The following is a 112,362-nucleotide window of genomic DNA, read 5'->3' on the forward strand; positions in this document are numbered from 1 at the left end:
GCAGCTAAAGTCTGGGTCTCACCTTACCCGATTGGAGTGCTTATTATCCATACAAGCGTTTAAGACAGATTCCCAACGCATGGCATTTTTCATTTCATCGTTGGGTTTTGTGTTTACGGTGGTATGGTTAAGTTTCGTGGTGGCGTTGCTCACTACTTAACGCGGCGTTATAACTCATGAGCTCGCTCGAAAGTCTAGCAAGTGTATTTGATGTTTCTTTAATCGGGTTGTTTCATATGAGCTTGGTTTATCTTTACGAGGCAGTTATGAAGTCTAGACAATGTCCCAAGTGTCGGAAAAATGTTGCATTTAGCTGGTTTTTCTTTAGTTCTCATTGGACGAAGTATCGTTGTATTGAATGTGGGTCGCTGATGAAATGGAGTAGGAGGCGAGCTTATCTAGGAGCAATATCCGGTGGTTTCGCTGGCCCATTTGTCATTTCTACACAATCTCTCATTCCATCTGCGTTTCTTAGAGTCTCTATTGCTATTATTTTCGCAATAGTTTTGGCAGTTTCTGTGAATAAGCAGATTGAGTACATCGACGAAACTGAGTTATAACAAAGCGCTTAAGGCAGATTCGCAACGTGTTGCATTTTTAGTATGCGTTGATTTATGTGTTTAAGGTGTTATGCGGTGGCTTCGTACTGCGTTGCTCACTACTTAGCTTAGCGTTAGCCGTCATCATCGTTGGAATTAGAACTAGAGGAATAAAATTGAGTTCACCAATATTAGAAGCTCTTCCTGCATTACATGTAACTGTGATTGGTGTAGTCGCAGCTTTCTTTTCTGCTTTTGCTATTTACGCGTATCAAAAAGTGAACGATGCGAAAGAAAAGCTAGATGAAGCTCTAAAGCACAGTATGTCTGTTAGCACACCCAATTCAATGATGTTCAATGGTAACAATGTTTACTTGAATCAAGATGGAACTTTGAATTGGGACGAGAGAGGTAAGGAAACGTTGCGCAGAGCGACAATGCTGTATTCATATTTAGATTACGAGGAAAAATATGGAGTACCGCGAAGCTCTTTCCAAAGAGAACCTAGCCCAGAAGAGGTGATTTCAGTATGCAATGAGCTTTTTTCTCTCTTCACAACAATCTTTACGACCTACCCATTTTGGAACAATAATCTTGTTCACATTCAGGGGCAAACGGATAAGGTTATCCAGTCGTGTTCAAAGGAATTTGATACAAAGCGTATTCAGGAAATGCAAAGGATCGTCGGGTATTTAAATTGGACTTGGAGTACGAGTAATCGTTCTCTTATGACACTGGCAAGTCGTGGTATGGAGTTTACTCGCCAGCAGCAATTGAAAGAACAAACAGAGATGTTTGAAAAGCAGGTGGTCAATATGCCAGATCAAATGCCTAAAAGTGAGCAAGAGAGAATTTAGAAGCAATTTCATCAACCTCATGTTGATAGAGTTACTGACTTTCAAGGTGTCTTTGTTAGTTACTTTGAAAAATCGCATGTTGTTGAAAGGGATGTTATTCCGTTGCTTTCTTCCTCTATTTCTAGCTTCAATACTTACAACGAAACTTTTAGAGTTAAAGAAACAACGCTCAAAGTTATTACCCTGATTATGTTTAATATGGTGTTTGGTGTATTACTTCCCTTAGTGACTCTAAATTTACTGGTTGGAGTCAATTTTAAGTGGTCTAACTTTTGGTTTAGTTCGTTTGAGTACTTTGTTTTATTTTCAACAATGTTTCCATATCTATGGGCATGTAAGTTCTTGTTTAACAAAGTTAAGAAGTTGAACTTTGCATAAACGGCTAACAAACTGTTTAAGAGTGATTCGCAACGCGTGGCATTTTTACTGGTGGTATGCGGAAGCTTCGGTATTGCGTTGCTCACATATATGGTCTCCCCCAGTTCTGCAAGTCAGCAGCATGATTAAAAGCGCAGGTTAACTTCCATATATACGGCCTGTTTAACGGCTATTGCCTTGGCCAAGATGAGGAAGTCGAACACGAAGTCCTAATCACCTTATCGACTTTGTAAGACAGTGTGAGTATAAGGTTTTCAACGTGTAGGATTTGTCCTGTTATTCATCTTACTACGTACTGTGCAAAGGGTTGGTGATCATCATTAGCTTTGTTTTGGTTGATACTCTTCATTTTTAGTTATAACGGCCCACGCTATGCGCATGAGTTTGTTTGCTAAAGCGACAGCGGCTCTGTTTGGCCCTCGTCGTTCTTGGAGTTCAAGCATCCACTTACTTAGATTATCGGATTTAAATTTGGCGCGCCTCAGCGCTGCTCTTGCACCATGAACGAGAAGGGAGCGGATATACATTGCCTCTTTTGGTTATTCCTAGAAGAATGACTTTGTCGCCGCTGGTATCTTGCTTTGGTACAAGCCCCATTGCGGCGGAGGCATCTCTACCGGTTTTGAACTGTTGTCCAGAGCCAAGCCATACCGCAACGGCTTGGCTAGTGAGTGGCCCAAAGCCCGGAATAGACATGAGTCGCTTTGCGTTTTCGAACTGCTTGATGGTTTGGTTAAGTTTATCGTCGAACCATTTTACTTGTTCGTCGGTGTATAAATATCGTTCGTACTGATGGAATAATAGCTCTCTTAATATACAAGACAGTTTGTTTTCATCGTTCTCGAGTATTTCGGGTATGGCCTTTCTGAAAGCAGCGGCTCCTTTGGGCATAATGATGCCGTATTCAGAGATAAGGCCACGCACTTGATTAACGATACGAGTTCTTTCAGTGACGAGCAGACGTCTCATTCGAATGAGAGATTGGATGTCTTGTTGCTCGACGGATTTATGAGGAACAGGGTGAGGTCTTTTGTAGAGCGCGACTTCGTCAATGGCTTCAGCATCGTTATAGTCGTTTTTCTGTTTACGCCTTTGAGTTTTCACATGCTGGGGTGCGTAGAGTATGACTTCGTGACCGAACTGAGAGAATTCACGAGCCCAGTAGTGTGCGCCGGAACAAGCTTCCATGGCGATAGTACAGGTTTCTTTATTGGCGATGTAACTAAGTAGTTTACTTCGTTGAAGTTTTTTACGGCAAAGATTCTTTCCTTTATGATTGATTTCAAAAAGAAAGAAGATATTTTTTGCTAAATCGATGCCGATGATTTTATGCTGAGTCATGGTCTTCTCCTTTTACTTCGGACCTGAACACTCCAAGCATGGCTTACCGTCATGTGAAGTGGTAGGGGGAGACCATCTCATCACCTTAATGCGGCGTTATGTTTACAAAAGCAAAAAAGCTGTCTTGAGGAAAAGACTGGGGATTTCTCCGACTTTTTAGCTTCTTCGATATTCAGCAATTTGAGTCCAGTTATCCAAAATTCTTTGCAATAGCCAGCCTCGCGCAAACCAAGTTCGTGGGTTGCTTCATTGTAGAGTTGTGGAAATATCGGTTGAGAGCTTCTCTGGCTCAAAGTCGCTTTGATTGGATGGGTTAGGATTGGCAAAATCACGAGCTTTAAACTGATCGCATTTGTCGACCAAGTTAGCTTAAAAACTTGGTAATGGTTTTGAGCAATGCCGTAAAATCGGCGGTTCTTTGTCATGTAGGTTTTCTTAAACCGTAATCATAACAAGGCATTAAAGTGGGACTTGGCCCGCGTGGCTTTTTTAGTTTGCGTTAAGTTTTGTGATTAAGGCGTAATGCAGAAACATTGTATTGCGGGCCTGCACCCCTTAACGCAGCGTTAGGCTTTACTGGAGAGTTCTATGCTAGATGACAAGAATGTTCGTATTATCTACTCTTTTTGGGATTTTTCTCAGGCTCTATCGGCATTAACTTTTTTGTTAGATGACTTTGAGCCTGAAGAGAAATACACATACGTGGAGTTAAGACGGTTTAGGTGTTTCGAAACCACACTAATTATATCGATGGCTCGTCCTTTCGAACAGAGTCGAGGTTTTACAACTATCAACCTAAAGAATGTTGGGGTTAAGCTAAATCAAGATGAACGTTTCTTGGTGAACAAAGTTTGTAGTTTAAGAAAAAAAGTTATAGCTCACTCAGATCAAGATGAAATGCATTTCTATCTAGCTACTCATGAATTAGAAAATACTAGCTTGATACGTCCGGATATTCGGCTTGACGAAAGTTTGTATTTTACCTATCAAGAATTCCGTGAATTGGAAATCTTATTAAGAAAACTGAAAAATAAGATATACGAATATGTGTTTGATCTAGCGCAAAAGCAGCCCGAAGTCATAGAGTTCTATAAAAAACCAAAATCTTGGGATAATAAAGCTTAGTATCAAGTTTGAAGTGCGACACTTTTTATAGATGCGCATGAATGTAATCCGTTGGCGTTCTATACCCAAATTTTTTACGTGTGCGCGTATTTAATTTGTGTGCAATTTCATTGCAGAGCTTTTGTGTCACGTGTGACATAGAAGTTCGTTTTGGTAAGTACTGTTGTATCAAGCCATTGGTGTTTTCATTAGTACCTCGTTCCCATGAATGGTATGGATTTGCAAAGTAAAATAGCCAGTTACGGTGTTTTTCTAGTTGTCCGTAACCGTGGAATTCAATGCCGTTATCAGCAATTATCGTTTTAAAAGGTAAATCAGAGCGGGTCATGATTTTACTCATTCTCACGTTGAGTTACTCGCTTGTTCTATCGTCCATTTGACCAATAAATGTGTAGTTAGTCATTCTGTCGACTAAAGTCACGATACAGTGCTTGGTTTCGCGACCAACGACGGTATCAATTTCCCAGTGGCCAGGCTCTTTTCGATGCTCAGCTTTTATAGGCCTTTCGTAATATGACGCTTTGCTGCCAGCCGTCCTCGGCTGTCTTTTGAGTTGTACCTTTTACGCCTTTTTTAAGTCGATTGTCGTAGGTGTTTCCATAGCGTTCCGCCGAGTACTTTGTCGTTCCAAGCGTGCTGATAAATGAGTTTGTGGCTCATTGTTGGATAGCCACTCCCCTTAGGTAACCGACGATTTGGTCAGGGCTCCAGTCCAGCCGTAGCAAGGTTTCAGGAAGTTTGAAGTCAAGTTTGTCATAGCGTTTATTTCTACGTGAACGACTCAACCGGTTACGAGTCATTTTTTGGCCTCGTTCGGGTTCGTATGAGTATCTATTGAAGAACTTGTTGTACGGGAATTACGTTCGATTTCTCGATGTATGGTGCTTTGTGACGACCCAGTTGTTTGGCTATTTTAGCGGTACTCATTCCTTGCTTTCTGAGTGCAGAAATCATATACCTTTCATTCTCGGTGAGGTGCGTGTATTTCATTTTTTTACTTCTTGGCGGGAGCAAACTTCATGATTATCGCACCTTATTGTTTTTATGTTCAGGGGGAGGGCCACTTCGTACTTGAATCCAGTCTGGTAAGATTTTCTATCTTTATTTTTTAGTATAAATTTAAGTTTGATAATTTATAACTATATGAAATTAAAAATGAATAAAGAATCTACAGTTGCTGGACAAGCTGTCTACTCTAAGAAAGTACTCTCAATATACGATCTCTGGGTTTTAGGTATCTCAAATAACTATTTTTGGAAATGCCCAACTAAATTTATTAGTAAGCAATTTTCAATGTTAGTTTCATCTAACCATTTAGATGTTGGTGTTGGCTCAGGTTATTATCTAAAGAATTTTCTACCTCAATCAACAAAACGTATCGCTTTGCTAGATTTGAATCAAAATAGTCTTGATACAACTTCAAAAGCAATCAACCACTTTGAACCTGAAGTTTACTGCGGGGATGTGCTTGAGCCTCTTGAGTTAAATATCGATAAATTTGATTCAATTAGTGTTAATTATTTACTTCATTGCTTGCCTGGAAGTCTGATTGACAAGTGTATTATGTTTAAGCATCTAAAGGACCATCTGAACGATGGTGGGGTATTGTTTGGTAGTACAATTTTGGGCAAGGGTACAAAACTAAACTTTTTCGCCAAAAAATTGATGGATGTTTACAATAAGAAAGGAATATTTAGTAATAACAACGATGATCTAGACACATTGCTGTTATTGTTAAACAAACACTTTACTGATGTAAAAGTAGAAGTGATAGGATGTGTTGCGTTATTTTCAGGTAAAAAAACATAACAAATGCATCAACACGTTATACTAAACTCGGCAATCTCAGTTTGCCGAGTGTTTCTCGTTTTAAGGCGTCAATATTAAGTATAATCGCATAGAAGTGAACGTGTTATGCAGGCGTTATATGTTTTGGCCAATTTAGGATTGCTAAGAAAAGCAGAGGCTCATGAGTTAGACTTCATCTACTCAATGGGCTTCGATGTCTGGGGTGATGGTCTTTCGTCCGAGGAGTACCTAGCTGGTTGTCGTAACAGTGAAAAATACTTATCAGGTACTTGGTACGTATTGGTTGAAAATGATCAAGTCGTATCATCTCTTATTGTTTATAGTGGCATATTCGGTCTTAAAGAGAACTCTTTTGGTATTGGCTCTGTGGCTACACCCCTAGAACTACGACACCAAGGCTATGCGTCAAAGTTGGTTAATCTAGTCAAATCTGAGTTATTTGATAAAAACGATGGTAAGGCCTTGTACCTGCATAGTGATATTGAACAGCAGTTCTATATGAAGCTTGGTTTTGTTAGTATTCAGGGTTCTGACTGTATGATTTATACAAAGGAACCAGTGGCTTCTGATGGATCAATACCAGCATACTTTTAGCTTTGAGTTCTACATATAACAAGAGACTATGAGACCAATAGTTATTTTGGCGCTATCTATGTTTTCATACCATCACATCTAAGCTACAAATTTAGTGCCGTATTATAAGTTTCCTACTGCCACAGAGCCAGCAGAAACACAAAAAGACCAATTCCAAGCATTACTTTTAGAAGTAAGCCAAGAGGGGCACCACCTTTTGGCGCTTTATTGCAACATCCCATAATCGTTTCCTAATTCGTCGTGGATTTCATGTCACCATAAACCTTTCCCTTACGGTAAGGTCAATGCATTTATGACTCAGATCTCAGGCAACAAAAAAGCGAACCAAGTGGTTCGCTTTTGTTTATCTAAAATCTACAAAAATTAGTCTTCGTAGTTGTCGATGCTTGGGCAAGAACAGATTAGGTTACGGTCGCCGTATACGTTATCTACACGGTTAACAGTAGGCCAGTACTTCGAGTTCTTGGTTGCTTTCGATGGGAAGCAAGCCAGTTCGCGAGAGTAAGGGCGATCCCATTCAGCGCCTGAAAGGTCAACTTGTGTGTGCGGTGCGTTCACTAGAGGGTTGTTGTCTAGTGGCCATTCACCCGCTTTTACTGCTGCCATTTCGTGACGGATTGCGATCATCGCTTCACAGAAACGGTCTAGCTCTTCTAAACCTTCAGATTCAGTTGGCTCTACCATTAGTGTGCCAGCGACTGGGAAAGACATAGTCGGCGCGTGGAAACCAAAGTCCATTAGACGCTTAGCAATATCTTCTTCGCTGATGCCTGTGTCTTCTTTAAGTGGACGAATATCGATAATACATTCGTGCGCTACGCGGCCGTTCGTGCCACGGTAAAGAACAGGGTAGTGAGGACGTAGTTTTTCCATCACGTAGTTCGCGTTCAGAATCGCTACTTTAGTTGCCTCTGTTAGGCCAGGTTCGCCCATCATTGCGATGTAAGCCCAAGAGATAGGTAGGATTGAAGCACTGCCTAAATCTGCCGCTGATACCGCGTAGTCAGAACCTTGTACACCGTTTTCGATGTGACCTGGTAGGAAAGGTGCTAGGTGCGATTTAACGCCGATAGGCCCCATACCCGGACCGCCACCACCGTGTGGGATACAGAATGTTTTGTGTAGGTTCAAGTGAGATACGTCTGAACCGATGAAGCCAGGTGAAGTTAGACCTACTTGAGCGTTCATGTTCGCGCCGTCTAGGTAAACCTGACCGCCCGCTGCGTGAACTTGTTCACACACTTCTTTCACTTGCTCTTCATATACGCCGTGCGTAGAAGGGTAAGTGATCATGATGCTTGATAGGTTTTCTTTGTGCTTCTCGATTTTCGCTGCTAGGTCTGTCATGTCGATGTTGCCATCTTCATCACACTTAACAACCACTACCTTCATTGAAACCATAGACGCTGTTGCAGGGTTAGTACCGTGCGCAGAGCTTGGAATCAGACAAACGTTACGGTGAGCTTCACCGCGGCTTGCGTGGTAACGTTGAATCGCGATTAGACCTGCGTATTCGCCAGATGCACCAGAGTTAGGCTGTAGTGAAAAATCGTCGTAACCGGTGATTTCACACAGCTTCTCTTTGAGATCTTTTGCTAGTGCAGTGTAACCAGCGGCTTGCTCTAGAGGTGCGAATGGGTGAATTGAACCAAACTCAGGCCATGTTACTGGAATCATCTCAGCAGCAGCGTTCAGCTTCATCGTACAGCTGCCCAGTGGGATCATGCCGTGCGTTAGTGAGAAGTCTTTGTTCTCAAGCTGTTTTAGGTAACGCATCATTTGCGTTTCGCTGTGGTGCGTGTTGAATACAGGGTGAGTTAGGAACTCTGATTCACGACGGCAGTTTTCTGGAATTGCTGCAAACTCGTTTGATGCAATGTCAGAAGATAGCGCTTGAACGTCTTCTTTCACGTCGAAGATTGCGAATAGGGCGTTCACGTCGTCGACCGTGGTTGTTTCATCTAAGCTGATACCGATTTTGCCAACAAGTCGACGAAGGTTGATGTCTGCTGCTTGCGCTTTCGCGTACAGTGAATCTGTCTTGTCTTCTGTGTTCAGCGTGATGGTATCAAAGAAGCTGTTGTTGGTTAGCTCGTAACCCGCTTTAGTCAGGCCAGCCGCTAGGATAACTGTCATGTGGTGTGTACGACGAGCAATAGTACGAAGACCTTCTGCACCGTGGTAAACAGCGTAGAAAGACGCCATGTTTGCTAGAAGTGCTTGAGCTGTACAGATGTTCGATGTCGCTTTCTCGCGGCGGATGTGTTGCTCACGAGTTTGCATTGCCATACGTAGCGCTTGGTTACCGTGAGTATCGATAGATACACCGATTACACGACCTGGCATTGTACGCTTATGCTTTTCACGAGTACCCATGAATGCAGCGTGTGGACCGCCGTAACCCATAGGAACACCGAAACGTTGTGCTGAACCGATAACTACGTCTGCGCCCATTTCTCCAGCTGGCTTCAGTAGAGCAGAAGCAAGTAGGTCAGTTGCAACCGTTACCAGTGTTTTGTTTGCTTGAGCTTTCGCAATGATGTCTGTTAGGTCACGAACTTCACCCGTTGTACTCGGGTATTGAAGAAGCGCACCAAATACGTCTTGCTCTGGAAGTGTTTCAAGAGCGCCAACCATTACTTCAAAACCGATGTACTCAGCACGAGTTTTAACAACTTCTAGTGTTTGAGGGTGAACATCGTCAGCAACGAAGAATACTTTGCTCTTGCTTTTGCCAGCACGCTTACACAGTGTCATCGCTTCGCCTGCCGCTGTCGCTTCATCAAGAAGGGATGCGTTCGCGATTTCCATACCGGTTAGGTCCATTACCATTTGTTGGTAATTGAGTAGAGCTTCAAGACGACCTTGAGAAATCTCTGGTTGGTATGGTGTGTAAGCTGTGTACCAGCCTGGGTTCTCTAAAACGTTACGTAGAATAACGTTTGGAGTGAATGTGTTGTAGTAGCCTTGGCCAATGAAAGTACGTTTCACTTGGTTTAGGTTAGCGATCTCTTTAAGAGAGGTCAGCATGTCCATTTCGCTTAGTGGTGCAGCAAGTATCATTGGTTTTTCAAGGCGGATTTGTGCAGGAACCGTTTCGTCGATCAGTGCTTCTAAGCTAGTCGCGTTGATCGCTTCAAGCATTTTTTGCTGGTCTGCTTTATTAGGGCCGTTATGACGAGCAACAAACTCGTTTTGAGTACCCAGGTCTTTCAGTAATTGGCTTTGAAGTAATTCAGTCATGATATGTTCTACTTTCTCTCTGGAGCCGTGAGCTAGCCCCTAAAATTAAGCTGCTCAAAAGAGCAGCTTTATCGTAATGAGGTTACCTATTAGTCTTCTTCGATAGAGCTTAGGTATTCTTCCGCATCTTTAAGGTTGTTTAGTTCAGATGCATCAGACATCTTCACTTTAACAATCCAACCACCTTCATAAGATTCTTCGTTAATTAACTCAGGGCTATCTTCTAATTCTTCGTTGATTTCTACAATTTCGCCAGAGATTGGTGCGTAGATATCAGAAGCTGCTTTCACTGATTCAACGAGAGAGAAGCTTTCGCCAGCTTCGATTTCGTCTCCAGTGTCAGGCAGGTCAACAAACACAACGTCACCTAGCATTTCTTGAGCGTGCTCAGAAATACCGATAGTCACAGTACCGTCACCGTTGTCTTTTACCCACTCGTGGCTGTCTGCAAACTTTAGTGTATTGTCCATTGCTTATTCTCCAAAAATTTATGAGGTTTTAATTTAAATCTTAAAAACGGTTTAACGGTAAAGAGGGAAGCGCTTGCAAAGCTCTTTAACTTGTTTGCGAACACGTTGCTCAACTTCAGCGTTGCCTTCAGGGCTTTCAACTAAGCCATCAAGTACATCACCGATCCATTCACCGATAAGTTTGAATTCTTCAGTGCCAAAACCACGACTGGTTCCAGCTGGCGTACCTAAACGAATACCAGAAGTAATCATAGGCTTCTCTGTATCGAATGGTATACCATTTTTGTTACATGTGATCCCTGCACGCTCTAATGCTTCTTCAGTTACGTTACCTTTCAAGCCCTTAGGGCGAAGGTCAACCAACATCAGGTGCGTGTCTGTACCGCCAGTCACAATGTCACAACCGCGAGTTTGCAATACTTCAGCAAGAACTTTTGCGTTGTCGATCACTGAATCAATATAAGTACTAAATTCAGGGCCAAGTGCTTCACCAAACGCCACTGCTTTAGCTGCGATAACGTGCATAAGTGGGCCGCCTTGTAGGCCAGGGAACACTGCAGAATTGATCTTTTTGTTGATGTCTTCGTGGTTAGTCAGAATCATACCGCCGCGTGGACCACGAAGTGTTTTGTGTGTTGTTGTAGTTACAACGTGTGCGTGAGGTAGTGGGCTAGGGTGAGCACCTGTCGCGATAAGACCCGCGATATGTGCCATATCGACCATTAGGATAGCGCCAACTTCGTCAGCGATGTCGCGGAACTTAGCGAAATCAATAACGCGTGGAATAGCACTACCACCAGCAATAATCATTTTAGGTTGGCTTTCGATAGCTAAAGCGCGAACTGCTTCGTAATCGATTTCTAGAGTGTCGCGGTCTACACCGTATTGAACTGCGTTGAACCATTTACCAGACATTGCAGGACGTGCACCGTGTGTTAGGTGGCCACCAGCGTCAAGAGACATACCTAGGATAGTATCGCCAGGTTGAAGTAGCGCAAGTTTAACCGCGCCGTTTGCTTGAGCGCCAGAGTGAGGCTGTACGTTTGCGTATTCGCATTTGAAAAGCTGTTTAGCGCGCTCAATCGCGATAGCTTCAACGGTATCTACGTGCTCACAACCACCGTAGTAACGACGGCCTGGGTAACCTTCTGCGTATTTGTTAGTTAGGCAAGTGCCTTGAGCTTGCATTACTGCTTTAGAAACGATGTTCTCAGAAGCAATAAGTTCGATTTGTTCGTTTTGACGAGTGTTCTCTGCTTGGATGCCAGCAAATACGGCGTCGTCAGTACCAGATAAGTTCGTAGTGAAAAAGCTGTCTAAGCTATGGTTTTGGTAAGCGTTCATTGTCGAGACCTTTCATTAAGCTAATGGTGATTGTTTTTATAGTCCATTAGGTCTTACGTTGATTTCTGCATCGGTATCGTTTGCGCTGTATAGGTAGAGATAAACGCTAATTGCGTTTTAAATATACTCTTACGGCGTCTAAGCGATCGTTGTAGGGTCAATGCAGCACGAATTAATTCCCAAAAGTTCGGGTAAAAAAACAGCTCTTACAAATGTTAAAATACTCATTTGGTACAAGCTGAAGTAGCATCTCTTCATCTAACAAGTCGATAACATAGCTCCGATAAAATCAATTTTCAATAAAAATTTCCAATAGGAAACAACTTTTCTTATTTTGCTACGAGGAGCACGCTTTATTTCTGTGTGTGCTCTTTAATCAACAAAGCGTTCCATGCAACAATTAAATGAATAGACAGGAAGTAAAAATATAATGAGGGACCTATGTCAGAAGACATTTATGATGAGTACCCATCTTTAACGTTGGCGAAGGAAACGTTAGATCAGAATATCGAACCACTAAAGCTCGGTCAGCGTATTAAAGATATCCGCGGTAAGCTCGGGATTACGCTAGAAGAAGCAAGCCAAAGAACGGGCTTGGCACGCTCTACGCTCAGCAAAATAGAGAACGAACAAATCTCGCCAACCTTTCAAGCTATGCAAAAATTAGCGATGGGTTTGCAAATTGACATGCCACAACTCTTTGAACCGCCAAGGAAAAAAGTCGCAACAGGACGTCGTGACTTAACTAAGGCTGGTCAAGGCAAACCTCACCCAACACCGACTTATGAGCATGAATTGCTTGCGACTGAGCTTTCTAATAAGAAAATGATGCCGTTTAAAAGCCGCGTAAGAGCACGTACTTTTGAAGAGTATAGTGATTGGGTTCGTCACGACGGTGAAGAGTTCTTAATGATCATTTCGGGTGATGTGATGTTCTACTCAGAATTCTACGAACCGGTACCAATGAGCGAAGGCGATAGCATGTATTACGACGCTAATATGGGCCATATGTTGGTTTCTATCAGTACAGAAGATGCGCTCATTTTGTGGGTGACTGCAAAATAAATTAACAATCTTAGAATTTCTTATAGTGAATGCAAACGTTTGCTTTTGTTTCGAACGTTAGCCAATAGCCGCGATATTGATGTGAAAATCATCAATGTCGCGTTTTTTGTATGTAACGAGTGATTGTTTTTAAATTGTTAAATGTCACATTTTGAGCTGTTTTAATCTTGTTAAGGGTGTAAAACTGATTCAGGCTTGTTTATTATAGTGAACACGGTTTACTCATGTTGATTGAAGTTTACTGAAGTGAATTCTTAGAAAGTGAGTTGTAGAGATTTTATACAGCCAACCCGATGTATCAAGCTAACGATGTAAGCCTATATAAAAGGCATCACTTTTTACTATCTACTGCTTCTAAGGTTAAGACGTCAATGTTACTGACGCGAATACGCTGAGGTGACTAATGATGAAGCTTATCGTTAGAAGCGACTCTAAATAGAGATATAAGCGGCAGATTCGATTTGGAAAGCCTGCAACGCTTCATGGAGAAGAAAATGACTCAAGAACACGCTAATCAAGACCTACTAACAACACCACTGCATGCACTTCACATAGAAGAAGGTGCAAAAATGGTTCCTTTCGCTGGCTACGATATGCCAGTTCAGTACCCACTAGGTGTAAAAAAAGAGCACTTGCACACTCGTGATGCTGCCGGTCTTTTTGATGTTTCTCATATGGGGCAACTTCGTCTTCATGGCGCGAACGCAGCGGCTGTCTTAGAATCTTTGGTTCCTGTAGATATTATTGACCTTCCTTCTGGTAAGCAACGTTACGCGTTCTTTACTAACGAGCAGGGCGGTATCATGGACGACCTAATGGTGGCTAATTTAGGCGATCACCTGTTTGTTGTTGTAAACGCAGCTTGTAAGACACAAGATATCGATCACCTAACGGCTCACCTTCCTGCAGACGTAGAGATGGAAGTGATTGATGATCGTGCTCTGTTAGCACTTCAAGGTCCTAAAGCATCGGAAGTTCTGGCTCGTTTCCAACCAAGCGTTGCAGACATGCTGTTTATGGACGTTCAAAAAGTCGATATCGATGGCGTTGAATGCATCGTGAGCCGTAGTGGTTACACAGGTGAAGATGGCTACGAAATCTCCGTACCAAACGATCACGCTGAAGCTCTCGCTCGTAAACTAACTGCAGAAGTAGAAGTAGAGTGGATCGGCCTTGGCGCACGTGACTCACTTCGTCTTGAGTGTGGTCTATGTCTATATGGTCACGATCTAGATACAACAACAACGCCAGTAGAAGCTAGCCTTCTATGGGGCATTCAAAAAGTGCGTCGTACTGATGGTGAACGTGCAGGCGGTTTCCCTGGTGCTGATATCATTCTTGAGCAAATCGCAACGAAAGACGTTCAACGCAAGCGTGTTGGTCTAGTGGGTCAAACTAAAGCGCCAGTACGAGAAGGCGCTGAGCTGTTCGATGCTGAAGACAACAAGATTGGCGTTGTAACAAGTGGTACTGCTGGCCCTAACGCCGGCAAGCCAGTTTCTATGGCGTACGTTCGTACTGACCTGGCGGTTATTGGCACTGAGGTATTCGCTGATGTTCGTGGCAAGAAGCTACCAATGACAGTAGAAAAAATGCCATTCGTACCTCAACGTTACTACCGTGGTTAATCTCTTTTAAGAGCAAACACCAAGTTTAACGAAAGCCTATTGTTTTCTTTTCTGTATTGAAAAGTCTAACAGTGGGCTTTTTTGTGTTTAAGAGCGTATTTAGTTTGAATTGCTACGCTTAAGTCTCGTCATTTTAAATTGGCTTATAAAATAATAAGTATGTCATTACAGTTGAGAATATTCACTATACTGTTAGTTATGACATGCTATGGTAGCGAATCTTTCATTATTCAATAAGTAGTAGGGATTGCAAGGAGTTACCTATGAATGAGATCCATCCAGTTAGTCCGATTCGTAAAGCCGTTTTAGGGCTCTTAGCGCCATTAATCTATACATCAAGTGTTATGGCAGTAGAAAGCACGGTCGAAATGACTGCTGAAGTAGGGGTGACACCTTATATTGTGAATGGTAGTGACGCTTCAGTCAGTGAATTTCCTTCAATGGCGAGCTTGTTCATTGACCGTATCGATTACGATGGCGTCTATTCAACAGGCCCTTATTGTGGTGCGACAATTTTAAATCCAACGCATATTTTAACCGCTGCGCACTGTATTTACGGTGATGAAGAAGGGCAGCTGTTTACTTCAGTTGCCCCTCAACTGGAAGACACTTCCCAATTCCCTAACGGTAACATTCAAAAAGCACGAGTTTCAGAAGTTTACTATCGCAGTGACTATTCAAATGCGTTGAGCGATCTATTACGTAATGATGTTGCTGTTCTCAAGCTAGAAAGCGCACTGAACATCGATTCAGTTAACGATGTGGTTAAGCGTCCTTTTGATGAGAGTTACCGTGTTGGTGTTAATAACTTCGTTGCTGTTGGGCATGGTGATACACTTTCAGGCTTTGATGGCACAACGATATTACAGAGAGCGCCATTAAATTATGTAGATAACCCTACATGTGCAAAAGTATTCAATGGTGGTTCAGCACTGACGAGTAATCAAATTTGTTTTGTTGGTAACTATAGTACCTTCACTAAGTTATACGGCGGTACTTGCCAGGGGGATTCTGGTGGTCCTGTTTACTGGAAAGATGGTACTGATTATAGACAGGTAGGTATTACCAGTTTTGGACCTGAAACATGTGGTGGCAGCTCTGCTGTAACGTCTGTATTTACGGAAATATTAGACTACAAAGTTTGGATCGACAGTGTTATTGCTGGTAACGAAACCGCTAAGTTTGTTGCTACTGACGCCAAACGAACGGCTTATGTGAATGCGCTAAATTCATCTGGTTCTGGTAGCAGTGGTGGTAGCGTATCGTTTGGTTTGCTTGGTGTGTTGATATTACTTGGTGGCGTCAGAAGAGCAATATTACGTTAAGAGCGAGTCACTATTAATTAAGCTTAAATAACGGCTATTGAGTCAATGAGTCAATAAAGTCTGACTGCTATTTTATATTTTGCCCATTTTGGTGCCATAGAACGATTAGCTGATTTTTCCTCGGAGTTGTTTTGTGGTACTTCTTTGTTTTTTACTTTCTAAACGTCTCTTTTGAGAACCTTTTGTCGGTTTTGTCGCTCGTCTCACTTTTTGAACTTTTGTTGCTTCTAAGATGAGTTCTTTCAAACGCACCAAAGCATCGTCTCGGTTTTGTTCTTGAGTTCTATATTGCTGCGCCTTAATGATAATCACACCCTCTTTGGTGATGCGGCTATCTTTGTATGCTAATAGTTTCTCTTTATAGAAATCAGATAGGGTGGAGTGCTTAATGTCAAAACGTAAATGTATCGCGCTTGATACTTTATTGACGTTTTGGCCGCCAGCCCCTTGTGCTCTGATCGCTGTTAACTGGATCTCCCAGTCTTGAATCGAAACAGAGTTAGATATTTGTAACATAAAAATCCATAGTTAACGGAAATATGCGGTCATGATACTGAATATTGGTTATGGTATCAGTAACTTTCTTAAAGAGTGGTAGTAGTAATGAAAATAGATTTGACGATGTATGAAGGGTTGATCTTTGATATGGATGGTACGTTAATCGATACAATGCCTGCTCATGTCAAAGCATGGCAAAAAACGGCAGAGCAGTTCGGCTTTCATTTCGAAGCGTCTTGGCTACATAGTTTAGGTGGTATGCCGAGTTATAAGATCGCCGGTGAAGTGAACAGTAAGTATGGTTTATCACTCGATCCCCACGCGGTCTCGACATTTAAAATGGCTGCGTTTGCGGCTATTGAAGACAAAGGAGACGTTATCCCTTGTACCCATTCTTTGTTGTTAGAATACTTAGGCGACAAGAAAATTGCGGTAGGGACGGGCAGTCAGCGTAAAAGCGCTGAACAATTGCTAGAGAAAACGGACATCTTGAATAAGCTTGATATTTTGGTAACAGCGAGCGACGTTAAGAATCATAAGCCAAACCCTGACACTTTCTTGGATGCATGTTTAGGAATGGGTTTGCGGCCAAAGCAGTGTGTTGTATTTGAAGATACCAATCTTGGTAAGCAGGCGGCGCACGCTGCGGACATGGATTGCATTCTAGTGGTGGAAGGTAATCAATTAGAGTTTTATCCAGCACCAGACTAAAGTACAGCCTAGTATAGACGATATTACTCTCTCCGCTAGGCGATCTCGTTCATTTCAGCGTCTAGGAACAAACACACATTATTTCGACCTGCCGCTTTTGCCTCGTATAATGCTAAGTCTGCGCACTTATAATTGAGTGCAGGGTCATCTGTGAGGTTGGTGATTCCTCCACTTACCGTTGTCACGTTGTCGAGTTCAATGCTGATAGCTATTCTTAGCCTGTTAAGTACATACTCTGCTTCTTCAGTTGTTGTATGAGGTAAAATAACGCCAAACTCTTCGCCACCAATACGAGCGACAAAGTCGGTTTCACGACATTCTCTTTGTAATATTCGAGCGACGGTTTGAATGACTCGATCACCATAGTCGTGGCCAAACCGATCGTTAATACGTTTGAAGTGGTCAATATCTAAGATAGCTAAGCAAGACTGTTCTCGGGTCGGGTAACGATTTACACGAGAGCATTCGTCGCGAAGTTCACGGTCGAACTTACGTCGGTTCCAACAGCCTGCTAATGCATCTTTCTCACTCAAATTTCTTAGTTTGTTCTCAAGTTCTTTGTGTTTACTTATATCTACAAATGATGCGACATAAAATTGAATGGTACCTTTTGAGTCTTTGATGGTTTGAATTCGAAGTATTTCCGTAATCAACGATCCGTCTTTACGACGATTCACCACTTCACCTTCCCACATGCCTTTTTGCTTGATTACGCTCCACATTTTGATGTAGAACTCCTGGTTGTAGCGGCCAGAGGCAAACATAGAAGGTTGGCGGCCTTTCACATCTTCCAAATCGTAGCCACTTACACGAGTAAACTCCTGGTTCACTTTAATGATTCGATTATTTCTGTCGGTAATGACTAAGGCCGACATGCCATTCATTGCCACTTTGGCTAATTGGCTTTCGATGCTGTTCTTTTTGTGGTTTTTATTCCATAGCACGAAGCCTGCTGAAATCATTGAGATTAGTATTGTGAGTGTAATAACTTGCACAATGATCGCGTGGTTTTCTCTTTGGTATTGACTACTAAATTGTTGATTTTTAATATGAAGAACCATGTATATTGGGTCTTCAAATTGCTTTATCTTGGGGCTGATATTTGCATGGAAGTACCAATTTTTACCGTCAAAATAGCTAGAAGAAGTCTTGTCTTGAATTGCTTGCCAAAGTTCGGGGTAAAGATTTGCGTAAGTTTTATTTGAGCGTGACTCAAGAAGGTGTCCAAATGATTCTTCAAGATCAGGCCCCATGATGATATGTCCCGTTTTATTGAGTATTACAGGTACGGCTGCAGATGTGTTGATTTGATAAAGAAGGCGTTCGTAGATTTCTAGAATGTTCAGGTTTGCAATAAAATAACCAAGAACACGACCTTCTGAAGCAACTGGGGTCATAATTCGCAATGTAGGAGTCAATGGGTGAACGACTTCGCCATTTTCGACTTCTAAATCAATGCTACTTGAAATGACTTCACCTATTTTTAAGCGACTAAGCTTTTCAAAGTAGTCACGATCCGATTTATTTTGAAGCTTATGAGTTGGAACTATCGTCGCTTTCTTATTGCGGTAGTTTATACGGAAAATCTCATTACCTTTTAAGTCTAAGTAGCGAAGCTGAGAGTAATATTGTTGAGTACGAGCCAACATTATCCAAAGATCTTGCAATACTTCTCTGTGAATAATCGATGGTTCTTTAATGGCGCGAAGTAACGTTTTTGAATCAGCAATGGAAGGGACTGAATTGGATACTTGTTCCACAATAATAGCTAGCTTGTGGAAGCTGTATTCTATTTGGTTTTGACTGGATTGTTTGATATTTAGCGTGTGCTGAGCTTCAACTCTGTCAAATTCAGAGTTAATGTAGAGTGCTGGTACTAACCCTAAGGCAAACATAGTGCACAGAAATTGGCTGATCAGCTTTTTTATACTTGTATTCATCCACCGTCCTCAAAGAATCCGGTGCAATACTATATATTTTATAGGGCTTTTAATGTGATCTTGACCCAGAACTTTAAGCAATAATTGCATATTACTGCGGTTTTAGTGCAACTTTTTGCTTTGAGACTGTTAATTAAGCCATATAAGTAACAACAAGTCATCGTTAAATTGAGTCCTGCTGATGCCAGTAATACTCGAAGGAGCATGAGCAGGACCTTTGTTCGTGTTTTTATTCTATTTACTAAGGCTCTGTAATCACTAATTTAAACCAATGATGCTCCCTTCGTCATCAATGTCTAACGACATAAATGCAGGTCTATCTGGTAAGCCGGGCATTGTCATTACATTGCCGCATAACGCGTAAACGTAACCAGCACCTGCACACAGTTTGAGTTCTCTAATGGGCACATCAAATTGAGTTGGCGCGCCTTTTATGTGTGTTTCAGTAGAGATAGACAAGGGGGTTTTTGCCAAACAAACGGATAGACCGCTATAACCATGTTTGTTGAACTCTTCGAGCTGTTGCTTAGCAAGTGGTGATAGTGTGATACTTGCCGCGCCATAGCCAACTTCAGCGACTGCCATTAGCTTTTCTTCTAGGCTTTGTTCTGAGTGATACAAAGGCTTAAATTCACTCTCTTTTTGGCAAGCTTTTACTACGGCGTGAGCCAATTGATTCGCCCCTTCGCCACCTCGACCAAATGCTTCGCTCACTTCAACGCTAACGTTTGGGTCGAAGTCGGTGATCATCTGTTTCAAAGCATCTAGTTCTTGAGTTGAGTCTTGTGGGAATCGGTTAATCGCAACAACTGTAGGCACTTGGTATTGCTTGACGTTGTTGATATGCCATTTAAGGTTATCAAATCCTGCAATGAGTGCATCTTGGTTTTCATTCAAGATCGAGTCTGGTAGGGCTGTACCTAGCTCCAAACCGTATAAGCCGGAGTTAGCTTTTAATCCACGTAAAGTTGCTACAATTACTGCGCAATCGGGCTTCTTGTTTGAGGCTTTTACTTTTATATTGCACGCTTTTTCAAAACCCATGTCTGAGCCAAATCCACCTTCTGTCACAACAAAGTCACTGAGCTTTAAGGCTATCTTGTCGGCAATAATTGAAGAGTTACCATGGGCGATGTTCGCAAATGGCCCCGCATGAATTAAGGTAGGGACACCTTCAAGGGTTTGCATTAGTGTCGGCTCAATAGAATCCTTCATTGTTACTGTCATAGCCCCTGCAACGTTGAAGTCATCTGCCGTTAATGGCATACCTTGATAGTTATAGGCGAGTACGATACGACCGATACGTTTTCGTAAGTCTTGAAGGTCATTAGCAAGTGCAAGAATGGCCATCAGCTCTGAAGCGGCTGATATATCAAATCCATCTTCGCGTTCGTAACCATTGATGGTTTTGCCCGTTTCGTTTTTACCTACCGTGATCATGCGCAGTGCACGGTCATTATGGTCGAGTACACGTCGCCATACTATTCTGTTTGGGTCGATATCCAGCGCTTTTAAACCAGATCGCGCTTCAAATGCTTCTAAACCTTCGCGCTGTTCATGATACAAACGTGCGTCAATTGCGGCAGAGGCGAGATTATGAGCTGCAGTCACCGCGTGAATGTCACCTGTTAGGTGAAGGTTTAACTGCTCCATAGGGGCAACCTGAGAGTACCCACCGCCAGCCGCGCCACCTTTCACACCAAATACCGGCCCCATTGAAGGTTGACGAATGCAAGCCATCGCTGAGTGATTAATCTTAACTAGGCCTTGCGCTAGCCCAACTGTGGTAACGGTTTTGCCTTCACCGAGAGGAGTTGGAGTGATAGCGGTCACGATAACTAGTTTGCCATCAGGTTGATCTGCTAGACGCTCCAACAATGTTAAAGACACTTTAGACTTATATAAGCCCAATGGCTGGTGTTCGTTATGTTGTAGGCCTGCTTGTTCAGCAATATCAGTGATGTTTTTAAGGGGAGTTGTGCGACAAATGTCAATATCAGACAGCATGTTTGATCCTTATATCAGAACCGAAAGGTAGTACGTAAACGGTTGCCTGGCGATATTACTGTATAAATCGGCCAAGTAAAGGCAACCACACGAATTATGTGCTGGAAGATGATAGATCTAAAGAGTTATTGCGCAGGATCAATTCTTAAACGAGCAAAATATTGAAGTGGTCGCATTTCATCACGTTTAAATTGATGATTAATACAAAAAGAGCTGCCTATAGCAACTCTTTTTGAGGAATGGATGATCTGGATTTGGTTCATCAAACCAATTAGCCGACTGGCTATGGCCAGATTAACGATCCCAGTATGTTTCTTCTAAGCTATCTTCGCGCTCAGGTAATGCACGAGAAAGACGCGGAGAGTGCTGAGTTAACACTTCGTAGCTGACACGGTTTGCGTACTTACAAATTTGAGACAGTGACGAGTACGTAAGACAAGTGTACTCGTGTTTCTCTGAATTCGGTACGTTAACATGGTGGTAGCTATTAGCTGCCATGTCGTGTAACAGGGCAGAAAGCGCGCCATCACCAGCGCCATTTGTGTTCTTAATCTCAAGGGGTCCACCAAGGTAAGGACCGATGTGAGAGTACACTTTTACTGGTTGTTTACAGTCTTGCTTACGCATCGAACGGCTGAATTCATACTTGTTGAATTCTGGAATATTTCCTGGAAGTAATGGAAACGTTGTTTCGCGCTTCGCTAACTCGTCTGTATAGCCTGCCATGTATAAGCCGATAGGACCTGCTGTACATAGAACTAAGTCCACCCACTCAAGTGCTTTGTTGGCAGCCAGCAGCGGATCTTTCTCACCAGTTAACGCTTCACCTTCATCTTCATTCATCGCGACGATCGTTACGTTTTCTTTGAGGTATTCTTGCCACCATTCAGAGTTGCCTTCGATCACGTATTTAGTGCCAAGCGTTAGTACAACAGGCACATTGTGCGCTTTCGCGTATTCGATCGCTTTTTGTACGGCTTTTGGCATTGGATCGTCAGGGTTACCACGCATTAGGTATGAAGAGACAACTAATGCAGAGGCTTTTTCGAAAATTTGTTCAGGAATACTTTCAGGAAGCAACTGGTTCATATGCCCTTCGTTGATCGCAAACGTACGCTCGCCATCTTCGGTAATGAGCGTGTAACAACGACCAATTGGACCATCAACAGTTTGTAGGTGGTTTAAGTTCATACGTGAAGAGGTACGACAAAGGTAACGGTAACCAAATGAGCCAACTTCAATTTTCTTAGACATTACACCAAGCAGTACTGATTTACTGTCTGCTAGAACTGAATAGTTGTGCAGTGTATTGCCGATAGTATCGCCAGGGTATTGATGCGTGATCAAACCAGATTCAACGAGCTCCTCATACAGCGCATCGGCTTTACTTTCTTCCAATACAAGAGAGTGGCCTTTACTCAGTTCATATTTTTCTAGGAACGCGTCGTCAACACGGGCTTCGATATCAACAATAGTCTGGCCAACACCAACAATGGTTGCGCGGTGTAGTTTAGGTGTTTGTTGAATTTGGTTGACCAACGGATCACGTGCGTGAGTTGGAAAGTAGTGCTTAGATTTACGCTGTCCAGGAAACTTCATATGAAAAATACAGTGAAAAAATTTTGCCGCATGATATCACGTTTTTCTTCTGTTTCTTTCATTTTTATTACATTCAGAGTCACCTGTACAGACATTGTACAGGTGACTCGGTATCACTATTCTGTTGGTATTAACGTTGACGGTTCAACGTAAGCTTTTGTACCTAATAGTGGAACAGTTGAAAGGCTGTGTTTAAAACTGCCTTCTGTTTCTTTGGTTGTGTAAGACAAGTAGAGCAGTGATTGATTCGCCGCGTCGTAGATACGACGAACCTTCATGGTCTTAAAGAAGATGCTTTTTGATTGTTTAAAGACCACTTCACCAGATTTACTCTTGTCTATTTTAGCAATCATTTCTGGTGTGATTTCACCGGTTTGACGACAAGAAATAGAGCTGTCACTTGGGTCCGAAAGGCTAAGATTTGCCTCAACTGAAGCTATATGACACGTCACGCCTGGAATTTTATCATCATCCAAAGATGACATTTTTATGTCCTTGGATATTTACCTTATTACACAACTATTTTTTTTATGGGGCTTATGGACACGCTTACCCAAATAAAGGTGTTACAAATTTATTATATTTCCACAGTGTCATTTGAGAATGAGTAATCCAGTTTTCCTTTTCTTTTAAACTTAACAAACTCTTTTTTCTCGATCGATTCAATAACTTTTACTTGAAATGGCGTTAAGTTGTTTCTGTATGAGAAATAATGTTCCTCGATGTGATTCTTGTATAATTGATTCAGTGAAATGTTCAACTCTTATCCCCTGAAATTAAAGGTGTTAACTTAGGACACATTTGTACATTTCTCGATCACTTACCAATGCTGTGTTAATATACAGTATGTTGGTTTTTTCTGTTTGATTTAACAAGCGATGAGCAGTTGGGTTTAAAGATGGTTGAGAAATTTACTGATAAGGCTCGAAATGAAAACATCATGGGAAGTAACCACCCTTGGAAAGCAAAGATTCAAGCCTCGTTAGGGACAACTAAAAACCGTAGGGCTTCATCGTTGAAGAATCACTATGACAATGTGAAGACTGTGCTGGGAAACTATTACTGGGGTGGGGCAGAATCTTATAATCCAAAAACAGATCCATTTTTCCGAAGACTGATCACAGTCCTTAACAACCAATAGCTGTTTAAATAGATCAATCATAAATACGGTACAGCGTAAATGTAAGATCTATGGAAATTATTACTAACAATAAAACACTCGAAAAAAAGCTAATTCAGTTGGCAAATAAGTACGACAGAATTTCAGTAGCCGTAGCTTGGGCATCGGCTGGCACAAAGTTCTTTGATATTTTATTAAGTAACAAAGATAAGCTGTTTAAATCGACAATCGGCACACATTTTTATCAAACAGACCCAGATGTTTTGAAATCGTTTGTAGAAAGTGAACAAGTCCATTTCGTCATGCAACCAAGCGGTGTATTTCACCCAAAGTTGTACTTTTTCCAAACGGGTCAGAGCTGGGAAGCCATTGTTGGTAGCGCAAATATGACTAATGGTGCGTTTACTGTGAACAACGAGTTGAATGTGCACCTAACTGGTCAAGATGATGTAGATGGTTCTACGTTTGACCAGTTAACCAATCAGCTTAGTAACTATTATGAACTTGGTGTTTCCGTAAATGATGAGTATGTAAATGTATACGCTGCTTATCACAAAAAGCACAAACCGAAATTAGAAAAACTGAATGGGCAGTACAACTCAACCAAAACAACAAAATCTTTGTTTGATAGCATCGTTATGCAAATGGACTGGTCTGTTTATGTTGATAAAGTGCAGCAAGACAAAAATCATGCTATTGACCAGCGTTTGGAGTTACTAGAAGTGATCCAAGGTTACTTTCAGCAATATGAAAATTATGAATCTATGCCACTTGGTGCAAGAAAGACTATTGCTGGTTTACCTAATCTGACACATGAACATTGGGGTTGGTTCGGTAGCATGAAAGGAGCTGGGGTATATCACAGCAATATAAACAACAATAATCCGTTTATATCCGAAGCGTTAGACCATATTCCTCTTCATGGCGAGGTTACATTATTACAATTCAATCGCTATGTTGAATCTTTCAAAAAAGCATTTCCTAACGGTAGAGATGGTACTAGCATAGCCAGTCGTTTGTTGGCGATGAAACGTCCTGACTTCTTTGTCTGCATTGATTCAAAAAACAATAAGGCAATGTGCTCTGACTTTGGTATCACAATGTCAAACATGACGTATGAACGCTATTGGACAGAGTTAATCAGTCGAATTCATGATTCGGTATGGTATGAAAAAGAACAACCAAGAGATCAATTAGAAAATCAAATATGGAAAGGTCGAGTTGCTTTATTGGACTGTATTTTCTATGAAGAAGAGTAAATCTCGACTACTTATTTGTAATTAAGGATTATCCATTGGAAAAAGAAACACAAACGGCATTTGTTAACCGAGTTATGGGGTTAGATTTCAAGTCTACGCAAGGAAAGTACTCATATTGCAATGATGAAACAAAACAAGTGTTGTTTAGCCTTGACACAACTAATTTAGATCACAACGTGATTCTTGATCCAAGTTGGTCAAGTAAAGGCTATTCTCACTCGATTAAACATATCAATAAGGTCATAGAAGAAGGGTATGACCTTCTGGTTTTTAAAAAGCAAACCAAGACAAATCGTGCAGGTATAACAAGTAATGTTGGTTTTGAGCATAACGTTGAAAAGAGAATACTTCAGGACGTAGGTGGTGGGGTTTATAAAGCGATACAAATGGATAGTTACTTTCCAGAGGAGTTAATAGAAAGCGGTAAACGATTTTTTGAGGGTTCAAAGAAAACCGTTTTAGTTAATGCATATGAGCGTAATCAAGAAGCTCGTAATGCTTGTATTGAAGCGTTTGGATATCAGTGTGCAGTGTGCACTTTTGATTTTGAAAAAAAATACGGTGTACGGGGTAAAGAGTTTATCCATGTTCATCACATAATCCCAATTAGTGAAGTAAAGGAAGAGTACGAAGTAAATCCAAAGACAGATTTGATACCAGTTTGCCCAAATTGTCACGCAATGCTTCATAGAGGTGGTCACACGATTACACCTGATAGATTGAGACAGTTGATTTTGGAGTCTTAGCCAAAGATATTTTTGAACCAATGAAGCCATTAATTAGATTGGTTTCATTTACACATACCCAATTAGCCGTCATAGGCAGTTCTTACCCTAAAGTGATGTAGCTTAAAGCAACTGTCTATCCTTTGCTTAGTATGAGAGGCAAGCATAGCTTGGTACTCGTTATCATAAACACTCCCTTAGATGAGTATGCCATTTCTAGTTCATAGTGCTGCACGTAAGATGATGCTGATATTAGTTTTGCTAAATTTGTCACTATTCATATATGCGTCTTAAAGCTATTGATGTAGACTCATATGAAATTTTTTGTGTCTGTCGAAGGGATTTATGAAAAAAATAGTCGTAGTTTTCATTCATGGTTTAAAGGGAGGGGATTCAACATGGGTCAACGATGATGGAATATCATTCAAAGAGCTGTTGCTAACAGACTCTATGGTTAGTGATGAATGCGAAATCATCGAGTACGATTATTTTACTCAACTGACTGAATTTATGAACGGTTTTATCGCCAAACAAGCACATTCATTCGTCAGTAAACTTCCAGTATTCAATAGACTTCCCAGATATAAAAAGACGAAAAAGCATCAAAAGAATAAGTCAATTGAAGATCTATCTAAAGGCTTAGAGTCGAATATAAGAGCTAAATATAAAGATGCAGAACACGTAATTTTAGTTGGTCATAGTATGGGAGGGCTTGTCGCCAAAAAGTTGATAGTTGATCAAATTGAAGGAACTAAAACTATAAATATTATAGGTTATGTTTCTTTAGCCGTACCACATAAAGGGTCATTAAAATCGCTATTCCTCCAGTTCAGTTCAAATGAACATATTCAAGAACTAATGCCTCTTGACAAGCAAACCCTTGAGCTTGATGAAAAATGGGAAAAGTATAAAGACAGCCTACCTGAATCAACATACTTGATAGCACTTGATGATGAAGTAGTTAAACCTCATACGGCCAGACCTAATAACATTTCTTCTCGAGAGATATTCAACATCGATCAGCAAGATCATACAACGATTTGCAAACCCGACAGTAAAGAGGAACTGTCCTTCATCATTATACGAGATTTCATTAAAAGTCTTATCGAGTTAAAAAAAAAAGAACAGCAACAAATAGATGTTAGGTTTCAAGATTTGTCAGAATTAGACCAAGAAATATTTGTGATTAAACTGCTAGTTTCAGATGTAGAAAAGACACTAATAGATAGTTCAAAAAGTTCATTTTTTAATGCGGAAATAATTTGTAGAGTCAATAGAACTGAGCAAGCAGAGTTATCTAACTTGTATAGTCGAGTTAAACTAATCTACTCTCAAGAATTCTATAAATATAAAAGTGAATCGAAGACAAGTTCTGATCTTGTTTATGATATACACAAACAAATAATTGATAGTGATAGTACTGCATTAAAATCTGGAATAAAGAACATCACTTTTATTGAAAAAATTGGAATGCTCCATCAACTGGCAGATAATTTGGATGATAAAGTTATTTGGGATAAAGACTTTGATTTGAAGAAAGTGAAGGAACGCTTATATGAGTTTGAATAATGATTTTTATTTCTTAGATGTTTTTAATGAACATTCTATCACATTGTATAGAGTATTAATCATCATTGATAAGCTTCAATATAATCGCTTAAAACGTAAGGTTCTAACATTAGATAAGCTTTGCTTCTTTGACTCAGTTATAGTCGATAAAAATCTAACAGAGTCAGTTATCAGATATTTTAAACCCAAAGAAACCAATTATTATTACGAAGGCGTAGACTATTTATCAAATACATCACAAACATTAAAGAATGTTATGAGAAACGATCAGGTTAGAAGAAGAGTAATGGAATTATATTCTATAGGGCTAATTGATATACACACTGACGATGATGATATATTACTAACCACCAGGGAAGAAGTAAATATAGAATTAGATAATGACTTGATTGATGAATGGATAAGTAATTTAGATAAAACCAAGTCATTTATAAGTAAGTCATTTAATCAATTAATCGGGTCGTTAATAGGTGAGCTATATGAGTAATTCTCCTTCAATTATAATTGAGCAGTTGCGGGTAATAGGAATAAATAAAAATTATGACATTAACTTTAAGGAAGGTGTCAATATAATTTGGGGAGATCTCGATTGTGGCAAAAGTAGCATATTGAACCTGATTAGTTACAGTCTAGGCGCTTCGTCAATTGATACATATGGACAACTCGAAGCAAAGGCAAGATTTTGTCAACTCACTGTATATCTGAATGATGAAAAGTATATTTTTGTTCGAAATATATTCGACGCTAAAGAATTTATCCGATGCTATAAAGGTAGTATTGATGACAACCTTACGCCAAGTCTTTTAGCTCCGAATTTAGATCAAATTGACAATGCTCCTGATGGTTATGTTTCATTTTATGTGTTAGAACTCCTTGGTCTTCCTATCACTAAAATTAAAGTATCACCAAGTCAGTTAGACTCGACAATGAATAGAGTGGGTTTTAAAGATATATTGAAATTCATTCACTTAAAGCAAAAAGATATTGCTTCAGATTCATTGTTAGATATGAATAATGGAAGTCGATATGTTAAACATAAAGAAGTGTTGAAGTATTTGCTTAACATTCACAATGAGACGGTTTCAGTTATTAACGCTGAAATATCTGAAAATAAATCAATAGAGAAAAATAGAGAAAAAGAAAAAGAGAGTATTATTAAATTCCTCAGAGATACTGATTTTGATTTTGAAATAGATATAGATAAAGAACTACAGGCTTATACTAAACTTGTTTCCGATGTTGATGATGAAATTGAAAAATTAAAAAACAGTCACAAAAATGTACTTAAGTTTTCTCTGGAATTAAAGGCGGAAATCGATGAAATAAATAAGTCACTAAGTCATATAAATAAGAAAAGACCTATATTGACAGAAGATATTGAAAAATATGTCAAGCTTAAAAATACTTATGATAAAGAAAGAAAGTCTATTTCTTTATCTCTAAAGTTAGAGTCTAAATTTAAAATTAGTAAGGAAACGGAGATATCATGTCCTTTATGCAATGAGAAAAGCAAATGTGAACTTGCTGATTCTCATATACCTATGCCGATACTAATTAATGAAAAGAAATCACTTGATAGAAAAACAAAAAGTCTTGGATGTTTGATTGATAATATACGTTGTGAGTTAAACAGTCTTGATGTTAATGAAAGTAAATTAAATCTCGCATTGAATGATATTCAAAATAGCTTCAATCATAAATATTCTAAAGAAGTTTCGGCATTAATTGAGTCTATTTCTATGCTAGAAAAGCAAAAATTAGAAATATATTCTAGTTCTAAGTTACTTGCAAGGGATAAGAAATTTATAGATCGGATCAATAAGTTAGATGATACATTATCTAACCTTGAGAAAGTAATAATTCGATTGCAGGGTGAATTGAAGAAAGCTGAAGAGAAGTGTTTAAATCCCAAAGATGTCATATCAGATCTAAATGATATTTTTGTTAAACTAATGGAACTTAGTGGTTTGACTGACATGACTAATCTAAAGCTAGACGACCGATTAGATTACATTGTGAGAAATAAGCAATTTGTTAAACTAACTTCTGGTGGTGTTAGAACTATATCTTCTATTGCAATTTTTCTTTCTAAACTAATATATGCAATGAAATTTGATTCAAACCTGCCAACATTATTTATGTTGGATACTCCGGGTAATAATATTGGAAGGAAAAGAGATAAAACGGTAGATAGCGATGAAGCATCAGATCCTATTATCTATGAAAATATTTACAAGCGTTTAGAGTTGTTATCCGACCTATCTAAGAGAACAGGAACTAAGTTCCAAGTGATTGTTGTTGATAATGATTTAGCTGATACTGCTTTTGATAACGACGATTTTTATATAGCTAAGAGATTCAGTAAAACAGATCCACAGTTCGATAGTGGTCTAATTAACGATTTTCAATAAATTAGTTAAAGTTTATCAAAGCCATTCATTAGAATGGCTTTGAATTTTTCTATTAATTTAATATATCTAAATTGAACTTCTATCTATGTTTAATATGTGAAAGTGTAAGGTTGTATATTTTTAGATTTATTCGGAGTCAAATGACCATTGATATAAAGAAAAATTTATACTAGAAGTATATTAGCAAAAAAAATAGTTGTCTTCTCCATTTACTTGTTCGTTAAGATCGAGAACAAACTCGCTCCAATTATTTTCATCCCAAGCATAGGCTCTTTGATAAACGGGTATCTCATAAGAAATCTTTGAGGGCTCAAAAATGCTAAAACGGTAATTTGATTGAAGTTCATATCGCCTCTGATTTCACAGTGGAAGCTTATACAAAGTAAATTACTTCTGGGTCGTATTAATTATTTTGTAATTTGTACTGATTCTACATAAGCCTTAGTTCCCCATAATGGCACTGTAGACAAACTATGCTTGAAGCTACTATCAGTCTCTTTGGTCGTGTAAGACAAATAAAGTAGAGTCTGATTCTCTGCATCGTAGATACGACGTACCTTCATTGTTTTAAAGAAGATACTTTTTGATTGCTTGAATACCACTTCGCCTGATTTTCCCTTGTCAATTGTTGCGATCATCTCGGGGGTTATTTCTCCAGTTTGACGGCATGAGATAGAACTGTCGCTTGGGTCAGCAAGGCTAAAATCTGCTTCCACAGATGCGATGTGACACGTTACACCTGGTATTTTTTCGTCATCCAAGTTTCGGATTGATACGTCTTTTAGGCTGAATATGCCAAGGTCAACATTGCCAACTTCATTGTCTGAACAACCAACAAGAAGAATAGGTAAAAGGATAGAGAGTAGTTTTTTCATTGATTAGTGCCCTTTATGACTTTGTTTATATTAGATTTTATGTGAAATTTGTTATAGGGTTCAAATCTAAATGCAAGGTTTATGCTTATATGTAAGAAAAATCTTACCAAGTGACACTTAATAAATATTCATATATTTATTAGTAGTTTATTAGATTTGTTTTACTTGGTATTTTTAGATATCACGACAATAAAATTACCTAATTACGTCTTAAGTTTGATACACATTCGAAGTCAAAACTCTATTTTATAGATAAGCAAATTCCACACCTCTTCTTACTGTCTAATACGAGTGTTTGCGTTGACGCTTTACAACTATTGCAAAGGTTAGGGTTTTCTTTTCGCTTAGAGATTGTTAACTGAGATTTCAGTTCTCCCTCCATTATTTCTACATCTTTGTAATAGGCTTTAAGATAGTAGTCGTGGAATGTGAGTTTAGAAAACGGGACGAGTTTGTTTTTCCATTCGTAGTTAAGCTCTTGAGCTTCGATGAATGGCTCTCTCCAATGAACATCAAACCATAACTCACCAGTTTCTTTAGTCTTATCTTTTGCTTCACGGTTTAGTACAAAAACGTTGGCTCGATTCCGGTAGGCAATATCCAAGTCGGTGAAGCGTTTTCCGTCAAAATCTAATAGTACCCATATCACGAAAGTGTTGTTTCGTTGATAGAAGTGCTCACGAGCGGCAATGACACTGATAAACGTTGTACTCATTTGTAATTCAAACACGACACGTTTTGTTCGCCCCTCATCGTTATAGTAAGAAGAGACATCAGGTATACGCCACTCTTTACTCATTATCTGCGTTGGCTCATCAGTAGAGTCTCTAAACGTTGCCTCTACCTCACAATCAGTGAATCTCTGTAGTCGATCATTTTCAATAGCTTCGTGAATGAACTCTTTAGATTCTCTATGAGCTTTTCCCTCTTTTTGTCCATTGAATTTCATAGCAAGGATTTGTTCTTGCTTTAGCACTGAATCTTTTTCTTGGAGAGGACACTCAGCGTTTTGGTGTTTATGCTTATAGTGATCTATGGTGCGAGCTTGATTTGAACGAAGTACGACAGGCTGAAAACAGACTGCACACAAGTAAGTTCGTAGTCCGTCTTCAATAAGACTTCTTTTCTTGAAAAATTCACCTTCTTCTATTGAATCAAGTTGGTCAGAAACCCAAATAACATCATGAGTCTGAGGATCGTAAATCTCAGTAATCAAACGTTTTTTAAAAATTGTAGTCATTACACATCACCACTTTCAACGAGCTTTTGGAGCCCTTGATTTTCTTTGAATAACTTAAATTTTTGAGCTTTGTAAAATTCAACACCTTTCTTTGCTTCATCAAGTTCTCCTTGTTTTTTCTCGACATTGAATTCAAGCTCGTTGAGGTTGTGCTCTGCCAGTCTGTACTTGTTCTGATATTGGTCATAAGACTCAGATAGCTCGACAATTTGAGTTAGTTCTTGTTCTAAATCGCCAAAGCTACAGTCAAACTTTTCAAGTACACGTCTTAACCATTTAGCATTATCAATTTCTTTATCAAAATTAGATTTCTGAACCTTTAGACGTTCAATCTGTCTTTCTAAGTTATTTTTTTCAAACTCTTGTTGTTTGAGGTGATACTTCCCAGAAGAATAGGCAGCACGCAACTGTTCAACTTTTGTGTTGAGTCCCGATGTCGAGTTACCACTCAATAATTCGCTTCTTTGCCGTTTAAATGTTGAGATCTTTGCAACTAGTTCACTTTCTTGTTTTTTCAAATCGTGTATGTTTTTACTTAAGTCATACTTGTCTGTCTGGTTTTGATAATGGATTAAGGTTGTTTGTGTTTTTACAATGTCACGATTTATTTGTTCCAGTGTATAGTTAGCAACTTCGATTCTTTCATTTACCTGGTCAAGTTCACTTAAAGCTTGTTGCTGTTTGTCCTCAATCGAGGATTGTTCAATTGATGCGATATTTCTGGTTAGAGAGTGAAGAGGGTTGAATGAAAGCCAAGTACAACGTTTGTGAAGTTGGTCATCTAAAACCTTGTCGCTAAGATAAGATGTAAAGTCGGTAGACGGGACTGTAAGACCGCTAAGATTCAGCTCAATCACACTATCGAAACGTTTTCTGAGTGCTAGAATCTGGTTTTGGTCAACTACGCAGTCTTCTAACGCTATTGTAAGATAGATCGCCTGATTATCTTGCAGTGTTAACTCGATCAGTGGTCTGGTGTCTGTGTCGATTAATAGGGTGCAGTGTGTTACATCTACACTAATACTGTTGGTGCAAGTGTAGTCAATTGGTATGGTTAGTCGCTGTTGTTCTGAGATTAAATAGGCTAAACGTTCACAGATTTCGGATAGAACAAGGTGGTCGCATTGTTTATCTGAATGTTGAAATAGTTGAAAACTCTTCTCTCGTTGGACACTCTTACCGCAAACACGACAATGACCTGCTAAGTCATTGCTTTCCTTTGAATCTATCAAAACACCATTGTTATTAAGGCAAAAACGAATTCCCATTCTTTGAGTGCTAGATAACATAGCCAAACTCCCCAATTATCAGATGCATAGCCATATTCAAACAGATTTTGGAACAGAAAAATATGCAATTTACTTAATATTTAATTGTTGAGCTGATAAAATTTGTCAAAACCTATCGAAACCAGATGAGTACCCTACAAAAACAATTAGAATCAATGACATAAAGTGTCACTAAACGTATCATAGCTTAGGCATGTTTTCTTCACTTTCAAAAGGCATAATTTGTGATTTATCAAAAGCTCCCTTTACGGCTCAGTGAGATTAATGAGCTGCTTATTCCGTCTTCTGATTGCCGCCAATCAAACCGTGAATCGTTGAACTACCGAAAACACCAAGAAGCTGAATATCTAACAGAAATTTTGTGGAATCTAGAGCTGAACGGTAGCCCTTTGAATCGCAAACTCATAAGTGACCTTCATTCTGGGAAAGAGAAGTGGGCAGATGAGCAAGGGGTTTATGTTTCAATCGCTGAGGCGGAGTTTGAATTTGAAGTTCTAGAAAAGTTGGGTTTGATATTCTTTGAAAATGACTGGCTTAATCTAACGACCAGAAACCTACCAGACTTTTTAGAAGTTGACGATTCGATAGTACCAGTGCTACGTTTTTTAGAAAATATTAAACAAATACTTACAGGTGATTCAGAACATTCGAACTTAGAACCACTTAAGTTAAAGATAAAAAGAAGCAATCTTTATGAGATCGTCGGTGAAGATGAGTACAAATTTACCGAACATAAAGTTAATTTGACTACAGTCGGAGAGTATTTTGTCGTAGATGTTCAAGGCCACGGATGGGATGAGGAAAAATTACTAAATCAATATTTTTGGAAGTCTTTCTTAGATTCAGAATGTACTAAAAAAGAAATGGCACATTTTTTCTCACTAAATGTAATTTTCCCTGATTTGATAAAGTTCCCCGAAATAGAGTTATACGATAGAGATGCTTCTGATAAATTTGAACTTTTAATAAAAGAAAGTCTATCGAACTCTTTCTTACTAAAATGCACCATTTCAGAGTTTCTTACTTTAGAAGAGACAAAAAGAAAGTTCATTGATAATCTCTATACAAAAAATAGTGAAAAAGATCCAGAAAATATAACTTTGGTCGAACTTATCAACTACTATGATTCAATACAAAGTGGTAGCTATGAACTAGAAAAAGATATTTTGCCAATGCGAGCTAATTCATATTATTACAAATTCATAGGTAGTATAAGTCACAATGCAATAATACAACTAGCTTCTGATAAAGTTTATGTGAACTATTCTGGTGTGTATGCTGATGATTTGTTAAATGAACTTCTGTTAAATATCAATGATTATCCATTGTTAAAGTTCTTCTTATTATATGAACTGCATACAACAAGTAATGGTTATGCCTTATATCTACTTTCTAGTCCAAATTTCTTTGAGTATGGATATAGTTTAATCAAAGGAAAGATAAGTAACAAATACAGACTACATATTGATAGTGATATTATAATCATTGATCATATAATAGGGTTAGTTGCGGAGTCTTGTGTTGCGATAGCATTGAATAATGATGTAAGAAAAAAGCTTGCTTTTTTCTTATGCGATTTGGTTAAAGATTTATACATAACAGAGCATAATAAGTGTGATATTGATCTTAATCTTTTTGAGAAAATATTCAATCGCTTAAGCTCTTCGGATACTGAAAAGGTAATCAAATATTGTGTTGAATACTTAAACATTACATCACCTAACTTGATAAGAAATAAATCAGAACTGTATCTGATTTTTAATTTGTTGACTTTTTTTTCAAAAAACAAGCGATACAATGATGTAGGCCAAATTTATGTTGAATTGAATAATTTAATTCTAAATAGATACAGAGAATACTTTGAAAAAAGTTCAAATACTAATGGGTACTCCTTCGAGAAAGATTTATTTTACGATACCTTACCTTGGGATAGTCTATCTGAACAATTCTGTAATGACTTTCTTGAACTACAACCTAAAAAGAGAGAACTACACAACAAATTAAGCGATGATAATTTTGAAAACAAGATTCAGTTTGCAAATAGCATTTCAAACTATTTGCAGATCCTTAATAATCTCGTGAAAGTTCAAGGTGGTTCAAGGGATGTACTTATTTCAAACATTATCTATCTGGTTACTGAGTTTGGGTTTGAAAGTGAGGATGTCAGTTATCCTCTAGTTTATAATAAGTATAAGAGTACATTTAAAGAAGAGTATTGCCTGTTAGTTGCTATTTCGAAGAACTTTCATTATTACCGAGATGCTGACTTTGAACGGTTGCTTGATAATATTTCTAACATAGCTCCGTTGTCGTCTATGCTTATTCTTCTAGAGAACGCTCAATCTGAAAGTAGGAAGGGGTATATACAAAATCTAATAAGTAGTAAGACCTATAATGAATCTGGAGAGACAAGTATTACTAATATTGAATCATCATATAACTCAGCAATAATGACCAATAATCTTGACCTAGCAAAAATTGCGTTATCTCAGGCGCACCATTTTTTTGAATTTCACCATTGGAAAGATAAAATAGAAGTTAGAGTGATGATGTTTCAATGGAATGTTTTAGAATATAAGCTTGCATTGGTTTCTATTTTAAACTCAGAATTGTTACCTGATGAAAAAGAAAAAGCAGTAAATGATACTGAATATCCTGAACCAAACTCAGACATAAAAAATCACAATAAGACCAAATCGTGGGAGAAGGAGGCTAAATTATTTAAAAGCTATATTCTAGGACTGATAGCTTTTAGTCAAGATCCTGAAAGAGCAACAAAAATTTTTGAATATTTGAAAAAATCGCACCCTAATACGATTTTTCCTCACCTGCATTTCATAACTAATATCAAGTGGTTAGAATCAAAATCTTCGACCAGTGAAGAGTTTAAATTAGCAATCAAGGATTATGAGGACTCTATAGCTGAGTTTAACTTTGAAAATCTCTCGCTTGGAAACAAGGCAGATTACTTATCTGCAATATTTCTGTCAGAACAATATACAAAAGTAGAGCAATTGTGTGAGTTATTAGATATTGTCGAAAAATCATACAAGCCCATTGCACTTACTTACTGTCGTTCTCTTCAAAAAAATGGAAATGATAACAAGGCTAAACAGTTTGTTGATAACTATAAACTTTATCACGGGCTAGATAGTCTAGATGAAGAGTTCAATAAAGAGGTAGAAAATATTGATAAATCAATTCTGAATAGGTTTGATGAGTCAATGAGTGAGAAGCTTAAGTATCAGTTTATGATTGGGCGAAAGGATAATGATGAATTGAGAACAATTTTTAATGAAATCCGTGTTGCACCAGTTAACGATTTATCAGAAATTATTCCATCAACAAAGTTAGATAAAGATAAATTTCTATATGAAGAAGTTTTGGCTTGTGCAAAAGTTATTCGGTCAAGAGCAAAAAACCTAGAAGTTGAGATTGAAAGAAATGACGAAAACCTTATCAATTCTTGGATTGTATCTATCTTCAATGCCAGATTGAACCGTTTCGGTATTTCAATCGATGAGCAAAAGTTTATAGGGGAATCTAGTCCAAAGGACAATACCAAAAAACCTAAAACTTCAGGCTCTGCTGACGGTGTGATTATGGATCAAACAAATGAACAACTGGCATTGTTTGAGGGGTTAAACCTTAACTCTGTTTCTACTTCAACAATTGACTCTCATTATGACAAACTCAATAAGTATGACCTGATAGGTTTGTCACCAATGTTTCTTGTGTCGTACTGTTACTTTAAGAATGATTTTCGTGCCTCTGTTGATGATTATATCGAGCACGTTGAAGCTAAAGACTACTATGATTTTGACCGTCCAGATGATCACACGTTGGAAGTCCTTTCTGAAGCAACTACTAAACACTTAGTGGCAGCTTTAGAGTATCGAAACCGTGGACCGCAACGTGTAGCGATATATCACATTCTTATTGATATGAAGCTTCCATCTCAAGAGAAGATCTAGAAGTCATATACCGCTAAATTAGCGGCATTTTTCATTGTGCTGCACTTGGACTAATGTAGGCAGTAGTACCCCATAGTGGAACGGTTGAAAGGCTGTGCTTGAAGCTACTGTCAGTTTCTTTGGTGGTATATGAAAGGTAGAGTAGGGTTTGGTTTTCTGAATCATAGATACGTCTAACTTTCATTGTTTTGAAAAAAACGCTCTTGGATTGCTTAAAAACCACTTCACCTGATTTTGATTTATCAATTGTGGCGATCATTTCAGGTGTAATTTCACCAGTCTGTCGACAAGAGATAGAACTATCACTCGGATCAGCAAGAGAGAAATCAGCTTCAACAGAAGCGATATGACAAGTTACACCTGATATTTTGTCATCATTCAAATTTCTTAATGAAATATCTTTTAATGAAAAAAAACCTAAATCAACACTACCTACTTCATTATCAGAACAGCCTGAAAGTACGGTTGCAATACAGACCGCCATTAATATCTTTTTCATTGGTAACTCCCTGTTATATAGTGTCTTTTTGTTGTGATTTTACTATCTTTGTTCAATCTGAGACGAAGATGTATAATGGTTGTGTAAATAAGTATGCATCCTTGAGAGTGAAGAAGCCCAAAGAGACGTCACCAACCTCGTTGTCTGAACAGCCGGCTAACATAAAGAGGATACCTACTGCTATTAAGGCTTTTTTCATAAGAAGTCCTTTGGTTTGTATAGTTCTGTTTAGTATGAAGATTATTGAAAGTTCGCATATTAGTGTAGAGCTTTTCGCTAACTTCTTAAAGGATGTTGTTGGATAATGAAAACTAACAAGCATTTAAACTACTTGTTGGCCATGTTCATGCTCTGTATGCTCTCTGTTTGTAGCTCGGCACTTCAACCGATCATATGCCTTCCAAATAATTGTGATATTTGGGGATACTAACCGTAGGTACTAAAAGAATGAATAATGAAATACCTGAAATTGCACATAATAAAAATCAATGGCTATTTGGTCAGCTCGACATAGCGTACCCCGCAAAGGAAAGTCTTCTAGGTCGAGAGATCTATAAAAAACAACTATCCCAAAGAACTTATCAACTCCTCCCGCAACACCAAACTCCCACTGAAATAGATGAACTGCATAAAGTCGACTTCCATAAGTTGACGGTACTATTCTCACTTAACCAAGCGAGTGCTTACTCAGATAAAGCGGATAGGGCCAATATCGTAGAGTTTTTGAGCCAGATAATGTTATCGGATGAACATGAATTATATGTAGGCACTCAAAAAGGTGATGTTGTAGCGAGTGCCATCGTTACAGAAAAAGATGATGAGTTGCTGATATCGGATGTTGTGAATGAAGATGACCAAAATGTGATCGGCTTTGCTAAGCAGCTGCATGACTTTTGGGTAGAAGGTCAAGATTCTAACCGTAAAGTGTGGCTAGAAAACTAAAGGTTCCTTGAGAAAGCGTTGACCTTAATACAATGCACGGCCTTTTAACAAAGGGGGGCGGTATATATGATCACTCACTTACTGTGATTGGTGTTATATTTATGCGAACCCTCTTCAAAGCTCTTTCTCAAACTTACATTTTTATAGGACATTTGGTGACTTTTATAAGCCAAGTAATATTCATCATTGTCCAATTAAAATGAGATCTGTTGCTTATCTTGGTGCGTTAAAGTGATCCACTGCATATTTCGTGAAGAGAAATAAGAGGGTATCGGTAAACTGTTACCTTAGTCATCCTTAGGGGTGAAATAACGCTATAGGATAAAGCTTGGATTCAGTACGAGTGATATATCTATGCGGTTAGAACAGACGAAGTGTGTGATTTTTGATTGTGACGGAACACTTATTGATAGTGAAAAGTTATGCTGCCAAGCTTTGGTGAATGTATTCGCCTGTTTTGGGGCTGATCTAAACGTTACTGACTGCTATGCACACTTTCAAGGCGGAAAGTTGGCCGATATCTTAATGGATACACGAGAACGTCTTGGGCTATCTATTTCTATTGATACACTTGAACCACTATATCGTGCAGAGCTAGAAGCACTATTCCAACGACATCTAAAGCCAATGGATGGTGCGATCGCTCTTATTGAGTTCCTAAAGCAGCAAGACATTGAGTTTTGTATTGCCTCAAATGCGCCTAAATCTCGAGTTGAATCGTCATTGGCAATGACAGGAATGCTCGATGACTTTAAGGGGAAGGTGTTTTCAGCTTTTGATGCAAATAGCTGGAAGCCAGAGCCAGATCTGATTATGTATACCGCAATGAGCATGGGTTTCTTGCCCAATGAGTGCATCTATGTTGATGATACCTTGAAAGGAGTGGAAGCTGGTGTTCGTGCCGGTGTTCAGTCATTCCGGTTACGTCCAAGTGTTGATGAGTCTATAGTGGATCCAGAAGCCGACTCAGCAGAGCTAGCGGCTCAGGATATATACAGTTTAGAAGAAATTTCGGTTTGGCTTAATGGTAAGCACTGTTTAAGTGATGGTATACCGAACTCGGAAGCTTTGGCGGGTTAGCACCTAACTGAAGGCTAACGATTTTACTGAATTGTTTGGTATGGAAACCACAAGATGCACACGTAAACTTTTCTCCACTTTCCGAAAGTAGATATTCGTCGTGTTGACATAAAGGACATGTAACGTTTTCGATATTTGATGCTTTTGTATTATTCATTATGTGTCACCTGCAGCAAGAGGGTAAGCGAAAGTAAGACCTGCTCCATTAGATTACCCCTAAGCTCGATTATTAGACAGTTTTGATGTCTCATAATCTTTCCTTTGCGACTTGCTTCATGGTAATGATAATTCGATAGTTAGTGGGCAACCGTTGTGCGTCTCGTTTTAGATGAATACGTTACTTTTTCGGTGCTAGTTTCGATGTTGTAACGGTAGGCTTTGCAGCCAATGGTTGGATTGAAACTGTGAGATCAGACCTCAGAGCGATATATCTTTAATGACAACCTAGCTTTCAGTGCAAACGAATTTAAAACACTCATAAGGAAGAAGGACTCTATCGAGCCCTTCTTAGTTTCGTTGATTTTAACTTAGAGTCATTTAGTGTTATTTAGATCGAACACTAAGTACGGTATCTTGCTAATGTTTTAGATAAAGACACCGATGCTTCTGTTAGCTTAGATACGCCGTTTGAAGAGTTTTGTACCACGTCTTTAATCACATTGGATTGACTACGGATATCGTTAAGTTCCGCTGCGACGGTATTCGCGACGCTACTTTGCTCATCCGCTGACGTTGCTATCTGGATACTCATGTCCATTAGAGCTTGAGCTGAATCGGCGATAGAGTTCACGTCATCACCAATATTTGAAATCAACTGGCTACTGGTTTGTGCTTGATTGACCGTTTTCTCGGTGATCTTTGCGATATTTTGACTTTCTTGTTGTAAACGTTCAATCATTGCATGGATTTCAACCGTAGCTGATTGAGTTCTGCTCGCAAGGGTCCTCACTTCATCAGCAACGACCGCGAAACCACGACCTTGTTCACCCGCACGAGCTGCTTCAATTGCAGCATTCAGTGCAAGTAGGTTGGTTTGCTCTGAAATAGCATTGATCGTTGTGATAACTTCGTTAATTTGGCTGGTGTTTACATTCAAGCTGGTAACAGAAGAAGAGGTTTGCTCAATCAAAGATGAAAGGGTGGTGATCTCTGAGATTGCAAGTTGAACTTTAGCGTGGCTGTCATTGATTTGCTGCGTATCGTGCTCAGTTTGCTCTGTTGCACGCGCGGAAATATTAGTCACTTCATTCGCAGATGCCGTCATCTGATCCATTGCTGTCGCAACAGAGTCTAGGGATGAGTTCTGGCTAATGATTTGTGTTTCGCTGCGCTTCATCTCTTTTTCGAAAGAAGCAGACGTTTCACTTAGTGAGGCTGCGCTGTGATTAACGTTATTAACCAACTCACTTAGGGTGTCCATTGAGCGATCGAGTGCACAACCAATCGTACCAAATTCATCACGGCCAGGGTGGAAACCAAGGCGTGAAGTTAAGTCACCATCACCAATCTTTTGAGTCGTTGAGTAAAGTACCCAAAGAGCGCCACCTAAGAAGGTCGCTACCCAATAACAGAAAAGACCAAAAGGCACACACCATAAAAAACTGAGTAAAAAAGAGTACAGTGCCTGCTGCTTTTGATTTTGTGTATTGATATCTGAGTTGGTGAGAGAGTAGTAGTTGCCGTCTCGCGCTAAGGCTGTTGCCGTCACCGCGCCATTCTTAAGAATAGTGGTTTCTTGAAGCTTAGATTGCTGACTCACTGAGCGAACAGAGGCCGGTGAATCTGAAGCCGCTAAAATACCTTTCAATTGATACTCGACTTGCTGTTTTTTACTAGCGTCAATTTGCTCTATTTCGTTGACGTAGTTGAGTCCGGCTAGGCTTGCCAGGGCGGCAAAAAAGATCAAGAAAATGACCCAAAACTTGTCATTAATAGACATTTTAATAAACAATTTGTCTATCGTTCGAAATTGTACTTCTTTCATAAAAACTCCACGGTAAATCCTTTACCGTGGACTCTAAATAACCGATCTCAATAAAAATGTGACAACAATCAACTAATTGTGAAAATTAATGATACCAACATGCCATTTATGAGATCTCCATCAAGTGTAATTGTTAGATATGGGTTTATTAACCTAATGAAGGTAGTAATCCCACTGAAATAAGAATTTGAGTGGCAATGATAAATACACCAACGCTGCCGGCTAAAAATAACGCTTTGCTTCCGCCTAACACTTGGTAGGTCGCTTCTGTACCTTGAGGCTTTGCTGAGAAATTCGTGTAGCGCACTTTGTATACCATCACGGTTGGTAAAAGAATTGCCAATACTGACAGTGCAATTGCAGCATAACCCAAGGCCATGATGAAACCTTGTGGATAAAATAACGCAAAACCCAGCGGTGGTAAGAAGGTGATAGCGGCTGTTTTAACGCGTTTTGCCTTGCCTAGTTTCTTGCTCAATGAATCGCCCATGAATTCAAACAAACCTAAACTAACGCCAATAAAAGAAGTCAGAAGCGCAAGATCGGCAAATACACCAACTATCACGCTTAAGTTTGATTGTTGAACGGTTTGTGACAGTGAGACTAAAAGTGCGCCTAAGCTTGTGTCTGATAGCAACTGTTCTTGGCTAACTACACCTAAAGTTACGCTCTGCCAGAATACGTATATAACCAACGGCAGTGCAGAACCAATAATCATTACCTTACGTAAAGAGCGAACATCACCATCTAAGTACCGGACGATTGATGGAATACTGCCGTGAAAACCAAAAGAGGTAAATACAACCGGAATCGCGGCAACAACAAGGCCTTGTTGTAAAGGCATGCTCATTAGGTACTGCGAAGTGATATTTGGAGCTAAGAAGCTGAGCACGATGACCATTGCGATCAACTTTAATCCAAATAAAACTCGGTTAACTTTGTCGACACTATGTGTACCAATCGTTACAACGCATGCAACTAACAGTGTGAACAAAAGCGTTGTGATTTGGCTATTGAGTTGAATATTAGTGATCTCAGAGATACGCTGATTAAATTGTGCGCCACCGCCAGCTATGTATGCTGCACATAAAGCGTAGAAGAGAAACATAACGGCGAAGCTCGCTATCCACTTTCCTTTGGTCCCTAAAATTGTGTGAGCTAAAGTATGTAGGGTGGCGTCCGATTCTGCGAATTGGTGAAGCTCCACCATTAATAATGCAGTGAAGGCCATTAGAGCCCATAATCCCAGCATTAAAAAGAGTGAAGTTGAGAAACCAATTCCAGCTGAAGCGAGTGGAAGGGCGAGCATGCCTGCACCAATTGTAGTGCCTGCAATGATCAAAGTACTACCAAAAACCTTTGATTTATTCATTGTATATAATTCTTTACGTTAAGGTGTGTTTACGTTGCAATTCTTCTAGCTTAAGAGAATAAACCCAAAGAATATCTCGATTTTTAAGTATTCTGATTGAGTTTAATTTCAAATGCAATGCTTAATGTAATTTAAAATATCCAGTGTAAATAATAGTGTACATCCGGTTGAGTTTGATGAGTGGGATGAAAAAGGCAAACGTTTGACTATGATCCGCTTCAAAACTTTTAGAGCAATTAGTTGTACTTAGTGTAAGGTGTTAGTACATATGTCGTTCGCGCATACCCCTTTAGCGTAACAAGCGTTAATGATCGCGAGTAGCTTCAAGCTATAAATATGGAATGGGTAAAGTAGAGTGCTTTCATCAAAGTGACATAATATAAGTCCATGATGGTGCACTAGTTAATAGGACATTATGTCCACACCAAGGAATAGAGGGGGCACTATGAGTGACCAATCTTATAATGACGAAAGTCTTGAGTTGTTAGATGCTATGGAAATCGGCATTGATTTATCTGACTATGAGCAGACCGTTCAACAGTTGGCAGAAGAACTTTTTAAATCTTCAAACTAAGCTTTCTTAGCTAAAGGTTTTGTAGTTCAACATTCTCAAATTAAACAATTCTTAAACTGAGCAAATCGCATTCGCTCACACTTCATAGTTAAACTATCCTCATTAAAGTTCGCGAAGATAAACGAGTACGTTTACCATGTTACTTAGTTCTCGATACTTTAATGAGGTTCAATGAACTTTCTCGCACACCTACACATCGCTCAACACTGTAACAGCAACTTAGCTGGTAATCTGTTAGGTGACTTTGTTAAGGGTGACCCCAATAAACACTATTCAGATTCGCTTTCTAACGGAATAAGACTTCATCGATTCGTTGATAGCTATACCGACCGTCATGATGTTTCACGCTCTGCAAAATCTCTCTTTTCAGACCAAACAAGACGCTTTGCACCTATTGCGCTCGATGTATTCTGGGATCATTGTTTGGCTAATCATTGGGAGAAGTTCTCCACACAATCGTTAGAGCACTTTTGTTTAGACAGTCATCAACAGATTTTTGAGCATCAAGAGTCACACTGGCCTGAAAACTTCATTACTATTCATCAGAAGATGGCAGAACAACGGTGGTTGGAAAGCTATCAAGACATCTCTTCTATTGAGTTGGTATTACAGCGAATGGCTTTAAGAAGGCCTAAGCTAGGCATGCTAAGAAACTGTTACCAAGACCTCGAACGCCACTATGATAAGTTGCAGTGTCACTTTAATGTGTTATATCCAAGCGTTTTAGCAGAAGCAAACCAGTTTAGTACGCTTCAATTGACGAAAAATCAAAAGGAAAGGTAAACAGGGTAATTAAGGTTTGCTACAATCCGCGCCTATTTAATCTTTGAGCATCATACTATGTCTGAACCTACTAAATCTTTTAATCAACTTGGATTGTCTGAGCACCTTCTTACTACGCTATCAGAGCTAAATTTTACAGCTCCAACCAGTGTTCAAGAGCAAGCGATTCCGTTGGTATTAGAAGGTAAAGATGTATTGGCAGGTGCGCAAACGGGTACCGGTAAAACGGCAGCATTTGGTTTGCCGATTATTCAAAGATTAATCGAGACTAAAGACAACGTTATCCCCAACCCTAAGTTAGTTCGTGCATTGGTTTTAGTACCAACTCGTGAACTCGCACAACAGGTGTTTGATAATGTAACCAGCTACGCGAAAGGCACAGACCTGAAAGTGGTTGTGGCTTATGGCGGTGTAAGCATGAAGGTTCAAACTGACAACTTACGCGCAGGCGCAGATATCTTGGTAGCAACACCTGGCCGTTTGATTGATCATATGTTCACTAAGAACATTATGCTGAGCCAGACAGAAGTATTGGTATTGGACGAAGCTGACCGTATGCTTGATATGGGTTTTATGCCAGATATTAAACGCATTCTTTCGCGTATGAATGAAGTTCGCCAAACCCTGTTCTTCTCGGCTACGTTCGATAACAAGATCAAAGCAATTGCGTATCGCATGATGCAGTCACCAAGTGAAATTCAAGTGACGCCTAAAAACAGCACAGCTGACACAGTGACTCAGATGGTTTATCCGGTTGATAAATCACGTAAAAGTGAACTATTGGCATACTTGATCGGTTCAAAGAACTGGCAACAAGTGTTGGTATTCACCAAAACTAAGCAGGGAACTGATGCGCTCGTAAAAGAGCTTAAGCTAGACGGCATAAAAGCGGCATCAATCAATGGTGATAAGAGCCAAGGTGCACGCCAAAAGGCACTGGATGATTTTAAATCAGGCAAAGTGCGAGCGTTGATTGCAACTGATGTTGCAGCACGAGGTATCGATATTCAGCAGCTAGAACAAGTAGTGAACTACGATATGCCATTCAAAGCGGAAGACTACGTTCATCGCATTGGTCGTACTGGCCGTGCAGGTAACAGTGGCTTAGCAATCTCTTTGATGAGTCAGGATGAAGCGTACCTATTGGGTGATATCGAGCGACTACTGGATACGCGTTTGCCTCAAGAGTGGTTAGAGGGCTTTGAACCAAGTCTTGAAAAAGACCTTGCCCCCGAGCGCGGTGGTCGTAGTAAGAGTCGTTCATCAGAAAAGCGCAAGATGAAAGCGAAGCTTAAGATCCATCAAAATCGTGGTAAAGCGCGTCGTTAAGAAAGGGGGTTGTGCATGGCTCTTCTTCTATTCGTCTCGATACTTACATTCCACATCTTATTAATTTTGAATAAACAATTTTAACTCTTCGTCTAATCGGTCAATCGATTTTTATCGGAAAATATTGCTGGTGTTACCATGTCGTCTATCTCTTAGGGCCGCCCCTTCGAATTTGTTCAAAGGGAGCGGTAATTGTTGGTAGGTTTGTGAGTAGGAGCATGCGCGGCTATTTTGGCTGCCACTGTTTAGATGTAACGAGGTTATCCATCACTTTGTTGACCGCTTGATGCGCTTTATCGACAATAGTGTCGATGTCATTACGATTCGCGATAAGCGGTGGAGCAAAGCCGAGGATGTCACCATGTGGCATGGCGCGAGCGATTAAGCCTTGCTCTAAACAGGCCGCCGCGATTTGAGGACCCACTTTCAAGTTTGGATCAAAGTGTGCTCGGCGGAGTTTGTCTGAAGAAAACTCCAACGCATGCAACAAGCCAACGCCACGAGTATCACCAACCAATGGATGATCGTTAAACGTCTCCGCCATGCGTTGCTGCAAGTAAGCGCCGATTTCGGCTGCGTTTTGCACCAACCCTTCACGCTCAATGATATCAAGGTTGCAGTTTGCGGCCGCTGCTCCCATTGGGTGACCGGAGTAGGTGTAGCCGTGTCCAATAGCACCCCATTGGTCGGTACCGTTTTCTAGCGCACTCCAAACTCGTTCACCTACGATCACACCGGAGAGTGGTTGATAGGCTGAGGTTAACCCTTTCGCTACTGTTATTAGATCGGGTTTCATGTCGTAGTAGAGCGAGCCAAAATCGGAGCCGAGGCGACCAAAGCCGCACACCACTTCATCCGCAATCAAGAGTACGTCGTATTTGTCGAGTATTTTGCGAATTGCTGGCCAGTACCCTTCTGGTGGTGGCACAATACCGCCAGTACCGAGCACGGGTTCTGCAATCATCGCCGCTACCGTATCTGGGCCTTCTTCCAAAATCATCGCTTCGAGTTGATCTGCACAATATTGAGAGAATTCAAGCTCAGACATACTCTCGTCCTCACGGCGATAGTAATACGGCGCCATGGTGTGCTTGATGCGCTCAAGCGGTAAATCAAAATGTGCGTGGAACAGAGGCAGCCCTGTCATTGAACCTGAAGCGATACTTGAACCATGATAGCCACGATCACGGGAGATGATTTTTTTCTTCTCTGGTAGACCAAGAGCATTGTTGTAGTACCACACTAGCTTAAGTTGAGTCTCGTTCGCGTCACTGCCTGACATGCCGTAGTAGACTTTGCTCATTCCTTCAGGAGCCATTTTGATAATGCGGTCTGACAGTGTCACGAGCGCTTCGTTCGTATGGCCGACGTAAGTGTGGTAGTACGCCAGCGCTTTGGCTTGTTCATAAATAGCATCGGCCATTTCAGTCCTGCCATAGCCAATGTTCACACAATACAACCCGGCAAAGCCGTCTATCAGCTCGATGCCTTCTGAATCGGTAATGCGTATTCCGTTTCCGCTCGAGATAATTCTTCCCGAAAGCTCCCCAGCCGCATACTGCTTAAGGTGGGTTGAGGCATGAAATACTCTCTGACGATCGATCTCTAAAAGTTGTTGGGTTTTGTTGCTCATGATCCTTCTCCTCTTGGATATCCATCTTTCGTATCTTAACTGCCACTGACGGTAGGCAATGCGCCTAAGCAGCAGTATTTGATTTCACTGTATTCTTCAAAGCCGTGGCGACTGCCTTCTCGTCCAAGCCCTGACTGTTTCACGCCGCCGAATGGGATAGGGTGGCCAGTCATCTTGACCGAGTTCACGCTCACCATGCCAAACTCCAAACCACGCATGCAGCGCCAAATTTGGTGAATATCGTGACCATAAACATAGGCAGCTAAGCCGTACTCAGTGTCGTTGCTCATTTCAATCACGGTATCTAAGTCTTGGTAAGGCAATACGCCTGCTACAGGACAAAAATTCTCTTCGCGATACACCGCCATGTCTGGGGTGACATCGCCCAGCAATGTTGGCGCGAAGAAGTTTTCGCTTGGTACGGGCTGGTGGTATCCCGCCACCAATCGCGCGCCCTTGTCGAGTGCATCACGCACCAAATCATGCGCTTTATCCACTGCAGCTAGATTGATCAGCGGCCCCATGGTGGTTTTTTCATCTAAACCATTGCCTAAAACGATGTGGTTCATTTCTTTGGCAAACGCTTCCAAAAACGCTTCGTACTTATCATCAGGGACGAAGATACGGTTTGCGGCCAAGCAGTCTTGTCCCGCGGTTTGAAACTTGGCATCCACGGCGGCTTTGGCTGCTTGCTCTATATCCATATCTGGCAGCACGATGAAAGGGGCATTACCGCCAAGCTCCATACTGCATTTCTTCACGGTCTGTGCCGCGTCGCGCAGCAACAACTTACCCACTCGAGTTGAACCTGTGAATGAGAGAGCTTTGACTTTATCGGAGTGGCAAAAGGTTTGTGACACCATCACCGCATCGCCAGTAATTACGTTAAATACACCAGGTGGAAAGCAAGCTCGGTCCGCCAATTCAGCCAGGCCAATGCGGAAAAAGGTGTTTCACTAGCAGGTTTGATAAGCACCGGACAGCCTATCGCTAATGCCGCGGCGGCTTTTCGTGTGATCATGGCATTAGGAAAGTTCCATGGCGTAATCAATGCAGCGACACCAATCGGTTCGCGCATCGTCGACAGTTGCGCATTCGGAATATGACTTGGGATGGTTTCGCCATAGTTACGTCGTGCTTCCTCTGCAAACCAACGAATAAAGGAGGCGCCGTAGTCAATCTCACCTAAAGCATCACCTAATGTTTTGCCTTGTTCCATGACCATCAAACGAGCGAGATCTTGTTTTGATTCTAGAATCAGATCGTGCCAACACATGAGAATTTCAGCGCGTTCTTCTGCTTGCATTTTTCGCCATTGACGAAAGGCTTGATCGGCTTCATCAATCGCTTGATAGAGTTGTTGTTGAGATAGCTTAGTGATGTAGCCGATGACCGTACCATCCGCTGGGTTAACCACCGGGTGAAATTGGTCACCACTTACCCATTTGCCATTTACGTACGCTAAACCTCTCACCAAACGTACATCTTTCATTATCGCCATCATGTCGTGCGAGGCTTTTAATTCCTCTGCATGTAAGCTGTGCAGTGCTGTCATGAGTCCCTCTCCCAGCATCGTGTCCATCGTTAAACTGTAGTGGAGAAGTGAAAGGAATAATTTCTGATACCGAGGTTTAAACCATCAGAATTTTCTTTTCCGCATCGTTAGATATGACGAATTTTCTGGTTGCGTTTTAAGCGTATTTTCTCTTTTAGAACAAGACGTTTTGTTTGACTTCTAATTTGTCTGCATCACGTTTGATTGTTTTCGTCACGATGTAAGTAAAGTAGCGCTCAATACCCACTTCCGACTCCAACCAGTTGTCGATAAGTCGCTGATATTGATCGATATCTTCAGCCTGAACTTTGAGGATGTAATCGACACCGCCACCTGTGGCATAGCAATCCGTGACTTCTGGTGAATGTTGAACCAGTTTCTCAAAACGTTTGAATGCTTGGGCGCTGTGTTCTTTGAGCGTTACTTCAACCATCACCGACGTTCGTTTGAACAAAACATCGGTGTTTATTTTTGCACCGTAACCTTCAATAATGCCTGCTTCTTCCAGTTTTTTAACACGCTCCCAGCAAGGGCTAACGGATAGGTTAATGGCCTCGGCAAGGTGAGATTTGGTGATACGGCCGTGGTCATGGAGTATTTGTAGAATTTTTATGTCGTAGCGATCGAGGCGCATAATGGTTCTCCCTGTAAAATACCAATCAGTTCCATTCGCCACAGTCTTTAGCGATCACGGCGACAGTGTCACCAGTATTCACCATGGAGGGGAAACGACGTGCAGCAAAAATACCACTACGTTGAGCTTTGTATTCGATAGGGGCGGTCCCTGTGCGCTCGGTCGAATAGATCCTCATCAAAACATCGCCTTGTTTGATGGTGTCGCCAAGCTCAAATAAGTATTCGGCGATGCCATTGTGCTGGCTTTGCACGTAGCAACTTGCATCGGGCATATCAAGTAACTTGGTTGGCTGGGTTGTTTTTTCGTAATCACCAGATAAGTTGCCTGAAAAACGTAAGAAATTGCGGATTCCACGGTCGGCATAAGCGATGGTTACTGGGGTACTGGTTCCGCCGCCTCTGAGTTCTGTGGTGACAAATATTTTGCCTTGAGATTCGACGGTAGTGTCGTACAGGCTAGTGGTGTCCATTTCGAGCAATATCATGGTGTAAGGCGCGCCAAACAGTTTTGCACCTAAGATACATGCTTCTTCTTGGTCTAGGTTGTCGAGACGGTGGGCTGCGGCGAAAGGTACGATGTCTAGCGTTTTACCACCAGAGTGAATGTCTAACGCAAACTCGCACATGGGTACCAAGTAACGAGTAAAATAATCTGCGATCTTCTCGGTCACAGAGCCAACAGGGTTTCCGGGAAAGCTGCGATTTAAATTCCCTTTATCGATAGATGACGTACGCGAAGCATTTTGTACCGCAGGTAAGTTCATCATAGGCACAATAATAACACGGCCTTGGATTTGCTCAGCTTGAAGCGAGTTTGCTAATTTAAGTAGGCTGGTGATACCTTCGTATTCATCACCATGATTACCGCCAGTAAGTAGTGATGTTGAACCGTGACCATTCTTAATCACGGTTATAGGTATCATGATGTTTCCCCAAGCGGAGTCATCGTGGGAATAGGGTAGCGTTAAAAAACCGTGCTGTACGCCTTCTCGGTCAAAGTCTACGGTGGCTGTGATCGAGGTCTTTTGCATATCAACTCCTTCTTGTTCTTAAGCTTAGTTCACAGAACTTAAGGTTTGAAAAATTAGTGTTTAATAAATAGGTGTCGTGGAAAATCACACAGGGTTTTTGCACCATCACGGGTGATCACAATGCTTTCGGTGGTTTCTAACCCCCAATCTTCAAACCATAGTCCCGGCATAAAGTGAAATGCCATGCCTTCTTTCAATACGGTTTTATCGGTGTCTCGTAAACTCATGGTCCGCTCCCCCCAATCTGGTGGGTAGCTCATACCAATTGGATAACCACAACGCGCGCCTTCTCGCGAGAATCCTGCTTTATCGAGAACCTGGTTTAATGCATTGGCGATTTCGGCGCAGGTGTTACCTGGTTTTGCCACTTCTAAGCCTGCTTCGAGACCTAAATTTAATGCTTCATCGGCACGTTTAAACTTGTCGTCTGGTTCCCCAAGAAAAATGGTGCGAGAGAGTGGGCAATGGTAGCGGCGGTGCGCCCCAGCGATTTCGAAAAAAGTACCTTCGCCTTTTTTGAATGGTTTATCGTCCCACGTTAGGTGAGGTGCAGAAGCATCAGCACCAGATGGCAAAAGGGGCACTATCGCCGTGTAATCGCCAAAATGGTCTTCATGTCCGAGCACCGCTTGGCGGTTAATCTCAGCGACAAGGTGGTGTTTCGGCAACCCTGGCTCGATCATATCGAATGCAACACGGTGCATATTTTCAACAATGCGAGCCGCACGGTACATGTAAGCGAGTTCTTGATCGGATTTAACAGCGCGACACCAGTTCACTAGCCCGGTAGCATCGAGAAGTTGAGCATTCGGTAAGTGAGTGATGAGTGATTCATACGCGGTGGCACTAAAGTAATAGTTGTCTTTTTCTACACCGATACGACCGCGATCCCAAAGATGCGGAACCAGTACGGCTTCTACCAGAAAATCCATCGGGTGTAATGGCGGGTTCATAACATAATGGTCAGGGTAATAGGTGATGTTTTCTGCCGACATATACGCAGTTCTGTACGCCCCATTTGCATCTTGGCAACGCCCAAACCAAACCGGCTCGCCAGCGGAGCCCACAACGACACATTGTGGTACATAAAAAGACCAACCGTCGTAACCTGTCAGCCATGCCATGTTAGAAGGATCGTGAATGATAAGGACATCCAATTCTCGTTCTTCCATCGACAGCCGAACTTTTGTTAATCGGTCCTGGAACTCATCCAGTGTAAAATGCAAAGCAACGCCTCTCATAATCTCTCCTTGTTAAAAGTCCGACGCCTTATGGGCCTTCGGAGACGTTGAGGTATTTCTACCTTCCACTAGGTCGATAGACCTGCGTTTAAAACTGTTGCAACTCACCACTGCGGCTGTGTTTGATTTAAACGATGTCATTTAGCATGCTTGTTGAATCTATACCTCTCATGTCAATCATTACAAGTGTGGCTCATTTTTGTGGTTCACACCGTTTTTATGATTGGAATTCCATCGATTGTTAGTTTTTAGTTACAGTTCTCATCGAGAATTAATCTATTAAAATATTGTGTCATGCATATGGTTACGCGGAGAAAAAGGGGTACTCGAGGCTTGGGGGAAATGGTGCGTTTGTAAGATCAGGTTTTTAATCGACCAATGCCTTATGTGCGATGTCTGGTGCAGCTTACGTACTCTACGCAAGCAATAATTAGTTATGTTGGACCGATAATGTGACCGGAAAATACTGGAGTATTGCTACGTTAAGTTCGACACAAATAAAAATGCGCCGTTACAGTAGGATCTGTAACGGCGCATTTTTTATCGAGTAAACTAATTTACAACCAAGATATATTCAAACATCGGTTTACTGGTGTTCTGGATTACACTTCCATACGCAAGGCACATCATAAATCAGCTCTCCAATAGATCTTGGATTCAACACCCATTCACTGTCGACATTAAACTTACTGACCATTTGTGTATTGAACAACTGCCAATGCATGTGCAAGGCTTCTTCTGGAGTTGCTTCCATTTCACCTTCGTTCCACGTACTTTCCATAAATGGTGTTAGGCACACAGCACCATGTGCATACATGATCATTTGCCACTTAACTTCATAAATATTGATCATTTTGTCTGGATTAGCATCATTATATTGTTTCGCCAGTCCATTAATTTCTTTCTCAACATCGCCAACGTTGTCGATAAAGTAATCAACTAGGTGATCTTCTTGGCGGACTGAATCAGAAATGAGCTGCATTGGTCTGCGTGAGTGAATCATGTTGCTAAAAAGGCGCATGCTAAACAAATAGATAGAAATGTTTGGTGCTACGTCTTTGGGAAGCTCTTCCATAATTCTACTAATGTAAGACTGAAAATATACGTGTAAACAATCACTTATCGCATGCCAAATTTTTTCTTTACTACCAAAGTGATGGCGAATAAGGCTATGTGATACGCCTGCTTTTTCACTGATGTTTCGCAGTGATACACGATCGTAGCCAAAGTCACAGAACATGTCTGCGGCAACGCTCATGATCAAAAAACGCGTCTCTTCGGCGTCTTTTGCGCTTCTTCTACCTTGCTTCTTTTCGGTCATCTTCATTTCACATAATTACCTGATTACCACATTCTACACTGTTTTTACTGAAATAAAAAATACTGCACAACTGGAAAGTAAATCTTGAGAATTATTTAATATTAAATATACTGCCCATCTGTGTAATAAATCATAATAATTAAATGGAGAGACATCATGCAGTCCAATTTGTCTATCAATGCTATATCGAGCAAGCGCATGGGAGCTGTTATTGCAGCACTATTGCTCACAGGCTCTCTAACTGGATGTAACAAAGTTCAGTCAGAGGAAAATGAGCAGGTAATCAAGCCAGTCAAGCTGTTTGAAATTCCACAACAGACTGATATTGATCTTGATAGCTTCATTGCAAAGGTCGATGCAACTGACCGTGCGGCACTTTCTTTCCAAGTAGGTGGCGAGATAGAAACCTTCGATGTTCGTATGGGGCAAGAAGTGAAGAAAGGTCAGGTGTTAGCTGTATTAGACGCGACGGATTACCGTATTGCCGTTGATGCAGCTCAAGCTAAATTTGATCTGGCGAACAGCCAATACAGACAAGCTTCTGAGTTGTATGCGAAAAAACTGGTCAGTACTGATTACTACGACCAAGCCGTGAACACCTTTACTGCCGCTGAAGTTGAGTTGGACCAAGTAAAAACAAACCTTGGCTACACTACCTTAGTTGCTCCATTCGATGGCGTGGTATCGATGGTGTTTGGAAAGCAATATCAATTGATCGCAGAAAAGCAGCCTGTACTGAATATTTTGAATAATAGTGAAATGGATGTGACGTTTTCAATTCCAGTATCAAAGCTTGAAGACCGTTCTATTCAAGATCTAACGAGCTCAAACATGTGGGTTGTGATGGACAGTCACCGCGGCATTCGTATCCCGACTCGCTTTAAAGAAATCTCAACGCAACCAGATGAAGACACCAACAGCTACCAAGCGGTTGTGTCTATCGAAAAGCCAGAAGGCATCAATCTACTTTCTGGTATGACAGCGCAAGTTGAAGTTCAAAAAAGTAAACCTGACTACGGCATTGGTATTGTGGATTCAGCTTGGTTAAACAAAGACGCAGGCCATGGTGAACTATGGCGTTATAACCCTGACTCTCAACTGATTTCTAAAGTACAAGTCCTTCTTGATGAGCAAGGCAAGGTTATCGACGGATTGTCGTCTGGCGACCTTATCGTTGAAGCGGGTGTGGATGTGTTATCAGACGGACAACAAGTAAAAGCTTGGCTTCGTGAGGGCGGTATTTAATGAACCTTTCAAAATTATCAGTTGTTGTCGCGTCGGCTTTAATACTTCAAGCCTGTAACAATGAAGCTGTACATCGTGAACAACCTCCTCTGTTGGTTTCAACCTTTGAAGTTGGCGCGCCGCTGACTAATCAGTTCAGAAGTTTTAATGGACAGGTGATGCCAGCTGAATTGACTCCCTTGGCATTTAAGCTAGCAGGCGAGATTCAACAAGTATTAGTCGAAGCGGGCGATAACGTCGAAAAAGGGCAGTTATTAGCCACCTTAGATAACGCAACGTACGTCCAAGAGCTGACTGACGCTCAATCTCAATTCAAACTGGCGAGCAAACAGTTGGCCCGTGGTACTGAGATGTTTGGCAGCGAAATGTTATCGCAATCAGAACACGACCAACTGACGGCTAACTACAAGCTCGCATCGGCGAATTTGGCGGCGGCAAAACGTAAGCTAAGTTACACAGAACTTTTAGCGCCATTCTCAGGAACAGTTTCAACTGTCGATAAGCAACGGTTCGAAAATACGACGCCTGGAGAAACACTACTGAGTGTGTACCAGAACGACAAGGTGTATGTGCGAATTCAAGTATCAGATTCGATCTTGGCGTCAATTAGCCCAGACATGCGTTCAAATAGCTATCGTCCTGAGGCGACCTTTGGCGGTCACACAGGTCAATATCCACTGACGTATCTAGAGCACACCAGTGAACTGCACCCACTATCACGTACCTACGAGTTTTGGATGCAGATGCAGCAGCCTGAGAGTGAAATTCTGCCGGGCACGAGCGTTACGGTTAATGTGGATATGGCGAAAGCGGGCCTGAGCGATGTTCAAGGCTACCAATTACCAATGACAACTTTAGAAGCGGGTTCTGAAGCGAATCAGTTTTATGTGTGGAAAATGGAAGACGGACAAGCATTCAAAAGCGAAGTAGAAGTCGACAAGATCAGTGGCCAAGGTGCATTAATCGCTCACGGTGTTGAGCAAGGTGATCGACTCGTAAACTCGAATCTAAGAAAACTCCGTGACGGAATCCAATTGTCAGGAAAAGCAGAATGAACATCGCAGAATATTCAATAAAAAACAAAGTAATCAGCTGGTTATTTCTCGTCATATTGGCCATTGGTGGCGTGACGTCTTTTGGTAATCTATCCCGTTTAGAAGACCCAGCTTTTACCATTAAAGATGCCATGATTATTTCAACTTACCCTGGCGCTACGTCAATGGAAGTTGAAGAGGAGTTGACGTATCCACTTGAAAAAGAGATACGACAGCTGCCTTATATCGACAAGATTACCTCAACGTCGTCGAATGGCATGTCTCAAATTATGGTTAGCATGAAGATGGACTATGGTCCGGATGAACTACCTCAAATCTGGGATGAAATGCGTCGCAAGATCAACGACCTACAGCCAACATTGCCAAGTCGTGTGAATTCCGTTCAGATCATTGATGATTTTGGTGATGTATTCGGTGTGATGATCATGCTGACGGGGGACGGCTATGATTACGTTGAGCTAAAACAGTACGCAGATTACCTAATGCGTGAAGTCGAACTGGTTGATGGTGTTGGTAAAGTCAGTATTGCGGGTGACCAACAAGAACAACTGTTCGTTGAGATGTCTCTGGAACGCTTAGCCGCATTGAACCTAGACATGTCGACGGTTACGTCACTGTTAGCACAACAAAACAGTGTGGTGTCGGCAGGCGAAGTAATGCTGAATGGTCAAAGCCTAACGATCAAACCTAACGGTACATTGAGCACGGTTGAAGAGTTAGAAAACTTAATCATTCATGGTCGCGATACGGGTAACCTAATTCGCTTGAAAGATGTCGCTGAAGTGACTCGCGGTATTCAAGAAAAGCCGGGCAATGTATTAACGTACAACGGTAAACCCGCAATCAACCTAGGTATTGCATTCTCTTCAGGCGTAAACGTGGTTGAGATTGGTAAAGCACTCGATGCAGAACTTGATCGCCTAGAAAGTATTAAACCAGCGGGTGTAGAACTGAACTACTTCTACAACCAAGCACAAGAAGTGGACAAGTCCGTTGCTGATTTCTTGATCAGCCTCGTGGAAGCGGTGGCGATTGTTATCATCGTACTTCTGTTCGCGATGGGCTTACGCAGTGGTTTGATCATCGGTTTAGTACTGCTACTGACGGTGTTCGGTACGTTCATATTGATGGACTACAACGATGTTGAACTGCACCGTATTTCGCTGGGTGCTTTGATCATCGCGCTAGGTATGCTGGTGGATAACGCGATTGTTGTCGTTGAAGGTATTTTGGTTGGCTTGAAGAAAGGTAAGACCAAACTTCAAGCAGCGAAGGACATCGTGACACAAACACAATGGCCACTGTTGGGTGCGACCATTATTGCTATCACTGCTTTTGCGCCGATTGGTTTGTCGAAAGATGCGACAGGCGAGTTCATGGGTTCGCTGTTCTGGGTACTGTGTTTCTCACTGTTTTTGAGTTGGGTAACAGCACTAACACTAACGCCATTTCTTGCCGAGATGTTGCTAAAAGAAGAAGACAAGGTTGATGAGAACGTAGACCCATACAAAGGCATTCTGTTTGTTGTATTCGGTGGGTGTCTGAAAGTAGCACTTCGATTTAGATGGCTTACTGTAGTTAGTATGGTCGCGCTATTAGCAGTTTCTGTCGTTGGTTTTGGTATGGTGAAGCAGCAGTTCTTTCCGCCATCAAATACGCCCATGTTTTACGTAGATATGTGGATGCCGGAAGGCACCGATGTTCGTGAAACGATCAAGCAGACAGAAAAAGTTGAAAGCTACATTCGCCAGCAAGACGACGTTGAGTTTGTGACAACAACGGTTGGACAGGGCATGCAACGTTTTGCGCTGACATATCAACCAGAGAAAAGTTACGAAGCGTACAGTCAGCTGCAGGTACGAACGACTGACCGAGACACCATGTTTAAAGTCCTAGAAGGGCTAGACAAGGACTTGGCCAATAAATTTGAACAACCGACGTTCCAATTTAAACTGATTGAGTTTGGCCCGTCGCCAGCTTCAAAAATCGAAGCTCGCATTAGTGGAGCAGACCCGCAGATCCTTCGCAGCATTGCTGTTGAGGTAGAAGACATCTTGTTGGCGGATCCTGGTTCTCGAAATGTGCGTCACGACTGGCGTGAACGCACCAAAGAGCTCGTGCCACTGTTTAACGAATCAAAGGCTCGTCGCCTTGGCATTTCAAAGACGGATCTGTCTGAGACTCTGCAGATGGCGTTTGGTGGTTACAACATCGGTCTACTGCGTGATGGTACGCACATGTTACCTATCGTGGCACGCCTGCCTGAAGAAGAGCGTTTTGACTTTGAATCACTGAACAATGTGAAGATTTGGAGCCCATCACTGCAAACCTATATTCCTGTAGAGCAAGTGATCGATGGGGTTGATCTTCAATGGTCTGAGCCACTGATTCAACGTCGTGACAGAAAGCGTACGTTAACGGTTCTGGCTGATCACGATGTATTGGGTGATGAAACACCAGCTAGCTTGTTTGCTCGAGTAAAGCCAAAGGTTGAAGCACTCGATTTACCAGCAGGTTATAACATTAGTTGGGGCGGTGAGTACGAGAGTTCTAAAGATGCACAAGAATCTCTATTTGGTTCACTGCCAATGGGTTACTTGTTGATGTTTATCATCACTATGCTTCTGTTTAACTCGGTTCGTAAGCCACTTGTGATTTGGTTTACGGTGCCACTCTCTATCATTGGTGTTTCGATCGGTCTGTTAGGTACTAATATGCCATTCAGTTTCACTGCTTTCCTAGGCCTATTAAGTCTAAGTGGCATGATTTTGAAGAACGGTATCGTATTGCTTGACCAGATCAACAGTGAGCTACAAACAGGTAAAGACCCATATTTAGCGGTTGTCGACAGCGCGATCAGTCGTGTGCGACCGGTATCTATGGCAGCACTAACAACTATCTTGGGCATGATTCCCTTGGTATTCGATGCATTTTTCGGCTCGATGGCGATTACCATCATGGCAGGCTTAGGCTTTGCTACCGTACTAACGCTAATAGTAGTACCAGTGATGTTCGCTATTCTATATAGAATCAAACCGTCCACTTCGGGTTATTAGGGAATGATATAAAACAGATTCTTTTAAGCCAGCCCAGTCAGTTTTGACTGGGCTTTTTTATACCTGTGATTTGTTAACACGTAAGAGTGGCAAGCGGTGACTAGGGCGTGTTGAGCTTTCGTGGTTAAATTTTGTTCGAGATAAAGGTACAACGACTGACTCTCATTATTAAATCAAAATGTTGACCCGTATTTTCACTGCCATTGGAGTACAGCATAAAGTTGCAAGTATTTACGGACTAACTGTTGATTCCCTGACCGTTTTAACGGGTGACCGAATTTAATAAAGCATGGGCTGATACTAAAGTTATTATTTAAATCAGTAGCGAATTGAGAATCACTCTCTCTTAGTGTGATGCCTTGTTGGCTATATTCAGTGATCTCGTCTGGGAGTGCGCCCATCCACCAATGTAAGAGCTCACCACTGCTCTTGCCTCGGCTTATCCAATGATCAGAGACAATGATTAAAAGGTCATTGGGTTGGATAGCAAACCCATACTCTGATTGCCAATTATGAATGTCTAACATTAACTTTCTACGACAGGTTTTACCTGCACTCACCATATGATGGCTGATCGTCCATACGGTACCTATCTCAGAAGAAATTCGGAAATGTCGAGGGGCATCACCGGAAGAAAACATTTCGAGTGGACTTGTATGACTCGCATGATTAAAGCTAACGAAGGTGTGATCCATTCGTCTGGCAAAAGCTTTCCCTATGTGATGCTCACTGATCCCTTGATTATGTACGGTAGGATAATGGTGTTCACAGAGTTTTAGGCAATCATCTTGAAACTGATTGACGCTCTTAATCACGAGATCTAATAACAATGAAGTCCCTTATACATAGTTACTATTTTATTGATGGGCAATAGTACGGTAATTGTTGTGTCTTTACCTATTAGCAAAGTGTGAGTTCTTGATCTCTCTATCAAAATTAGCTATTCCTAGCCGTTTTTATGGATAGCGCTGGCACTTAGCTGATCTGTATTCTAAATTATGAGGAATTCTAATCAGTTAGAAAGACTATAGCGAGTTAGCTAATGTTCATTGGGTTAGCGAAATTATAGTTTAGTCAGCTGATCTCGATTGACTTATTTACTCTTAACTTGGAAGTATTCATGACAATTCAATTAGATTCGAAACAAAAGTCTGAGCTAACCCATGCCCTTCAAAAGTACCTGCAAGATGAGCTTGATGTAGAACTTGGTCAGTTTGATACTGAGTTTTTGATTGATTTTATAAGTAAAAAGTTTGGGGCCATTTACTACAACAAGGGGGTAGAAGACGCTCAGAAAGTAATGGAACGTAAAATGTTAGACATATCAGACGAGCTCTATGAAATTGAGCAAATCGTTGAAATTTAACCTCTATGGCCAACTTGTTCAAAAAAGTTGAATAACTCGTTTAATTTGGAACGATGTAATTAATGTAAAGCTTGGTAAATAATATGTTACACAAACTTGGTGTAGGGTACGCTTTTCGAAACTACACTACTCGTTAACATTCGGAAGAGATGCATGGACAACAACGTTAGAAATTACAACCCTTTAGCAAGAGCGATGCATTGGATTTCAGCTCTCGCGGTATTTGGCTTATTTGTTGTAGGCCTGTGGATGGTTGATCTTTCATATTACAGCGAGTGGTATAAAACAGCGCCAGACTATCACCGCTCGGTAGGCATTCTTTTGGCTGCTGTTACCGTTATCCGCTTGGTTTGGAAACTAGTTACCGCGTCACCTAAAGTGGAAGGTAAAAGCTATGAAGTTGCAGCAGCTAAGATCGCTCACGGCTTCATGTACATCAACTTAGCGGTTTTATTTATTTCAGGTTATTTGATTTCGACATCAGATGGCCGCGGGATCGAAGTATTCAATTGGTTCACTGTACCAAGTATGGGTGAACTGTTTGCAAACCAATCTGATCTCGCAGGTACGGTTCACTACTATGCTGCATGGGTACTGATCATCATGGCATCAGTGCACGCCTTAGCGGCGATAAAACACCACGTTATCGACAAAGACGATACGCTACGAAAAATGATAGGAGCTTCAAAATGAAAAAGTCAATTATCGCTACAGGATTAGCATTTGCTATGGCAATGCCTTTCGCTGCTAACGCCGCTGATTACGTGATTGATACAAAAGGTGCGCATGCTTCAGTTAACTTTAAAGTTAGCCACCTAGGTTACAGTTTTATCCAAGGTCGTTTTAACACATTCTCAGGTGATTTCTCATTTGATGAAAGCAACGTTGAAGCATCAAAAGTAAACGTAATTATTGATACAACAAGCCTTGATTCAAACCACGCAGAACGTGACAAGCACATCCGTAGCTCTGACTTCATTGATGCAGGCAAATTCTCAGACGCAACATTCAACAGCACAAAAGTGGTTGATAAAGGTGACGGTAAACTAGAAGTAATGGGCGACCTTAAACTTCACGGCGTAACTAAGCCTATCGTTATTGAAGCTGAATTCATCGGTGCTGGTCAAGACCCGTGGGGCGGTGAGCGTGCTGGCTTCGTTGGTACAACTCGTCTAGAACTTGCTGACTTCAACATTCCAGTAATGGGCGCTTCAAGCTATGTAGATATGGAATTACACGTTGAAGGTGTAAAGAAATAATCTAGCTATAAATGCTGACTGGTATCAACCTTTATGTAGTATTAAAGTTGAGTAGATACTTAGAAAACGGCAGTTAGAAATAGAGAAAGGCGTAAAGTTATCACTTTGCGCCTTTTTATTATGGTAAATGGTCACGCGTTTAGATCTGTTTTGTGTCAAATCTTTAGTTGCGCTTTAAGCCACCATTTACTTTTAGCCAGTCAACGTTGCCATGACTTATTTGTCTAGGCGAACAACTAATCCCTAATTGTTCAACCTTGTCCTAGTTAACTAACCACTTCCTAGTCAAACAGTCGTTGGCTACACGCTTCCTAGTTAAACCGTTGGTTGCAAGTTAAATCACTGTAAGTTAAACCATTAACCAGTTAAGCCGTTTCTAGTTCCGCTTTTGGTACTGCGTTTAGGCGGTCACCGTAGATTGGGCGAAGTGCTTGCATCACCTCAATGCGAGTTAGAACCCCGACCATCACACCGTTTTCCAATACCGGCAGCATATGTGGTTGGCTCACTTTCATCGCTTTTGCACGCTCTTCTAGAGAAAGAGAAGTCAAGCGAGTTGCGAAGCCCATACTTGTCGTCGGGTACAGTTGTTCTTTGTCGATACATAGGAACTCAGCCACATCAACCAACTTGTCGTTTGCTCCGATAGCTACAACATCACGGCTCATTAGGTCTACGACTTTCTGGCCTTTGGTTGGGATGTAGTCTTGGCACCAAAGGTCAACCATTACATCGTGAACAGAGAAGATACCCACTAGACGACCTTCAACATCGCAAACTGGAGCGCTAACAAGTTGAGCATCTAAAAGTGAATCAATTGCAACTGATGTAGGCATTTCTACGCTTAGTGTAATTGGTTGAGTGTTCATGATTTGCTTGATAGTCGTTGCTGTATTCATAGTGATTTCCTTAGCTGACGTAATTTCTGTTGTTTGTGTAATTGTTGTAATTTCTGCTGCTGTAAGTTGTGGGCGACGATAAATGCTCCAATTGGCTAAGCCGACCAATACTGCACCACCAACTATGTTCCCGATTGTTACTGGCACCAAGTTTGCGGTGATAAATTTCATGATGTTTAGGTCTGCGTACTGGGTTGGTGTTGCGCCAATTTGCATCCAAAAACTTTCTGGTGCGAATGTTTGAATCGTGATGCCTAGTGGAACCATGAACATATTCGCCACACAGTGTTCAAAGCCTGAACTAACGAACATTGCTACGGGTAATACGGTCATCATCGCTTTGGTCATGGCGTTAGCAGAACTGAACGTTAACCAAATGGCTAAACACACCAATAAGTTACAAAGCACACCCAAAGCAAAAGCTTGAACAGGGCTGTGGTGTAGCTTGTGTTGGGCAATATTTAGAGCGTTTAAACCCCATTGCCCGCCATCTAATTGATACAAGCCTGCTGCACTTACTAGAGCCAAAAGGAACATGGCACCGATAAAATTGCCGACATAAACCTTGCCCCAAATAGACAGCATCTTAGTGAAAGTAATCTGTTTGTTAGCCCATGAGATGCTTGATAAAACTGAGCTGGTAAACAGCTCACCACCGCAAATCACAATCAAGATTAAACCCATACTGAATGCAAGACCGCCGGCTAAGCGACTCAACCCCCATCCAGCATTAGCGCTACCCGTGGTTACCGTGATGTAGAATAAGAAAGCCAGCCCTATAAATGCACCGGCCATGATCGCCAAACTCACTGTCATGCTGCTGGTTTTATTTGCTTTGCTTAAGGAAAACTTCTCTGCTTCCGCCATCATTTGTGCTGGTGAGAACAGTTGATAGTTTTCAGAAGTACTGGTTACCATATTCCCCCCTTGAACAATCCGTCATGTGTAATTCCTAGTGTTAATGACTCGGTTAATCCGTGATGTTTTGCAGGCTTCGTTGTGTCCTGCCATTCCAGATTAGGGAGTTGAGGAGTTGAGGTAAAATTGATAATTTTTAGAAACCACATCAAAATTATTGATATAGATTTGGTTACGCGTAGAATGAAATTGATTGCTCATCGGCTTAAAAACAACGAGCAGCAGGACACAAATAATTAAAAGCATTAAGGATGAATTTTGCGTTATTCATTAAAGCAACTCGCGGTATTTGATGCAGTGGCAGATTCCGGGAGTGTTAGTCATGCCGCAGACAAGTTGGCGTTGACTCAATCAGCGACAAGTATGTCTCTTGCACAGTTGGAAAAAATGCTCGGCAGGCCTTTATTTGAAAGGCAGGGTAAGCAAATGGCTCTTACTCATTGGGGTATGTGGCTAAGGCCAAAAGCGAAGCGTTTATTGCAAGATGCGCAGCAAATCGAAATGGGGTTCTACGAGCAGCATTTATTGAGTGGAGAGCTCAAATTAGGCGCGAGCCAAACCCCGGCAGAACACCTCGTTCCTGACCTCATCAGTATTATTGATAACGATTTTCCAGAGATGCGAATCTCGCTTGGGGTACAAAGTACCGATGCCGTTATCGATGGCGTATTAGATTATCAATATGACTTAGGTGTGATCGAAGGTCGTTGTGATGACAACCGAGTTCATCAAGAAGTGTGGTGTACTGACCATTTAACGGTCGTTGCATCCGCTCATCACCCTTTTGCGAAACGTGAACGTGTGAGTTTGGCGCAGTTAGAGCAAGCGAAGTGGGTATTGCGCGAACATGGTTCGGGTACTCGCAAAGTTTTTGATAGTTCTATTCATCATTTAATTGGTGATCTTGATGTGTGGCGAGAGTATGAACACGTTCCTGTTTTAAGAAGCTTAGTAGCAAACGGTCCATATTTAACGTGTTTACCTTATCTTGATGTCGAGCAGTTTGTTGAATCAGGTCAGCTTGTTACTTTGAATGTCCCAGAGCTTGAAATGGAGCGTACGCTTTCATTTATTTGGCGTGCTGACATGGCAGAAAATCCACTTGCCGAGTGTATTAAGCGCGAAGGTAAGCGCATGATGAAAGGCAAACCGTCAGTTCTCTAGCGATAAATTGATAATAATCACTGATAACTAAATATGTTGAATAAACGATTCCGGTCTCTATATAGTGATATGGGAACATTTGTGTACATTATTAATGTGATCACGATCAGCCAAAAGAAGGCGTTCTTACCATAATATGCTTACTTGATTTTAAGTGAGGCTAAATCCGGTTGCGTTCAATTGCGTAATTAGGCTTTAGAAATAGTATGAGTACATTAGTCGCGATTTCACTAACAACAGGTATTTTGTCAGGTCTGTGGGGATGGATTGCTGTCTCTTTGGGATTATTGTCATGGGCTGGCTTCTTAGGTTGCACCAGTTACTTTGCATCGCCAACAGGCGGCGTTAAAGGATTAGCAGGTAGCTTATTGACCAACATGACAGGCGTGTTCTGGGCAATGGTGATAATCGAAAGCTCGACCTTCGTAGGGTTAGAGGTTTTAGGCTATGTGATTACTGCTATTGTCGCTTTCTTTATGTGTATTCAAGCAAAACAAGCGTGGCTCGGTTATATCCCAGGAACTTTCATTGGTTGCTGTGCAACGTTTGCCGCAGGTGGCGATTGGCAACTTGTAGTACCATCTTTACTGCTTGGTGGTGTGTTTGGATACTTAATGAAAGCGACGGGGCTATGGCTTCACGAGAAATCAAGCCAATCTTCGGAAGTTGTTGAACAACACGCTAAGCAAGCGAAGGCTTAACTCGTTAAGTAGGTGCTGCTCTAGTGACGGTGAACTCTTGCAAGATAACCCCCAATTAATTTGTATAACTATTTATACAGGCACACCTATTTTGGTGTGCCTTTTTTATTCCCTGGGGTAGGAAAATGATATTACGTGTTTCCATTAGCCATTGTAATCACACGTTTTAATGTCCACCTTAGTAGTATCGGAATACACTCTTGTCCCCGGCTTTCACAATTAGAAACGATGGCAAGAGCAAGGTCTGGTTTCGCGTGTTTTTTGAGAACTCTAGCGACGACTTTTTTCGGTGGGATAGGGTGATCGTAAGGTATCTTAACCATGTCACGAAAAAAGTTCTCAAACCCATTCATATACAAATAATGTTCGATATCTTTATCTGGCAATTCAGTTAGACGGTGTCGTGCTTGATCGTTACCAAGCTTTGAGAGGACCGTTGCCGCATACTTTTTACCTGCGGCATCACCATCGGTTACTACGTGCCAGTCTATGCCAAATTCTTGTGCTACTTTGATGAGTGCTTTAAGCCCTGATTGAGCAAATTCGATTATCTGGACACCTTCTGCTGCAAGATTATACCCACATTGATTGGCTAACTCATTAAACAACCAAACTTCAGTTTCACCTTCTACCAGCAACCAGCATCGAGCAAATAAAGCACCAGGGCGGTGGAAGCGAAGATGGAAACCAATTCGTCTTAGTTCATCTTTGCTGAAGTGATTCATATTGAGTTTGTTCGCGATGGTTTTGTCAGACTGACGAACCAACCTGCGGATCGATTGAAGTGGTACAGCAGATAGTAATTCGCCACTGTTAGTCGTGAGCATTTTCTGCATGGGTAATTTTTGCATTAAACTCCAAGCTCTAGCTAAATGCGTTGGGTGCAAACGACCTTCTGGATCTTCAAGGATCAAAAGAGGGCGGGCACACCGTCTTAAGTCAGTCGGCCCCTTAGCTTGTAGATAGGCATTAAGTAAACCCATAAACAATAAGCGAGTTTGCTTACTTTTGGTCTCTTCGACAATCTGATGAATACTCTTTTCATTTGCTCCTGTAGAGTAACGTAAACCATCCCGTGGCTTCCTTGGATTATTGCGAGAAACGCTCTTAAATGAAAAATAATGCTCTATGAGGTTTTGCATCGACTCTAAGCTACTGCGCATTTCGCCTTTATTGACGTGACCGGGAATTGCCATAAGTCGACGGCAGGTGTTATCAATCCGTTTCTCTATTCTCGCCTGGCGACCATTGCCATGAGCCACGTTGCTGACTGCTTTGTGATGGAAAGGGCGATTAAAGTGTCTTGCATCTCGTAAGCGAATTACAGGGTGCAAGGTCATTAACTCTTGGGCAAACTTCTCTGAGTGATGAAGCTTGAGCGGGTTTCCATCTAAGTCTAAAAATGCGTAATGTGTTGTCGTTTCATACTGTTCTAACGTTGCGCTGATTCGATAATAGATACGGTTGACACCAAATTCATCTTGAACCCAAATCGGTTTAAGTTTGCGATAACGACCCGCTTTAAGCTCGTTTTTGTCGTTGGCTTTTAACGCGAGAACAATTTGAAGGTGTTGAAACTGTGGGTGTGAAATCGAATAATCGACATGAAAATCAGTCATTTCGAATTGATATGGTACTCCGTCAGAGGGGAGAACAACGGAAAGGGCATCTAATAATGAAGACTTACCCCAAGTATTTTCACCAATAAGCGTGGTTAGTTCGTCAAACGCGAGTGACATACGCTTGACACCCCGAAAGCCAGAAATCTCAATTCTTTCTAGTTGCATAGACTTACTCCTAACGGAATGCTCTGCTAATTGTTTGAAAGCTAACAAATATCTTTAATCATAATCTAAAATTACTAGGCCGGTATGCCCACTGGTCACAAAAACTATTCTTTGTTTGTACGGTTCAAAATGAGATTTATAGCTATCTTGAGTATTTTTTTTCAGTTCAGTTTCATAAAATTCACGATTCTGTCATTATTCTCGACCTAGTATGAAGGGACAAAGAGAGAAGAAAATATGACTAAAAAGAACAAGCCAATAAAAATAGTGTTGGCACACATCAATGACACCCATTCATACTTTGAACCAACCTCATTACAGCTATCACTTAAAATGAACAACCACATCATTGAACCTTATGTCAGTACTGGTGGTTTTGCGCGAATTTCAACTCGATTTAAGCAAATTGAGCAAGACGCTAAACGTCAGAAGTTTGGTACTCTGTTTTTACACGCTGGAGACTGCTTTCAAGGCACTTTGTACTTTTCATTATTTAAAGGAAAGGCTAATGCTGATTTGCTCAATGCGTTGAATATAGACGCAATGACGCTTGGTAATCATGAGTTAGACATGGGGAATGAACCGGTTGCGATTTTCGCGAAAAGAATTCAATTCCCACTTTTGGCTGGTAACTGGAATTTATCGAATGAGGATATCAATAAAACTCATACCCTAGCGGATAACGCAATTGTTAAGCCTTACCTAACTGAGACTCGAAGTGCTTCTTTTATAACGAAAGAGTTTGATGGCGAGAAAGTCGCCATATTCGGCTTAAGCATCGATAAGATGGCGAGCATTGCTAACCCAGATATTGATACCCCATTTGAAAATGCATTAGAAACCGCTAAAGCCACGATAGAACAGATTCACCAGGTAGGCATCAACAAGATTGTGTTACTGAGCCACCTTGGTTATGAAGCTGATTTGGAATTAGCAGCAAATGTAACAGGAATCGGCGTGATCGTGGGTGGCCATAGTCACCGCTTGCAAGGCGACTTCTCTGATATCGGTTTAGTGAAAGACGATGATTACGGCGTAAAAATTGGCGACACCTATGTTGTACAAGCGGGTTTCCATGCAATGAGCATAGGTCACTGTGAAATAGAGTTCGATACAGAAGGTAAAGTCACTCACTTTAATGGTAAGAACGAACTGCTATTAGGACGTCGGCTATTTATCGACGCAAAATTGAGTGAAGTTGGACAAGACGATGCCCACGATATGGCATGTGAGTTCTTGAACAACCATACTAATATCGTGGTGTGCAAAAAAGATCCTGAACTTCAAAGTATCTTGACCGATAAGTACCAACCTCAAGTTAGAAAGTTGCAGCAACAAGTTATCACTTACGTCGAGAATAACTTGCGCCATGTACGAATTCCCGATGAACAAGGCCCAAGTCAACTAGCACCGTTAGTCGCACAATCATTTCACTACCTAATGAATAAAAAAGGGCATGAAGTCGAGTTTGCTATCCATAATTCTGGAGGAGTCAGAAACTCGCTAAATAGTGGTGATGTCTCGGTTGCCGACATTGCCGGAAAATTACTACCGTTTGCCGTACCTATTGGTATGTACAAAGTGAGAGGAAAAACGATTGCCGACATGCTTGAAGGGGCTATTAACAATGCTTTGGACAATGGAGTGGTTGGTACTGGGTCGGGTAGTTTCCCTTATACTCATAACTTGAGGTTTTGTTATTACAAAGAGGCACCGCTAGGCCATCGTATTCACCACTTGGAAATTTATTCAGAATCTTCCGGGTGGCAAACCGTGAACCGCGATCGAGTGTATAAAGGTACTTCTTCTGCCTATACCATGAAAGGGAAGGAGGGCTATGACGCCGTTTTAGGTATGTTAGGTAACGGAACTGTCACGACAGATTCAATGGCAGACTGTTTCATCGAGTTTCTTCAGGATCATCCTGAGTCATTACAACAACATGAAACGATGAATTGCTTAGAATGTTCTAAGTAATGCAAAGTAGTACGTCACTATTGATTGATTTATAAAATTGGCACTATTTATGCTTTATTCCTGCAGGTGTGTTTCCTGTGGGGGATAAAAATGGATAAGCAAGATTGGTTGGATGCGGCAGCGGTTGTTAGTTGGGTATCGGTTTGGTCTGCATTGGTATACTTAGTACCTATGGCCGGTTTATAAAAGTAGTCGGTGATTAATAAGTGCTCGCTGTTGAGTAACAGTGGAGTCAGCATTTGCAATGCGTGCAACATCATCAGCATATTACAGACATAAAAAAGGAGCAGATAGCTCCTTTTTTGCTTTTTAGGTCAATTTTCTATAGACGAAATACGACGAGATGATTATGATCGTCGCGTTTGGGGAGTAGTTAGCGCAAGTTTACATATCGTCATCTCGTTAGGCCAAGTGTCTATCCGGTATGTAAAGGTGAAATCCCATATTTCACTTCAACGAGACCAACGCAATCACAGTCAAGATCCGTAATGGAACCTGATATGCTTTGTTTGCGGAAGGTCTTTATACAGTTCTTCCGCCCGGAGGAATAATGAACTCAACTCAATCTCTATTATCTACCAACAGTGAATCCTTTTTTTCATCGCCGATTATGACGACTTATGCGGGCTTTTTTCTGCTGACGGTTATTCTCATCTCTATTGATATCTATCAGACTCGTGGCGGTAACGTCACCATTAAGAAAGCGGCAATCTGGAGTGTTTTCTGGTTTGTACTTGCGTTTTTGTTTGCTGGCTCTATTTACCTATTTTGGGACATTTATGCGCCGAACAGTGACTACACAGCGCAAAAAGCAACAGTGTCATTCATTACGGGTTACTTGTTAGAGAAATCACTGAGCGTAGATAACTTGTTTGTCTTCGCGATGATCTTTGCTCAATACCAAGTTCCTGAGCATCTACGACCTCGTGCGCTTCTTTGGGGCGTGATTGGTGCATTGATGCTTCGTGCAATTATGATCGCACTAGGCGCACAGCTATTGGCGGAATACCACTGGGTACTTTACGTGTTTGCTGCGTTCTTGATTGGTACGGGTATTAAACTGGCATTAGACAAGGGCGAAGAAGAGAGTGTGAATACACTACCTGAAAAGCTACTTCGTAAAGTGATGCCGGTAACCGAGGGTTTCCATGGCCCTGCATTAATGGTTAAACAGGGTGCTAAATGGGCATTCACTCCAATGATGTTGGTGATTGGTGCGATTGCAGTCATGGACGTGATGTTTGCATTGGACTCTATCCCTGCAATCTTTGCGGTAACACAAGAACCGTTCTTGGTATTAGCGGCAAACGTATTTGCGTTACTTGGCCTTCGTTCGTTGTATTTTGTACTGCAAGGTATGATGGACAAGTTCATCTACTTGAAACCGGCACTGGCATTCATCATGGTGTTCATCGGTGTGAAAATGCTATTGGTTGACAGTGAGTGGGCTATCCCAACTTATTGGTCGCTTGCTGTGCTGATTTCGACTATGACGATTGCGGTTATAGCGTCGGTTTATGCGAAGAAGCCAGGCATTGAACAAGTAAATTAAAAACAAATATAACTTATCGAAAAGTCGATAATGAACACGTGGCTGATGAAGTGGAAAATTTATTTATGTAAATTTTCTGTGACATTGGCCACTGTTGTTTGTGGGGTATTTGTACTAAATGCATGATTTAAACACTATGTTGAATTGATACTCACATGGCGTGCATATCTATTTTATGGCATTGTTAATGGTTTGTTTTATTAGAAAAACTAATTCTAATATCCAATTTTAGTCATTTTTTAACCTGCAAAAGATCACCTATTATTCTTGTCATCAGAACGAAACACACAAACACATTTATAGAGAGGCAATCATGGCTCAAGCAGTACAAATGAATACTATCGCTGTTCCTAACTCTATGGATAAGAAGACCTACGCGGTTAACTTCAAAGGATTGATTGCACACATTTTCGATATTCTTTTCGTAGACAACTCTCCACGCAGTTACTACGCAAGCGACTTATCTGGTCACATGCAACGCGATATCGGTATCAACCGTTAATTTTAGCGTAAACGCATAGAATTAAAGAAATACAGAATTTAAAACGCCAGCTTCAGAAGCTGGCGTTTTTGTATATGAAAGAAGGGGACCTAAATTTGAGTGCACGTTTACAAAATTGGTTCTCAAAAGAGGCAAGCGACATAAACGTGAAGCTGATACCGTGTTCACAACTCACTTGAAATCGATTACTTCATATCTTGGACTGCTTTGTTGGGGCTTAATCGCTTAAACCTTTGGGAAAGGGGGCAAATTAGTTACGTAATACTGCTGAAATACGTTAATATAGCGCGCTATTATTTTAGCTTTGAGTTCCTGCAATTAATGACTAACACCACGACACCAACCAACTTCTCTGATCTTGGCTTAATCTCTCCTTTGATGGCTCGTTTATCTGAGCTTGAATACCAACAGCCAACGCCTATCCAAGCGCAAGTTATTCCAAGTGTGTTAGCAGGACGCGATTTAATTGCAGGCGCAAATACCGGTTCAGGTAAAACCGCAGCATTTGCACTTCCACTGTTACAAAAGATTCATGAAGATGCACCTCTGGACCGTCGTTCAGGTAAAGGTAACTTTGTTTCTGGCCTTATCTTGGTTCCTACTCGTGAACTTGCTAAGCAGGTGGCTGACAGCGTTAAATCTTACGCTGTGCATTTCAATGGCGCGATTAAAACGGTTTGTGTGTTTGGTGGTGTATCAGTAAATACTCAGATGCAGGCGCTACGTGGCGGCACAGATATCTTGGTGGCAACACCGGGTCGCCTACTTGATCTCATTTCAAGCAACGCAATCAAGCTAGACAAAGTAAAAACGTTAGTGCTTGATGAAGCTGACCGAATGCTAAGCCTTGGTTTTACAGAAGAACTCGACGCGATCTTGAAACTATTGTCGAGCAAGAAGCAAACCTTGTTGTTCTCTGCGACGTTCCCTGAGCAAGTTAAAGCATTAACTCACGAACTATTGAATGATCCGATTGAAGTGCAACTTCAAAGTGCCAACGCGAGCACATTGGTTCAGCGTGTATTTGAAGTAGAAAAAGGCCGTAAGACAGCATTGCTAGCGCACCTAATTCAGCAACACGAATGGCGCCAAGCTTTGATTTTCGTCAATGCGAAAAACAGCTGTGAGCACCTAGCAGATAAGCTATACAAACGCGGCATCATTGCAGAAGTCTTCCACGGCGATAAAGGGCAGGGTTCACGTACTCGTATCCTTGAAGATTTTAAATCTGGCGAGATCGACGTTCTGATCGCAACTGACATCGCGGCACGTGGTCTGGATATCGAAAAGCTTCCAGTAGTAATCAACTTTGACTTACCGCGTAGCCCATCAGACTACATGCACCGTATCGGCCGAAGTGGTCGTGCGGGTGAGGTTGGTCTTGCGCTATCTTTGATCGATCACGAAGACTACCATCACTTCACCATCATCGAGAAGAAGAACAAAATTCGACTTGAGCGTGAGCAAATCGAAGGCTTTGAAGTGGATGAAGAAACAACCGCTGAACTGGTTGCAGCATTGAAACCAGTTGCGCCACCGGCTGGCACAGGTAAAAAGAAGAAAAAGAAAAAAGCACAAACTAATCAAGATGTGTGGCTGAACAACAACTGATCGAGAATCAGTAAACAAGACATTCAAAAGGCGCTTAATTGCGCCTTTTGTATTTTTATTGTACCGATATACATCGCTGCTTTGCTAAACGCTTAGAACTTAGACTTGGTGAGTAATTCCAATTAGCAATTGGATTTTACTCTAAATAGATCAGTGAATAGCTTGGAGATCATCAATAAGATTAGGATAGTGGTTAACATCAGCAATGGTGTTTCAATCTGGTATATTGGCGTGAGGTTGAGAGCACCAGATGTCAGAACAACCAACAAGTTAATGCCAAGTATTCTATGAATCATAAGCTTGGGTGTTGCGAACACCTTCCATATCACCACGCAATTAATGAAATAGAATAGTGCTAACTGCCATAGCTCACTCATCATCGGCATAATAAAGATGTATTGAAGCAAAATAATAGTTCCAGTACCTAGCACACCGAAAAAAGCATCCTTGATAACACTGGGTGGCATCGTCGGTAACACGGAAGAAAATACTCCTGCAATCATTGGGAAGATAAAACCACCCGGTACTGGTAAATATATCCAAATCAATAGAGACGTTACAAACATTGATACACCTTGTAATACTTTTCTCCCATCCTCATTCAGATGCTGAACAAAGGTACGATGTTCGTAATGCCAAGTGAAGTCTCGACTCTTACAGGCTACATTCGACACATCACCAATCAATGACAACTTCGGTGCGATTAACTCTAGTCTCTCCATATTTTTAATCAGACTTGACCAGTCAATAATGGGCTCGAGCTCATCAGAAGCAAGCTCAAGTAGTCGAGCCTGAATGTGAGCCATTTCATTAATGCGTAAACACCAGTCTTTAATGTTCTCTTTGAGATGATAACTGCCATTTAATGGTAAATCTAAAAGCTGATAAAGTTTATCAATATTAGCGATATTGGATTCTAAGGCTTCTATATCTAAGCTTTCTGTATTGCGCATTGCTGTAATCAATGTTTCTCTACTCACTTCAAAGCGCTGCACAAAGTTTTGCTCCGTATTTACAGGCCACACTAAGCGATAAATAATGGAGAAAGTTATAACACCAAGCAGCGTTTCTTGTATACGTAAGACCGCAAAGTAGAACGTTACTTGGCTATCGAAACCGCCCATACAAGAGATGATCGAACATACAGCGAACCCTATCGAGAATATGTATCCATACTTTTCGTCACTCGACATGAAAATACATACTCCTAGAAACAAAGTAAAAAACGTTAGGAATAGAAAGCGATCTTGTGAAAACATCGCAATTAAGAAAAAGGCATAACCAGTCCCTAGCAGGGTTCCCATTAACCGGTTATGACCTTTGTTAATTGAATGGGCAAAGCTTTCGTTCAATGCCATTACTGCAACGGCAATCGCTGCCCAATAGGGTTTCTCCCATTGGAACCATAGGGCGAGACAAATCGCGATAACAATTGAAAGGGCGGCTTTAATTGCTTCTTTTGTAGACGTACTGAACATAAGCATCACCCAATTACTTGAGAATTTTGATAGAGGCAGTCATGCCAACGCGCAGTTGTATGTCTTTGGGTACCTTGTCCAGCTCGACTTTAATAGGAATGCGTTGAGCAAGACGTATCCATTGGAAGTTAGGGTTAACATTAGGCAACAGATCATTGCCTGTGCTGCCATCTTGTTTAGCAATACCAAATCCAATGCTTTTAATATGACCCTTCAATTGAACGTTTTTGTGCATCATGAGTGTGACCATTGCTTTATCTTGCGGATTTACCCCTACGAGATCGGTCTCTTTAAAATAACCTTCAATCCAAAAACTATCTTCATCGATTAATGCTACAACCGGCGAGTTTGCAACCACTTGAGAGCCTTCACGTAAGTTTAAGTTAGTAATGTAACCGTTGGTTGGCGCGTAGACTTTTGTGTATTCAAGGTTCAAACCCGCTTCTTCAACGTTGGCTTTTGCTAGTTCGACGTTTGCGCTGCTTGTTTGAACGGCATTGTTTAAGTTGTTGAGAGTTAGTACGGACACGGCACCTGGTGTTCTTTTCTCTAAGTTCAACGCTCGTTGCTCTTCGTTCTTTGCTTTGGCGAGCAAGGCAAACGCCTGCTTTTGTGTTGCGAGTGCTTTTCGATAAGCCGCTTTATAGATGCTAGGGTCTATTTCAAAAAGAAGGTCATCTTTAGACACCTTAGAGTTGTCATCCACGTGGATTTTGACAGCTTGCCCAGTGACTCGCGGAGTAATAGAAACGATGAAGGCACTGACTTGTCCATCTCTTGTCCAAGGGGTACTGGTATAAGATTGGTAATAGCTATAAACCACAAAGCCTGCAGCAACGAACAATAGTAATGTGATGAGATAACGTTTAATCAAGGAGAAGGCCTTATAAAATGGGAATGAATTGGCCAAGAACGCCAGTAAAAATAACGATTAAGCTCAATTCTGCTAATGCAGGAAACGCGACATACTTATGTAGTCCGAGCCTAACTGCGATTGAGCCTGTTAAGACCGTCAACATATAAGCGAGTGCGATAACCAGTAACAGCGGTGGAAAGTAGATTTCCCCCCACACGAGTTCATGTGGCATTGTGTTCATTGTGTTGTTCTCTATTCGCTCCGATAGATATGACGATAATGCAGTTGGTGTAATTTCAATAATCGCTTATAGAGGATTGGGTCCATCAAAAGTCGCCGAATTATGGTCGCTATAGATGAGGGTCGGTTGCAAATCATACAAATTAAGCTCGTTTAGCCTGTCGAATTTGACTTTATTCTTGTCAAAAAGTAGTAAACTGATCTTTTCGTCATAGATGAAATTGATAATCAAGGAAGCTAGTGCAATAGAATGAATTTTAGTATTGAACAACTTCTCGCGTTTGTGACCGTTTATGAGCAATTGTCATTTAGTAAAGCAGCAGTAAAGCTTAATAAGCACCGAACAACGATTGGACAAGTTATTACTAACTTGGAAGATCACCTCGCCGTCACTCTTTTTAAAAGAGTGGGTCGCTCTGTTGAGCCAACCGACGATGGGCATCTGCTCTACCACTATGCCAAACAGACGATTGAGCAAGCGAGGACTTTTGATAAGGTTGCGTTAAGCCTGTCTTATGGTGGATTGGAGAACATTACTATTGCTTACTCGAGTGTCATTCCACAACGCGTACTTGTTGATATTCGTAAGCAGTTAAAACTCGACTTTCCGATGATGCGAGTAAATTTTTTGGTTAAGAATAAGAACGAAATTAAGGAAGGGATACAAAGTGGAGAATATCACTTTGGACTTGTGAATGTTCACCATAGTAGGGCAATGCATAGTCTAGATTCTACATTCCTAGGGCACTTTGAGTTTTACCCATTCGGGCAAAGAGGCGGAGAGCTCTCTAATGTAAACAGAGATGAGGTCTTAGTGGCACTCAGGAATTCTAAACAGTTCGTATTAAAATCTCTAATTGATGAAGGGCTGTCTGAAAAGGTTATCGTGAGCTCTGACTACGAAGAAATTGATCAGCTCGCGTTAGTTATTAAAATGCTTGAAGAGGGTCTAGGATGGGCACTACTTCCTAAGGCATTTTTTACTGATTCTGAATTTTCGAAACACTCAATCGAGCCGATTTATTCTGCGCAGATGGTGGAAGGGTTCAAGTTTGGTTTTGCCTTATGGTGTCCGCATTCAAAACAGATCTGCGACATAAAAGGCTCTTTGGTGTCAGTTATCAAACGCTATCGAGAGCACCTTATTGATAGCTTTAATGGGTAAGAATGTAAACTGCTTTAATTTGTTAGCAATTTAGAATGTAAAAAAGGCGCTCATTAGCGCCTTTTCGTTTTCTATCACTTTCTTGTAGTAAGATTACTTCTTACGGCAGAACTCAGCGATTACGTACATTGATTGACCGCCGTTTGTTTTACCAGAAACAAGCTTAGGATCGTCACCAACGCTGATACCACGGATAACAGTACCTTGCTTAATAACTTGGTTAGTACCTTTGATTGGCAGGTCTTTGATTACTGTTACGTCGTCACCTTTCTTAAGTTCAACGCCGTTCACGTCAAGAGGCTTGTCATCAGCAGACATACCGATTTGTGCCCAAACTGATGTTTCTTCTTCAAGGTACATCATATCTAGCGCGTCTTGAGCCCAGCTTTCAGAGTTCAGACGAGTAAGTTGACGCCACGCCATTACTTGAACTGGCGCTTCCTGGCTCCACATGCTGTCATTTAGGCAACGCCAGTGGTTGATGTCTTTAGGATCGTCGATCTCACCAAGACATTTGTCACATACCATGATGCCGTGATCCACTGTTACGTGGCTGTGTGGCGGTACTGCGTATGCAGTAAGAGAAGAATCAGAACCACATAGTTCACATTTAGATTGGCAGCGTTCTAGCATCGTAGCTTCAGAAGACATAATGGACTCACATTTATTAGGTGTTAAATTACGGAGGCTATTATCCACTTTATTTACAATAAAGAAAGAGGTCGTACGGTATTCTGTCTTGATTAATTTTAGCTGAGATCAACCATTTGTGTTTTAAAGTTTTATGCAAACGGTTAACTAGGGACGATGAGATGTCGACAGACACAAAAATGCCAGCGGTTAGGCTGGCATTTGGTTTTGATAGAAAGATAAATTTTACTCCAAAACAGAGCCTGCGTTGGAGACTGTACTCAATTTGTTGTTTACCAAGAAATCTTTTGCTTGTGTCTGCATTTCTGCATGGTGAGCGGAATCTAAAGGTAATGGTGTTGTATCGTCTTGTGGGATAACAAAGGTACTGTGCGCTGCAACATTGTTAAATTTCACAAATTCGTTAGTTCCGGCATTGCTAGGTGTCGCACTACTTGAATCAACAACAGTTAGGTTAAGCTTGGTTGCCAACGGTGTTGTTCCCGCGAATGGAGCGCTTGCTACAGAGTTAGGTACAGTATCATCGCCTTGTACTTGCCCAATATAAATAGGTAGTACAGGTGAACCAGAGCTTAAAAGGTGGTCAGCGTTAGTGAACGGGTCGATGGTATCCAACACGGTTTGAGCTGCATACGCGAATTGCTGAAATGCAGCCGTCATCACTCCTAGTTGGGCTGTGGTTGCATTACCTTCAAACGTTTCGTAGCAGAGTTTGTCTGATAAGCTGGCACAGGTAGCGCTTGCGAAACTCGCGTATTCCGTTGAAGCGCTCAACGCAACATTGTGTTTAACCTGAGGACCAAACTCTGTAGAACCTAGTAGAAGGTTAGATATTTGACCACCAGAGTTTTCAAAAGCTGCAGAACTAAACGAATACAGAGCATCAGCCGTTGGACTACCTAACGTACGGTTAGAGGCAGCAACAGCTGTCGTTCCAACAATACCGCCCAAAGAGTGACCTAAAAATTTAACCTGTGAACCTGTATTTAGATTGAATGCACTCAATGGAGAACTAGCGAGTAAACCAGCTTGCAAAGAAGCGGTTAATGATGCACGTAAGCCCATTACATCTAGTGCACTTTGTCGAACGTTATCGCGAGCTACTGGCAAGTTTGTTAGGTTTAAATAGGCCAAAACGTCAGCGTTTGCCGAACGAGTATCATCCAAACTACGTGTACCGTGAATTGGAAGGTCAATTGCTAGAACCGCCGTATCATCTCCCACTAAGTTATAAGCAAAGGCATAAGCATTCTCTTTAGCTGAGGTAATGCCATGCTGATAGATGACAACGTTTTTTGGTGTTGCGCCATTCTTAGTAAATAACAAGAATTCAACAGATTCCAATGATTTAACTTGTGGAACTGGAGAATATTTAGTGATTACTCTCTCGCTATCTAGCGGAGAACCATCATCTAGTACAAGGTTTAAACCAATCAGTTTAAGTTGTTCTGTTTGGCTGGTTGCTAAGACACTGGTATCGATACCTGCCGCAATAAGCTGCGCAGCCATGTTAGCTTGTTCTGCGCTGTTGCTAAGAGCACTAGATACTTTAGCTAGGCTCGGCATCGCTGATTCGAATGGCTGAGCGTTCCAGTTACTTGCGTCTTTTTCCAAATAGTGCGGTAGTTGAACGAAGCCTTCGCTGACATCGACATTCGCGCCGGAGTTGGTATACATTAAATTGATTGCGCCTTTTGCTAAAGCAATGGCATCGGCATCACCGCCACCAATGTACTTGTCAAAGTCCGCATCTTCAGAAAGCGCTGTGGTAAAATCTTTTGTTGAAACAAACTGCATTCCGTATGCCGTCGATAAATCTACGCCGTTAGGGTTTGCGCTATCTTTCCAAACACCATTTAGATTTGCTGAAGCCAATCCTGTTGCGGTTGCTGCTTTGGTAGCGAAAAGTGAATCACCGACAGACTCTGTAGTAAACCACGTCGAGTAAATGATGTTCTCAGTATCAAGGTTAATTGCACCTGCAGCAGTCGCTCCAGCAAAGATCTTTTCAACACCTTGAGTGATTTGCTGTGCTTGAGCAAGGCTACCTTCGGTATAAGTTACTGCACTTGATTTCAGCGCAGCATAACTTGCCGACATGCCAACAGGATCGCCATTAACATCCGTTAGTTCATTGGAAAGTGCCAATACGTATTCACTTGAAGCATCTAAGGAATCATTGAACACAATTGTGAATGTGTCAGTTGAGGCGTTAGATAGAACTTTAAAGTCAGTGCCTAAGGTCAATACTCCAGCAACACTTGGTACTGTGTCTGAAGTAAGTGAACCACTAAGCTTTAATAGGTAAACACCACCTGTAGCGAAACCATCAGTTAAACCAGTACCTTCAAAGTTCATGATGATTGGCATTGAAGTAGACCAGCCATCCATTGTGTTCATTGCTGCGATAGGGTTGGTTAATGAGTCATCACCGCCAGTAGGTAAGCCAAGTGTACCGTCGCTAGCATCCATCAACGCGAAACTAGGAAGAGGAACAGCAATATCAGCACCCGCTAATTGAAACTTGATGCTCGTCGCTTGTGCGAGTGAATCTTGAATGTATTGTTCATATTGAATCGTTGTTGAAGCACCTGAACTCGAAGAGTCATCACCACAACCAGCAAGAAACATTGCTGAAGCGAGCAGCGAAACATTAAATAACTTTTTCATGTTTTAATTCCGTTTAGTTGAAGGTGTAGTTCATTTGAATTGCAGATAGGTAAGCGACTGCATCACCAGAGAATTCAAGTTCTTGACCAAGTTCATTGGTTTCTGTGAAATCACCGTCTTTACTTTGAACAAGAGCAAAACCAGCATCGATTGAAAGGTTAGGGCTGTACTGATACGTCAAACCTGCGCTGTACCAGAAACGGTCGCTATCAGGGATACTTAATGTCGCTTCACCAGCTTGCTCGTCATAAGCTAAACCTGCTCGTAAAGTCCACTCTTGGTTCAACTGGTAAGTAGCACCCAGTGAGTAACGGTTATTGTCGTCGTAGTCTTCGGTCTTTTTAAAACACTCGCCATTTGCGCAATCTGAACTCGTCGCTTTAAGCTCTTTAAAGCTACTCCATCCAGTTTGTTGCCAGCCATAGTGAATTGCCCATTGGTCGGTCAATTGGTGGAAAGCTGAAATTTCAATAATTGAAGGCAACGTGATTTTTAAACGGCCTGTTGTTGTTGTAGCACTGCCTTGCACGATACCGCCCGTGTAATCAGTAAAGTCACCATCATCAAAGTCTAGGTCTACCTCTGAACGATAAGCTATAGATAATCGGTTGTTTTCATTCAGTTCATATAACGCGCCAACGTTCCAACCAAATGCAAATGTTTCACCTGTCATACTGATCAGTTTTGTTGAGGCAGGATCTCCAGTGATGTTAGAAATAGAGCCTTGATGACGATTTAGTTCAGCCTCGGCGTAAACAAGGTTTGCACCCGCACCAACACTAAACTGGTCGTTAATTCGATACGCCACATTGGGGTTTAAGTTCACTGACACTAGTGAAGTATCACCTGCAAGATCACCCGCATAAATATCATCTGGGTAATCGGTAGCAACGCCGTAGTTAGAAAACATACCGATGCCCCAAGCCCATTTATCGTTGATAGGGCTAATATAGTAAGCAGCAGGGACGACTTGCAGTGGAGCTACGTCTTTAGAGACTTGGCTTTGTCCACCAGAACCTGGAACATTGTTTTGAGTAATATCTACCTCGGGATCAACGATAGAAACCGCGCCTGAAAATTGGGCTGTATCAAATAGGGTCATTGCGGCGGGGTTTCTCGCTAGTACACTCGCGTTATCAGCTACTGCACCTTCACCTGAAAAGGCACGGCCAAGACCAGAGGCAGAATGCTCAGCAACTTGGAAACCAGCCGCAAGTGAATTGCATGCAAATAGCACAGAAAGCGAAACGAGAGAGCGTTGTATTGTTTTCATCCTTGACCCTCCTAGGGCATCGAATTTCGTTATTATGGTTTGAAAACACACTGAGCATTGTTGGTGTTGAAGCTCTAATGTAAATAGCATGTTAAAATCATGTTTAATATAAAGTCAAAGAAATAGTTGTGATTTTGTGAGGTTATGTTTTAAAGGGGCGGCACTTTAACATCGATAATATAAATATAATCAATAGTTTATTAATGGTTGGAGGTGTGACCAGAGTGTTTATGCATAGTTGCGGTACGAATAGTGCTCAATAGCTCAATATGTAACAACTTTGTTTGTGTTTACCGCTAATCGTTAAATCGGCATAATGCTCTTTTATTTAGAAAGTCATTAAATTGGAATTTTAGTTTGGAATTACTCGCGATAGAGTTTCTTGGTAAACCACTTCGTTTAGAAGGGTCAATGGCAGGGTGGCAACAGTTGTATTGGGACAACACTTTGGTGTCCCAATTAGACGCAACCACAGATCAAGATGACGCTCGAACCCATGCATTTACTCTGCGCGCAGGTGAAGAAACGTTGCAGTGTCACGTTGAGGCGGCCGTTCAGTGGCAACCGTTTGAGATGACCTATAAAGCGACCGTGAATGGCCAAACCGTTACCGAAGGCAATAGAAACACCAAAGATATCGAGCAACAAACCCCGGTTGTCGCACCAAAACCAGAGAAGCGTTTTAGCTTAATCGGGTTGGTGTCGCTGGGAATGAAAGCCCTCAAGAGTGCCAAGTTAATCAAGGTGGTGCTTGCCTCTGCGAGTTTAGCCGCTTATTCGTGGCTATTTTCAATTCAGTTCGCTTTAGCCTTGATTGCTTGTTTAATGTTCCATGAATATGGCCACATCAGAGCAATGAAATACTTTGGAATGAAGACCAAGGGCATTTATTTGATACCATTCCTTGGTGGCTTGGCGTTATCCGACGAAAAGATCAATACGCGCTGGCAAGATGTGGTTATCTCAATCATGGGACCATTGTTTGGCTTGATATTGTCATTGATATTTATGGTGTTGTACTGGGCGACTGGCGAAATGTTCTTCGCTGGGCTTGCGGTATTTAACGCTTTATTAAACTTGTTTAATCTATTACCTATTTTGCCTCTCGATGGCGGACATGTACTAAAAAGTATCAGTTTTTCGATGAACAGTGTGCTTGGTATTGTCCTGTGTGTTGCAGCCGCTATTGCTGGCGTGGTACTGAGTTATCAGTTGAATTTGACCCTGTTTGGCTTCTTATTGATTATGGGCAGTGTGGAAATACTATTCGAATGGAAAGGGCGTCACCACAGTCACTTATTGCCGTTAGACAAATACGGTCAAGTCGTGTCGTTCGTTTGGTATGTGGGTTTAGTGAGCAGTTTGATCGGTGTTATCTGGTATTTTGCATCGACAGGTGATCAGCTATTAAGCCTACCATTGCAAATTCTTGGTACTTAACAAGAATCAAAAACAAAAAATGCCCTAACCAATATGGATAGGGCATTTTTGTATTCGAAGTTTAGCGTCTAAACAAATGTTAGATTACGCTTTGCAATTTGGTCTTGGTGAACCCGATTGAGGTAACGTTTTTATCGTCGCCTGTAGATCTTTGATACGTGTACTGTGGGAAGGGTGCGTAGACAGCAATTCTGGCGGTTGGCTACCACCTGATGCTTTCGCCATGTTTTGCCACAAGTCGACGCTCTGTTTAGGATCGAACCCTGCCTGAGCCATATATTCTAAACCAACAACATCGGCTTCTGATTCCTGAGTTCGGCCATACGGTAGAATAACCCCGTATTGAACACCTAAACCTAGGGCTGCCATTGTCATTCCTTGGTACTGTTTGTATTCTGATGCTCCTAACGCAACACTGGTAATTGATAAACCAGTATTAGCGATTTGAGACTGAGATAAACGCTCATTACTGTGGTTCGCCAAAACGTGTGCAACTTCGTGTCCGATAACCGTTGCCAGTTGGTCTTGGTTTACCGCAACATTAAGCAAACCCGTGTATACGCCAATTTTTCCGCCAGGTAGGGCAAACGCATTCACTTGGTCGCTATCAAACACAACAACTTCCCATTCACTAAAACCTTGTTTAGGAATATATTGAGTGATGCTGTTCACTACGCACTGTACATAAGCGTTAGTTTTGGCATCTTTGCTGATGGGTTGTTCTTTTTTCATTTGTTCAAAAGACTGTGCTCCAAGCTGAGACATATCTTTATCTGAAAAAAGAAGTAGTTGGTTTCTTCCTGTCGGGGAAGCGCTACACGCAGTTAGGCCTGCAAGAGTGAAAAGCGAGGCAAACTTCGTCCATGACGTCATACAATATCCTCTGTGTATTCGGTTTTTATGCATGTTAACATCAACTTGCGTAATAACTAATAGCTGTAAGATAACTATTGTCTTTAAGACCATTATTATCGCTAGAACACCATTAGTGTTAATCAAAGAGGCTCACGCACTAACAAAGTAATAATTAAGGAACCCACATGAGTATTTGGAAAAAGCCCGTTGATCTAGAGATCTTCAACGCGACCTCAAAAAATACCTTAATTGAGCACCTCAACATTGTTTACACTGAGGTTAACGATAACTCCTTGGTGGCAACCATGCCGGTTTGTCATTTCACCCACCAACCACTCGGTATGCTTCATGGCGGCGCATCGGTAGTTTTAGCCGAAACGCTGGGGTCACTAGCAGCAAACTTCTGCGTACCCGATGGTTACTATTGCGTAGGGCTAGACATCAACGCTAACCATGTAAGATCAATGCGCGAAGGGCACGTTATCGGCACTGCCGAGCCTATTCACTTGGGCGTATCTACTCAAGTATGGCAGATAAACATCACTGATGAACGTCAACGCTTGGTTTGCACGAGCCGTTTGACCATCGCAGTGAAAAAGCATAAACGTTAGTTCTGCGAGCAAGGTGAGGCATAGTAATCATCCTAACCACACCTGATTAAACCTCATTTATACATTGTTTATTTTAGTTAGAGAAATCCATGGTCATAACGTTTAAAAGTGGAAAAGTCATCGCAACGGCGCATGAGTTGGTTGTTCGTTTGGATGGAGAGCATCGAGTCACATTGCAAGCTCAAGTTGATGCAATTCAGCTGATCGGAAAAGGGGCAAACGTGATTTCGGCTAATGGCTCTGAGTGCAAATGGTCAATAAAATTAGACAACGAACAACAGCTTCGTGACATCGCCAATGAAATCGGCTGCGATGTGATGTAATTACTGGTTATAACTGCGTTTATTTCCGCTTTTTCCTCCCTATAAAGGCCACTAAACTAAACCATATTCGCAATATCTCCGTAAAATAGCATAAGTCCGATTGATTTTGGCTCATAAAATAGGGAAACTGAATTCAATATCCTTTGAATAAGTTTTCCTCTTTATGAGCAGCCCAAGACTTCGCGTTCAATTTGAAACTCTGTTTGAATACTTCGATGGTAAAGATTCTGATGTTCAGCTCGACGACATAACAGATGTGCTCTGTTGTACGCGTCGTAATGCCAGAATGGTACTGAACAAGCTTGAAGAAGAAGGTTGGGTAGAGTGGTTACCTGCAGCGGGTCGCGGTAAATTGTCTCAACTTATCTTTAAGCAAAATCGGTGCGATGTTAGTGAAAACTTAGCACGCCGCTACTTAGAAGAAGGTAAAATCGGGCAAGCGCTATCGGTACTTGACCACAATGCCGCAAAGCTTACTCAAGTTATTCAAAATTACCTGGGCGTTCAGTACCAAGAAGGTGAACAAGTTATTCGTTTACCTTACTACCGTCCGCTCTCCATGCTCAATCCAACCAAATCGATGCGACGTTCTGAGCAACACATCGCTTGTCAGGTATTCAGTGGGTTAACTCGCTTAGATGAGAACGATCAGCTACAGCCTGATCTCGCGCATTCATGGCAAAAGATTAACGACAATCAATGGCGATTCTTCTTGCGGCCGGGCGTCCGTTTTCATAATGGCGAACCGCTATTGACGAGTCACGTCGTGGACACGCTGCTTTTACTCGAACCGCTCAATATGTTCTCTCATATTAAAGATGTCTCATCACCTGCAAATTGTGTGGTTGATGTCTTTCTAACGCGTCCAGATAAATATTTCCCCCTCGCGCTCACCGAATCAGTCGCAAAAGTGACTCTGCCGATGATTTTACGTGGTGAAGATTACGATATTCGCCCAATTGGTACTGGCCCGTATCGCATTGAAAAGAATGACGAAAAACAACTCGTTCTAACGGCTTTCAATGGATACTTTGGTTTTAGGCCGTTGATCGATCGGGTGGAAGTTTGGGTTGTTGATGAAGCCTATTCGTCGATGGTTTACCCAAGCCTTTCTAAACCAATAATGGCTGATCGTGGTGATAGCGATGAAGTAGAACTTGATCCGGGCTGTACGTATTTGCTGTTGAACAGAAAAAAGGGCATTGCACAAGATCCAGCATGGGCAGAGTTTCTGTCGAACGCGTTGAATGCCTCTGACTTGTTTGTCCATATTCCAAAAGAGACAGTTATAGACTTGGGTGTGTTACATGCTTACGGGATCAAACCCGGTTGGTATGACATCAAGTTAAAGGTACCTGTTTGTCCACCAGCAAGTGTTAAGCCAAGCATAAAATTGGCGTATCAATGCCAACACCCAATGTTCCCAACACTTGCTAAAGCCATTGTCACTGTATTGAAGCAATACAATGTTGATGTTGAACTTTTCGGTTACGAAACCGATCCTCCACATGCCGACAATGTTGATATCTGGATTAACCCAATGGGTATTGCCAACAACCGAGATGACGCGTTGGCCTGCTGGTTGATGGATTACAGCTTTCTGGATGAATCGAGCCCTGCGGAAGATTTTGATCAGTGGTGCCATATGATTGATCGTTGGCGATCCGGTGAGTTTGAACAATTCCCAGCAAGACAACTTGGTAAACAACTCGTACAAAGTAATCAATTGATACCGATGTTCCACTGTTGGTTAGGCGTAAACAAAGACCAATGCGGTACACTGCAAAACGCTAAGTGTAATGCATTAGGGTGGTTCGACTTTAGCCAAGTTTGGGTAAAACCTGAAGTTGATTGAAACCCGAGACAACTCGATTAGGACAACACAATGCAAACCGTGATTATTACATTCATTACGCTGGTGGCATTTGCGGCCAATTCAGTATTGTGTCGTTGGGCTTTAGTGGATCAAACGATTGATCCTTTGAGTTTTTCGATCGTGCGTATGTTATCGGGAGCACTCACTTTGTTGATTTTATTAACCTTATCTTCAAACGCTAAGCGCAAACAAATTAAAGCATCAGACAGTAACACATCGATCTATACCAAGGTTCGCACTCAGTTTGATCTAACCGCGATATTGACTCTACTGGTTTATATGTTCGGTTTCTCGTTTGCTTACTTAACGCTAGGAGCAGGGCTTGGTGCTTTGGTGTTGTTTGTCGCGGTGCAATTCACAATGATTGCTGCACACCTGTTAGCTGGTAACAGAATGTCATCGCTTGAGTGGGTTGGGTGTTTATTGTCTGTTATGGGGCTCATTTACTTATTAATGCCGACAGAGTCGACAGGCTCATCGGATCTAATCTCCATAATATTAATGGCTTTAGCTGGGGTTGGGTGGGGCATTTACACACTGGCAGGCAAGAAATCGACAAACGCACTTCAATCGACTACGGCCAATTTTGGTTTTGGTTCATTAGTCATTCTTGCATTGTTAAGTCTCCTAGCCTTCATTCCGAGCGTCACGGAACAAATATCCATAACCAAACAAGGTTTGATTTACGCAGTATTGTCGGGAGCCGTGGCCTCTGGCGTGGGTTATAGCTTGTGGTATTACGTTGTGAAGAAACTAAACACCGTTGTTGCATCCATCGCGCAACTCTCTGTTCCTGTTATCGCAACACTTGGTGGAGTATTACTCTTGTCCGAGCCGGTCACTATGCAATTTGTTATCTCTTCGACCGTCATTCTACTTGGGATAAGCTTGGTACTTGTCGCCCCTAAACTAAAGAAATAGAGAATTCGCTCATTAACTGCTATGGCTAAACCAAATAAAAAACAACCGACCAAAACGGTCCAGATTTTCTGCGCAAAATGTAAGGCACAACTTTTTAAGTACCGGAAAGGTGGTAAAGGTGCACTCGTAAAGTGCTTTAAAGAACGCATCGTCGAAGATTACACGACTGAGCCATGTACTTGCCCTGATTGTGGTATAGAGTTCGCACGCGATACCTTAGTTCGAGGCACGCCAGCCTACAAATTTGTTGGCGGTAAAGTAACGATGAAATAAAAATGCCACAGCACTAATTGTGTGTGGCATTTCAGACCTGTTATTGAAGTTAAGAACTGATCTTGATGTTAAGAATTGGAGGCTAGTATCAATGAACTCTAACTCGCCCTTGAAGCTTGAGAATTAACAATGAGACTATTGCTCCAGTTGTATCGCAAAGCATGTCTTTCTGAGCATCCCAAATATCACCTTGTGACCCAAGGAATGCGATACCTTCATCGCCACCTGCAATTTCCGCGTACCACCACTCAATAATCTCATAACCTGCTGCAACACTCATGATGGCAAACAGAGCAAAGAAACACGCCAACACAGGTTGAGCTAGTTTCTTACGAATCAAATATTCAGCGAGCGGGTAAGCATAAAGACCAATAGCAAAATGAGCGACTCGATCAAAATTATTGCGATCAGAGCCTATCATGTTGTTAAACCAATCAAAGGGCACTTCTGCGAAGGTGTATTTGGCACCAATTGTGTGTAGAGCTAGCCAAATAAACATTAGAACGTAAGCCGTTTTTGAAAAGGTGAGCTTGGTAGAAAGCCACCATATACCGGCAAGAATACCAAGGGCGGGGGTGATTTCTGCAATCCATACCGCTCTTGAAAAAGGTTCAATAGCAGAGAATAGAAATACAGTAAGGTAAAGAGCTGTCAGTAACAGCAAGGGGATATTTTTCGCAAGAGGCGTTGTTGTCATATCAATCTCTCGTAGAATTTTTAGATATAGTTACATAATAATGAACGCTGTTCAATTGGGTTTGATTTACCAAACCTGTTGAAAATAAGCGTTATAGCCCAGTATCTAGACAAACGATTGCGAGAGTTTCACAAAAGTTTGATTTACAGCAAAGCGAACCATAAAATCCCTGAATCACTACATAACAAGAAAGAAAGCCATGAAACTGGAAACTGTCGATTATCTTGCTGACGACGCAGCGGAACAATTTGTTCGCTCTCTACGTGAAACTGGATTTGGCGTACTAAAAAACCACCCGATCCCAAAAGAGCTTGTTGAGTCAATTTACGAAAACTGGTACCAATTCTTCATTTCTGAAGAGAAAGAAAACTTCCACTTTAATGTTGAAACACAAGATGGATATTTTCCCCCTTCAGTGTCGGAAGTTGCAAAGGGACACACTGTAAAAGATATTAAAGAGTACTTTCATGTCTACCCGTGGGGTCAGGTTCCTGAACCGCTGAAAGAACAGATTCTAGATTACTACCAACGCGCAAACGCATTTGCTCAAGAGCTTCTAGGCTGGGTTGAAGCGCACGCACCACAAGAAGTACAAGAGAAGTTCTCAATCGCACTTTCTGAAATGATCAATGGTAGTCAACAGACCTTGCTTCGCGTACTTCACTACCCACCAATGCAAGGTGATGAAGAACCAGGTGCAATCCGTGCTGCTGCTCATGAAGACATTAACCTACTGACTATCTTGCCTGCATCGAACGAGCCTGGCCTACAAGTTAAAGCACAGAATGATGAATGGTTAGATGTTCCATGTGATTTCGGCAACATGATCATCAACATTGGTGATATGCTTCAAGAAGCATCAGGTGGTTACTTCCCATCGACAACTCATCGCGTAATTAACCCATCGGGTGCGCGTCAAGAGAAATCACGTATTTCTCTACCACTTTTCCTTCATCCGAAACCAGAAGTGGTACTCTCTGAAAAGTACACGGCGAACGAATACCTAATGGAGCGATTAAGAGAACTTGGTGTTATCTAATTCGTCTTAATTGTATATTGTAAGGAGCCAGCGTAAAGCTGGCTTTTTTGATTTTTACACGTCTAACGGTGTGAAATTTAATTTGTTTGAACCTCGACAAGTGACCATGAATCGATTTCAATTAACAAGTTACTTCAATATATACGTCAATAGGCTTACTTAATTATGTCTGACAAAGCAGCTACATCAAATCAGCAAGGTATTAGGTCCACTTTTCAGGCACATATGGAGAACCCTTTGCTTTGGCCTATTCTGGAGGTGCTTAAGCAACAACCGAGTGGATGGAAAGTGCATACCTTGGCGGCGCATCTCAACGATCTCGGCTTGGTGCCAGTCTTAGATCCCGTGCCTGAAAAAGAGCTATTCAAAAAAAACTTCTTAATCATGAATGCCCTCTATCAGTTGCAAGACACCTTATACCCTGACAGCTGGCTTCAGGTTCAAGCCATGGACATTGAATTGATGAACGGACGTTATCATGGCAGCACTCATACAATCGATCTTGAAGACCCACTGCGTGATTACTATGTCAATTGGCTTAACTATGAAGCTGATGAGGGTGAAGTAAAGCGACTGTTGAATGAGTTTTGGACGCGCTACAAGAAGTTTGTCGGTGGCAGCGAAACGGATATGGACAGAAGTAATGCGCTCAGTTTATTCGAGTTACCACTGGATGCGACTCAACAAGATATTCGAAAGCGATGGAGACGCCTTGCACTGCGTTGGCATCCGGATAGAGATGAGGGCAATACCTCCAAGTTTCAGACGCTCTGTGAAGCATGGCACGTACTACGAAGTTCGTAGTTGAAAAGCACTTACCTGCGTGGGTTACCTCTAATAGAAAGCCCCCATTGTGATTGATACCAATGGGGGGCTTTGTTTTTACTACGAGTGATCTTTTCTTTCGCCACTTTTATGCTCAAATGCGTAATCGAGTACCTTACGAATGTATGGCGCTCCAACTTTTGAACCACCGTTTCCGTGTTCAATGACGACCGTCGCAACATATTCTGGATGCTCATAAGGGGCAAATGCCGTATACAGCGCATGGTCGAGTAGATGCTTTGCAAGGATTTTGGAGTTGTAAACCTGATCCTTCGCTAAATCAAAGACTTGCGCCGTACCCGATTTACCACCGCTTACATACTCAGCGCCCTTGAAGGCTCTTCGACCACTGCCTCGACTGCCATTGTTTACCAGTCTCATTGCATTAATTGGTACGTCCCAAATCTCATCGGGTACCTCTTCAATTGATGCCATCTGTTTTGGCACAACGGGGGTTTGCGTATCAAAATCTTCACCGTGATCTAGTGTTGCTCTTAAAATATGTGGAGGCATTACCTTGCCATGATTAACCAAAACAGAGGTCGCTTTAGCCAATTGCAGAGGAGTAGAAGTCCAATAACCTTGTCCAATACCGACAGGAACAGTATCACCTTGGTACCAAGGCGTGCGATAACGCATCATCTTCCAATCACGAGTCGGCATATTGGCGTTACTTTCTTCATAGATATCGATGCCTGTCGGTTTACCAAAACCAAAACGGTTCATCCAAGTAGAAATGCGGTCGATGCCCAAATCAAAGGCCGTTTGATAGAAGAACGAATCTACAGATTCTTCAATCGCTCGAGTTACATCAACAGGCCCGTGGCCCCAACGTTTCCAGTCTCGCCAAGCTTTCGAGTTTGCTTTGGAACCGGGAATTCGCCATATACCATGGTCGTTACGCACTGTGTTTTCCGAAATGACATGTTCTTGTAAGCCTGCAACGGCCATAAAGGGTTTGACGGTCGAAGCGGGGGGGTACACGCCTAAGGTTGTTCTATTCACCAGTGGGCGGGCTGGATCGTTTAATAAGGCTTGGTAGTCTTTACTAGAAATACCATCGACAAAGAGATTAGGATCATAGCTAGGACTAGATGCCATCGCCAATACGCTGTTGTCTTTTGGGTCGAGAATGACCGCGCTTCCGGTTCTGTGATCAAGTTGTTCAAAGACGTATTTTTGTAGCTCAAGGTCAATATTTAACACGATATCTTTGCCAGCAACAGGCGGCACGTACTCAATGGTGCGGACTATTCGCCCACGGCTATTTACTTCGACCTCTTGATAACCTTTGATGCCATGAAGTATGTCTTCGTAATATCGCTCAACGCCAAGCTTACCGATGACGGTCGTCGCTTGATAATTTGCTTCTATACCTTGTTCTCCCAACTTTCTAAGATCGCTATCATTGATGTGCGCCACATACCCTAAGATATGAGTAAGAACCTCACCATTTGGATAAAAGCGTTTCAAACTGGTATCGATAGATAGACCGGGGAATTGATATTGATGAACGGAGAACTTTGCAATCTCTTTTTCAGTTAGGTTCTCCAATATAGTCACAGATTTAAAACGACGTGTGTTGTGATAACGTTTTTTGAAACGAGTAATCTGTTCAGGGTCACGCGGGATGAATTTGTGGAGTTTTTCGAGCATTAAGTCAACGTCATCAGTTTGCTCTGGAATCATGGTCAAATCAAAGACGAGTTGGTTCTCCGCCAGTAACACGCCATTGCGATCATATATCAGCCCACGAGCAGGAGCGATAGGCAGTACTTTGATTCTGTTACCATCCGCTCGGGTTTGGTAGCTTTCGAAGTTTTTTACTTGGAGACTATATAGGTTTCCAACTAAGACGAAGGTGAAAATAAAAATCCCAATAAATGCGACGATAACTCGGTTTCGAAACAAGTTTATTTCGCTTTTATGGTCACGAATTCTTACGCCTTTGTGGTTCATCAACATCTCGACTTGTTACATTTAGTTACACTTTCCAAGGCTGAACTTTATCTGAATATCACTAGGGCATTGTAAAAGCTGTGTCATGATTTGGATTGTCTGGGATAACTTAGTTAATTGAAAGATATCGGCTTAAGTCACACCCAATAAGTAAGCTGTTAACGACGTAAAAAATAGCGTTATTGATGTATTAATCGTTATAGAGTTTGTATTGCAAGGAGGGACACCATATAAAAACGGCCCTCATTAATGAGAGCCGCAAGTTGAAACAGTGCTACCTTGTAGACAACCTAGTCAGAAGATTTGAACTGAGACTTACGCATACGGTTCAAAGCAGCCATTATGTCCAACGTTCTTGGTTTTGCTAAATCACCGTATTTCGGCATGTTAGCGTGCCACTCGTTTTCTAAAATGGTGTTGAACTCTTTCGCTGGATTATTTGACCAACCTGGCGTTTGTGCAAACTGAAACCAAGCCCAACCGATCGCATTTACCTCTGATGTTGACTCAAGTTGCTCTAATGCAGAAAGGTCTGCGAACTCTTTACCAAAACGCAGTGATTCTTTGCCTTTCGCGCTAACACGGAACTTGCCGTCCATAAGAATGTTCATCAGTGATACGCGATTCAATGAACGCGGTACAAACATCTCTAAAGCCGTTTCACATTCATTAGTACGTTGAGTAGGGTGCTGAGCAATCACATCTTTTGCTTTTTCAGTCACGTCTACCGCTTGGTAGTCGTGCATTTGAATTACAGTGTTTGCTACGTCTAGGTAATCACCAGACCCCCCCATTACCACGATGGTTGAGATATCCATCTCCTCACGTAGTTGGCCGATACGATCAACAAGCGGTGTGATTGGCTCGTCCCCTTTAGAGACTAAAGCCTGCATACGCTCATCACGAATCATGAAGTTAGTCGCTGACGTATCTTCATCGATAAGTAGAGTTTGCACACCAGCTTCAATCGACTCTTGTAACCAAGCCGCTTGAGACGTAGAACCAGACGCATCTTGAGTACTGAAATCGCACGTATCTTTCTTCATTGGTAAATGGTTGATGTAGTTTGACAAATTCAAGCTGTGCACACATCGGCCATCTTCTGCACGAATCTTCATCGTATCGATAGCAGTCACAATACCTTCGCGACCGTCACCAGGAATATGGTTGTAGATAGAGCGTTCAACGGCGTTCAACAGTGTCGATTTACCATGGAAACCACCACCAACGATTAGTGTGATGCCTTTAGGAATACCTAAGCCAGTCACATCACCTTGGTTTGGTGTGTTTAATGTTACGCTCAATGATTCTGGCGCTGCAAAAGGAACTGCATCTTTCATTGGAAGGTCACAGTTACCTGCGATACGGGGTAGCACACTACCATTAGCAACGAATGACGCTAGATTGTTTTCGTCTAATTGAGCACGTAGCGCTTCTTGGTCTTCAATCGTTTCACAATGTTCGATCATCGCATCGATGTTCAGTTCACGCTCAAGCGTTGCACGGCGAATAAACTTTGGTAAGTAGAAAGTGATGATGTTGAGCGCTTTCTTAGCAAGAATGCTACGCCCATCTGCAGGTAGGTTGATACGGAAACGAAGTTCGATACCGTGCTCAGTGAAGACAACCGATGTACTGTCTAAAACCGTTTGGCCAGTCAAAGCGATAGAGATGGAAGATTCTTGTTTAGCGAATTCAGAGAAGCTACGTGCAATAAAATCACGAGCCGCTACTTGGTATTCGTAAGACTTTTCTTTAAGCCAATCTAACCCAGTTAACGACCACGCGCGTGTTGCGCGAAAACGAGAAGCTGACGCGTACGGGTCACCTTGAATGTGGTCGATGTGTAATTCAAAATCAGCAAAGTCGTATTGACCTTTAATTTGTTGATATGCACGGTAGTTTTGTTTTTCGAGCTTTTTAAGCTTTGCAGTCAACTGATCCATAACGAGGAATGCCTATATAAGGGGGAAAGATAAAAACAGAAAGGCGGCGATTATAAAAATCACCACCTATAGAGTAAAGAGAAAGTAGGCCTAAATCGAAAACTAACTACCCTTTCGCGCTTTAAGCGTATCGAGTTGTCCCTAAATAGTTTTGATTGATTAAGCTGTGTTCGAATTCTTTACTCGGCATCGGTTTACCATAGAGGTAGCCTTGGCCTATATCACAGCCTTCATCAATAATAAATTGTTCCTGAACTTCGGATTCTATGCCTTCAATAATCACTTTTAAGTCTAATTTCTTAGCGATTTGAACAATCGAACGAACTATTTCAGAGTCTTCATTTGAGTTCAGCATCTGATCTATGAAGCTCTTATCGATTTTAATTGAGTCAAATGGGAATTTTTTAAGGTAACTGAAAGAGGCGTAGCCTGTACCAAAATCATCTAGTGACAATGTAACACCAATGTCGTGTAATAGTTCTAAAGTGTTTTTAGCAACAACTTCATCTGCGATAAGGCCACTCTCGGTAACTTCGAGTTCCAGGAAGCTAGGCTCAAGGTGGTAAGTTTCTAATAAATGGACAACTTGTTCCGCAAAGTGCGCATTCTTAAGTTGTACCGCTGATACATTAACGGCCATCTTGAAATCATCAACGTATTCAGACCACTCTTTGGCTTTTTCGATGGCATGACGTAGAACAAAGCTACCAACTTCAAAAATCAAACCATTTTGTTCAGCCATGTGTATCAAGGTTTCGTTGGAGATGTCTCCTAAAACCGGGTGACGCCAACGCAGTAAGGCTTCAGCACCTAGCCAACGATGAGTCAAAGGGCAGACCTTAGGTTGAAAATAGAGCATGAGGTCATCGTTACGAACGGCTTGTAATAAATATCCTTCTATTTTATTGATGTGGCTTTGTTCTTCTGTGTGAGACTGAGCGTAGTAAGCAAACTTTTGTCCGGAATCTTTACAGGCAAGCATCGCTTCTGAGGACTTTTGGAGAATGCTTTCTGCATGATCTTCCTTATCAGTAATCGCAATCCCAATAAATGCATGCAAATGAACTTTGTCATTTTCGATTAAAAACTCAGAATGGCCAACCTTAACTAAAGTTTGGCAGAGTTCTTCAAGTCGGTGGTGTACATCCTTAACGCTAAATGCAAGAACGAGATCGACAGAAGTAGGGCGTGCAGTTAATACCTCAATATCGGCAATGTTGTTTATTCGTTTTCGGTACTCGACAAGAACTTGATCTAAGGCATTATAGCCATAACGTGCTTGTATACGTCTGCCATTAGTAAATCCAATATGAATTACAGCAAACGAACAACCAGTCAGCCTTCGTTGTGATAATAACTTTTGATTTAAACGAGACTCAAATGCATTTCGGTTCAAAAAACCGGTTCCGAGATCGTGATTCTTTTGGAAGTTTATTTTTTGTTCGGCGGCTCTGCGTTTATCAATTTCTAGGTTTAATGAATAGTTAAGACTGGCGAGATCTTTAGTTCTACTATAGACGCGGTTTTTTAACTCACGGTTCACTTGAGTAAGCTTAGCGTGCTGAAATAAAGTTTTGAGCTGAGACTCTATCGAAGTACGGAAGCTTTCTAATAACTTGATATAGGTAGGAGTATAGTGGTTCTCTTTAGAGTCCAAAATACAAATAGTGCCAAAGAGTTCACCATTAGGCCAAAGTAATGGGATACCACAGTATGAGACTAAACCAAGCTCTATATCTGGGTTATTTTCCCATTGAGGGTCACTTAAAGCATTGGGCACAATCAACTGTTGCTGAGACTGCATCACGCTTTCGCAATAAAGCCCATTCCCTAAGGTTTCTGAATCCCCTTTAGTGTAGGGATTGTATTGACTGTTACTGGTTGAAAATACTTCTATAGAATTGGCATGAACGCGCATGATCAGTGCTGCTGGCGTTTGAGTCAGTTCTGCCAAAAGGTCGACGATGTTCTGCCAGCCAGACTTCATGTCGTCTGGAATATCTAGATCGAGAGTTTGTATTTTCTTCATATGACTCCGAGTCAATTATGCTAAATGCATCAACACATCCTGTGTTAACCACAATGAATCCAAAAAACCTATAAATATATCATTTAATAAGTATAAGAAAAGTTATAGAAAAAAACCTCTGCAATTAAGCAGAGGTTCTCGAATGTGAATACGTGTCTCAGTATTAAGATGATTTTATCTTAAGGCACTAATTTTATGAAATCAGAGGTGTTAAGTTGCTGACTATAGTCTACCGATTGTTGGGCAAAACCATTTAACTGCAAAAACTCTTGTTTGAACCCTTGATAGTCACCCAACGCTTGAAAGTTGCTTTCATCCATGCTTTTAAGAATTTCTGTAACATGAGATTGAGTCTCTTCATCAAGTTCCAAGTCATCCATTCGAATTAAGCGCTCACCATCAAGCGGTATCTTTTCTTGGCCATACAGTTTAGAGCTAAACAAGCGCTGCATTTGTTGAATACACCCTTCATGTGTCCCTTTGTCTTTCATTACTTTATACAAAGCGAGCAGGTAAGGGCTTAACCCCGGAATAAATACGCTGGCCTTAGTGACCAGAGCTTTACAGACCGTAGCATAAGCGTTACCACCAAAGTTCGCTAATTCAAGATTGAGCGCATGGCTTGTTTGATGAAGGTCTATCTTAGCGCGACCTAAAGTACCATCTAAGTAAATAGGGTGAGTTACTTCTGGACCAACATAAGAAAACGCAATCGTTTTGCATCCTGGAGCGATAGATTCCGCGTTGATTAGCTCGTCTATCCAGCTTTCCCAATCTTCTCCGCCCATGACTTTGAGTGTACTTTGTGCTTCTTCTTCCGTCGCCGCTTCGAGAGTGTTGGTTACCCAGCTATCGTGTTCAAGTGAAATCGTAGCTCCGGTGACACTTTCTCCGATTGGTTTAATAGCAGATCGCCAAAACTCCTCGGAACCCGGCTTAGGTCTGACGGCAGTAGCTAAGCTGTAGATAATCAGGTCGACTTCACCTTCGAAGTAGGTTTCGATGGCTTCGACAACTTGAGATCGAGTCTCTTGGGAGAAGGCGTCGCCAACGATGTTGATAGCGATACGTTGTTCTCGTTCGGCTTCTTTCTTGAAGTAGATGTTATTGTACCAACCGGCAGTCCCTAGCGATTTTTCATTAGGACCACGTTCGAATGAAACGCCGATGGTGTCAGCTTTTGCCCCCCCAAAGGTAAGGGCGATACGAGCGGCAAGACCGAAACCAGAGGAAGCACCGATGATCAGTACACGTTTAGGACCGTCTTTAATTTGAGGTGCGCTCTTAACAAACTTGATTTGTTGCTTTACGGCTTCTTGGCAGCCTAATGGGTGTGCGTTTTTGGCTACCACACCTTTGATAATAGGTTCGATCAGCATAAATAACCTTGCAGTTTACAATGATATGCACTCAGGTTAACGTAAAACTGTGTAAAATTTATTGAGCTAGACCATTAAAACCTAAAGATACTGATATAATTCTCCGGCGACGAATTCCGCAATCCAAGGTTGAGCCTCTGGTTTTGGATGGAGTCCATCGTTCATCATCCACTCTGGTTTAAGGATGATATGTTCCAGAAAAAACGGAAGAAGTGGTACCTTTTTTTGATCGGCAATAGACGCAAACACGTATTCAAATTGCTGGTTGTAACGCTTACCGTAATTAGGCGGGATTCTAATTTGCATAATAATAGGTTTGGCACCTGCGGCTTTTATTTGTTCAATGATTTGGGCTAAATTTGCAGACATTAACTTAGGTGGAAAACCGCGAAGCCCATCATTCGCCCCTAGTTCAATGAGAACACTATCAGGAGCATGCTCTTCAAGAAGTTGTGGTAGACGAGCTAAGCCGTTACCCGTTGTGTCACCAGAAATACTTCCGTTAACCACAGTAACCTCTTTATTGTGCTTCGATAGCGCGTCTGGCAACAAGCTTGGCCAACTCTGTTTGATATCCATGTTGTAACCAGCACTCAAGCTATCGCCAAGGATCAACAGAGTCGCTTTTGGAGTTAACGTAGGATTTCTAACTAGCTCACTATTTTGGGCTAGAGACGCAGTTGAAAGTAAAATAAAGAATAAAAAGGAAATTAGTCGAGTCATGCATACATCCATAATAAAAGCAGAAGCTGTTTCTAAGACAGTGTCTACTAAACAAGAACATTTAACAATCTTAGAGCATGTCGATATCGATATTCGTGAAGGCGAAACTATCGCTATTGTTGGAACGTCTGGTGCAGGTAAATCGACCTTGATGACGTTACTCGCAGGTCTTGATGTACCAACGAAAGGTGAGATTAGTTTATTAGGGCAGCCACTCTCGCGACTTGATGATGAAGCAAGGGCTAAGATCCGCAGTGAATCCGTAGGGTTTGTCTTTCAAAGCTTCTTATTAATCCCAAGCCTTTCTGCGCTACAAAATGTCACGCTGCCTTGTTTGTTGAAGGGAGAAGACGAAGACACCGAACGTGCAACTGCTCTGCTTGAATCAGTAGGCTTGAAAGACAGGCTTGATCATTTACCGTCTCAGCTATCTGGTGGTGAGCAACAGAGGGTCGCTTTGGCCCGCGCGTTCATGATTAAGCCTAAGATCCTATTTGCAGATGAACCAACGGGTAACCTAGACCAACAAACAGCAGCCAAAATTATTGAATTGTTGTTTGAACTAAACTCATCACACGGCACAACACTGATCTTGGTAACGCACGATCCTAAGCTTGCACAACGTTGCCAGCGAACTCTCAAAATGCATGTCGGTCAGATAGAGGAAGTCTAAATTGAATTCACCAAATGGACTGAATAAGCGATTATTCTCATGGAGCATCGAAGAAATTCGACATGGTCAACTTTGGCCAGTGTCCATCGCTTTGACGTTAATTATTGCCTGTGTATTCGCGTTGTCAGCGTTGGCAGAGCGTATGGAGCAAGTCATTGTTAAACAGGGTAAGGATGCTTTAACAGCAGACAGTGTGTTTATCTCAGCAAATCCAATTCCACAACCTTTACTCGACCTCACTCAGGTTGAGCAGTTGGAAAGCTCTGAACTAACCCGTTTTTCCACCATGGCATTCAGTGATAACTCAATGCAGTTGGTGACGGTGAAAGCGGTTGAGAGTAACTATCCATTGCGCGGTGAAATGATATTGGAGGGCGCTAATGATGCGTCTCGTAATCATGTTGAACCGGGTGAGCTTTGGCTGGATGAACGTATATTTGCACAGCTAGAAGTTGAAATGGGTGACAATGTCACAATTGGTGATGCGGATTTAACAATAACAGGGCGCATCACTCAAGAGCCGGGGTTGAGCTTTAACCCATTTCAGCAAATGCCTGCGGTATTGATACACAAAAGTGATATCGATGCGACTGGTGCCATTCAACCGGGAAGCCGTGTGAGTTTCAGGCTATTTTTGAATGGTGATGATGACAAACTAAAAGCTGCACAAGACAGTATCGAGCTAACACCAAGTGATCGCTGGCGCACGCAAGATTCAGCAAGCCGCACCAACGAGATGTTTGAAAGCACAACGCAATACCTGTCACTCACCGTCGCCATCGTCGTGATCATGGCTGCAACGACTTTAGTGCTCACTTGCCAGCACTACGTGGCGAGTCGTCGTAAAACCATCGCGATGCTAAAAAGTTTGGGGGCGAGCAAGCCGTGGATCATTAAATGGCTTTCGGTTCAGGTATCTCTATTAGTCGTGATTGGCGCCGTATTAGGTATTACGATAGGCATAGGTTTAGAATTTTTGCTTCGCATCCCACTAGGTGACTTATTGCCATCGCCACTTCCAAGCTATGGCATTGAGCCTGCTGTGTTAGCTATTCTATCAAGCATTTTAATAGGGGTGCCTGCATTAGGTATACCATTAATCGGCTTGGTCAACACATCGGCTATTAGTGTTATCCAATCAAGCCATAAGGCACACGACAGCTACAAAAAGTTCGCATTGTTGCTTGTGCCTATCGTTCCAATGATATTGATGTATGGCGACAATCTGTTGGTATGGATTGTCTTAGCCGGTATTGCGTGTCTGTTCTTAGTGTTAGCTATTGTAAGTACCGTTGTTCTGCGCCTGTTTAGCAAGTTACCAACTTCAACATCAATGCGCTTAGCGTTAAGCCGAATAAATCGTACACCATTGGCGACAGGTATTCAGTTTGGCTCTTTGGCACTCTCTTTAATGTTGTTATCTATTATTTGGCTGGTAAGAAGTGATTTGTTGTCAGATTGGCAACAAACGTTACCAGAAAATGCACCAAATGCTTTCGCGCTTAATATTGCTGATTATGAGAAAGAGAACTATCTAGCGACCATTGATTCGAATCAAGTAGAACGGACCCAAGCGTTTCCAATTATTCGAGGTCGACTCACGACGATCAACAAGGTAGAAGCGGCTAAATACAGTAATACGTCAGACAAGACCGATGCACTTCGACGTGAAATCAACTTCACTTGGGGCGATAGCTTGCCTGAGTACAATGAGGTACTCGAAGGAAGCTGGACACAAGAGCAGGGTGTGTCTGTTGAGTCTGAGGTTGCAAAAGAGCTCGGCTTACAAATTGGTGATGAACTTACATTTACGATAAACAGCCAAAATGTTGCAGCCAAGGTTAATAGCATACGAAAAGTCGAGTGGCGTGAAATGAAGCCAAACTTTTACTTCATATTTACTCCAGATGTATTGAGCTCGATTCCGTCAACTTGGTTAGTGAGCTTCAGACTCGAAGATAAACACAATCAGATGCTCAATGAACTATCTCGAAATCACCCAACAGTGAGTTTGATGGATATTCGTAAGATGGGCAGCAAAATCCAAGAACTGCTTAAACAGATTGTTTGGTCAATCACTGTACTTGCAGCGCTTGGTGTGGTTGCTGGACTGTTACTCATCTTCACACTGTTACGATTGAGCTTATCTCAAAGGCAGCAAGAAATTCGTTTGTATCGCACGTTAGGCGCGAGTAAGAAACGGATTCTGAATACGATTTGGTGCGAGTATGGGTTAATGGCATTAGTGGCGGGCTCTATCGCGGCGTTCGGTTCAGAGCTCAGCGTAGCGGGAGTGATGAGCTTTGGCTTCGAACTGCCCCCTTCGTTTCACCCCACGTTGTGGGCTGCTTTACCTGTGCTGACTTTTATAATGCTAGCCGCTGTAGTTAACAGCTTGATTAAACGTTTATTAGCCCCGGCAAGTAAGGACTTCAGCTAGACATACTGCTTACCACTGACACAACTTGTAAAATGGACTAATTGTGAATGTTTATACTTAGTCACAAACGAGTTATAGAAACCATCATTTGGTCTTTTTTATTTAACCAGCGAGTACCGTGAAAAGGAAATTTCACACTTTAAAATCATTGGTTTTCAGCATTTTTTAAAACTAATTGTGCAATTATGCCGATTTAATGAACAACGGTTAGTCCCTGTAAACAAAGGGTTTGCGCAACTTAGCAAGAACGTTATCAACAGTTATCCACAAAAACGGTGGATAACTTTAGGGATAAGTTAATACCTGTGTTTTAAGAGTACTGAGACAGCCTTTATGTGGCGTCACTTAGGGCAAATATGACTGTTAGAATAACCTTTAAAACTCTATCTGGGGTAATTGAGTCAAGAGGTTATTTATATTTTTTACATAGATATTAATTAACGCCAAGCTAAGACCTTGATAAAAATGTGTTTTAATTCATCGCAGAACAAAAGTAGAATAGCGTCAGTTAATCTTATTCTACAGAACACGATGAACCACAACAAAACGGATAAAAATCAAGCTTCTATTACCATTGTTGGTGGTGGTATTGCGGGGACAACAAGCGCTATTCACTTTAGTGAGTTGGGCTTTAATGTCACTATTTTGGAAAAAGGGCCGAGTTTAGTTAATGGCCCGCCAATTTGCCATTTACACGCTGGTGGCAATTTGTATCGAGATATTTCTGTAGAGCAATGTCTTCAATTGCTCATACAGTCAATTGATACTGTCCGCCTATTTCCTCACACGATCAATATTCGACCGACAGTCATTGCGGTTCCGCATAGTGATGGAGGGGAACCGATGGATCTTCTTCCTCGCCTTAAGGTGATTAAGGATGCTTATGCTGAGCTTGTTAAACAAGATAAAAGCAACCAAGTACTTGGTGATCCTGAAGAGTACTACAAGCTCTACAGCAAAGAAGATCTGTTAGAGATAGCTGAAAGAACTCAACCACTAAAACCAATGTCACTCGATGATTGGTGTATTCCTTTTGCTAAACATACTGATTTAGACACGCTCAAATATCCCGTCGCCATGGTTCAAGAGTATGGATGGAGTGTGTTTCGACTCTCTGCGACCGCTCAACTATCTTTAGGCCAGCAACCTAATTGTACGGTATTAACCAACAGTCGCTTAGAATCCGTTGAAGCTATAGAGCAAGGTTGGTCTTTGACTTATACAGACCATGAAAATCAAAGCCATATTTTAACAACCGACTATTTGATTAATGCGAGTGGTTTCGAAACCGGTATTGTTGATGACTTTGTCGGCTCCAAGCAGCAAAGGCTTGTTGAATTTAAAGCTGCGTACGTCACAGAGTGGCCTTACTCACAAGAATGTAAAGAAGAGTGGCCCGAGGTTATCTTCCATGGCCCGAGAGGCACACCGCAAGGCATGGCTCAATTAACGCCGTATGCTGACGGCGTGTTTCAACTCCACGGTATGACAGAAGGGATTACTCTGTTTGAGGGAGGGTTGGTTTCCTCTTCAACAAACTCATCACAACCGCTGTTGCCGTCTAAGCTGTTAAAGAAAATCGTATCAGGTTGGAGTGAAGAGCAGCTTGAATTGAGAACTCGCGCGGCAATTACCCATATGTCTCAATTCATTCCAAGTTTTAGCTCTGCACAGGTTGGCGGCAAACCTTTGTTCGGTGCACAACAAATACCAGGAACCGACCCTAGCCTTAGGGCGTCAGATGTTTCATTTTGTGGTGAGCGTTATGCTCGACTTGAAGTGGTTAAAGCGTCTTCAACATTAGAGGCCGCGCAAAAAGTTGCTGAGCAATGGTTTGATATGACTGAAGCCGTATCGATTGAAGACGCCCACTCCGTGACAATGTCACTCAATGTGAACGATATTGAAAACAGGGCGATAAGCTTGACCAAGGAGCGAGGTTATCCAGACGCGCTTGCTAAGGTCTCAGGACAAGAACACTGTTAAAAACGCTCTAATTCGCTTAATACCTAATACAAGATCTCAAAAAAACACAATCCAGCTTACGATTTACAGTAAGCTGGATTTTTTCAATTTAACGTCTTATTTGGCTATCTTAATCGAGGAGTATCCATCCAAAGATGTGTATCAATAACCAAAAAACTTCGCCCACTGACACCACAAATCTTGTAATCCCAATCGCTCGCCTTTACTAAAAGATATCTCATGGCCAGGTTTAGCTTGTGCTAAACGCGGTAAGTCGATTCTTGCAACGCAGCCAACCTTCGGATAACCACCAATAGTTTGTCTGTCATTGAGCAACACAATAGGCTGCCCATCTTGTGGGATTTGAATAGCACCAAGTGCAATGCCTTCAGACAGTAAGGAGCTATCAGGAGAAGTAACAGGTTTACCATTGAGTCTGTAGCCCATTCGATTCGAGTTTTGGTCAACGATATATTGGGCATTGTAAAAAGTCTCTTTTGCTGACTCTGAAAATAGCTCGCTCTGATAGCCTTCAATCACGCGTAAATTGACTGGCAAATTGTAATCGGGTTTGTATCTAAAGGTAACGCTCAGAGCCTTAAAAGGGGTAGAGAGGTCATGTTGAGTAAAACTTATCTTTTGGCCTTTTTGGCAAGGTTGCCCGTCTTGCGTGAGACCTCCAATTTTTTCACGTGTTACGGTAGAACAGCTATTGAGCGTAAGAGGAACGTCGAAGCCTCCCTTAACCGCTAAATATGCGCGTAGCCCGTTCTTAGGTAGTCCGAATGATAGCAGTTGTCCTTTAAAAGCTTGGAAAGAGCTCCAATTATCCAGCGGGCTACCGTCAAGTGTTGCTTGTAAATCCCCCCCACAGATTGCCATCTCGCAATCGAAGTCAACTTTTAAAACACATTGCCCAAGGGTTATTTCTAACGCAGCTTGGTTAACGGTATTTCCTAGCAGGTAATTGGCCCAACTATAAGAGTAATCGTCAACAGGGCCACCTTGTGTAAGTCCGAGGTGAGCAACGCCAAAACGGCCAAAGTCTTGGATCAGACTCAATGGACCGGGTTTGATTACGGTGAGGGTTGGATTAGCCTTTAACTTACTCATGAGCGCCACCTCCACTAATCTCCATAGACCTAAGCTCCATAAACTCCTGTTTTGATATCGATTTGAAACGCACACTGTCTCCGACATTAAGCAGGGATAATGGACCTGGTGTGATATCTGCCTTCTTCAATTGGCTATGGAAAAACAGTGATAAAGGACAGTTACCAATAATGTTCCAACCACCTGGTGAATCAGATGGGTAAACCGCGGTTTTGGAGTCTGCAATCGCGATGCTGCCTTTAGGAACGCTTAAACGTGGTGTTGAGTGACGAGGTAAAGCCAGTTCACTAACCACATCCGACATAAAAGCAAAACCGGGAATGAATCCTATCGCACTGACACTGTATATCTCTGAGGTGTGATATTGGATGATATCGTCCAGAGATAAGCCTTTCTCTTGATATCTACCTAAATCGAGTGCTGTTTCAGGTGAATAATAAGCGGGGAGCTCAATAATATTCGTCGTGTCGGTGGTGTTTGAAAATGAGGGTAAAGCCTGAGTTAACAGTGAGCTTAGCTGGGTTATCAGCTGCTGTTCTGAAATTCGATAAGGTAGATAATCAACTAATATGGTGTGGTAAGCCGGTGTCACATTCATCAACACGGGCGTTAGATTCTGGCGAATAACATCAGAAAAGTGCGCCATATACTGAGCATCGATAGCACTAGAGTGAGGCTTTAAAGGTATTAGCGTAACGAGAACACTGCATTCAGCAACGGGCTCTATATTGAATTCAATCTGATTTTTCGTCATTTCCTTTCCATACATTTATTCCAACTTCCATGTTTAGAGCAGTATCAGCTTGTAAGTTGTTCTTAGCCAACAAGTAGAAATTCGCTCAAGTCACACTGATATAAATTGAAAGCAGTGATATTAATTAAAAGCGTTGAGGTCTTGTCGGATTTTTCTAATTAATGCGATGGCTTGAGGGTTATCTCCGTGTACACAGATGGTATCAGCTTCAATAGGCAGTCGTTCCCCCTCAATTGTTGTGACGGAGCCATAGTTAATGATTTGCATGACTTGATTATAGATATCGTCTTGATGCACGTACACCGAGCCTTTTTGTGTGCGAGGTGCTAACTGCCCGTTGTTCAAGTAAGCTCGGTCTGCAAATGCCTCAAACAAAAGGGGTAAGTCATGATCATCAGCGATGTCTAAATATTGTTGATTGTCAGACGAAGAAAGAATCATGAGAGGGATATTAAATTCAGCCACCGCTTGAGCGACAGCATTAAAAACATCAGTGTTCGCCATCATATCGTTATAAAGGGCACCATGAGGTTTCACATATCCAACCGAGGTATGATGATAGCGGCAAAGGGCTTGTAAGGCCCCAACTTGGTAACATACTAACTCACTGATCTCATCCATAGTATGTGGAATGGAACGGCGTCCAAATCCAACTAAATCTTGGTACCCTGGGTGAGCACCGATTTGAGTATGGTAGTGTTGAGCAAGTTTGATGGTTTTGGACATTACGTGTGGATCCGACGCATGAAAGCCACAAGCGATATTTGCCATATCGACCCATTCCATGACCGATTCATCATCACCCATTTTCCAATTGCCGAAGCTTTCTCCCATGTCACAATTAAGCAAAATCTTCGTTGTCACTTATGTAGTCCTTTTAAGTTGTGTTAGTTAGGAGCTGCCGACCTTAAAGACGTTCGTATAATTAGCACAATTAAACAGTGATTTAACTCAAAGTTTTAGCACTCCCACCCATTAACACCTCATTAATACAATATTAAAACTTCAATAAAAAATGTCAGGTTACACTAATAATAAAGTAGCGCATCCGGCTTGAAGGTAAATACTCTTAACTATTAAATAATTCTCTTACATAAGAAAGGCAAAGAGGCACGATCTCATTGAGGAAGTAACCGTGGTCTAAGGGGAGTAAGCTATCGAGCAAAACACATAAGAACGGTCAATTCGTGTTTTCTTATGAACATCAAAAGAGATCGAGGTTTGTGGCTTCGCTCTAAATTGCGGTATCATAGGCTATAAGTTGAATATTTCTAATAAAAAGGTCTACTAAACATGAATGTTTTAGTCACAGGTGGCATGGGCTACATTGGCAGCCATACAAGTATCCAGATGATTAACGCAGGAATGACGCCTGTACTTTTCGATAACTTGTACAACAGCAAGCCAAGCGTTCTTGATCGCATTGAGAAAGTATCTGGCGTTCGCCCTAATTTCATTGAAGGTGATATTCGCGATAAAGCACTTTTGACTGAAGCGATGAAGCAGAACAATATCGAAGCGGTTATCCATTTTGCAGGACTAAAAGCAGTAGGCGAATCGGTTGCTAAACCTCTTGAATACTACGACAACAATGTGAACGGCACTTTAGTTCTTGTTGATGCGATGCGCGAAGCTAATGTAAAAACCTTAGTATTCAGTTCATCAGCAACGGTCTACGGCGATCCTGCTAGTGTGCCAATTACAGAAGACTTCCCAACAAGTGCGACTAACCCTTATGGCCGTAGCAAGCTAATGGTTGAAGAGTGCTTAACCGATTTCCAACAAGCGAATCCAGATTGGAGCATTACATTGCTGCGTTACTTTAACCCAGTAGGTTCACATCCAAGTGGCGAGTTAGGCGAAGACCCGCAAGGTATCCCAAACAACCTAATGCCATTTGTCTCTCAAGTTGCAGTAGGCCGACGTGAGTTCCTATCGGTATTTGGTAACGATTACCCAACAAAAGACGGTACTGGCGTTCGTGATTATATCCACGTTATGGATCTATCTGATGGACACATCGCAGCTCTTGAAAAAGTAGGGCGCAAAGCTGGTCTTCATATCTACAATCTTGGTACAGGCAACGGTTCAAGCGTACTAGATATGGTTAAAGCATTTGAAAAAGCGAGCGGTAAAGAAATCCCATACAAACTGGTTGAGCGCCGCCCTGGCGATATCGCAGAATGCTGGGCAGATCCGGCTAAAGCGCAGAAAGAACTAGGTTGGAATGCGACACGTACACTGAATGAAATGACCGAAGATACATGGCGCTGGCAGTCAACAAACCCTGATGGTTTCCCGGGCTAAACGAGTAGTTTCATGGTCAGTTAACATACAAAAAGATGCTTTAGGGCATCTTTTTTGATCTAACAAGAATAAAAAATGAACTTTTCGGTTAAAATGTATCATTCTGTATTTGTTGTGTTACTATACGCGCGAATTATATGTTTAATGTTAATTTTCCTTGGAGTTAATCATGGAACTAGGCCTAATTATCACTTTCATCATTGCTGCTACAGTAATGGTTAAGAAAGAAATGGCAGAAAAGTAAGACACAATTTCACTTATTCCTTTTTGATGCAATTTTTAGTGAAATAGATAAAAGCCAGCATTAAGCTGGCTTTTTAGTTTCTGCAATTTGGGTTTGTAACAAATTAAAATTCGTATTTAGCGGTGACTGACCAGTTACGACCCGCTTGCGTGTAATCTTTATCTTCTTGTGAAAACCCACGAACGTCATTCCACGAATAGTACTCTTCATCCGTAACGTTGAAAAGACCAGCTCTAAGCGTAAGGTCCTTCATTGGCAAGTAGTATGCAGTTAGGTCAACTACTGTTGCAGAATCAGTCGGTAGAATTTCGTCTTTTAGACCCGCGCTATTTATATCACTAGACTTCTTGCCAGCTGTATAACTAATGTTAAGTGATGTACCCCATAACGCTGAAGGAGCATCATAGTTAAATCCAACGACAGCATTCCAAGGGTTCACGCTGTTAAGAGGGTTACCTTCACCGTCTTCGCCTTCTGTGTACGTGGCTGCAACACGAGTACTCACACCTTGTACCGGCATGAAGTTATTCCAAGACAACGTGTTTGAAGCCTCGATACCTTTGATTACTGCTTCATCAATATTTACATTTTTATATACTGTTGGATCCATAGGAGTGGCTGAACCACTAACAGCTACATTATCAATGAAGTTATCGTAGTCGCTGTAGAAGATAGCGATTTCGCTTGATGAATAATTTGTGTTGTGACGCCAACCTAGCTCGTATGAAATACTTTCTTCAGCTTCTAAGTCTGGGTTAGGGGCATTAACATAACCGTGAGCAGGATTACCAAATGAATAGTAAAGCTCTTGGAAATCAGGAGCTCTGAAGCCTTGGCTGATTTGACCGAAGATCTTATTTTCGTCATTAAGCGTGTAAGTTGTACCTAAGCGTCCGGTAACAGCTGAGTCTGAATATTTTGCATAAGATTCTTCAGGGTTCCCACTTGGGTTTTGGCTTGTATCACCAGGATCTGTTTCAAAGCCGTCAAAACGAACCCCCGGAGTAATCATCCAATTTCCGATCGTCATTTCATTTTGTGCAAAGAATCCATACTTTCTTTCTGATGCAGAAGGAATATAGAAGATAACTTGGTCTGCACTGATTGAGTTATATTCGTTATTAACGTTTTTAATATCTTTGTCTGAATATGAAGCACCATAGATAAAGTAATTTTCTACATTACCTGTCATGAAGAACTTATCGAATTGCACATCAAGCTGATAGCCTTCATCTTCGTAGATATAGTCCTTTTTCTGAACGTTACCAGCTGGCGGTAAGAACATACTACCACCCTTAGATGTACGATTAGTTATACCGTTTTCTTCTTTGCTCAGCCAGTCAGCTTGCCAAGTAACGGTGTCGGCAAACGCTAGGTCAGCATCCCAAATATGTTTGATACCAATTTGCTGTTGGCTAGTCGAATCTTCGCCAGTGTAACCGGTGTAGCTTGAGCTATTTAAATCGGTATCACCTGAATTCTCGATAAAATTACCTGAGAATTCTAAACGATGTTGTTCATTGAATTGATATTGAAGCTTAACCAGCAAGTTGTTGTTTTGAGTATCTTGTTCATCAGGTGTACCGAAGTTTTCAGTTTGCTCACCATCCCTGCGAGTATAAGCAACTAGCGTTTCAAGATCGCCAATACGATTCGCTAAGGCAACGGATTCGCTAAATGTGTTATCAGATGAAGAGTAGTTGAACTTCGCGTGCCCCCCGAAATCTTTGCCTTTTAAAAAGTCACTTGGGTCTTTTGTTTCAAACGCAGCAATACCGCCAATAGCGTCTGAGCCGTAAAGAGAAGAAGCTGCACCTTTAACTATCTCAACAGACTTCAACATATCCGTATCAACATCAACACGCGAAGAGTTGATGAAGTTATATGACTGAGTACCACTGGGAGTAAATTGGCTAGTTTGTGAGACTCCATCAACGATAACCTTTACTCGGTTACCTTCCATACCACGAATATTAATACCTTGAATCCCCTGACGAGAATTCGTAGTGACCGTGACTCCTGGTGTGTACTTAAATAAATCGTTTACATCCGTTACCATGTTTTTTTCGATATCTTTATCGTTGATCACAGTTACCGATGCAGCAACATCTTCAAGTTGTTGATTCGTACGAGTTGCCGATACAACAACCTCGTCAAATAGGGCATAATCTTCAGCAAAGGCTGAGGTTGATGAAAGCGCTAAAACGATTGAAGCAGAGAGTAGGGATTGCTTATACATCTGATAGTTACCTTAATTCCATAGTATTATCCTGATTTGCGAAAGATAATATTGGATCTAAATGATAATTACTATTATTTGCATTTAATTAGTTTTTATTTTTATCAACTGATTCATAATTAACATTCTTAAACATCTGTATTAAAAAGACTTTTACAGTTCCATTCACGTGGCGAATGCTTCTGTTTTTGTGACTAAAGTCTCATTTGTAAAGTAGGAAAGCTATGCATAGCCCAATAACACTTGAAGCATTACACATATTAGATGCCATAGAGCGACGTGGAAGTTTCGCCGCTGCGGCAAATGAAATGGATAGAGCCCCTTCATCACTCAGCTATCAAATTCAAAAGCTAGAGCAAGACTTAGACATCATGATTTTTGATCGATCCGGCCACCGTGCAAACTTCACAGAAGCGGGGCAATTGATATTAGAACAAGGCAGAGTGATTCTTGGTGCGACGGAAAAATTAGTAAACGAAGCCAGTATTCTTGCAAATGGTTGGGAGCTCGACTTAACAATAGCCTTTGATGGTATTATTCCGGTTGCTAATTTCTTCCCACTCGTGGATGAACTAGGAAAAATCAGTAAGACACGCGTTCGATTACAAGAAGAGATCCTTGCCGGTTGTTGGGAATCACTGACCGATGACCGCGCAGATTTACTGGTTTGCCCAAAAGTCGACACTATTCCAAATGACATGAAAAGTGACGTAATTGGTAAAATGGAAATGGTTTGGGTAGCGTCATCAAAACACTACGTTCACAAACGTTCAGGTGAATTTGACCAGAAGGCAAGAGAAAGTTACAGGGTAATTGCAATTGCGGATACAGCCCGTGATCAACCAGCATTAAGTATCAATATTTTAGAAAAACAACCGCGATTAACCGTGACAAGCTTTTCTGCAAAAGTAGAAGCGTTAACCACTGGTTTAGGTATTGGTACTTTACCAAGTAGTGTTGCTGAACCTTTGATCGAGTCTGGCGTTCTACAGAAAATTTCAGGGACTGAGCCACAACCTATCGATATCGTGATGGCTTGGCGACGCAACAAAATGGGCGACGCCAAATCTTGGTGTATTCAGCACCTTAAAAAGACATGGTCACTCAAATAGCGACAACACCATATCTGCAGTACCATCTTCAAAACTGATATCTAGCTTAAAACCGAGTTTTCGAGCTAGTGTCAACATTCCTCTGTTCGTTGGCATCGTCATCCCAGACATTTGCTTAGTCTGTTTTGCTCGGCAGTAATCGATTACCTTAGTCATCAAAATCCGACCTAAGCCGGCACCTTTCAGATCAGAGCGTATCAGTATTGCAAACTCAGCGTCTGTATTCTCTGGGTTAATCAAAGCTCTGGAAACACCGATGATCGCAGGAAGGCCTTGCTCTTTACGCACAACAACAAATGCAATTTCTCTATCAAAATCGATCTGAGTAAAATTCGCCAATGCCTCGTGATTGAACTCACCGACATCACTAAAGAAGCGTTTATAAAGATCTTCTTTGGAGACCCGGTTAATAAAGTCTGCGTGAAGCGGCTCATCTTCCGGAAGGATAGGGCGTAGCAGCACCTCAGTACCGTCTCTCAACTGTATTGTCTCTTCAAGTTCAACTGGATATGGGCGAATCGCGAGTCTTTCTTGCGGATCTCCCTCATACGCTTTCAAAATAATATCGGCGTCCAATATAGTGAACTTGTCTCCATTGGCAAGCACTGGATGAATATCCAAATCATGTATCTCAGGACAATTAACCACCATTTGAGATATACGAACTAATAGTTCAGAAAGCCCCTCAATATCGATCGGGTTAGGCAACTTTTGCAGGCGAATCTTGCCACTCTTTATCGCTCGAATAATCAAGTATCGAGCCAGTGTCATGTTAAGCGGTGGGAATGCAGCTGCCGCATCAATGGATTCATCCCATTCAGATCCACCTTGACCAAGCAGAATAATTGGTCCAAAGGTTTCATCGGTTGTTACTTTCACGCGTAGCTCTTGACCACCTGCGAGCTTGGCCATTCCTTGAATCAACAAACCATGAATATGAGCGGTAGGGAACGACAATTGCGATCGATCGAGAATCGCTTGAGCCGCATTTGCTACCTCACTGCTGTTTCGCAGATTGAGCATCACACCTTGTACATCTGATTTATGTGCGATGTCTGGTGAACGGAGTTTTACTGCAACGGGATAACCAATCGTTTCTGCAATATGTACCGCCTCGCTTGGGTCAGAAGCGATCCAAGTCGGAAGAACATCCAAATTGAAGTGTCTAAAAAATTGGCTGTTTTGATGGGTATCGAGACTAACTGTATCTTTATCCAGTAGCTGGCGTTTAATCCAATTCTTCGCATCTGCCAAGTCTTCAATGTGTACTTTTTCTGCAGTCGTTGGCGTTTCCATTAACTGACGCTGGTTGCGTCGGTACTCGACTAAGTGCATGAAGGCAACCACAGAACTTTCTGGCGTTCGATAGGTAGGAATTCCCGCTTCAGTAAACCGCTTTCTCGCGGGCCGGGCTGTTAATTCGCCAGACCAATTAGTTAAGATATTGAATCGTTTGTGGCGAGGGTGCTTCTTGATCACTTCAATAATTCGTTCCGCTGTTTGAGCGGAATGCGCGACAGCAGAGGGGCTGTGCATGATAAGAATGGCATCAGCTTCGTCACCATCAAGCAGTATGTTGATAGTATCGATATAACGCTGATCGCCGGCATCACCAACAATATCTATAGGATTGCTATGGGACCAACTCGCTGGCAAAACTCTGTTTAATCTATCAAGTGTTTCATCGGATAATTCTGCTAACTTACCGCCACGATCAAAAAGCGTGTCTACAGCCATAATCGCAGGGCCTCCACCATTAGTGACAATAGCGAGACGCTCACCACGCAGTGGCACCGAGTGAGTCAGTGTCTCTACCGCGGCAAACAACTCATGTAAGTTCTTAACTCTCAGCATGCCACTGCGTCGGATTGCCGAATCGTAAATAATGTCTAGAGTGTCCGCACCGCCTGTGTGTGCCATAGCAGCCGCTCTTCCTTTCGCTGTTCGACCGCCTTTTAATACTAGGATTCGTCGGTTACGCGACGCTGCACGTGCTGCAGAGATAAAGCGCCTTGCATCCGTAATGCTGTCAATGTAAAGCAAGATCGCTTCGGTGTGAGAATCGGTACTCAGATAATCTAAAAGCTCTGAGAATTCAATATCACTGCCATTACCAATGGAGATAAACGCAGAGAAACCAATCTGCTTGTCGTTCGCCCAATCAAGAATAGTGGTACAAACTGCTGCAGACTGGGAAACAAACGCAATTTTTCCGGGAAGCGCAGTAACGGGAGAGAAAGAGGCATTTAAGTTTAGCCATGGAACAATAATCCCTAAGC

The 112,362-nt window shown here is 41.7% G+C and carries 88 protein-coding genes and 3 pseudogenes; 45 read left to right on the forward strand and 46 right to left on the reverse strand.

Going from position 1 to position 112,362, the window contains the following annotated elements; genetic code table 11:
• Positions 1–715 precede the first annotated feature (715 nt).
• Complete coding sequence (locus ACED48_RS12230; RefSeq protein ID WP_017058381.1) at positions 716–1,396, forward strand: hypothetical protein; 681 nt, start codon at positions 716–718, stop codon at positions 1,394–1,396.
• Between the two features lie 843 nt (positions 1,397–2,239).
• Here the strand turns inward: ACED48_RS12230 and ACED48_RS12235 are convergent.
• Entirely contained in the window at positions 2,240–3,115 is an 876-nt protein-coding gene (locus ACED48_RS12235) for an IS110 family transposase (protein ID WP_241811124.1), read from the reverse strand.
• An 80-nt stretch (positions 3,116–3,195) separates the two neighbouring features.
• Positions 3,196–3,540 carry a hypothetical protein gene (locus tag ACED48_RS12240; protein WP_017058379.1) on the reverse strand — a complete coding sequence of 115 codons (345 nt, stop codon included), beginning with the start codon at positions 3,538–3,540 and terminating at the stop codon, positions 3,196–3,198.
• Between the two features lie 163 nt (positions 3,541–3,703).
• Between ACED48_RS12240 and ACED48_RS12245 the strand changes: the two genes are divergently transcribed.
• Complete coding sequence (locus tag ACED48_RS12245; protein ID WP_017058378.1) at positions 3,704–4,240, forward strand: hypothetical protein; 537 nt, start codon at positions 3,704–3,706, stop codon at positions 4,238–4,240.
• Between the two features lie 25 nt (positions 4,241–4,265).
• Here the strand turns inward: ACED48_RS12245 and ACED48_RS12250 are convergent.
• Positions 4,266–5,230: pseudogene (locus tag ACED48_RS12250) on the reverse strand (IS30 family transposase).
• Between the two features lie 165 nt (positions 5,231–5,395).
• Here ACED48_RS12250 and ACED48_RS12255 point away from each other — a divergent pair.
• Both ACED48_RS12255 and ACED48_RS12260 read left to right on the forward strand, forming a co-directional pair.
• Complete coding sequence (locus ACED48_RS12255) at positions 5,396–6,049, forward strand: class I SAM-dependent methyltransferase (protein ID WP_017058376.1); 654 nt, start codon at positions 5,396–5,398, stop codon at positions 6,047–6,049.
• Between the two features lie 105 nt (positions 6,050–6,154).
• A complete protein-coding gene (locus ACED48_RS12260; protein WP_017058375.1) occupies positions 6,155–6,643 on the forward strand; it encodes a GNAT family N-acetyltransferase in 489 nt (162 codons plus the stop codon).
• Positions 6,644–7,006: 363 nt separating this feature from the next.
• Here the strand turns inward: ACED48_RS12260 and gcvP are convergent, their stop codons facing one another.
• The 3 genes from gcvP to ACED48_RS12275 all read right to left on the reverse strand — a co-directional run bounded on the left by gcvP (position 7,007) and on the right by ACED48_RS12275 (position 11,700).
• A complete protein-coding gene (gene gcvP / locus ACED48_RS12265; RefSeq protein WP_017058373.1) occupies positions 7,007–9,886 on the reverse strand; it encodes an aminomethyl-transferring glycine dehydrogenase in 2,880 nt (959 codons plus the stop codon).
• Positions 9,887–9,975: 89 nt separating this feature from the next.
• Positions 9,976–10,356, reverse strand: coding sequence for a glycine cleavage system protein GcvH (gene gcvH, locus ACED48_RS12270; RefSeq protein WP_004730871.1), 381 nt, complete (start codon positions 10,354–10,356; stop codon positions 9,976–9,978).
• 51 nt (positions 10,357–10,407) lie between these two features.
• Positions 10,408–11,700, reverse strand: a complete 1,293-nt coding sequence (locus ACED48_RS12275; protein ID WP_017058372.1) for a serine hydroxymethyltransferase — start codon at positions 11,698–11,700, stop codon at positions 10,408–10,410.
• Positions 11,701–12,141: 441 nt separating this feature from the next.
• Here ACED48_RS12275 and ACED48_RS12280 point away from each other — a divergent pair, with 441 nt between their 5' ends.
• The 3 genes from ACED48_RS12280 to ACED48_RS12290 all read left to right on the forward strand — a co-directional run bounded on the left by ACED48_RS12280 (position 12,142) and on the right by ACED48_RS12290 (position 15,718).
• A complete protein-coding gene (locus tag ACED48_RS12280) occupies positions 12,142–12,765 on the forward strand; it encodes a helix-turn-helix domain-containing protein (protein WP_017058371.1) in 624 nt (207 codons plus the stop codon).
• A 494-nt stretch (positions 12,766–13,259) separates the two neighbouring features.
• Positions 13,260–14,393, forward strand: coding sequence for a glycine cleavage system aminomethyltransferase GcvT (gene gcvT, locus ACED48_RS12285; RefSeq protein ID WP_017058370.1), 1,134 nt, complete (start codon positions 13,260–13,262; stop codon positions 14,391–14,393).
• Between the two features lie 263 nt (positions 14,394–14,656).
• Entirely contained in the window at positions 14,657–15,718 is a 1,062-nt protein-coding gene (locus ACED48_RS12290; RefSeq protein ID WP_017058369.1) for a trypsin-like serine protease, read from the forward strand.
• Positions 15,719–15,823: 105 nt separating this feature from the next.
• Here ACED48_RS12290 and arfB read toward each other — a convergent pair whose 3' ends face one another.
• Complete coding sequence (gene arfB, locus ACED48_RS12295) at positions 15,824–16,234, reverse strand: alternative ribosome rescue aminoacyl-tRNA hydrolase ArfB (protein ID WP_017058368.1); 411 nt, start codon at positions 16,232–16,234, stop codon at positions 15,824–15,826.
• Positions 16,235–16,321: 87 nt separating this feature from the next.
• On the opposite strand from arfB, the gene ACED48_RS12300 reads away from it, so the two are divergent.
• Positions 16,322–16,927, forward strand: coding sequence for a beta-phosphoglucomutase family hydrolase (locus ACED48_RS12300; RefSeq protein ID WP_017058367.1), 606 nt, complete (start codon positions 16,322–16,324; stop codon positions 16,925–16,927).
• Between the two features lie 35 nt (positions 16,928–16,962).
• Here ACED48_RS12300 and ACED48_RS12305 read toward each other — a convergent pair whose 3' ends face one another.
• The 4 genes and pseudogenes from ACED48_RS12305 to ACED48_RS12320 form a co-directional block, all read right to left on the reverse strand.
• The gene (locus ACED48_RS12305; RefSeq protein WP_017058366.1) at positions 16,963–18,867 is read right to left on the reverse strand and encodes a diguanylate cyclase; all 1,905 of its coding nucleotides are present in this window, start codon (positions 18,865–18,867) and stop codon (positions 16,963–16,965) included.
• Positions 18,868–19,125: 258 nt separating this feature from the next.
• Positions 19,126–20,874: a formate--tetrahydrofolate ligase gene (locus ACED48_RS12310; RefSeq protein WP_017058365.1), complete on the reverse strand. Its 1,749-nt coding sequence runs from the start codon at positions 20,872–20,874 to the stop codon at positions 19,126–19,128.
• A 294-nt stretch (positions 20,875–21,168) separates the two neighbouring features.
• On the reverse strand, positions 21,169–22,473 hold the full coding sequence (locus tag ACED48_RS12315) for an inosine/guanosine kinase (protein ID WP_017058364.1): 1,305 nt from the start codon (positions 22,471–22,473) through the stop codon (positions 21,169–21,171).
• A gap of 116 nt (positions 22,474–22,589) precedes the next feature.
• Positions 22,590–22,970 (reverse strand): annotated as a pseudogene (locus tag ACED48_RS12320) (CreA family protein); the annotation flags it as partial.
• 694 nt (positions 22,971–23,664) lie between these two features.
• On the opposite strand from ACED48_RS12320, the gene ACED48_RS12325 reads away from it, so the two are divergent.
• The 5 genes from ACED48_RS12325 (at position 23,665) to ACED48_RS12345 (ending at position 29,557) form a co-directional block, all read left to right on the forward strand.
• Positions 23,665–24,852 carry a phospholipase D family protein gene (locus ACED48_RS12325; RefSeq protein ID WP_017058361.1) on the forward strand — a complete coding sequence of 396 codons (1,188 nt, stop codon included), beginning with the start codon at positions 23,665–23,667 and terminating at the stop codon, positions 24,850–24,852.
• 35 nt (positions 24,853–24,887) lie between these two features.
• Positions 24,888–25,598, forward strand: coding sequence for an HNH endonuclease (locus ACED48_RS12330; RefSeq protein ID WP_017058360.1), 711 nt, complete (start codon positions 24,888–24,890; stop codon positions 25,596–25,598).
• 324 nt (positions 25,599–25,922) lie between these two features.
• A complete protein-coding gene (locus ACED48_RS12335) occupies positions 25,923–27,146 on the forward strand; it encodes an ABC-three component system protein (RefSeq protein WP_017058359.1) in 1,224 nt (407 codons plus the stop codon).
• Positions 27,133–27,633: a hypothetical protein gene (locus ACED48_RS12340; RefSeq protein WP_017058358.1), complete on the forward strand. Its 501-nt coding sequence runs from the start codon at positions 27,133–27,135 to the stop codon at positions 27,631–27,633. Before ACED48_RS12335 ends, ACED48_RS12340 begins: the two co-directional genes overlap by 14 nt.
• On the forward strand, positions 27,626–29,557 hold the full coding sequence (locus ACED48_RS12345) for a hypothetical protein (protein ID WP_017058357.1): 1,932 nt from the start codon (positions 27,626–27,628) through the stop codon (positions 29,555–29,557). Before ACED48_RS12340 ends, ACED48_RS12345 begins: the two co-directional genes overlap by 8 nt.
• Before the next feature lie 180 nt (positions 29,558–29,737).
• Here the strand turns inward: ACED48_RS12345 and ACED48_RS12350 are convergent, their stop codons facing one another.
• From ACED48_RS12350 to ACED48_RS12365, 4 genes are all read right to left on the reverse strand, one after another.
• Complete coding sequence (locus ACED48_RS12350) at positions 29,738–29,875, reverse strand: DUF262 domain-containing protein (protein ID WP_084026626.1); 138 nt, start codon at positions 29,873–29,875, stop codon at positions 29,738–29,740.
• Between the two features lie 89 nt (positions 29,876–29,964).
• Complete coding sequence (locus tag ACED48_RS12355; protein WP_017058356.1) at positions 29,965–30,432, reverse strand: CreA family protein; 468 nt, start codon at positions 30,430–30,432, stop codon at positions 29,965–29,967.
• A 241-nt stretch (positions 30,433–30,673) separates the two neighbouring features.
• Positions 30,674–31,672, reverse strand: coding sequence for a DUF6035 family protein (locus tag ACED48_RS12360; protein ID WP_017058355.1), 999 nt, complete (start codon positions 31,670–31,672; stop codon positions 30,674–30,676).
• Complete coding sequence (locus ACED48_RS12365; protein WP_017058354.1) at positions 31,672–32,961, reverse strand: hypothetical protein; 1,290 nt, start codon at positions 32,959–32,961, stop codon at positions 31,672–31,674. The genes ACED48_RS12360 and ACED48_RS12365 overlap by 1 nt, the downstream gene beginning before the upstream one ends.
• Before the next feature lie 224 nt (positions 32,962–33,185).
• On the opposite strand from ACED48_RS12365, the gene ACED48_RS12370 reads away from it, so the two are divergent.
• Positions 33,186–36,935 (forward strand): hypothetical protein, encoded by a 3,750-nt coding sequence (locus tag ACED48_RS12370; protein ID WP_017058353.1) that lies wholly within the window; start codon positions 33,186–33,188, stop codon positions 36,933–36,935.
• Positions 36,936–36,966: 31 nt separating this feature from the next.
• Here ACED48_RS12370 and ACED48_RS12375 read toward each other — a convergent pair whose 3' ends face one another.
• On the reverse strand, positions 36,967–37,434 hold the full coding sequence (locus ACED48_RS12375) for a CreA family protein (protein ID WP_017058352.1): 468 nt from the start codon (positions 37,432–37,434) through the stop codon (positions 36,967–36,969).
• A 447-nt stretch (positions 37,435–37,881) separates the two neighbouring features.
• On the opposite strand from ACED48_RS12375, the gene ACED48_RS12380 reads away from it, so the two are divergent.
• Both ACED48_RS12380 and ACED48_RS12385 read left to right on the forward strand, forming a co-directional pair.
• Complete coding sequence (locus ACED48_RS12380; RefSeq protein ID WP_017058350.1) at positions 37,882–38,376, forward strand: hypothetical protein; 495 nt, start codon at positions 37,882–37,884, stop codon at positions 38,374–38,376.
• Between the two features lie 354 nt (positions 38,377–38,730).
• On the forward strand, positions 38,731–39,456 hold the full coding sequence (locus ACED48_RS12385; protein ID WP_017058349.1) for an HAD-IA family hydrolase: 726 nt from the start codon (positions 38,731–38,733) through the stop codon (positions 39,454–39,456).
• On the opposite strand, the gene ACED48_RS12390 is transcribed toward ACED48_RS12385, so the two are convergent.
• The 3 genes from ACED48_RS12390 to ACED48_RS12400 all read right to left on the reverse strand — a co-directional run bounded on the left by ACED48_RS12390 (position 39,398) and on the right by ACED48_RS12400 (position 42,812).
• Positions 39,398–39,613 carry a hypothetical protein gene (locus tag ACED48_RS12390; protein ID WP_077681496.1) on the reverse strand — a complete coding sequence of 72 codons (216 nt, stop codon included), beginning with the start codon at positions 39,611–39,613 and terminating at the stop codon, positions 39,398–39,400. The two genes, ACED48_RS12385 and ACED48_RS12390, sit on opposite strands and share 59 nt — an antisense overlap.
• 402 nt (positions 39,614–40,015) lie before the next feature.
• Positions 40,016–41,440 (reverse strand): methyl-accepting chemotaxis protein, encoded by a 1,425-nt coding sequence (locus ACED48_RS12395; protein ID WP_017058348.1) that lies wholly within the window; start codon positions 41,438–41,440, stop codon positions 40,016–40,018.
• 148 nt (positions 41,441–41,588) lie between these two features.
• Positions 41,589–42,812, reverse strand: coding sequence for an aromatic amino acid transport family protein (locus ACED48_RS12400; protein ID WP_017058347.1), 1,224 nt, complete (start codon positions 42,810–42,812; stop codon positions 41,589–41,591).
• A gap of 445 nt (positions 42,813–43,257) precedes the next feature.
• Here ACED48_RS12400 and ACED48_RS12405 point away from each other — a divergent pair, with 445 nt between their 5' ends.
• The 3 genes from ACED48_RS12405 to ACED48_RS12415 all read left to right on the forward strand — a co-directional run bounded on the left by ACED48_RS12405 (position 43,258) and on the right by ACED48_RS12415 (position 45,498).
• Positions 43,258–43,386: a hypothetical protein gene (locus ACED48_RS12405; protein WP_017058346.1), complete on the forward strand. Its 129-nt coding sequence runs from the start codon at positions 43,258–43,260 to the stop codon at positions 43,384–43,386.
• Positions 43,387–43,557: 171 nt separating this feature from the next.
• Positions 43,558–44,169 carry an ACP phosphodiesterase gene (locus tag ACED48_RS12410; RefSeq protein WP_017058345.1) on the forward strand — a complete coding sequence of 204 codons (612 nt, stop codon included), beginning with the start codon at positions 43,558–43,560 and terminating at the stop codon, positions 44,167–44,169.
• 57 nt (positions 44,170–44,226) lie between these two features.
• Positions 44,227–45,498, forward strand: a complete 1,272-nt coding sequence (locus tag ACED48_RS12415; protein ID WP_017058344.1) for a DEAD/DEAH box helicase — start codon at positions 44,227–44,229, stop codon at positions 45,496–45,498.
• Positions 45,499–45,724: 226 nt separating this feature from the next.
• Here the strand turns inward: ACED48_RS12415 and ACED48_RS12420 are convergent, their stop codons facing one another.
• The 6 genes and pseudogenes from ACED48_RS12420 to ACED48_RS12445 form a co-directional block, all read right to left on the reverse strand.
• Complete coding sequence (locus tag ACED48_RS12420; RefSeq protein ID WP_017058343.1) at positions 45,725–47,131, reverse strand: aspartate aminotransferase family protein; 1,407 nt, start codon at positions 47,129–47,131, stop codon at positions 45,725–45,727.
• Between the two features lie 35 nt (positions 47,132–47,166).
• Positions 47,167–48,686 (reverse strand): annotated as a pseudogene (locus tag ACED48_RS12425) (NAD-dependent succinate-semialdehyde dehydrogenase).
• Between the two features lie 154 nt (positions 48,687–48,840).
• Positions 48,841–49,320, reverse strand: a complete 480-nt coding sequence (locus ACED48_RS12430; RefSeq protein ID WP_017058342.1) for an Lrp/AsnC family transcriptional regulator — start codon at positions 49,318–49,320, stop codon at positions 48,841–48,843.
• Positions 49,321–49,345: 25 nt separating this feature from the next.
• Entirely contained in the window at positions 49,346–50,353 is a 1,008-nt protein-coding gene (gene doeB / locus ACED48_RS12435) for a N(2)-acetyl-L-2,4-diaminobutanoate deacetylase DoeB (RefSeq protein WP_017058341.1), read from the reverse strand.
• Positions 50,354–50,406: 53 nt separating this feature from the next.
• A complete protein-coding gene (locus ACED48_RS12440) occupies positions 50,407–51,594 on the reverse strand; it encodes a M24 family metallopeptidase (protein ID WP_017058340.1) in 1,188 nt (395 codons plus the stop codon).
• Between the two features lie 586 nt (positions 51,595–52,180).
• Positions 52,181–52,921, reverse strand: a complete 741-nt coding sequence (locus ACED48_RS12445; protein WP_017058339.1) for a TetR/AcrR family transcriptional regulator — start codon at positions 52,919–52,921, stop codon at positions 52,181–52,183.
• A gap of 150 nt (positions 52,922–53,071) precedes the next feature.
• Between ACED48_RS12445 and ACED48_RS12450 the strand changes: the two genes are divergently transcribed.
• From ACED48_RS12450 to ACED48_RS12460, 3 genes are read left to right on the forward strand one after another with little or no spacing between them, the layout of a single operon-like run.
• Positions 53,072–54,160, forward strand: coding sequence for an efflux RND transporter periplasmic adaptor subunit (locus ACED48_RS12450; protein WP_017058338.1), 1,089 nt, complete (start codon positions 53,072–53,074; stop codon positions 54,158–54,160).
• Positions 54,160–55,215, forward strand: coding sequence for an efflux RND transporter periplasmic adaptor subunit (locus ACED48_RS12455; protein WP_017058337.1), 1,056 nt, complete (start codon positions 54,160–54,162; stop codon positions 55,213–55,215). The genes ACED48_RS12450 and ACED48_RS12455 overlap by 1 nt, the downstream gene beginning before the upstream one ends.
• The gene (locus tag ACED48_RS12460) at positions 55,212–58,271 is read left to right on the forward strand and encodes an efflux RND transporter permease subunit (RefSeq protein WP_017058336.1); all 3,060 of its coding nucleotides are present in this window, start codon (positions 55,212–55,214) and stop codon (positions 58,269–58,271) included. Before ACED48_RS12455 ends, ACED48_RS12460 begins: the two co-directional genes overlap by 4 nt.
• 194 nt (positions 58,272–58,465) lie before the next feature.
• On the opposite strand, the gene ACED48_RS12465 is transcribed toward ACED48_RS12460, so the two are convergent.
• Positions 58,466–59,101 carry a hypothetical protein gene (locus ACED48_RS12465; protein WP_017058335.1) on the reverse strand — a complete coding sequence of 212 codons (636 nt, stop codon included), beginning with the start codon at positions 59,099–59,101 and terminating at the stop codon, positions 58,466–58,468.
• Between the two features lie 290 nt (positions 59,102–59,391).
• Here ACED48_RS12465 and ACED48_RS12470 point away from each other — a divergent pair, with 290 nt between their 5' ends.
• The 3 genes from ACED48_RS12470 (at position 59,392) to ACED48_RS12480 (ending at position 60,896) form a co-directional block, all read left to right on the forward strand.
• Positions 59,392–59,637, forward strand: a complete 246-nt coding sequence (locus ACED48_RS12470) for a DUF2164 domain-containing protein (protein WP_017058334.1) — start codon at positions 59,392–59,394, stop codon at positions 59,635–59,637.
• A gap of 153 nt (positions 59,638–59,790) precedes the next feature.
• Positions 59,791–60,330 (forward strand): cytochrome b, encoded by a 540-nt coding sequence (locus ACED48_RS12475; protein ID WP_017058333.1) that lies wholly within the window; start codon positions 59,791–59,793, stop codon positions 60,328–60,330.
• Positions 60,327–60,896, forward strand: a complete 570-nt coding sequence (locus ACED48_RS12480) for a YceI family protein (protein ID WP_017058332.1) — start codon at positions 60,327–60,329, stop codon at positions 60,894–60,896. The genes ACED48_RS12475 and ACED48_RS12480 overlap by 4 nt, the downstream gene beginning before the upstream one ends.
• Before the next feature lie 365 nt (positions 60,897–61,261).
• Here ACED48_RS12480 and focA read toward each other — a convergent pair whose 3' ends face one another.
• Entirely contained in the window at positions 61,262–62,713 is a 1,452-nt protein-coding gene (focA, locus tag ACED48_RS12485; RefSeq protein ID WP_017058331.1) for a formate transporter FocA, read from the reverse strand.
• A 258-nt stretch (positions 62,714–62,971) separates the two neighbouring features.
• Here focA and ACED48_RS12490 point away from each other — a divergent pair, with 258 nt between their 5' ends.
• Both ACED48_RS12490 and ACED48_RS12495 read left to right on the forward strand, forming a co-directional pair.
• On the forward strand, positions 62,972–63,877 hold the full coding sequence (locus tag ACED48_RS12490) for a LysR substrate-binding domain-containing protein (RefSeq protein ID WP_017058330.1): 906 nt from the start codon (positions 62,972–62,974) through the stop codon (positions 63,875–63,877).
• A 206-nt stretch (positions 63,878–64,083) separates the two neighbouring features.
• Positions 64,084–64,578 (forward strand): DUF1097 domain-containing protein, encoded by a 495-nt coding sequence (locus tag ACED48_RS12495; RefSeq protein WP_017058329.1) that lies wholly within the window; start codon positions 64,084–64,086, stop codon positions 64,576–64,578.
• A gap of 131 nt (positions 64,579–64,709) precedes the next feature.
• On the opposite strand, the gene ACED48_RS12500 is transcribed toward ACED48_RS12495, so the two are convergent.
• Positions 64,710–66,365, reverse strand: a complete 1,656-nt coding sequence (locus tag ACED48_RS12500; RefSeq protein ID WP_017058328.1) for an ATP-dependent endonuclease — start codon at positions 66,363–66,365, stop codon at positions 64,710–64,712.
• 237 nt (positions 66,366–66,602) lie between these two features.
• Between ACED48_RS12500 and ACED48_RS12505 the strand changes: the two genes are divergently transcribed.
• From ACED48_RS12505 to ACED48_RS12520, 4 genes are all read left to right on the forward strand, one after another.
• A complete protein-coding gene (locus tag ACED48_RS12505) occupies positions 66,603–68,342 on the forward strand; it encodes a bifunctional UDP-sugar hydrolase/5'-nucleotidase (RefSeq protein WP_017058327.1) in 1,740 nt (579 codons plus the stop codon).
• 550 nt (positions 68,343–68,892) lie between these two features.
• Positions 68,893–69,894, forward strand: a complete 1,002-nt coding sequence (locus ACED48_RS12510) for a TerC/Alx family metal homeostasis membrane protein (protein ID WP_017058325.1) — start codon at positions 68,893–68,895, stop codon at positions 69,892–69,894.
• Positions 69,895–70,207: 313 nt separating this feature from the next.
• Complete coding sequence (locus ACED48_RS12515) at positions 70,208–70,396, forward strand: hypothetical protein (protein ID WP_017058324.1); 189 nt, start codon at positions 70,208–70,210, stop codon at positions 70,394–70,396.
• Between the two features lie 321 nt (positions 70,397–70,717).
• Positions 70,718–72,007 carry a DEAD/DEAH box helicase gene (locus tag ACED48_RS12520; protein ID WP_017058323.1) on the forward strand — a complete coding sequence of 430 codons (1,290 nt, stop codon included), beginning with the start codon at positions 70,718–70,720 and terminating at the stop codon, positions 72,005–72,007.
• A gap of 122 nt (positions 72,008–72,129) precedes the next feature.
• Here ACED48_RS12520 and ACED48_RS12525 read toward each other — a convergent pair whose 3' ends face one another.
• From ACED48_RS12525 to ACED48_RS12535, 3 genes are read right to left on the reverse strand one after another with little or no spacing between them, the layout of a single operon-like run.
• Entirely contained in the window at positions 72,130–73,485 is a 1,356-nt protein-coding gene (locus ACED48_RS12525; RefSeq protein WP_017058322.1) for an FUSC family protein, read from the reverse strand.
• A gap of 13 nt (positions 73,486–73,498) precedes the next feature.
• The gene (locus ACED48_RS12530; RefSeq protein ID WP_017058321.1) at positions 73,499–74,359 is read right to left on the reverse strand and encodes an HlyD family secretion protein; all 861 of its coding nucleotides are present in this window, start codon (positions 74,357–74,359) and stop codon (positions 73,499–73,501) included.
• A gap of 10 nt (positions 74,360–74,369) precedes the next feature.
• Entirely contained in the window at positions 74,370–74,582 is a 213-nt protein-coding gene (locus ACED48_RS12535) for a DUF1656 domain-containing protein (protein WP_017058320.1), read from the reverse strand.
• Positions 74,583–74,831: 249 nt separating this feature from the next.
• Here ACED48_RS12535 and ACED48_RS12540 point away from each other — a divergent pair, with 249 nt between their 5' ends.
• Complete coding sequence (locus ACED48_RS12540) at positions 74,832–75,746, forward strand: LysR family transcriptional regulator (RefSeq protein WP_017058319.1); 915 nt, start codon at positions 74,832–74,834, stop codon at positions 75,744–75,746.
• Between the two features lie 93 nt (positions 75,747–75,839).
• Here ACED48_RS12540 and ACED48_RS12545 read toward each other — a convergent pair whose 3' ends face one another.
• The 3 genes from ACED48_RS12545 to ACED48_RS12555 all read right to left on the reverse strand — a co-directional run bounded on the left by ACED48_RS12545 (position 75,840) and on the right by ACED48_RS12555 (position 80,340).
• Positions 75,840–76,397, reverse strand: a complete 558-nt coding sequence (locus ACED48_RS12545; protein WP_017058318.1) for a PhnA domain-containing protein — start codon at positions 76,395–76,397, stop codon at positions 75,840–75,842.
• Between the two features lie 225 nt (positions 76,398–76,622).
• Positions 76,623–79,067, reverse strand: a complete 2,445-nt coding sequence (locus ACED48_RS12550; protein ID WP_017058317.1) for a VolA/Pla-1 family phospholipase — start codon at positions 79,065–79,067, stop codon at positions 76,623–76,625.
• Positions 79,068–79,080: 13 nt separating this feature from the next.
• Entirely contained in the window at positions 79,081–80,340 is a 1,260-nt protein-coding gene (locus tag ACED48_RS12555; protein WP_017058316.1) for an outer membrane protein transport protein, read from the reverse strand.
• A 357-nt stretch (positions 80,341–80,697) separates the two neighbouring features.
• Here ACED48_RS12555 and ACED48_RS12560 point away from each other — a divergent pair, with 357 nt between their 5' ends.
• Positions 80,698–81,780: a site-2 protease family protein gene (locus ACED48_RS12560; RefSeq protein ID WP_017058315.1), complete on the forward strand. Its 1,083-nt coding sequence runs from the start codon at positions 80,698–80,700 to the stop codon at positions 81,778–81,780.
• 84 nt (positions 81,781–81,864) lie between these two features.
• Here the strand turns inward: ACED48_RS12560 and ACED48_RS12565 are convergent, their stop codons facing one another.
• The gene (locus ACED48_RS12565) at positions 81,865–82,653 is read right to left on the reverse strand and encodes a M48 family metallopeptidase (RefSeq protein ID WP_017058314.1); all 789 of its coding nucleotides are present in this window, start codon (positions 82,651–82,653) and stop codon (positions 81,865–81,867) included.
• Positions 82,654–82,820: 167 nt separating this feature from the next.
• Here ACED48_RS12565 and ACED48_RS12570 point away from each other — a divergent pair, with 167 nt between their 5' ends.
• The 5 genes from ACED48_RS12570 (at position 82,821) to ACED48_RS12590 (ending at position 86,639) form a co-directional block, all read left to right on the forward strand.
• Positions 82,821–83,246, forward strand: a complete 426-nt coding sequence (locus ACED48_RS12570; protein ID WP_017058313.1) for a hotdog fold thioesterase — start codon at positions 82,821–82,823, stop codon at positions 83,244–83,246.
• An 89-nt stretch (positions 83,247–83,335) separates the two neighbouring features.
• A complete protein-coding gene (locus tag ACED48_RS12575; RefSeq protein ID WP_004730938.1) occupies positions 83,336–83,569 on the forward strand; it encodes a DUF3389 domain-containing protein in 234 nt (77 codons plus the stop codon).
• A gap of 163 nt (positions 83,570–83,732) precedes the next feature.
• Positions 83,733–85,424: an SgrR family transcriptional regulator gene (locus ACED48_RS12580; protein WP_017058312.1), complete on the forward strand. Its 1,692-nt coding sequence runs from the start codon at positions 83,733–83,735 to the stop codon at positions 85,422–85,424.
• Between the two features lie 30 nt (positions 85,425–85,454).
• Positions 85,455–86,366, forward strand: coding sequence for a DMT family transporter (locus ACED48_RS12585; protein WP_017058311.1), 912 nt, complete (start codon positions 85,455–85,457; stop codon positions 86,364–86,366).
• 21 nt (positions 86,367–86,387) lie between these two features.
• Positions 86,388–86,639: a hypothetical protein gene (locus ACED48_RS12590; RefSeq protein ID WP_017058310.1), complete on the forward strand. Its 252-nt coding sequence runs from the start codon at positions 86,388–86,390 to the stop codon at positions 86,637–86,639.
• An 88-nt stretch (positions 86,640–86,727) separates the two neighbouring features.
• Here the strand turns inward: ACED48_RS12590 and ACED48_RS12595 are convergent, their stop codons facing one another.
• Positions 86,728–87,336: a DUF2238 domain-containing protein gene (locus ACED48_RS12595; protein WP_017058309.1), complete on the reverse strand. Its 609-nt coding sequence runs from the start codon at positions 87,334–87,336 to the stop codon at positions 86,728–86,730.
• 199 nt (positions 87,337–87,535) lie between these two features.
• Between ACED48_RS12595 and ACED48_RS12600 the strand changes: the two genes are divergently transcribed.
• Positions 87,536–88,375: an isopenicillin N synthase family oxygenase gene (locus ACED48_RS12600; protein WP_017058308.1), complete on the forward strand. Its 840-nt coding sequence runs from the start codon at positions 87,536–87,538 to the stop codon at positions 88,373–88,375.
• A gap of 165 nt (positions 88,376–88,540) precedes the next feature.
• A complete protein-coding gene (locus tag ACED48_RS12605) occupies positions 88,541–89,179 on the forward strand; it encodes a DNA-J related domain-containing protein (protein WP_029627267.1) in 639 nt (212 codons plus the stop codon).
• 81 nt (positions 89,180–89,260) lie between these two features.
• Here the strand turns inward: ACED48_RS12605 and mrdA are convergent, their stop codons facing one another.
• From mrdA to ACED48_RS12630, 5 genes are all read right to left on the reverse strand, one after another.
• Positions 89,261–91,159: a penicillin-binding protein 2 gene (gene mrdA, locus ACED48_RS12610; RefSeq protein ID WP_029627266.1), complete on the reverse strand. Its 1,899-nt coding sequence runs from the start codon at positions 91,157–91,159 to the stop codon at positions 89,261–89,263.
• 290 nt (positions 91,160–91,449) lie between these two features.
• Positions 91,450–93,105: an ABC-ATPase domain-containing protein gene (locus ACED48_RS12615; RefSeq protein ID WP_017058305.1), complete on the reverse strand. Its 1,656-nt coding sequence runs from the start codon at positions 93,103–93,105 to the stop codon at positions 91,450–91,452.
• Between the two features lie 121 nt (positions 93,106–93,226).
• The gene (locus ACED48_RS12620) at positions 93,227–95,134 is read right to left on the reverse strand and encodes a GGDEF and EAL domain-containing protein (RefSeq protein ID WP_017058304.1); all 1,908 of its coding nucleotides are present in this window, start codon (positions 95,132–95,134) and stop codon (positions 93,227–93,229) included.
• 179 nt (positions 95,135–95,313) lie between these two features.
• The gene (gene fabV, locus ACED48_RS12625; protein WP_017058303.1) at positions 95,314–96,513 is read right to left on the reverse strand and encodes an enoyl-ACP reductase FabV; all 1,200 of its coding nucleotides are present in this window, start codon (positions 96,511–96,513) and stop codon (positions 95,314–95,316) included.
• Between the two features lie 81 nt (positions 96,514–96,594).
• Positions 96,595–97,236: an arylesterase gene (locus ACED48_RS12630; RefSeq protein WP_017058302.1), complete on the reverse strand. Its 642-nt coding sequence runs from the start codon at positions 97,234–97,236 to the stop codon at positions 96,595–96,597.
• Here ACED48_RS12630 and ACED48_RS12635 point away from each other — a divergent pair.
• The 3 genes from ACED48_RS12635 to ACED48_RS12645 all read left to right on the forward strand — a co-directional run bounded on the left by ACED48_RS12635 (position 97,235) and on the right by ACED48_RS12645 (position 102,335).
• Positions 97,235–97,909 carry an ABC transporter ATP-binding protein gene (locus tag ACED48_RS12635; protein WP_017058301.1) on the forward strand — a complete coding sequence of 225 codons (675 nt, stop codon included), beginning with the start codon at positions 97,235–97,237 and terminating at the stop codon, positions 97,907–97,909. The two genes, ACED48_RS12630 and ACED48_RS12635, sit on opposite strands and share 2 nt — an antisense overlap.
• A gap of 1 nt (position 97,910) precedes the next feature.
• On the forward strand, positions 97,911–100,349 hold the full coding sequence (locus ACED48_RS12640; RefSeq protein WP_017058300.1) for an ABC transporter permease: 2,439 nt from the start codon (positions 97,911–97,913) through the stop codon (positions 100,347–100,349).
• Between the two features lie 531 nt (positions 100,350–100,880).
• On the forward strand, positions 100,881–102,335 hold the full coding sequence (locus ACED48_RS12645; RefSeq protein ID WP_017058299.1) for an FAD-dependent oxidoreductase: 1,455 nt from the start codon (positions 100,881–100,883) through the stop codon (positions 102,333–102,335).
• Positions 102,336–102,476: 141 nt separating this feature from the next.
• On the opposite strand, the gene ACED48_RS12650 is transcribed toward ACED48_RS12645, so the two are convergent.
• The 3 genes from ACED48_RS12650 to ACED48_RS12660 all read right to left on the reverse strand — a co-directional run bounded on the left by ACED48_RS12650 (position 102,477) and on the right by ACED48_RS12660 (position 105,045).
• Positions 102,477–103,427, reverse strand: coding sequence for a biotin-dependent carboxyltransferase family protein (locus ACED48_RS12650; protein ID WP_017058298.1), 951 nt, complete (start codon positions 103,425–103,427; stop codon positions 102,477–102,479).
• Complete coding sequence (locus ACED48_RS12655; protein ID WP_017058297.1) at positions 103,420–104,181, reverse strand: allophanate hydrolase subunit 1; 762 nt, start codon at positions 104,179–104,181, stop codon at positions 103,420–103,422. The genes ACED48_RS12650 and ACED48_RS12655 overlap by 8 nt, the downstream gene beginning before the upstream one ends.
• A 120-nt stretch (positions 104,182–104,301) precedes the next feature.
• Positions 104,302–105,045, reverse strand: a complete 744-nt coding sequence (locus ACED48_RS12660; protein ID WP_017058296.1) for a 5-oxoprolinase subunit PxpA — start codon at positions 105,043–105,045, stop codon at positions 104,302–104,304.
• A 429-nt stretch (positions 105,046–105,474) separates the two neighbouring features.
• Here ACED48_RS12660 and galE point away from each other — a divergent pair, with 429 nt between their 5' ends.
• Positions 105,475–106,488 carry a UDP-glucose 4-epimerase GalE gene (galE, locus tag ACED48_RS12665; RefSeq protein ID WP_017058295.1) on the forward strand — a complete coding sequence of 338 codons (1,014 nt, stop codon included), beginning with the start codon at positions 105,475–105,477 and terminating at the stop codon, positions 106,486–106,488.
• A gap of 347 nt (positions 106,489–106,835) precedes the next feature.
• On the opposite strand, the gene ACED48_RS12670 is transcribed toward galE, so the two are convergent.
• Positions 106,836–108,971: a TonB-dependent hemoglobin/transferrin/lactoferrin family receptor gene (locus tag ACED48_RS12670; protein WP_017058294.1), complete on the reverse strand. Its 2,136-nt coding sequence runs from the start codon at positions 108,969–108,971 to the stop codon at positions 106,836–106,838.
• A 224-nt stretch (positions 108,972–109,195) separates the two neighbouring features.
• On the opposite strand from ACED48_RS12670, the gene ACED48_RS12675 reads away from it, so the two are divergent.
• Positions 109,196–110,083 (forward strand): LysR family transcriptional regulator, encoded by an 888-nt coding sequence (locus ACED48_RS12675; protein WP_017058293.1) that lies wholly within the window; start codon positions 109,196–109,198, stop codon positions 110,081–110,083.
• Here ACED48_RS12675 and ACED48_RS12680 read toward each other — a convergent pair.
• Positions 110,072–112,362, reverse strand: a 2,291-nt coding sequence (locus ACED48_RS12680) for a GNAT family N-acetyltransferase (RefSeq protein ID WP_371726452.1), incomplete at its 5' end; no start/stop codon positions are given. The two genes, ACED48_RS12675 and ACED48_RS12680, sit on opposite strands and share 12 nt — an antisense overlap.

This window comes from Vibrio sp. 5S239 (genome assembly GCF_041439575.1).
GTDB classification, from domain to species: domain Bacteria; phylum Pseudomonadota; class Gammaproteobacteria; order Enterobacterales; family Vibrionaceae; genus Vibrio; species Vibrio kanaloae.

What these genes read in the sequence shown, in the direction of transcription:
- ACED48_RS12315 (WP_017058364.1), bottom strand. Translation starts at nt 22,473, where the DNA reads ATGAAGTTTCCTGGACAGCGTAAATCTAAGCACTACTTTCCAACTCAC.
- ACED48_RS12345 (WP_017058357.1), top strand. Translation starts at nt 27,626, where the DNA reads ATGAGTAATTCTCCTTCAATTATAATTGAGCAGTTGCGGGTAATAGGA.
- ACED48_RS12445 (WP_017058339.1), bottom strand. Translation starts at nt 52,921, where the DNA reads ATGAAGATGACCGAAAAGAAGCAAGGTAGAAGAAGCGCAAAAGACGCC.
- ACED48_RS12550 (WP_017058317.1), bottom strand. Translation starts at nt 79,067, where the DNA reads ATGAAAAAGTTATTTAATGTTTCGCTGCTCGCTTCAGCAATGTTTCTT.
- ACED48_RS12655 (WP_017058297.1), bottom strand. Translation starts at nt 104,181, where the DNA reads ATGACGAAAAATCAGATTGAATTCAATATAGAGCCCGTTGCTGAATGC.
- doeB (WP_017058341.1), bottom strand. Translation starts at nt 50,353, where the DNA reads ATGCAAAAGACCTCGATCACAGCCACCGTAGACTTTGACCGAGAAGGC.
- ACED48_RS12335 (WP_017058359.1), top strand. Translation starts at nt 25,923, where the DNA reads ATGAAAAAAATAGTCGTAGTTTTCATTCATGGTTTAAAGGGAGGGGAT.
- ACED48_RS12460 (WP_017058336.1), top strand. Translation starts at nt 55,212, where the DNA reads ATGAACATCGCAGAATATTCAATAAAAAACAAAGTAATCAGCTGGTTA.
- ACED48_RS12515 (WP_017058324.1), top strand. Translation starts at nt 70,208, where the DNA reads ATGGCTCAAGCAGTACAAATGAATACTATCGCTGTTCCTAACTCTATG.
- ACED48_RS12280 (WP_017058371.1), top strand. Translation starts at nt 12,142, where the DNA reads ATGTCAGAAGACATTTATGATGAGTACCCATCTTTAACGTTGGCGAAG.
- ACED48_RS12535 (WP_017058320.1), bottom strand. Translation starts at nt 74,582, where the DNA reads ATGAACACAATGCCACATGAACTCGTGTGGGGGGAAATCTACTTTCCA.
- ACED48_RS12325 (WP_017058361.1), top strand. Translation starts at nt 23,665, where the DNA reads ATGGAAATTATTACTAACAATAAAACACTCGAAAAAAAGCTAATTCAG.
- ACED48_RS12645 (WP_017058299.1), top strand. Translation starts at nt 100,881, where the DNA reads ATGAACCACAACAAAACGGATAAAAATCAAGCTTCTATTACCATTGTT.
- ACED48_RS12410 (WP_017058345.1), top strand. Translation starts at nt 43,558, where the DNA reads ATGAACTTTCTCGCACACCTACACATCGCTCAACACTGTAACAGCAAC.
- ACED48_RS12390 (WP_077681496.1), bottom strand. Translation starts at nt 39,613, where the DNA reads ATGAATAATACAAAAGCATCAAATATCGAAAACGTTACATGTCCTTTA.
- ACED48_RS12340 (WP_017058358.1), top strand. Translation starts at nt 27,133, where the DNA reads ATGAGTTTGAATAATGATTTTTATTTCTTAGATGTTTTTAATGAACAT.
- ACED48_RS12540 (WP_017058319.1), top strand. Translation starts at nt 74,832, where the DNA reads ATGAATTTTAGTATTGAACAACTTCTCGCGTTTGTGACCGTTTATGAG.
- ACED48_RS12585 (WP_017058311.1), top strand. Translation starts at nt 85,455, where the DNA reads ATGCAAACCGTGATTATTACATTCATTACGCTGGTGGCATTTGCGGCC.
- ACED48_RS12385 (WP_017058349.1), top strand. Translation starts at nt 38,731, where the DNA reads ATGCGGTTAGAACAGACGAAGTGTGTGATTTTTGATTGTGACGGAACA.
- gcvT (WP_017058370.1), top strand. Translation starts at nt 13,260, where the DNA reads ATGACTCAAGAACACGCTAATCAAGACCTACTAACAACACCACTGCAT.
- ACED48_RS12600 (WP_017058308.1), top strand. Translation starts at nt 87,536, where the DNA reads ATGAAACTGGAAACTGTCGATTATCTTGCTGACGACGCAGCGGAACAA.
- ACED48_RS12360 (WP_017058355.1), bottom strand. Translation starts at nt 31,672, where the DNA reads ATGACTACAATTTTTAAAAAACGTTTGATTACTGAGATTTACGATCCT.
- ACED48_RS12510 (WP_017058325.1), top strand. Translation starts at nt 68,893, where the DNA reads ATGAACTCAACTCAATCTCTATTATCTACCAACAGTGAATCCTTTTTT.
- ACED48_RS12545 (WP_017058318.1), bottom strand. Translation starts at nt 76,397, where the DNA reads ATGTCTTCTGAAGCTACGATGCTAGAACGCTGCCAATCTAAATGTGAA.
- arfB (WP_017058368.1), bottom strand. Translation starts at nt 16,234, where the DNA reads ATGTTACAAATATCTAACTCTGTTTCGATTCAAGACTGGGAGATCCAG.
- ACED48_RS12290 (WP_017058369.1), top strand. Translation starts at nt 14,657, where the DNA reads ATGAATGAGATCCATCCAGTTAGTCCGATTCGTAAAGCCGTTTTAGGG.
- ACED48_RS12620 (WP_017058304.1), bottom strand. Translation starts at nt 95,134, where the DNA reads ATGAAGAAAATACAAACTCTCGATCTAGATATTCCAGACGACATGAAG.
- ACED48_RS12570 (WP_017058313.1), top strand. Translation starts at nt 82,821, where the DNA reads ATGAGTATTTGGAAAAAGCCCGTTGATCTAGAGATCTTCAACGCGACC.
- ACED48_RS12505 (WP_017058327.1), top strand. Translation starts at nt 66,603, where the DNA reads ATGACTAAAAAGAACAAGCCAATAAAAATAGTGTTGGCACACATCAAT.
- ACED48_RS12450 (WP_017058338.1), top strand. Translation starts at nt 53,072, where the DNA reads ATGCAGTCCAATTTGTCTATCAATGCTATATCGAGCAAGCGCATGGGA.
- ACED48_RS12605 (WP_029627267.1), top strand. Translation starts at nt 88,541, where the DNA reads ATGTCTGACAAAGCAGCTACATCAAATCAGCAAGGTATTAGGTCCACT.
- ACED48_RS12255 (WP_017058376.1), top strand. Translation starts at nt 5,396, where the DNA reads ATGAATAAAGAATCTACAGTTGCTGGACAAGCTGTCTACTCTAAGAAA.
- ACED48_RS12365 (WP_017058354.1), bottom strand. Translation starts at nt 32,961, where the DNA reads ATGTTATCTAGCACTCAAAGAATGGGAATTCGTTTTTGCCTTAATAAC.
- ACED48_RS12525 (WP_017058322.1), bottom strand. Translation starts at nt 73,485, where the DNA reads ATGTTCAGTACGTCTACAAAAGAAGCAATTAAAGCCGCCCTTTCAATT.
- ACED48_RS12375 (WP_017058352.1), bottom strand. Translation starts at nt 37,434, where the DNA reads ATGAAAAAGATATTAATGGCGGTCTGTATTGCAACCGTACTTTCAGGC.
- ACED48_RS12615 (WP_017058305.1), bottom strand. Translation starts at nt 93,105, where the DNA reads ATGGATCAGTTGACTGCAAAGCTTAAAAAGCTCGAAAAACAAAACTAC.
- ACED48_RS12405 (WP_017058346.1), top strand. Translation starts at nt 43,258, where the DNA reads ATGAGTGACCAATCTTATAATGACGAAAGTCTTGAGTTGTTAGATGCT.
- ACED48_RS12575 (WP_004730938.1), top strand. Translation starts at nt 83,336, where the DNA reads ATGGTCATAACGTTTAAAAGTGGAAAAGTCATCGCAACGGCGCATGAG.
- gcvH (WP_004730871.1), bottom strand. Translation starts at nt 10,356, where the DNA reads ATGGACAATACACTAAAGTTTGCAGACAGCCACGAGTGGGTAAAAGAC.
- ACED48_RS12500 (WP_017058328.1), bottom strand. Translation starts at nt 66,365, where the DNA reads ATGCAACTAGAAAGAATTGAGATTTCTGGCTTTCGGGGTGTCAAGCGT.
- ACED48_RS12240 (WP_017058379.1), bottom strand. Translation starts at nt 3,540, where the DNA reads ATGACAAAGAACCGCCGATTTTACGGCATTGCTCAAAACCATTACCAA.
- ACED48_RS12355 (WP_017058356.1), bottom strand. Translation starts at nt 30,432, where the DNA reads ATGAAAAAACTACTCTCTATCCTTTTACCTATTCTTCTTGTTGGTTGT.
- ACED48_RS12675 (WP_017058293.1), top strand. Translation starts at nt 109,196, where the DNA reads ATGCATAGCCCAATAACACTTGAAGCATTACACATATTAGATGCCATA.
- ACED48_RS12245 (WP_017058378.1), top strand. Translation starts at nt 3,704, where the DNA reads ATGCTAGATGACAAGAATGTTCGTATTATCTACTCTTTTTGGGATTTT.
- ACED48_RS12455 (WP_017058337.1), top strand. Translation starts at nt 54,160, where the DNA reads ATGAACCTTTCAAAATTATCAGTTGTTGTCGCGTCGGCTTTAATACTT.
- ACED48_RS12430 (WP_017058342.1), bottom strand. Translation starts at nt 49,320, where the DNA reads ATGCGCCTCGATCGCTACGACATAAAAATTCTACAAATACTCCATGAC.
- ACED48_RS12650 (WP_017058298.1), bottom strand. Translation starts at nt 103,427, where the DNA reads ATGAGTAAGTTAAAGGCTAATCCAACCCTCACCGTAATCAAACCCGGT.
- ACED48_RS12475 (WP_017058333.1), top strand. Translation starts at nt 59,791, where the DNA reads ATGGACAACAACGTTAGAAATTACAACCCTTTAGCAAGAGCGATGCAT.
- ACED48_RS12630 (WP_017058302.1), bottom strand. Translation starts at nt 97,236, where the DNA reads ATGACTCGACTAATTTCCTTTTTATTCTTTATTTTACTTTCAACTGCG.
- ACED48_RS12415 (WP_017058344.1), top strand. Translation starts at nt 44,227, where the DNA reads ATGTCTGAACCTACTAAATCTTTTAATCAACTTGGATTGTCTGAGCAC.
- ACED48_RS12420 (WP_017058343.1), bottom strand. Translation starts at nt 47,131, where the DNA reads ATGAGCAACAAAACCCAACAACTTTTAGAGATCGATCGTCAGAGAGTA.
- ACED48_RS12275 (WP_017058372.1), bottom strand. Translation starts at nt 11,700, where the DNA reads ATGAACGCTTACCAAAACCATAGCTTAGACAGCTTTTTCACTACGAAC.
- ACED48_RS12440 (WP_017058340.1), bottom strand. Translation starts at nt 51,594, where the DNA reads ATGAGAGGCGTTGCTTTGCATTTTACACTGGATGAGTTCCAGGACCGA.
- galE (WP_017058295.1), top strand. Translation starts at nt 105,475, where the DNA reads ATGAATGTTTTAGTCACAGGTGGCATGGGCTACATTGGCAGCCATACA.
- ACED48_RS12555 (WP_017058316.1), bottom strand. Translation starts at nt 80,340, where the DNA reads ATGAAAACAATACAACGCTCTCTCGTTTCGCTTTCTGTGCTATTTGCA.
- ACED48_RS12380 (WP_017058350.1), top strand. Translation starts at nt 37,882, where the DNA reads ATGAATAATGAAATACCTGAAATTGCACATAATAAAAATCAATGGCTA.
- ACED48_RS12565 (WP_017058314.1), bottom strand. Translation starts at nt 82,653, where the DNA reads ATGACGTCATGGACGAAGTTTGCCTCGCTTTTCACTCTTGCAGGCCTA.
- ACED48_RS12480 (WP_017058332.1), top strand. Translation starts at nt 60,327, where the DNA reads ATGAAAAAGTCAATTATCGCTACAGGATTAGCATTTGCTATGGCAATG.
- ACED48_RS12670 (WP_017058294.1), bottom strand. Translation starts at nt 108,971, where the DNA reads ATGTATAAGCAATCCCTACTCTCTGCTTCAATCGTTTTAGCGCTTTCA.
- ACED48_RS12470 (WP_017058334.1), top strand. Translation starts at nt 59,392, where the DNA reads ATGACAATTCAATTAGATTCGAAACAAAAGTCTGAGCTAACCCATGCC.
- focA (WP_017058331.1), bottom strand. Translation starts at nt 62,713, where the DNA reads ATGGTAACCAGTACTTCTGAAAACTATCAACTGTTCTCACCAGCACAA.
- ACED48_RS12495 (WP_017058329.1), top strand. Translation starts at nt 64,084, where the DNA reads ATGAGTACATTAGTCGCGATTTCACTAACAACAGGTATTTTGTCAGGT.
- ACED48_RS12300 (WP_017058367.1), top strand. Translation starts at nt 16,322, where the DNA reads ATGAAAATAGATTTGACGATGTATGAAGGGTTGATCTTTGATATGGAT.
- ACED48_RS12400 (WP_017058347.1), bottom strand. Translation starts at nt 42,812, where the DNA reads ATGAATAAATCAAAGGTTTTTGGTAGTACTTTGATCATTGCAGGCACT.
- ACED48_RS12520 (WP_017058323.1), top strand. Translation starts at nt 70,718, where the DNA reads ATGACTAACACCACGACACCAACCAACTTCTCTGATCTTGGCTTAATC.
- ACED48_RS12595 (WP_017058309.1), bottom strand. Translation starts at nt 87,336, where the DNA reads ATGACAACAACGCCTCTTGCGAAAAATATCCCCTTGCTGTTACTGACA.
- ACED48_RS12235 (WP_241811124.1), bottom strand. Translation starts at nt 3,115, where the DNA reads ATGACTCAGCATAAAATCATCGGCATCGATTTAGCAAAAAATATCTTC.
- gcvP (WP_017058373.1), bottom strand. Translation starts at nt 9,886, where the DNA reads ATGACTGAATTACTTCAAAGCCAATTACTGAAAGACCTGGGTACTCAA.
- mrdA (WP_029627266.1), bottom strand. Translation starts at nt 91,159, where the DNA reads ATGAACCACAAAGGCGTAAGAATTCGTGACCATAAAAGCGAAATAAAC.
- ACED48_RS12310 (WP_017058365.1), bottom strand. Translation starts at nt 20,874, where the DNA reads ATGCTGTCTGATATTGACATTTGTCGCACAACTCCCCTTAAAAACATC.
- ACED48_RS12305 (WP_017058366.1), bottom strand. Translation starts at nt 18,867, where the DNA reads ATGAATACAAGTATAAAAAAGCTGATCAGCCAATTTCTGTGCACTATG.
- ACED48_RS12590 (WP_017058310.1), top strand. Translation starts at nt 86,388, where the DNA reads ATGGCTAAACCAAATAAAAAACAACCGACCAAAACGGTCCAGATTTTC.
- fabV (WP_017058303.1), bottom strand. Translation starts at nt 96,513, where the DNA reads ATGCTGATCGAACCTATTATCAAAGGTGTGGTAGCCAAAAACGCACAC.
- ACED48_RS12635 (WP_017058301.1), top strand. Translation starts at nt 97,235, where the DNA reads ATGCATACATCCATAATAAAAGCAGAAGCTGTTTCTAAGACAGTGTCT.
- ACED48_RS12395 (WP_017058348.1), bottom strand. Translation starts at nt 41,440, where the DNA reads ATGAAAGAAGTACAATTTCGAACGATAGACAAATTGTTTATTAAAATG.
- ACED48_RS12260 (WP_017058375.1), top strand. Translation starts at nt 6,155, where the DNA reads ATGCAGGCGTTATATGTTTTGGCCAATTTAGGATTGCTAAGAAAAGCA.
- ACED48_RS12580 (WP_017058312.1), top strand. Translation starts at nt 83,733, where the DNA reads ATGAGCAGCCCAAGACTTCGCGTTCAATTTGAAACTCTGTTTGAATAC.